General features: G+C 68.7%; 64 protein-coding genes, 1 tRNA gene, 1 other RNA gene and 2 pseudogenes. 34 read left to right on the forward strand and 34 right to left on the reverse strand.

What is annotated here, in order from left to right; all coding sequences use genetic code 11:
* Positions 1-501, forward strand: a 501-nt coding sequence (locus tag R5W23_RS10975) for a hypothetical protein (RefSeq protein WP_320686358.1), incomplete at its 5' end; no start/stop codon positions are given.
* A gap of 220 nt (positions 502-721) precedes the next feature.
* On the opposite strand, the gene R5W23_RS10980 is transcribed toward R5W23_RS10975, so the two are convergent.
* Together R5W23_RS10980 and R5W23_RS10985 are read right to left on the reverse strand one after the other, a co-directional pair.
* Complete coding sequence (locus tag R5W23_RS10980) at positions 722-1264, reverse strand: hypothetical protein (protein ID WP_320686359.1); 543 nt, start codon at positions 1262-1264, stop codon at positions 722-724.
* A gap of 116 nt (positions 1265-1380) precedes the next feature.
* Positions 1381-3234, reverse strand: a complete 1854-nt coding sequence (locus R5W23_RS10985) for a TolC family protein (protein WP_320686360.1) — start codon at positions 3232-3234, stop codon at positions 1381-1383.
* A 175-nt stretch (positions 3235-3409) separates the two neighbouring features.
* On the opposite strand from R5W23_RS10985, the gene R5W23_RS10990 reads away from it, so the two are divergent.
* Complete coding sequence (locus R5W23_RS10990) at positions 3410-6154, forward strand: mechanosensitive ion channel domain-containing protein (RefSeq protein WP_320686361.1); 2745 nt, start codon at positions 3410-3412, stop codon at positions 6152-6154.
* Positions 6155-6397: 243 nt separating this feature from the next.
* Here the strand turns inward: R5W23_RS10990 and R5W23_RS10995 are convergent, their stop codons facing one another.
* The gene (locus R5W23_RS10995; protein WP_320686362.1) at positions 6398-9997 is read right to left on the reverse strand and encodes a tubulin-like doman-containing protein; all 3600 of its coding nucleotides are present in this window, start codon (positions 9995-9997) and stop codon (positions 6398-6400) included.
* A gap of 618 nt (positions 9998-10615) precedes the next feature.
* Positions 10616-11638: a ThuA domain-containing protein gene (locus R5W23_RS11000; RefSeq protein WP_320686363.1), complete on the reverse strand. Its 1023-nt coding sequence runs from the start codon at positions 11636-11638 to the stop codon at positions 10616-10618.
* A gap of 217 nt (positions 11639-11855) precedes the next feature.
* Here R5W23_RS11000 and R5W23_RS11005 point away from each other — a divergent pair, with 217 nt between their 5' ends.
* Both R5W23_RS11005 and R5W23_RS11010 read left to right on the forward strand, forming a co-directional pair.
* Positions 11856-14264, forward strand: a complete 2409-nt coding sequence (locus R5W23_RS11005; RefSeq protein WP_320686364.1) for a S9 family peptidase — start codon at positions 11856-11858, stop codon at positions 14262-14264.
* A 149-nt stretch (positions 14265-14413) separates the two neighbouring features.
* On the forward strand, positions 14414-15349 hold the full coding sequence (locus tag R5W23_RS11010; protein ID WP_320686365.1) for an N-acetylglucosamine kinase: 936 nt from the start codon (positions 14414-14416) through the stop codon (positions 15347-15349).
* A 3-nt stretch (positions 15350-15352) separates the two neighbouring features.
* On the opposite strand, the gene R5W23_RS11015 is transcribed toward R5W23_RS11010, so the two are convergent.
* From R5W23_RS11015 to R5W23_RS11025, 3 genes are all read right to left on the reverse strand, one after another.
* Complete coding sequence (locus R5W23_RS11015) at positions 15353-16273, reverse strand: hypothetical protein (RefSeq protein ID WP_320686366.1); 921 nt, start codon at positions 16271-16273, stop codon at positions 15353-15355.
* A 16-nt stretch (positions 16274-16289) separates the two neighbouring features.
* Complete coding sequence (locus R5W23_RS11020; RefSeq protein WP_320686367.1) at positions 16290-17489, reverse strand: anhydro-N-acetylmuramic acid kinase; 1200 nt, start codon at positions 17487-17489, stop codon at positions 16290-16292.
* Between the two features lie 216 nt (positions 17490-17705).
* Positions 17706-18491, reverse strand: coding sequence for a gamma-glutamyl-gamma-aminobutyrate hydrolase family protein (locus tag R5W23_RS11025; RefSeq protein WP_261186772.1), 786 nt, complete (start codon positions 18489-18491; stop codon positions 17706-17708).
* Between the two features lie 203 nt (positions 18492-18694).
* Between R5W23_RS11025 and R5W23_RS11030 the strand changes: the two genes are divergently transcribed.
* On the forward strand, positions 18695-19249 hold the full coding sequence (locus R5W23_RS11030; protein ID WP_320686368.1) for a PepSY domain-containing protein: 555 nt from the start codon (positions 18695-18697) through the stop codon (positions 19247-19249).
* Between the two features lie 333 nt (positions 19250-19582).
* On the opposite strand, the gene glnA is transcribed toward R5W23_RS11030, so the two are convergent.
* On the reverse strand, positions 19583-21022 hold the full coding sequence (gene glnA / locus R5W23_RS11035; protein ID WP_320686369.1) for a type I glutamate--ammonia ligase: 1440 nt from the start codon (positions 21020-21022) through the stop codon (positions 19583-19585).
* A 278-nt stretch (positions 21023-21300) separates the two neighbouring features.
* Between glnA and ssrS the strand changes: the two genes are divergently transcribed.
* From ssrS to R5W23_RS11050, 3 genes are all read left to right on the forward strand, one after another.
* A non-coding RNA gene (gene ssrS, locus R5W23_RS11040) (6S RNA) lies at positions 21301-21509 on the forward strand.
* A gap of 873 nt (positions 21510-22382) precedes the next feature.
* Positions 22383-25979: a methionine synthase gene (gene metH / locus R5W23_RS11045; protein ID WP_320686370.1), complete on the forward strand. Its 3597-nt coding sequence runs from the start codon at positions 22383-22385 to the stop codon at positions 25977-25979.
* 245 nt (positions 25980-26224) lie between these two features.
* Positions 26225-27079: an ABC transporter ATP-binding protein gene (locus R5W23_RS11050; protein WP_320686371.1), complete on the forward strand. Its 855-nt coding sequence runs from the start codon at positions 26225-26227 to the stop codon at positions 27077-27079.
* Between the two features lie 64 nt (positions 27080-27143).
* Here the strand turns inward: R5W23_RS11050 and R5W23_RS11055 are convergent, their stop codons facing one another.
* Positions 27144-27350, reverse strand: a complete 207-nt coding sequence (locus R5W23_RS11055; protein WP_320686372.1) for a hypothetical protein — start codon at positions 27348-27350, stop codon at positions 27144-27146.
* 91 nt (positions 27351-27441) lie between these two features.
* On the opposite strand from R5W23_RS11055, the gene R5W23_RS11060 reads away from it, so the two are divergent.
* A complete protein-coding gene (locus R5W23_RS11060) occupies positions 27442-28674 on the forward strand; it encodes an ABC transporter permease (RefSeq protein WP_320686373.1) in 1233 nt (410 codons plus the stop codon).
* 223 nt (positions 28675-28897) lie between these two features.
* On the opposite strand, the gene gatB is transcribed toward R5W23_RS11060, so the two are convergent.
* On the reverse strand, positions 28898-30421 hold the full coding sequence (gene gatB, locus R5W23_RS11065) for an Asp-tRNA(Asn)/Glu-tRNA(Gln) amidotransferase subunit GatB (protein WP_320686374.1): 1524 nt from the start codon (positions 30419-30421) through the stop codon (positions 28898-28900).
* Between the two features lie 734 nt (positions 30422-31155).
* Between gatB and R5W23_RS11070 the strand changes: the two genes are divergently transcribed.
* The 4 genes from R5W23_RS11070 (at position 31156) to R5W23_RS11085 (ending at position 35461) form a co-directional block, all read left to right on the forward strand.
* Complete coding sequence (locus R5W23_RS11070) at positions 31156-32781, forward strand: M20/M25/M40 family metallo-hydrolase (protein WP_320686375.1); 1626 nt, start codon at positions 31156-31158, stop codon at positions 32779-32781.
* A 119-nt stretch (positions 32782-32900) separates the two neighbouring features.
* A complete protein-coding gene (locus tag R5W23_RS11075) occupies positions 32901-33962 on the forward strand; it encodes a sialate O-acetylesterase (RefSeq protein WP_320686376.1) in 1062 nt (353 codons plus the stop codon).
* Between the two features lie 272 nt (positions 33963-34234).
* Complete coding sequence (locus tag R5W23_RS11080; RefSeq protein WP_320686377.1) at positions 34235-34687, forward strand: hypothetical protein; 453 nt, start codon at positions 34235-34237, stop codon at positions 34685-34687.
* Positions 34688-34720: 33 nt separating this feature from the next.
* On the forward strand, positions 34721-35461 hold the full coding sequence (locus R5W23_RS11085; protein WP_261186782.1) for a pyridoxine 5'-phosphate synthase: 741 nt from the start codon (positions 34721-34723) through the stop codon (positions 35459-35461).
* A 236-nt stretch (positions 35462-35697) separates the two neighbouring features.
* Here R5W23_RS11085 and R5W23_RS11090 read toward each other — a convergent pair whose 3' ends face one another.
* A complete protein-coding gene (locus tag R5W23_RS11090) occupies positions 35698-36951 on the reverse strand; it encodes a peptidylprolyl isomerase (RefSeq protein ID WP_320686378.1) in 1254 nt (417 codons plus the stop codon).
* 680 nt (positions 36952-37631) lie between these two features.
* Here R5W23_RS11090 and R5W23_RS11095 point away from each other — a divergent pair.
* Complete coding sequence (locus R5W23_RS11095; RefSeq protein WP_320686379.1) at positions 37632-38315, forward strand: hypothetical protein; 684 nt, start codon at positions 37632-37634, stop codon at positions 38313-38315.
* Between the two features lie 35 nt (positions 38316-38350).
* Here R5W23_RS11095 and larB read toward each other — a convergent pair whose 3' ends face one another.
* Complete coding sequence (larB, locus tag R5W23_RS11100; protein WP_320686380.1) at positions 38351-39124, reverse strand: nickel pincer cofactor biosynthesis protein LarB; 774 nt, start codon at positions 39122-39124, stop codon at positions 38351-38353.
* A gap of 237 nt (positions 39125-39361) precedes the next feature.
* Here larB and R5W23_RS11105 point away from each other — a divergent pair, with 237 nt between their 5' ends.
* Entirely contained in the window at positions 39362-40948 is a 1587-nt protein-coding gene (locus R5W23_RS11105) for an N-acyl-D-amino-acid deacylase family protein (RefSeq protein WP_261186786.1), read from the forward strand.
* Positions 40949-41079: 131 nt separating this feature from the next.
* Positions 41080-42294, forward strand: a complete 1215-nt coding sequence (locus tag R5W23_RS11110; protein WP_320686381.1) for an NADP-dependent isocitrate dehydrogenase — start codon at positions 41080-41082, stop codon at positions 42292-42294.
* A 39-nt stretch (positions 42295-42333) separates the two neighbouring features.
* Here the strand turns inward: R5W23_RS11110 and R5W23_RS11115 are convergent, their stop codons facing one another.
* Positions 42334-42600: a hypothetical protein gene (locus R5W23_RS11115; protein WP_261186788.1), complete on the reverse strand. Its 267-nt coding sequence runs from the start codon at positions 42598-42600 to the stop codon at positions 42334-42336.
* A gap of 311 nt (positions 42601-42911) precedes the next feature.
* Complete coding sequence (locus R5W23_RS11120; protein WP_320686382.1) at positions 42912-45506, reverse strand: vWA domain-containing protein; 2595 nt, start codon at positions 45504-45506, stop codon at positions 42912-42914.
* 230 nt (positions 45507-45736) lie between these two features.
* On the opposite strand from R5W23_RS11120, the gene R5W23_RS11125 reads away from it, so the two are divergent.
* The 3 genes from R5W23_RS11125 (at position 45737) to R5W23_RS11135 (ending at position 54615) form a co-directional block, all read left to right on the forward strand.
* On the forward strand, positions 45737-49282 hold the full coding sequence (locus tag R5W23_RS11125) for an isoleucine--tRNA ligase (protein WP_320686383.1): 3546 nt from the start codon (positions 45737-45739) through the stop codon (positions 49280-49282).
* A gap of 435 nt (positions 49283-49717) precedes the next feature.
* Positions 49718-51106, forward strand: a complete 1389-nt coding sequence (locus R5W23_RS11130; RefSeq protein ID WP_320686384.1) for an efflux RND transporter periplasmic adaptor subunit — start codon at positions 49718-49720, stop codon at positions 51104-51106.
* A gap of 152 nt (positions 51107-51258) precedes the next feature.
* Positions 51259-54615, forward strand: coding sequence for an efflux RND transporter permease subunit (locus tag R5W23_RS11135; RefSeq protein ID WP_320686385.1), 3357 nt, complete (start codon positions 51259-51261; stop codon positions 54613-54615).
* A gap of 52 nt (positions 54616-54667) precedes the next feature.
* Here the strand turns inward: R5W23_RS11135 and R5W23_RS11140 are convergent, their stop codons facing one another.
* Complete coding sequence (locus R5W23_RS11140; RefSeq protein ID WP_261188119.1) at positions 54668-56437, reverse strand: MFS transporter; 1770 nt, start codon at positions 56435-56437, stop codon at positions 54668-54670.
* A gap of 223 nt (positions 56438-56660) precedes the next feature.
* Between R5W23_RS11140 and R5W23_RS11145 the strand changes: the two genes are divergently transcribed.
* Positions 56661-57299 (forward strand): 3-keto-disaccharide hydrolase, encoded by a 639-nt coding sequence (locus R5W23_RS11145; protein ID WP_261188118.1) that lies wholly within the window; start codon positions 56661-56663, stop codon positions 57297-57299.
* A gap of 151 nt (positions 57300-57450) precedes the next feature.
* Here R5W23_RS11145 and csrA read toward each other — a convergent pair whose 3' ends face one another.
* Positions 57451-57669, reverse strand: coding sequence for a carbon storage regulator CsrA (gene csrA, locus R5W23_RS11150; RefSeq protein WP_320686386.1), 219 nt, complete (start codon positions 57667-57669; stop codon positions 57451-57453).
* A gap of 546 nt (positions 57670-58215) precedes the next feature.
* On the opposite strand from csrA, the gene R5W23_RS11155 reads away from it, so the two are divergent.
* The 3 genes from R5W23_RS11155 to R5W23_RS11165 all read left to right on the forward strand — a co-directional run bounded on the left by R5W23_RS11155 (position 58216) and on the right by R5W23_RS11165 (position 60963).
* Positions 58216-59235, forward strand: coding sequence for a 3'-5' exoribonuclease YhaM family protein (locus tag R5W23_RS11155; RefSeq protein ID WP_261188116.1), 1020 nt, complete (start codon positions 58216-58218; stop codon positions 59233-59235).
* Positions 59236-59520: 285 nt separating this feature from the next.
* Positions 59521-60186 carry a hypothetical protein gene (locus R5W23_RS11160; protein WP_320686387.1) on the forward strand — a complete coding sequence of 222 codons (666 nt, stop codon included), beginning with the start codon at positions 59521-59523 and terminating at the stop codon, positions 60184-60186.
* 294 nt (positions 60187-60480) lie between these two features.
* Complete coding sequence (locus R5W23_RS11165; protein WP_320686388.1) at positions 60481-60963, forward strand: hypothetical protein; 483 nt, start codon at positions 60481-60483, stop codon at positions 60961-60963.
* Positions 60964-61280: 317 nt separating this feature from the next.
* Here R5W23_RS11165 and R5W23_RS11170 read toward each other — a convergent pair whose 3' ends face one another.
* The 4 genes from R5W23_RS11170 to R5W23_RS11185 all read right to left on the reverse strand — a co-directional run bounded on the left by R5W23_RS11170 (position 61281) and on the right by R5W23_RS11185 (position 66811).
* The gene (locus tag R5W23_RS11170; RefSeq protein WP_407936115.1) at positions 61281-62645 is read right to left on the reverse strand and encodes a DUF1501 domain-containing protein; all 1365 of its coding nucleotides are present in this window, start codon (positions 62643-62645) and stop codon (positions 61281-61283) included.
* A 69-nt stretch (positions 62646-62714) separates the two neighbouring features.
* Positions 62715-65306, reverse strand: a complete 2592-nt coding sequence (locus tag R5W23_RS11175) for a PSD1 and planctomycete cytochrome C domain-containing protein (RefSeq protein WP_320686390.1) — start codon at positions 65304-65306, stop codon at positions 62715-62717.
* A 157-nt stretch (positions 65307-65463) separates the two neighbouring features.
* Entirely contained in the window at positions 65464-65877 is a 414-nt protein-coding gene (locus R5W23_RS11180) for a hypothetical protein (RefSeq protein ID WP_320686391.1), read from the reverse strand.
* A 16-nt stretch (positions 65878-65893) separates the two neighbouring features.
* On the reverse strand, positions 65894-66811 hold the full coding sequence (locus R5W23_RS11185; RefSeq protein WP_320686392.1) for a DUF1559 domain-containing protein: 918 nt from the start codon (positions 66809-66811) through the stop codon (positions 65894-65896).
* Positions 66812-67194: 383 nt separating this feature from the next.
* On the opposite strand from R5W23_RS11185, the pseudogene R5W23_RS11190 reads away from it, so the two are divergent.
* Both R5W23_RS11190 and R5W23_RS32875 read left to right on the forward strand, forming a co-directional pair.
* Positions 67195-67887, forward strand: a pseudogene (locus tag R5W23_RS11190) (IS701 family transposase); the annotation flags it as partial.
* A gap of 72 nt (positions 67888-67959) precedes the next feature.
* Positions 67960-68118 (forward strand): annotated as a pseudogene (locus R5W23_RS32875) (IS701 family transposase); the annotation flags it as partial.
* A gap of 139 nt (positions 68119-68257) precedes the next feature.
* On the opposite strand, the gene R5W23_RS11200 reads toward R5W23_RS32875, so the two are convergent.
* Entirely contained in the window at positions 68258-68479 is a 222-nt protein-coding gene (locus R5W23_RS11200; protein ID WP_320686393.1) for a hypothetical protein, read from the reverse strand.
* Positions 68480-68693: 214 nt separating this feature from the next.
* Here R5W23_RS11200 and R5W23_RS11205 point away from each other — a divergent pair, with 214 nt between their 5' ends.
* A complete protein-coding gene (locus tag R5W23_RS11205) occupies positions 68694-69155 on the forward strand; it encodes a hypothetical protein (RefSeq protein WP_320686394.1) in 462 nt (153 codons plus the stop codon).
* Positions 69156-69231: 76 nt separating this feature from the next.
* On the opposite strand, the gene R5W23_RS11210 is transcribed toward R5W23_RS11205, so the two are convergent.
* Positions 69232-69894 carry a hypothetical protein gene (locus tag R5W23_RS11210; RefSeq protein WP_320686395.1) on the reverse strand — a complete coding sequence of 221 codons (663 nt, stop codon included), beginning with the start codon at positions 69892-69894 and terminating at the stop codon, positions 69232-69234.
* Between the two features lie 537 nt (positions 69895-70431).
* Between R5W23_RS11210 and R5W23_RS11215 the strand changes: the two genes are divergently transcribed.
* From R5W23_RS11215 to R5W23_RS11235, 5 genes are all read left to right on the forward strand, one after another.
* On the forward strand, positions 70432-78603 hold the full coding sequence (locus tag R5W23_RS11215; protein WP_320686396.1) for a S8 family serine peptidase: 8172 nt from the start codon (positions 70432-70434) through the stop codon (positions 78601-78603).
* Positions 78604-78949: 346 nt separating this feature from the next.
* On the forward strand, positions 78950-81187 hold the full coding sequence (locus R5W23_RS11220) for a S9 family peptidase (RefSeq protein ID WP_320686397.1): 2238 nt from the start codon (positions 78950-78952) through the stop codon (positions 81185-81187).
* Positions 81184-81600: a hypothetical protein gene (locus R5W23_RS11225; RefSeq protein WP_320686398.1), complete on the forward strand. Its 417-nt coding sequence runs from the start codon at positions 81184-81186 to the stop codon at positions 81598-81600. The genes R5W23_RS11220 and R5W23_RS11225 overlap by 4 nt, the downstream gene beginning before the upstream one ends.
* A 207-nt stretch (positions 81601-81807) precedes the next feature.
* A tRNA-Ser gene (locus R5W23_RS11230) sits at positions 81808-81894 on the forward strand.
* 113 nt (positions 81895-82007) lie between these two features.
* On the forward strand, positions 82008-83852 hold the full coding sequence (locus R5W23_RS11235) for a hypothetical protein (protein ID WP_320686399.1): 1845 nt from the start codon (positions 82008-82010) through the stop codon (positions 83850-83852).
* Between the two features lie 24 nt (positions 83853-83876).
* Here the strand turns inward: R5W23_RS11235 and R5W23_RS11240 are convergent, their stop codons facing one another.
* On the reverse strand, positions 83877-84299 hold the full coding sequence (locus R5W23_RS11240; RefSeq protein WP_407936116.1) for an ankyrin repeat domain-containing protein: 423 nt from the start codon (positions 84297-84299) through the stop codon (positions 83877-83879).
* Between the two features lie 497 nt (positions 84300-84796).
* On the opposite strand from R5W23_RS11240, the gene R5W23_RS11245 reads away from it, so the two are divergent.
* Complete coding sequence (locus R5W23_RS11245; RefSeq protein ID WP_320686401.1) at positions 84797-86068, forward strand: MFS transporter; 1272 nt, start codon at positions 84797-84799, stop codon at positions 86066-86068.
* 13 nt (positions 86069-86081) lie between these two features.
* Here the strand turns inward: R5W23_RS11245 and R5W23_RS11250 are convergent, their stop codons facing one another.
* The 11 genes from R5W23_RS11250 to R5W23_RS11300 form a co-directional block, all read right to left on the reverse strand.
* Positions 86082-87515: a hypothetical protein gene (locus R5W23_RS11250; protein ID WP_320686402.1), complete on the reverse strand. Its 1434-nt coding sequence runs from the start codon at positions 87513-87515 to the stop codon at positions 86082-86084.
* A 44-nt stretch (positions 87516-87559) separates the two neighbouring features.
* On the reverse strand, positions 87560-88366 hold the full coding sequence (locus R5W23_RS11255; RefSeq protein ID WP_320686403.1) for a hypothetical protein: 807 nt from the start codon (positions 88364-88366) through the stop codon (positions 87560-87562).
* A gap of 55 nt (positions 88367-88421) precedes the next feature.
* Positions 88422-89846, reverse strand: a complete 1425-nt coding sequence (lpdA, locus tag R5W23_RS11260; RefSeq protein ID WP_261188098.1) for a dihydrolipoyl dehydrogenase — start codon at positions 89844-89846, stop codon at positions 88422-88424.
* A gap of 173 nt (positions 89847-90019) precedes the next feature.
* Entirely contained in the window at positions 90020-90280 is a 261-nt protein-coding gene (locus tag R5W23_RS11265; RefSeq protein WP_261188097.1) for a hypothetical protein, read from the reverse strand.
* A 574-nt stretch (positions 90281-90854) separates the two neighbouring features.
* Positions 90855-92210 carry an acetyl-CoA carboxylase biotin carboxylase subunit gene (gene accC / locus R5W23_RS11270; RefSeq protein ID WP_010036070.1) on the reverse strand — a complete coding sequence of 452 codons (1356 nt, stop codon included), beginning with the start codon at positions 92208-92210 and terminating at the stop codon, positions 90855-90857.
* Between the two features lie 112 nt (positions 92211-92322).
* On the reverse strand, positions 92323-92832 hold the full coding sequence (accB, locus tag R5W23_RS11275; RefSeq protein WP_320686404.1) for an acetyl-CoA carboxylase biotin carboxyl carrier protein: 510 nt from the start codon (positions 92830-92832) through the stop codon (positions 92323-92325).
* A gap of 103 nt (positions 92833-92935) precedes the next feature.
* Positions 92936-94087, reverse strand: coding sequence for a M24 family metallopeptidase (locus tag R5W23_RS11280; protein WP_261188095.1), 1152 nt, complete (start codon positions 94085-94087; stop codon positions 92936-92938).
* Between the two features lie 458 nt (positions 94088-94545).
* On the reverse strand, positions 94546-95358 hold the full coding sequence (locus tag R5W23_RS11285) for a TIGR02996 domain-containing protein (RefSeq protein ID WP_320686405.1): 813 nt from the start codon (positions 95356-95358) through the stop codon (positions 94546-94548).
* A 240-nt stretch (positions 95359-95598) separates the two neighbouring features.
* Positions 95599-99267, reverse strand: coding sequence for a chromosome segregation protein SMC (gene smc / locus R5W23_RS11290; protein ID WP_320686406.1), 3669 nt, complete (start codon positions 99265-99267; stop codon positions 95599-95601).
* A gap of 150 nt (positions 99268-99417) precedes the next feature.
* Positions 99418-101427: a flagellar basal body P-ring protein FlgI gene (locus R5W23_RS11295; protein WP_320686407.1), complete on the reverse strand. Its 2010-nt coding sequence runs from the start codon at positions 101425-101427 to the stop codon at positions 99418-99420.
* Positions 101428-101640: 213 nt separating this feature from the next.
* Positions 101641-103572 (reverse strand): hypothetical protein, encoded by a 1932-nt coding sequence (locus tag R5W23_RS11300; protein WP_320686408.1) that lies wholly within the window; start codon positions 103570-103572, stop codon positions 101641-101643.
* Between the two features lie 158 nt (positions 103573-103730).
* Between R5W23_RS11300 and R5W23_RS11305 the strand changes: the two genes are divergently transcribed.
* Together R5W23_RS11305 and R5W23_RS11310 are read left to right on the forward strand one after the other, a co-directional pair.
* Positions 103731-105188, forward strand: a complete 1458-nt coding sequence (locus tag R5W23_RS11305; protein ID WP_320686409.1) for a glycosyltransferase family 87 protein — start codon at positions 103731-103733, stop codon at positions 105186-105188.
* A gap of 247 nt (positions 105189-105435) precedes the next feature.
* Positions 105436-108777, forward strand: a complete 3342-nt coding sequence (locus R5W23_RS11310; RefSeq protein WP_320686410.1) for a hypothetical protein — start codon at positions 105436-105438, stop codon at positions 108775-108777.
* The last annotated feature ends 192 nt before the right edge of the window (positions 108778-108969 follow it).

Consider the following 108969-nt stretch of genomic DNA (forward strand, 5'->3'; position numbering starts at 1 on the left):
CTCGGGCCACCGCTGTCACTGAGCGCCGAGGGGGCCAGGCGGGCTCAGGCCAGGGCCGAGGAAAACTTGTCGAAGATGGCCCGCAACGTGGTGCTCCCGGTCCCGTGCCCGAACTGCGGGTGCTACCAACCCGACATGGTTGACCGGCTCCGGACCGAAGGGACGAGCAACGCCCCGGTGATCGCCGGCTTGATCGTCGCCGTGCTCTCGCTCATTCCCCTGGCGTTCAGCGTCCCCTACATTTGGGTCGCCACGGTGGCTGGGGTGTCCGTCGGGCTCGGGCTGATCGGTTACGCCGACTGGGCGGCCGCCCGGTGGGACCCGAACGCCGGCAACTCCGAGCCGCGGAAGGCCCGCGGCCGCAAGCGGGCGGTGTGGGGCGAGCAACTCGACCGGCTGCTCGCCACGGACCTGGGTGCCGGCCCCGCCCCGACCGCGCGAGCGGTCTGCGGCCAGGCCACAGGCGCCGAACCGGGCGCGGCACCGGACACGGTCACGTAGTCTGTTTCCCAGTGCTCCCCGCGGGCAGCTTGCGGCCCGCGCGGTTAAGGTGCGCCGGCATCGGGTTCGCGTTTAGCTCACTGCGTTGCAACAGGCCGATGTTGCGTCGGCCGAGCGAATCGCGTCGCATACAGCTTTCCGCGGACCGGGTCGAAAAGTAGGCGCAACCCGATACGGCCGCCCGGCCCGCGCGCCGACACATACGGGCCGGGCGCGCCTGTCACCCGATCACCCCGCCGCCCGGCGGCGCGGACCGCATCTCTTCCCACTCCTCGCGCACCTTCCGCAGTCCCAGCGCGCACACCTCGAACTGGTCGCTCAGCCGGCGAAACAGGCCGGCCTCCTCGTCATGGTGCCGCTCCTCTTCGAGCCGGCTGGTGAGCATGTACCCGCGCTTGCCCTGGGCGGTGTAGTTCACGAACGCGTCCTTGCACGCCCGCGACCGCATCCGCTCGACGGCCTCCGGGTACACCCCGGTCCAGAACAGCGCGAAGTCCCCGATGTGGCGGTAGTAGTCGCACTGGGTGCGCCCGCCCGCCGGGAGGCGCGCGGCTTCGACCACCATGTCGGTCAACTCGGTGAGCGGTTGACCGCCGTCGCCGCGCAGTCGGAACACGGCGTCGTTGTGAATGAACCGGGCGAGCAGCGAGGAGAGGTAATCCGTCAGGGGCGGGTCGGCCACGCCGAGATGGGAGAAGAAGGCGTGTTCGGCGAGCCCCGCAAACAGCCGCCGCAGCGGGTGCTCAGGGGGTGGGTTCCACATGACCGTCGAATCCTCCGTTCGGTTCCGACATTTCGACACGGGCTCAGTGCCCGGATTTCAGCATGCCAAAATGGCGCTATGAAATCAACATCGAATCGGCCATCGGAAAATGTCACTTATTTCCCGTCCGGCACTTTCGGTACAACCTCGCGCGTCTCCTCGATCACCACCGGGGAACGATTTTCGGGCGGCAAAGGAGCCCCCGGCACCGAAACCCACTCCTGCACGGGCAGCGGCACCGCCGGTTTTGGCGAGGGCAACGGAGGCGCCACGTCCGGTAAGGGCACCTTGAGTTCCGGCGCCGCCGGCGGGGCGGTGACCGAAACCGGCTCGGCCCTCACACTTGGAACGACCGGGAGCGGCTCCGGTTGCGCGGGGGCGTTCATCCGCGGCTGCCCCTCGCCCGGCGGTTCGGTCGTTGCGGCCGCTGCTGGGGTCACCGCTCCGGCGAGGCACTGGGCCGGGTGCCCGAGCGCCCGGTACAGCCGGAACTGGGCGCGGTTGTAGTCGGCCACGGCGGCGAAGAAGTCGGTGTTGGCCTGCGCGAACGCTTGCACCGCCGCCACCGCCTCCTGCGGGCGGACCACGAGCGTGAGCGCGTCCCCGACCCGTCGCGTCTGGCCCAGCCCCTCCGTGCTCTTTTGCACCAGTTCGATCGCCTCCCGGAGCGCCGGCTCGGCCGCGTTTAGGCGCAGTGCCGCCGCACGCACCTGGGCGAACGCCGTCGCCACCTCCGCCGCGATGCGGTCCTGTGTGCGGAACAGCTCGAGCGTCGCCAGTTCGTGCTCCGCCCGCCGCTCGTGGACCCGGGCCCGGTTCCCGAGCCCCAGCGCCGAGAACTCCCACAAGAGCTGAACGTCGATGTCGAACCGGCCGTCGAAGTTCTTCAGGTCCCCGGAGCGCCCGCCGCCGAACGTCCCGTAGCCCAGCGAGCCGCTGGGGTTGGTGGACACGCTGCGAACGGCGAGGCTCGGCACCAGCGGGCGGATCTTCTCCTGTTTCAGCCGCGCCAGCGTCGCCTGAACGAGCGCCTGGTTGCCCGCCAGTTCGGGACGGGTGGAGAGGGCAAGGGGGATCAGGTCGTCGACGGCCACGGTCGGGTCGATCACCGTGACCGGCAGGAACGCGGGCTCCGCCGGCTCGACCACCGCCGCGGCGTCCAGTCGCAGGACGCGGGCGAGTTCGGCGCTGGCGGTGCGCCAGCGCTCGCGCGCCGCGGCCACCGCGAGCTTGCGGCGCCCGAGTTCCGCACGCGCCCGGTGCTCCTCGGCGGGCGGCGCGAGCCCCTTCGCGAGTTCCGTGGTCTTGCGGGCCAACTCCTCCGCGCGGGCCTCGGCGGCCAGCGCGCCGGCCAGGTCGCCCCGCGCCTGCTGGATCCCGAAGTACGCCTCGGCCGCGGCGAGCGTAGAATCGTTGGCGGCGCTCTGCTGCTGGGCCTGCCGCACGCGCAACTCCTGGCGCGCGGCGAGGGGCGCGTACACGGCGTCCGAGAACGAGAACACCACGTTCGGCCCGAACCCGGCCATGAACGTGTTCCGGTTCGACTTCACCAACTCCCCGGCGAAGTTCTGCTGCGGCCCGGTGTGCGCGAAGTAGTCGGTACCCAGCGAGACGTTCGGCAGCCAGAGCACCCGGGCGCGGTCGTACACCGCCGCCGCCGCGGCCACCTGCTGCCCGGCGATCTGCACGTCCAACGGGCGCGCGTTCGACAGGCGGAGCGCCGTGGCGAGGTTGATCGGGAGCGGCCTGTCCGCGGGCTCCAGCGGCGGCGCCGCATTCACGACGGGAGGTTTACCGGCGCTCAACGATTTGGGCGGTGACGCGATGCCGGTTGCACCGGGCCGCGTCTGGAGTTGCCCGCGGGCGGTCGAGGCGGGGCGGTCGAGGAACGTGTCCGCAGTGCTGCACCCGGCCGCGGCTCCTGAAACCGCAACCGCGCACGCGAACAGGGAGCGGCGGACTCGCCTCATCCTTAAACCGCCTCGGGCCGGAGTTCGTACCGAACTGGAACGTATTTCGCTCGGCGCATAGCGAACCGGTGCGAAACACGCAACCGCAACCGCCCGGCCACTTCCGGCGGCGCCGGCGAGTAACTAAACTCACCGTGCCGCGGATGTTGCACCCAAACCGCACGCGCGAGACACCATGCTCCCCACCCGGATTCGCCTCGCCGCTCCTCTCCTGATCGCCGCCCTGTGCCTGTTAGCCGGCGCGGGCCGATCGGACGATAAGAACGCGCCTCCCAAACCGGACCCGGCGCAGGCGCGTAAGGCGTTCGAGGACCAGCTCACGGGCCACACCGCCGACGAACTGAAGCCGCTCGCCGAGCGGCTCGCGCAGGAGTGGGTGGGGCACAAGGGCGCGGTGGACGTGGCCCACGGGCGCCTCACCCTTCGCGTCGCAGACGCGACCAAGGCCCGCCAGCAGGTCACCGACCTCAAGCCGCCGGCGCCCGGGCCGATCTCGCTCCAGCCCGACGACGCGGCGATCAAGGCCGAACAGGCCCGGGGCGATTACCTCACCGCCCGCGTGCGTGCGCTCGAGGCCGTTCATTCGGCCCTGCTCGCGGTCGGCGGCGCGGGTGCGGAGTTCGATCGTGTCGCACAGGCCGCGGACGACCTCCTCTTCCGGTTGAAGGCTACGGCGACGGCGGCGGTAAAGGCGGGCGCGGGCGACCTGCCCGACGCGATCGCGCCGCAGCAGCTCGCCGCCGCCGCCGCTCAACTCAAGACGCGCACACAAGAAGCAAAAACGGCTACCGAAAAGGCCAAAAGCGATCTCGGCGCGCTGGAGAAGGAACTTGCCGACGCCCGAGCCGCGGTGACCGGCTCCGCGGCGAAAGTCGAGGCTCTGAAAGGCGCCCAAACCGACGCAACCGCGACGGCGCAGTACGAGAGCCAGATTCGCCTGATGAACCCGCAGCGGCTCGCGGACGAGATCGCCGGGCTCCGTCAGGTGCTGGCCGAGAAGACGGCTGCGGCCGTCGGGGACGCCCGCGACTTCCACGCGGACCGCGCCGCGGTCCGTGACGCGCGGGCCGCGGTCGCCTGGGTCAAGGAGCCGCTCCCGCCGGCCGGTGCGGCTCCGTTCGACGCGACCACCCCGCTACCGAAGGCGGTGGAAAAGCTCAGGGCGGCACAGCAATACATGGCGGCCCGGCTTCGCACCGCCGACGAGCGGGCCGACAAGGAGAAGGCGCTCGCGGCGGCGCTGGACGAGTTGGAGAAAAAGACCGTCGCTTACGCCACCACCCTTGATGCCGCCCGTCGTGCGGTGACGCGCCTGGGGCTGATCTCGACGGAAATCGGCCGCCGCGTCGCGGCCGGCGACCTGGACCCTGCGAAAGCGCCGGACGCGAGCACGAGCGTCGGCCGCGCCGCCCTGGAGAGCGACGCCCACGAGGCGGCACAAGCCCTGGCCGAGTTGCGCCAGGAACGCGACGCCCTCCGCAAGCCCGACGCCGACGCCGACAACGTTAAGAACCTCACCGCGCAGCTCCACGCCCGCGTGTCCGAGCGGCTCGCGCTGCTCAACGAGCTCCAGAAGCTCGGGACCGATCTCGCGCTCGCGTACAAGGACCGCACCGAGGCGGAGCAGAAGCGGCTCGACCAGCGGGCCGCCGAGCGGCTCGCCCGCGAGGCCGGCGAGTGGGACTGGGCGCTGGCGTTCGACCGCTCGAAGCCCGCGCTGGGCGCGGCCGAGCTGCTCGCCGCGTACTACCGCGAGCTGGTCGACGGCGACGAGCGGGCCGACAACCTGAAGCGCCAGCGCGAGGTCATCGACCAGCTCGTGGACCTCACGACGCGCGAGGCCGCCGACGCCGCGAAGCTGCGCGCGGTTCTGGCGCGGCGCTCGAACGCGACCGCAGAGACCCGCGGGTGGGACGAATGGCTCAGTGCGCAGCTTACTCCCAACGGGCTGCGCGCCGAAGCGGCCACTTACCAGAACGAGGCCGCCCGGCTGAGCGCCGTTGCCGCCGCGGCGGCGCGGCGGGTGGAAGCCCTGACCGGGAACGCGGCGCCCGAGCCCGCGAAGTTCGCCCAGCAGACCAAGCTCCCGGCGGGCGGCGGCGAGATCGGTCGTGCCCGGGCCGAACTCCAGGACGCCCGGCTCCGCGGGCTGCGGGCCACCGGCATCAAGGTCGGACTGATCCTGCTCGGCGCGCTGATCCTGCCGGCGGTGGTGCTGCTGACCCTGCGCCGGGGCATGCGGGGCGGTACCGACGCGGCGGGGAACCCGTCGCCGGTGCTGGCGGTGCTGCGCCGCGGGGTGCGGGCCGCCACCTGGGGGGCGGCGGTTGCCCTCACCCTCAGCGTGCTGGGGTACGACGTGACGGCGCTGGTGATTGCGCTGGCGATCGGCGCGCTGGCGGTGGCGCTCGCCGCCCGGCCGATGATCGCCGACGTGCTCGGGTCGGTCGTCATCTTCGCCGAGCGCCGGTTCCAGGTCGGCGACGTGGTCCGGCTCGGCGACATCGAGGCCGCCCGGGTGGTCGACATCACCTGGCGCTCGACCGCCCTCAAGACCTCCAGCGGGCTGGTGTTCAGCGTACCGAACCGGAAGGTCACGGAGTCGGCGCTGGAGAACCTGTCGAAGGGCACGGAGACTTACGACACCCTCGCGGTGACCGTGAGCACAGACAAAGACGCCGGCAAGGTGATCGGCGTGATCCGCGCGGCGGTGGGGCAGTGCAAGAACGTGTCGGCCGAGAACGGGGTGACGGTGCTGCGGTACACCCAGAAGGGGAGCGTGAAGGTGGTGGAGTACCGGTTCTGGTGGTTCCTCAAGGACTACGAGACCCGGAACAAGACCCGCGATGAGGTGTTCGCGCGGATCGCACTGGGACTGGCGCACGAGGACATGAGCGGCATCGAAGTGACCCTCGGGTAAGAGCGGATTGGTCACGAAGACAGAAGAGGATTGGCCACAAAAAAGCACAAAGGGCACAAAAGAAAACCAGGACGAAGACAGCAGAAATGTGTTGAACTCACTCCTCTGCTTTGGTCCTTGGTTCCCTTTTGTGCCCTTTGTGCTTTTTTGTGGCCGATCCTCTTCTGTCTTCCTCTTCGGTTTTCTTTTGTGCCCTTTGTGCTTTTTTGCGGCCAATCCTCTTCATCTTCTTCGCGGCTTTGCTCAGGGCGCGTCCACGTCGAGCCAGGCGGTGACGTCGAGCCGGGCGTGAGCGCTGCACTGGGCGACTTCCGGGATCGTCCGGTACGCGTCGGCCGCGGCCGGCCCCAGGTGCGGCAGCGCCGCCAGCGGCACCGACGCCCACTCGCGGTAGATGGTCAGGTCGTCGCGGCTCTCCGCGATCGGGAGCCCGGCCACCGGGATCGCGCGCCGGGCCAGCTCGCGCAGGGCCTCGCCCGACGCCCCGGCCGGGCAGGCGAGGACGGTCACCTCCGAGCCGGCCCACGGGCCGTTGCCGACCCACGCCGGCTCGGCCTCCTGGTACGCCTGCTCGATCGCGCGTTCGGCCTGCTGCGGGGTGCGGAACCGCTCGGCGAACATCGCCGCCAGCCCCACCTCGCCGAGCCGCCGGTCGAGGTGCAGCCGGGTCTCCTCGAACACCACCGCGATGACGCCCTCGACGCCCGCCGACGAGTTCAGGCACACCTGGAACAGCCCGCCGGTCTCCGGCTCCAGCACCGACTGCACCCGGCGGTCGATCTCCGCCAGGTCCGCGTCGGTGAGCACCTTTAGGAACCGGTCCACGGCGTCGCCGAGGCTGACGCACCCGGCGGGCATGAGCCGGCGCAGCGACACCGGCGGCTCCGGCGGCTCCTCCGGCACGCTCGCCGCGGCGGCCGCCATCCGCTGCCGCGCCACCGCCACGTCCGCGACTTGCTCGCTCAGCGTGTCGCGGACGGTCTGGTAGGCGCCGACGAGCTGCCGGAAGGTGACCGCCTGGAACCGCGCCCGCGGGTACAGGCGCAGCGCGTCGGTCAGCTCCGCGGCGCTCGGCTTCCACATGCCCCGCTGGTAGTGGGCGTAGTGCGACAGGCACTCGAACCCGCTCACCGCCTTCGCGTCCAGCTCGGCCGCCAGTTGCGTGTACCGCTCGATCAGCCGGTCGGTGGTCGCGAGAAACTGGCGGAACAGCTCCTCCGTGCCCGCCAGCCGGAACTCGGCGTCGTCGACCAGAACGGGCGCCAGGGTGCGGAGGTCGAGGGCGAACGCGGCGGCGGCGTCCGCGGCGACCTTGGCGACGGCCTCCTCGAGCGCGGTGAGCGGGCGCTTCAGCGCGGCGGCGGGCGGTCCCAGCAGCCGGTTGATGGTGTCGAGGGCGACGCCCACCTGGGTGGGCTCCGGGAGCCGGTTCAGCCACCCGCGCGGGACCAGCGGCTCGGTGGCCGCGGCCGCCCGCTCGTCGATCTTCCCGCCGGCCGCCTGTTCGGCGGCGAACTGAAGGTGCCCGAGTATCGTGTCGGGGTCCAGCCCGAGCTGGGTCCACCGCTGGGCCGCGATGCCGGGCATCTGCTCGCGCACCCGCTTGAGGTCCGGGGCGGCCCACCGCTTGAGCAGCGCGCGGCCCACCGTCGCGGCGGTGCGGGACACCACCTCGGCCCGGGGCCAGTCGAACGTCGCGATGCCGAACGCCCCGACCGTCACCCCGCGGGGCCGCTCGTCCCGGTCGTGTTCTTCGGCGGCGCGGGCCTCGTCCGCGGCCCGCCCCACCTGGGCGAACAGGTCCAGCCGGATGCGCTCGGCCGCGTCGCCGAACGGCCGGAGCGCGGACAGGGCGGCGCTCGGGTCCGGGGTGCGCTGGGCCGCGAGCGAGATCACCCGCGACCCCGGCTTGTTCGCCGCCCCGGAGCCGGGCCGGGGGCGCGCGCCCGGGTTCGGGATGTTCGCCGGGGTGCGCCGCGCCACCGGGCTGACGCCCGAGCCCGGCGGGGAGCTCGGGCCGGCGGCCGGCCCGGGCAGCAGGTAGCACCGCGCGAACGGGGCGTCGGTCTCTTTCACGAACCCGCTGCGCTCGTCGTAGTGGGCGGTGAACACCGTGTCGGGCCGGCTGTAGTGGTTCAGCTCGGTGAGGGCCGCGTAGGTGTTGCCCAGCGCCTGCGGCGGGGTGAGCGTCGCGTCCGCGGGCGGGACCACCATCAGCCCGCGCACGTCCGGGCGGTCGTAGCCCATGCGCTTCAGCCGGCTGCGCACCGCGTACGCCAGGTCGAGGAACATGCCGCCGCCGGTGCCGCCGCCGGTGCCGGCGACGACGTACACCCGGGGCCGGTTGGTGCGCCGCTTCAGCCCGGTCCGCGCCTCCGTGAGCAGCAGCGCGTCGGGGGCCACCGCGGCGTCGATCTCGGCCTGCACCTTCGCCATGATGAAGCGGTAGTGGTCCAGGAACGCGAGCCGGCCGAACAGCCGCACCCCGAGGGTGAGCGGGTTGCGGGGGAGCTTGTACAGGAGCTGCGGGTCGAACCACCCTTCGGTGAGCGAGCGGCCGTTGAACCGCGGCTTGAGGTAGTGGCCGGCGCGGTTCAGCCGGGCGGGGAACACCTCGTCGCTGCTGAGGGCGGCGAGCCGGTCGCTGAACCGCTCGCGCCCGGCCTCCTCCAGGCCGTCCGGGTCGGTGTCGATGTACAGCGTGCGGAGCGCCGGCGTGGTCGCGGGCGGGCCGTACCGCTCGTGCAGCTCGAACCGGAGCCGCTGGATCACCCGCAGCCCGGCGTTCCCCAGCCCGATGACGATCGCGGGCTGGAGCGGGCCGTCGCCGCCGAGTTCCGGCGGGGCCGGGGTGAACACCGGGCCGTAGATCTCGCCGCCGCGCGACGGGGTGTCGTCCGCGACCGACACGAGCGCCGCCGCCGCAGCCGCGCCGGGCGGAGCGATGTTGGGCGGCAGGCCGATCATCGTGGGCGTGTCGTTGTCCGCCGCGGGGTACTTCGGGAAGACGCCCGAGGGGGCCGGCGCGCCGGCGAGCGAGCGGACCAGCGAGGCGACGTTGGGCCACCGGTCTTCGGGCTTCTTGGACAGCGCGCGCGCGAGCGCGGGCCGGTCGTTCGGCGGGCTCGGGGTCAGGTTCGGCGGCAGGTTCAGGTGCTGCATGAGCAACTGGCTCATGCTGCTGCCGTCGAACGGCCGCACCCCGGTCAACAGCTCCTGGTACACGCAGGCCAGGCTGTACTGGTCGCAGTAGCGGGTGATGACCCCGTCGAACGTCTCAGGGGCGGCGTACACCGGGGTGATGCCGCCGGTCACCTCCGCCATCAGCCCCTGGAGGTCCTTCACCTGCCCGAAGTCGGCCACCTTCACGTGGTTGTACAGGAGGAACAGGTTCTGCGGCTTGATGTCCAGGTGCTGGAGCTGGAACTGGTCGTTGAACAGGTCCAGCACCTCGGCGATCTCGGTCATGTACTGGAGCAGCTCGTCCCGGGGGATGCCCGGGAGCCCGCGGTCGCGGCACTCGCGGAACCGGTCCCACAGGTTGCAGTCGGCCAGCTCCATCACGATCATGAGCCGGCCGTCGACGATGTCGTACCGGTCGAGCGCGAGCAGGTACGGGTGCCGCACCTGCTGGACCCGCTTGAGGGACTTGAGTTCCTGCTCGGCGTACCGCACCAAGTCGTTGTCCCGGGACCGCAGGTCGCCGTGGATGATCTTGATGGCCTTGAAGATGCCGCCGGGGGCCTCGCAGCGCCACACCTCGCCGAACCCGCCGGCGCCGAGTCGGTCGAGCAGTTTGTAGCCCGAGATCGGCTCGACCTGGGCTTCGAAACGAACAGACATCGGGCGTGCCCCGTCGTGCGGAGGGGTAGCGGGTGCGAACGAACTAGGGGAACCGTAGCACAGGATTTCGGGCCGGGGCTGAAGAACTGGCCGGAGCGGGAAGGTGCAGCGACTGCAAGAGGTTGCGCGGCCCGGATCCACTGGCAGCGGGGCTCGCGGCTCCCTTTTGTGGCACAACGGTGCGCACGCCACGAACGGGCTGCGAGAACCGCCCGCGCGTTCCCGGTCGCGCCGGCTTATTCTTGCAAGCACCTTCCTGGTAAGCATTTGCGTCGCAATAGCGATGCGACGCCGGGACCTCGCTCCGCTCGTTCCGCCGCTCCACATGCGGTTCGGGCTGAAAATTCGTGGGTAGCGACCACCCAGCGAACGGGTAGCCCGTGAGCAGTCGACCGTCAGCGAATGTCCCGTCTGCGCCCCAGCGGAGCACCCACGTGCGGTACGGGAGCCTCGTTGCGGCGCCGTCCGGGCGGATGGCGGACGCGGTCCGGAGGGGAAGCCGGCGATCGGTGGGGGAATCTTGTCCATCACACGACTGATGGCACCGCGCGCCGCGGAACCCTGTTCCGTGCGGCGGAGAGCCGGCCGCCCCGCCGCACGGAACGGGTCCGGTCCGAACTACTTCACCAGGTCTGCCGGCTTCACCGGCTGCTTGACCCACTCCGCGGTCCCCTTGAACCGGAACGGCGTCGGCTTGTACTCGCCCACGAGGTCCACGTTCGCCTTCTCGGGGATCTTGTCCTCCAGTCCGGCGGCCCAGAGGCACCCGTTCACGATCAGCCGACGGGTCCCCTCGAACTCCAGGTCCTGCGACGCGCCCATTGTGGTCGTGAACGCACGCCCGGTCTTGTCCCCCGCGGCCTTGTAGGCCTTGGTCCACGCGACCGGCATCATCGGATCGTTCTTCTTGTTCTTCACCGCGGGTGAGTCCGGCTTCAGGGTCTCGGTCACCTCGCCCAGCAAGAGCGGCGTGCAGTCGGGCAGCGGGAGCGTGACCGTGTACACGTCCGTGGTCCCGAACACGCTGCCGGGCGCGACGCCCTTCAGGATGGCGTGCCCCTCCTGCCCCTTCACGACGACCCCGCGGGTGCCCTCCTTGCCGTGGGCGCCGTGGTGCGCCACCCACTTCTCGCCGAGCACCCGCTTGCCGAACCCGCCCTCCCAGCCCGGCGCCCCGCTGCCGTTGTTGAACCGGGCGAACGGGCTCGTTTTCGGGATGTCGTTGAACGCGTGCGTCGAGGTCCGCAGCCCGACCACCGGTTTACCCGCGTCGATGTAATCGGCGATGTGCTGCATCTGGTCGTCCGGCAGCTTGAGGAACCGGGTGAAGACGACGAACAGGTCCGCCGTCTTGAGCGCGTCGAGGCCCGGAACGTTGCTGATGTTCGGGTTGACGGTGCCGTCCTTGGGGTCCACCGTGAACAGAACCGTACACTTGAACCCGTGGTGCTTCGAGAGGATCTTGGCGAGCTGCGGGATCGCCTCCTCCGAGCGGTACTCCTGGTCCCCGCTGACGAGGACGACGTGCTTGCCCTTCCCGGGGCCGGCGCCGCCGTCGAGGACGATCGGTTTGTCTTCGGCGCGGGCCGACGGCGGCGCCGCGAGCAGGGCGAGGAGTGCGAGCAGGCGGGTGAGTTTCATGGCGGGGTGTGGGGTGAGAGGTCCGAACGGAACCCGCCCCGGCCTCCCGCGGAGGTGAGGCGTGCCCTTCTTCAGGGAGGGGCACCGCCGGGGTAAAACGTTGGCGCCGGGGTCTCGCGTCGGGCTGTTCGCGGCGCCACCTCTCCTACTCGGGAGAGCCGGGGGTGGGTTTCTAACGCCTCAGTATACTGCCTGAACGACGTTCGGGAGGGCAGCCATGTTGCGTGCGTTCTTGTGCGGGGTGTTCGTGTTGTTCAGTTCCGTAGACGCGTTCGGTCAGGACGGCTACCAGAAGCCGCCGCAAGCGGTGCTCGACATCCTCGACGCGCCCGCCCCCCCGGGCCTCTCGGTCTCGCCCACGGGCGAACACATCCTCCTGGTGCAGACCGCCCGCTATCCCTCGATTGAAGAGGTCGCGGCGCCGATGCTGCGGCTCGCGGGGCTGCGCATCAACCCCAAGACCAACGGCCCCGCCCGCCCGGCGCGGGCCACCGGGCTGGCCCTACTGCCGGTCACCGGCGGGGAGCCGAAGGCGCTCGCCCTGCCCGAACACGGTCGGATCGGGTTCCCCCTCTGGGCGCCCGACGGGAAGCGGTTCGCGGTGGAGAACTTTACCGACGCGGGCATCGAGCTGTGGGTGTGCGCGCTCGACGACCCGAAGCTCGAACCGGTGAAGGGCGTGCGGCTGAGCGCCGCGGTCGGCTCGTCCGTCCAGTGGATGCCCGACGGGCGGTCGCTGCTCGTGCAACTGGTGCCCGACGGGCGCGGCGAGGCCCCCCGGCCCCCGGCCGCGCCCGTCGGCCCCGTGGTGCAAGAGAGCGGCGGCACGGCGGCGCCCGTGCGCACCTACCAGGACCTCCTGAAAGACCCGCACGACGCGGCACTGTTCGAGTACTACTGCACCTCGCAGCTCGCGGTGGTGAGCGGGGAGCCCGGCAACCCGACTGTCCGGAACGTGGGCCGGCCGGCGATCAACATCGGCTCCGACCCCTCGCCCGACGGCCAGTTCGTCCTGGCGTTCCGCGCGCAGAAGCCGTTCTCGTACCTGCACCCGTACACCGCGTTCCCGCGGGCCGTCGAGGTGTTCAAGTCGAGCGGGGAGCGGTCCGCGACCGTCGCCGAGTTGCCGCTCCAGGACAAGGTGCCGATCGAGGGCGTGCCGACCGGCCCCCGCGCGATCCGGTGGGTCCCGACCCTGCCGCACGCGCTCATCTGGGCCGAGGCGCGGGACGACGGCGACCCCAAGAAGAAGGTCCCGCACCGCGACGCGATCGTCACCGCGACCGTCGGCGCCGAGGCGGTCACGGGCACCGAGCTGATGAAGGTCGAGCACCGGTTCGCGGGGCTCGACTTCTTCCCCACCGGTAACCGGATGCTGGTCCGCGACTACGACCGCGACCGCAAGTGGGGCCGCACGTTCCTGGCGGCGAGCAGCCCGGTCCTCGCGGACGAGCCGAAGCTGCTGTTCGAGCGCTCGGTGCAGGACCGGTACGGCGACCCCGGCGCGCCGCTGCTGCGCCAGCTCCCGAGCGGGCACTCGGTGATCCGCACCGCCGGCGACCCGGCGGGCGACACCATTTTCATGAAGGGCGACGGGGCGAGCCCGAAGGGCGACCGCCCGTTCCTCGACCGGTACGACCTCCGGACGCAAAAGGCCGAGCGCCTGTTCCACTGCCCGGAGGGGAGCTACGAGGAGGTGGTCCGGGTGCTGAACGGCACCGGGACCAAGTTGCTCGTCCGGCGCGAGTCCGTGAGCGAGCCGCCGAACTACTTCTTCCGCGACGGCCCGCACGAGAAGCCGCTGACCACGAACGCCGACCCCGCGCCGGAACTCCGGAAGGCGAAGAAGCAGCTCGTGACCACGAAGCGGGCGGACGGCACCGCCATTTCGTTCACGCTGCACCTGCCGCCGGGCCACAAGGACGGCGAGAAGGTGCCGGGGGTGTTCTACGCGTACCCGGTGGAGTTCGCGTCCGCCGACACCGCGGGGCAGGTGACGGGGTCGCCGCACCGGTTCACCGCCGTGAGCGGGTACTCGCACCTGTTCTTCCTCACCCAGGGGTACGCGGTGATGGAAGTGTCCATGCCGATCGTGGGGCCGCCGGAAACCGCGAACAACAACTTCGTGGACCAGCTCAACGCGAACGCGAAGGCGGCGCTCGACAAGGCCGCCGAACTCGGCGTCGATCCCGCGCGGGTCGGGGTGATGGGGCACAGCTACGGCGCGTTCATGACCGCGAACCTGCTCGCGCACGGCGACCTGTTCAAGGCGGGGATCGCGCGGAGCGGGGCGTACAACCGGACGCTCACCCCGTTCGGGTTTCAGAACGAGCGCCGCACGTTCTGGGAGGCGCCCGAGGTGTACGGTCGGATGTCGCCGTTCTACTACGCGGACAAGATCAAGGAGCCGCTGCTCCTGATCCACGGCGCCGCCGACAGCAACCCGGGCACGTTCCCGGTGCAGAGCGAGCGGATGTACCAGGCGGTGCGCGGCGCCGGAGGTACGGTGCGGCTGGTGCTGCTCCCGCACGAGGACCACGGTTACGCCGCGCGCGAGTCCATCGGGCACGTGCTGTACGAGCAGATCGCGTGGTTCGACCGGTACGTGAAGGGCGCGAAGAAATAAAAGAAAAGTGTTGGCCGCACGGAAGCGCGCCGAGCACAAAAGGAAGACACGAACGAGGCCCGGCACGCGCGCCGGGGCGTTCCCGGACCCACCCTTACGGCCGTTACCGCGGCCGCCCTTTTTTGCTGCCTGACATCTGCGGAACCCACATGACCGACGCGCAACCTCTGGTCATCGGCATCGACGGCGGGGCGACGAAGACGATTGCGGTGCTGGCCGACGCCCGCACGGGCGCCGAACTGGGGCGCGGCGAGGGCGGGCCGTCGAACATTCAGGCGGTGGGCGTCACGTCGGCCCTTCACGAGCTGAACGCGGCGGTCGTGGGCGCGTTCAAGGCCGCCGGTGTGTCGCGGCGGCCGGTCGCGGCGGCGACGCTCGGCCTCGCGGGGGTGGACCGCGCCGAAGGGGCGGACGTGATCCTCGGGTGGGCCGACCTCGTTCAGCTCGCCCACAAGGTGAGCGTCGCGAACGACGCGACGCTACTGTTCGCGGCCGGAACGCCCGACGGGTGGGGGCTGGCGGTGATCGCCGGGACGGGCTCGATCGCCTTCGCGCTTGATGCCCAGGGCCGGGACGCCCGCGCCGGCGGTTGGGGCTACCTGCTCGGCGACGAGGGGAGCGCGTTCCGGACGGGGTTGCTCGGGTTGCGCGCCGCGTGCCGCGCCGCCGACGGCATCGGGGAGCCGACGGCGCTGCTGCCGGTGCTGCTGAAGGAACTCGGCTCGAGCGACCCGCGGGAGTTCATCCCCGCGGTGTACCGGGGGAAGTGGGACAAGGCGGCGATCGCGGCGCTGGCGCCGCTGGTTCTGGCCGCCGCCGCGTCCGGTGACGCAACGGCGCGGGGCATTTTCGAGCAGGAGACGCGCGAACTCGCGCAAACGGCGGCGGGGGCGGTGCGGGCCGGCGGATTGCCGACCGAGGGTGTGCCGGTAGCGCTGACGGGCGGGCTGGTGGTCCAAAACGCGGCGTACCGCGAGCGGTTCCTGAGCGAGCTGCGGGCTTGCGGGGTGACCCCGGGACCGGTGGGCGTGGTGGACGCCCCGGTAACGGGCGCGGTGGTGCTCGCGCGGAAGCTCGTGGGCTGAAGGTCACTCCGTGGTGAGCAGATCGTCCCAGCTCGCCGCGTCGAAGATGCGGTCGATAATGCGTTCTAATCGTCCGCGATCCGACATCGATTGAATCGCCATGCTCACGGTCGGCGTCGCCCCGCCGAACCGCTTCGCCCCAAGTCTCAATACGGTCCGCCGCGCCGCTTCGACGCTGCCGATCTCCTTGCCGATCTCCTTGCCGCGAGCGATCCAACTGTTTACCAGAGCGGATTCTTCCACGTTCCAGCCCTCCAGTTTTCGTTGCCACGTGTCCCGGCCGCTCGCCTTCTCAGCGAACACCAGCGCCAGCCCGCCAATTTCGCTCTTGCGCCGGGTGTTTGGCTCAGCTTCCGCGAGCGCTTTCCAGTAGTCGATGAGGTCGGGCTGATCGCCGCCGGTCATAAGCGGCGCCCACGGTAGCAGCACCCGCGACCAGCGCCCGGATTCGATTCCGGCGAGCAGGTCGGCGGCGGATTCGCTCGCAAGGTTGCGCTCGGCGACGGCCAGTTGCGTGAGCAGCCCCGCCGCGGGCCAGTTCATTGCACGTGATGCGAGCCCGTTACCGGTCAGGTTAACAACCGCCGCGCCGAGGTGAAAGCGGCTCCCGCGCTCGGCATCCGGTTTCCGCTCCATCCACAGCTCGGATAAGTAGCCCAGTAACCGGCCGAACATTTCTGGATCGGGTTTCGTCTGGAATTCGATCGCGACGAGCCACGGCACACCGGCCTCATCGGCACGTGTGAGATGCGCAACTGTATCGGATGTGCGGTCCGGGGCGCCCGGAAACGGCACGCCTCGCGTATCAAGCCAGCCGCGGAACCCGAACTCGGCGGCCGGCAGGTTGAGCAGCCACGCAACGAACGCTGCGGCGTCGAGACGGGCCGCGAACCGACTCGCTTGATCGTAGTGGTTATCCGGCATGCGATCGCCTCGTGGGTCACGCGGCCCGGTTCGCACGCGGGTAATCGCCCGTCTGGTCTGCGAGCCATGCCGAGCACCGCGCCCAGTTCCGGCCGTCGCCGGGCGAGATCTGACCCAGCAACCGGCCCCCCGCCGCGCCCGTGAGGAGGGGCAGGTTGCCGGGCACGCCGTCACACGTTAGCGCCGCGAGTACGGCGGCGGCGGCAGCGTTCCGAGCCAGCGCGGGCACGCCGGCCGCGTCGGCCCGCTCGACGCTCCCGGCGAACTGCTTCGCCACGAGTTGCCACAAGAACCCGTTCCGCACCCCGCCGCCGGTGAGGAGCACCCGGCGCGGGCCGTCGGGGCGCATGTGCGGCGCCCGGCACGCCGCGCCGATCGCGCGGGCCGCCAGGTGCGTCGCGGTGCAGAGGAGGTCGGGGAGCCCGCCGCCGAGCAGCCGGGCCGACTCGAACGCCGCCAGAAGGAAGCTGCGCCCGAACGCTTCGGGGTGAACCGTTTTGGGAAGCGCCCGGGTGAGGTGCGGGTGGTCCGCCCACCGCGCGAGGAGCGGTTCCAGGCACCGCCCCTGAACGGCGTGCTTGCCGCCCAGGTCGCTGAACTCGCGCCCCTTCGTGCCGTGGAACAGGATCTGGTCGAGGAGTTGGTTGCCGGGGCCGGGTTCCCCCCCGAACGCCGTCGGGATCGTTCCGCCCGCCGGGAGCAGGAACACCTGTGACACCGCACCGAGGTGGACCAGCAGGCGCGACTCGGTGGGGTCGCGAAAGAGGATGTAGTCCGCGACCGCGGTGACCGGCCGCCCTGCGCCGCCCGCCGCGCGGTCGCGGTCGGCGAACCCGTGCAGGACGGTCACGCCGGTCTGCTCGGCGACCCGCTCGGCGACCTCGGCCCACCGCACCGCCACCGGGGCCGCGGGGCGGGTGGGTTCGAGGAACCCGATCGCGAACGCGTCGCGGGGGGACACTGCGGCCCGGGTCAGCGCCTGCCGGGCGGCGAACACGAGCGTCTCGGCCGCCGTGCGGACGACCTCGGGCGCGAGCGGCGCCGGAGCCCCGTGGGCGGCACGGAACGCGTCCCGCACGCCGGGCGGGAACGCGACCCTGGGGGCCGCGACCACGCGCAGCGCGAGCCCCAGCCCGAGCCCGTCGGCCCGGACCGCCGCGGCGTCCACGCCTTCCAGCCCCGAGCCGACCGACAGGCCGATGAGGGTGCGCACCATCGAGAGGGTTCCGGGTTCCAGGTTTGATCGAACGAACGGGGCGCTGGTGCTCGGACCTGGAACCTGGGGCTGACACCGAATCCGATTGATGAGTAACTGCTTTCTGTAGCCGGCCTCTGTGAGGCCGGTGGTACACGGGTAGTGTCGCACCGGCCTCACAGAGGCCGGCTACAGGGTGCGGCGCGGATACTCATCAACCGGGTTCACGTATGAGAGCTACGCCGCGGCCAGCACGCCGTCCGAGTTCCGCACGGCGGCCTGCACGAAGCAGTCGAAGATCTGCACGTCGAGGGCGCTGGCGGTGTCCGCCTCGGGGTGCCACTGCACGCCCACGCAGAACCAGTTCGGGTCGGTCGATTCGATGGCCTCGATCACCCCGTCCGGGGCCTTCGCCGCCACCCGCATCCGCTTGCCCATCTGGTTGATCGCCTGGTGGTGCGCGCTGTTCACGCGCAGCTCCTGGGTGCCGTAGATGTCGTCGAGCCGGGTGTTCTCCTCGATCAGCACCATGTGCCGGTGCGGGGCGCCGGTCTGGTCGAAGTGCGGCAGCGCCTTCGGGTTGTCGGCCGGCAGGTGCATGTACAGCGTGCCGCCGGCGAACACGTTGAGCTGCTGCATCCCGACGCCGATCCCGAGCACCGGGATCTTGCGCTCGAAGATCTTGGCCAGCAGGTACCGGTCGGCGTCCTCGCGGCGGGCCGGCATCGGGTTCACGACCGCGGTGAGCGGCTGGCCGTTGCGGCGCGGGTCCATGTCCGCGCCGCCGGTGAGCACGATCCCGGCGCACTGGTTCAGCAGCGCGTCGATGTCGGCCAGGTTGTCCTTGCGGAGCGGGGGCAGGACCAGCGGCAGCCCGCCGGCGGCGACGATGGCGTCGAGGTACCCGACGTTGACCTTGGCGAACGCGGCGCCGTTCTTGGGGGCCACGATGTCCGCGTTGACCGCGATCAGCGGGCGGGCCGGCGGCGGGGTGGGTTCTTTGTCTTTGGTGCGGGTGGCCATTGCAGCGCGTCCTCCGTGACTCAACGTGGCCGGACATCGTGCCCGGCGGAGCGAGTTAAGAAGTGTAACGGCCGCAAAATCGGTATTTCAAGCCCAAGTTCGCGCGCCGCAAAAAATTCGGCCAAGCGGTCGGGCTGGCCCGTCCGGCGCCCGCCGGTTACGATTGGAACCGTTCTGAACACGTTTGGAACGAGGGCGAGCCCGTGAGTCAGGCGGCGTGGCGGAAGTGGCACCGGTGGGTCGGGTTTGCGGCGGCCCCGTTCTTGCTGTTCGCGGCCCTCACGGGCATCGCGGCCGGCGTCGCCGAGATGACGAGCGAGGACGAAGAGGCGCGCGAGAAGGCCCGCGAGCGGGTCAGCGAGGTGAAGCTCCCGGCCGCCGGCGGCACCGCGACGGACCCGGTCGCAAAGGCCCTCGCGGCCGCCGCGACGCGAGCACCGGCGGCCCCCGTGGACAAGGTCACGGTCGATTTTAAGGCCGTGCCGCCGACAACGACGGTGTTCCTGGGGAAGCCGGCTGGCGGCGAAGACAAGAAGCTCGTGTTTCACGCCGAAACGGGTGAGCTGCTGCGCGAGGAGCGGTACGAAGACAAGCCGTTCTTGACCCGGCTCCACAGCGGCGAGGCGTTCGGCGACTGGGGACTGGTGTTCGGCACCGCGTGGGGCGCCGGCCTCGTCGTGGTGACGCTGACCGGACTGGCGATCTACTTTGCGATGCGCAAACCCGATCGAAAGGGGCTGGCGCGCGTGTTCTGGTGACCCGTCTCTCGTTCCGCCCAATGTTTCGTGTCGCCTTCCGCTTCGCCCGGCCTCAGTTTGGTTGTGAACGCGCCGAGCCGGTGCGCGCGGCCCCGAGTGATACCGAATCCGGTTGATCCGTATCCACGCCTGCATTCTGTATCCGGTCTCTGTGAGGCCGGTGCGACATCGGTCGTATCGCACCGGCCTCACAGAGGCCGGCTACAGAGTACCGTTACTCTTCAATCGGATTCGGTATGAAAACCTCGTCCTTGACGCCGGCGGTCACGCCGCACCCACGATCCGACAAGCGCACCGCTCCGGGGTGCTGTGCCGTGTCGGGCGCCCTCGCCCTCAACTGTCGAAGTACAGCGCGAACTCGTAGGGGTGCGGGCGCACGCGGATCGCGGACACCTCCGTCCGCCGCTTGTAGTCGATCCAGGTCTCGATCACGTCCTCGGTGAACACGCTGCCGTGCAGCAGGAAGTCGTGGTCCCGCTCCAGCGCGGTGAGCGCCTCGTCGAGCGTGCAGGGGGTCTTGGGGACGTTCTGCAACTGCTCCGCGGGCATGTCGTAGATGTCTTTGTCCAGCGGCTCGCCGGGGTGCGTCTTGTTGCGGACGCCGTCGAGCATCGCCATCAGCATCGCGGCGAACGCGAGGTACGGGTTCGCGGCCCCGTCCGGGATGCGGAACTCGAGCCGCTTTGACTTCGCCCGCGACGAGTACACCGGGATGCGGACCGCCGCGGACCGGTTCCGCTGGCTGTACGCGAGGTTCACCGGCGCCTCGTACCCGGGCACCAGCCGCTTGTAGCTGTTGGTGGTGGGGTTGGTGATAGCGCACAGCGCCGGGGCGTGCTTCAGCAGCCCGCCCAGCGCGTACATGGCCGTGTCCGAGAGGCCCGAGTAGTCGCTCCCGGAGAACAGGTTCACGCGGTCGCCGCCCTTGTCCTTCCACAGCGACACGTGGACGTGCATCCCGCTGCCGTAGTCCTCGAACAGCGGCTTGGGCATGAACGACGCGGCCTTGCCGTGCCGCCGGGCCACGTTCTTCACAACGTACTTGTACTTCAGCACGTTGTCGGCCATCGCGACGAGGTCGTCGTACCGCACGTTGATCGCGCACTGGCCGCCGCTGGCCTTCTCGTGGTGGTGGCTCTCCACCGTCATCCCGCACTGCATCATCGCCAGCATCATCTCGCTGCGCAGGTCGTGCAGCGCGTCCTGCGGGGGGCACGGGAAGTACCCCTGCTTGTACGGGATCTTGTACCCCAGGTTCGGGCGCTCGTCGCGGCCCGTGTTCCACTGCCCCTCGCCCGAGTCCACGTAGTAGAACGCGGAGTGCGGGGTCTGGTCGAACTTCACGTCGTCGAACACGAAGAACTCGAGCGACGGCCCGAACATCGCGGCGTCCGCCACGCCGGTGGACTTCATGTAGTTCACGGCCTTGCGGGCCACGTTCCGCGGGTCCCGCGAGTAGTCCTCCTTCGTGAGCGGGTCCTGGATGTTGCACAGCATCGCCAGGGTGATGTCCTTGCAGAACGGGTCGATGAACAGCGTGTCCGGCTGCGGCATCAGCAGCATGTCGGACTCGTTGATCGCGACCCACCCGCGGATGCTGGACCCGTCGAACCCGATGCCGTCCTCGAACGCGTTCTCGTCGAGCACCTCGGCGGGCACGGTGAAGTGCTTCCACAGCCCCGGGAAGTCCATGAACCGGAAGTCGACGGCCTTCACCTCGCGCTCGCGGAGCAGCGCCAGGACTTCGCGTGGGGTGCGCACGTGGTTGGACATGGGGGGACGTTCCGTAAGCGGCCCGGTCACTTCAGCGGGGATGCGCGAACGCGGAGAGAGGAGCGTGCGCCCGAGTTGTTATAGGGACGAGGCGCCGCCCCAACCCCTAACTCGTCCGCCACGCGGTTAGTGGTACGAGGGGCCGACGGCCGCTCCGACGGACGCAACGTGTCAGGCAGATCGATACGATCCGTCCGTTGTCGATTTTTCGCTCCTTTGGCGCCGGCGCCGCGCAGACACTCGGTTTGATTTGCTCGCGCCCTGAGGGTATTATGAGTTCGCCTCTGCGGTGTTCGTGATGCGTCGCATTCAATTGGCGAACCTACACTAACCTGCTTGGGAGCCTTTATTTTAAGGCTCGAGCCGCGCGCAAGCCCATCCCCGGTTTCGGCCGGGATTGTAGTGGGATCCGCTCACGCTCGGGCGAGGTTCCCTTCTCAATAGCGGGTTCCCAACCGGCGGCGCACACGGCACAGGCGGAGGCGTTTTCTTTTTCGGGACATTCGTTTTTTTCTGCTCTCCCCCCTCCCTGCTCCGTTCTCGGCTTTCCAAATCACTTTCCCGCAACGAATTACGCCTCACAGGGAGAGACCGGTCCGGTCGCGGGGCCTCACGCCCGCGACCCCTTGACTCACGCAGGTCGCGAGCCGCGTGTCGGCGTGAAGTGCTGGAAACTTCAGTACTTTTCAATTTTTGCCACTGACATCGCGTTGGCAGTGGCTTCCCCGTTGACACAATCGGCGCAGCGGGTATCGTTCCCCCCATGACCGAGACGCAACCGACGCGAGGAATCGGGATGATCGTTACCCGACGAACGCCTCTGTCCAAGTCACCGCTTCCGCGTCGGAGAATCAGCCCCGGCCTAAACTCCGCGACCGCCCGTTAGCGGCGGTCGCGGCGAACGGCCGCGATATCCTTCCCGCCCCTCGCTCCGGCGGGCCAAGTCCACGAGACACACGGCGACCCTTGTTTGGTTCACGGCTCTGCGCGCCGTGAGCGGGGGCTTCGTCGTTACGACGCACGGCAACCGGGCCGGTTCGAGGCCCTTCGCACCCGCCGCAAGGATCGCGCCGGGAGTGGTGTTAGGGACGACGCCCGGGGCGGACACGCTTCCCCGCCCCGCTGCGAAGGGCCGTTGGAACCCGAACCGGACCGGCGTGCGGCCTGTGGCACGGACGCCACGGCAGGTCGCGGCCGACTCGCCCACGGAAGGTGCGAGTCGGCCGCTCACTTTTTGATCGGGTCGCAAGCCGCATATAAGTTCCGGCCGGTCCGCGGTTCCGCCTTGCGGACGTTAAGACTTGCGACTTCAATTCGGTATAACAGCCACACACGCACCCTGAGCACCAACAGGCGCCCCATGCCGAGTTCCTTCCGCCACCCGTTCCTCGACCTCGCTCGCGAGCGCGTCGTCATCCTCGACGGCGGGATGGGCACCAGCCTCCACAAGTACAAGCCGACGGAGAAGGACTGGGGCTACTCGTCCGCCGGCAAGTCGCTGATGAACCTGTCGGACGCGCTGGTGTACACGCACCCCGACTGGATCCGCGAGATCCACCGCGGGTTCTTCGCCGCCGGGTGCGACGGGGTCGAGACCAACACCTTCAACGCGAACGCGATCGGCCTCGGCGAGTTCGGCATGGCCGACCGGCTCGACGAGATCAACCGGCTGAACATCCGGCTCGCGAAGGAAGTGGCCGCCGAGTTCGCCACCGCCGACCGGCCGCGGTTCGTGATCGGCAGCGTCGGCCCCGGCACCAAGATGCCGTCGCTGACCGACCCGGCCATTTACATCGACTTCGACCGGCTCGCCGACGCCTACCGCCCGCAGCTCCGCGCGATGATCGAGGAGCGCGTGGACGCGATCCTCGTCGAAACGTGCTTCGACCTGCTCCAGGCGAAGTGCGTCGCGATCGCCGCCGTTGAGGAGATGAAACGCGCCGGCGTGCGGCTCCCGCTGATGGTTCAGCTCACCATCATCGACGCGAACAAGAAGATGCTCCCCGGCACCGACATCCCCGGCGCGCTGGTCGCGCTCGACCCGATCGACGAGATCGACGTGGTCGGGATGAACTGCGGGGTCGGCCCGGACCTGATGAGCGACGACATCCGCCACCTGAGCCGCCACAGCCGCAAGCTCCTCAGCGTGCTCCCTAACGCGGGCATGCCCGAGACGCGGGGCGACGAGACGTACTTCCCGCTCGACCCCGCGGGGCTCGCCGCGTGGCACGAGCGGTTCGTCGCCGAGTACGGCGCCAACATCATCGGCGGCTGCTGCGGGACCACGCACGCGCACCTGAAGGCCGTGTGCGACAAGCTCTCCGGGCGGAAGCCCGCGGCACGCACGCCCGTGTACCTGCCCGCCGTGTCGAGCCTGCAAAGCGCGCAGGAGCTGCTCGTGGACCAGAGGCCGCTGCTGGTCGGCGAGCGGACCAACACGAACGGCTCGAAGAAGTTCAAGCAGCTGCTCGAAAAGGACGACTGGCACGGGCTCGTTGAGATGGCGAAGGAGCAGGAGCGCGAGGGCGTTCACGTGCTCGACGTGTGCGTGGACTACGTCGGCCGCGACGGCGTCCGCGACATGAAGGAGGTCATCAAGCGGTACAACGAGGTGCTGACGAAGCCGATCATGCTCGACAGCACCGAGCTGAACGTCATCGAGGCCGGGCTGAAGCTGTGCTCCGGTAAAGCGCTCATCAACAGCATCAACCTCGAGGACGGCCGCAAGACGCTCGACCCGAAGACGGTCCTCGCGAAGAAGTACGGCGCGTCGCTCGTCGCGCTCACCATCGACGAGAAGGGGCAGGCCGACACCGCGGAGTGGAAGTTCGAGGTCGCCAAGCGGATCTACGACATCGTCGTCAACGAGTACGGCATCCCGCCGACGGACCTGCTGTTCGACCCGCTCGTGTTCCCGGTCTCCACGGGGCAGGAGCAGACGCGCAAGAGCGCGCTCGCCACCTTCGAGGCGATTCGGCTCATCAAACAGAACCTGCCCGGCGCCCTCACGCACGTCGGGCTCTCGAACTGCTCGTTCGGGCTGTCGCCGTACACCCGGCAGGTGCTCAACAGCATGTACCTGCACTACGCGCTGGAGTACGGGCTCGATTCGGCGATCCTGCACGCGGCCAAGATCATGCCGCTGGCCTCGATCGACGAGCGGGGCCGGGAGCTGTGCCGGCGGCTGCTGTTCGACGAGCGCGTCTTCGACGCGGCGGGCAACTGCGTGGAAGACCCGCTCCAGATGCTCATCGAGCACTACGCGGACAAGAAGAGCGAGAGCAAGAAGGCGCAGTCGCTCGGCGACACGGCCGAGGAGCGGCTGCGCCAGGCGATCATCCAGGGGCGCCGGGAGTCGCTCGTCGCGGACCTCGACGCGGCCCGCGCGAAGCACTCGCCCATCGACATCATCAACAACGTCCTGCTCGACGGGATGAAGGTGGTGGGCGACCTGTTCGGCAGCGGCCAGATGCAGCTCCCGTTCGTGCTCCAGTCCGCCGAGGTGATGAAGGCCGCGGTCGCGTACCTCGAACAGTTCATGGAGAAGGTGGAGGGCGCGGAGAAGGGCAAGATCGTTCTCGCCACCGTGAAGGGGGACGTCCACGACATCGGCAAGAACCTCGTGGACATCATCCTCACGAACAACGGCTACAAGGTGTACAACCTCGGCATCAAGCAGCCGGTGGACGCGATGATCTCCGCGTTCAAGGAGCACAAGGCGGACGCCATCGGCATGAGCGGGCTGCTGGTGAAGTCCACCGTCATCATGAAGGAGGACCTGATCACACTGAACGAGCGCGGCCTGGCCCCGCCCGTGATCCTCGGCGGCGCGGCGCTGAACCGGCGGTACGTGGAGCAGGACCTGCGGTCGATCTACAAGGGCGAGGTCTTCTACGGCGCGGACGCCTTTGAGGGGCTGCACGTCATGGACGAGCTCGCGCGCCGCAAGAAGCACGACATCGGCCGCGCGAGTCCCACACTTACGAAAATCGCCGAGAGGCGAGCGGGTCGCGAGATCGGTGGAAGCGGCGGAACCGCGACCCTCGACCCCGCGCCCCGCGCACGCACCGCACCGCGCACGCCCCGCGCCGACCTGCCGCCACGGTCGCCATCGCTGCCCAAGGCGCCGGACGTGCCCGTGCCGCCGTTCCTCGGGTCGAAGGTCCGCACCGACTTCGATATGAACGAGGTGTTCAAGTTCGTCAACGAGCTGACGCTGTTCAGCACCCAGTGGGGCTTCCGCAAGGGCGGCGTCGACCCGGCCGTGTACGCGAAGCAGATCGAGGAAGTGGCGAAGCCCGCGCTCGCCCGGCTGAAGGCGCAGTGCCTCGCGGAGAACATTCTGCGCCCCGCCGTGACCTACGGGTTCTTCCCCGCGGCCAGTGACGGCACCAAGCTCACGATATACGAGGACGACCACAAGACGCCGCGCCACACCTTCGACTTCCCGCGCCAGGAGTTCGGCGAGTTCCTGTGCCTGTCGGACTACGTCGAACCGACCCGCGACGGCAAAGCCGTGGACTACGTCGGATTCATGGCGGTGACGATGGGCCGCGAGGTCACCCGCGTGGCGCAGGAGTGGTACAACGCAAACCGCTACCAGGACTACATGTTCCTGCACGGGTTGGGCGTCGAAAGTGCGGAGGCGCTGGCGGAATACTTCCACCAGCAGCTCCGGCGCGAGTGGGGCATCGGAGCGGACGACTCGCCGGTGATTCAGAAGCTGTTCAAGGGGCACTACCGCGGGTGCCGGTACTCGTTCGGTTACCCCGCGTGCCCGAGCCTCGAGGATCAGGGGCCGCTGTTCCGGCTCATCGACCCGACCCGCATCGGGATCACACTGAGCGACCAGTTCCAGCTCGAGCCGGAGCAGAGCACCACGGCCATCGTGGTCCACCACCCGGACGCCAAGTACTTCGTCACGACGCGCGGCGCGGACTGTGCAGCGCCCGAGTAAAGGCAAAGAGTGTTCACCGCAGAGGGCACGAGAGGGCACAGAGAGAAGGCAGGAGAAAGAGTCAACCGCAGAGGCACAGAGAGAAGGCAGGAGAGAAAGAGTGCTCAAAAGCTCTTCTCTCCTGCCTTCTTCTCTGCGCCCTCTCGTGCCCTCTGCGGTGCACACTCTTCGTTTTACTCGGGGATCGATTTTGTGTTCTATCCTCCCATCGATCCCCCTTTGTGCCTGTGCGGTGAAGTATCGTGGTGCCACCTGACGTCATGATCCGCATCGCCGGGCTGCGCGTGCAGTACGGCTCGTTCACCGCGGTCGACGGGCTGGACCTCGACATCCGCCGCGGGGAGCTGTTCGGCCTGCTCGGGCCGAACGGGGCGGGCAAATCGACGACTATCCGCGTCCTCATCGGGCAGCGCCGGCCGACCGGCGGGAGCGTCACCATCGGCGGGCGCGATGTGGTCCGCGAGTGGGCCGACATTAAACCCCTGTTCGGGTACGTCCCGGACCGCGAGAACCACTTCGAGGAGTTCACCGGGCGCCGCAACCTTGAGTTCTTCGGCCAGCTCTACGGCGTGCCCAAACTCCGCGCGCAAGAGGTGCTGAAGATGGTCGAACTGGACGAGGCGGCCGATCTGCCGGTGCGCGGGTACTCGCTCGGGATGCGCAAAAAGTTGCTCCTGGCCCGCGCGCTGTTACACGAGCCGCAGGTGCTGTACCTCGACGAGCCGACGGCGAACCTCGACATCCACTCGGCCGAGGTGGTCCACCGCATCCTGCGCGAGCGGGTGAAAGCGGGTGCGACCATTATTCTGACCACGCACGACATGGACGAGGTGGAAAAGATTTGCGACCGCGTCGGGATCATGGCCCGCGGGAAGCTGGTGGCGCTCGACTCGCCGCTGGCGCTGAAGCAGCAGCACACCGAGCGGAAGGTGGACGCGATCCGGGACGACGGCGAGCGGTTCGTGTACGACCTGGACACGCCACAGGGACGTACCGACCTCGCGGCAATGGTCACCTCGGGGCGGGTGTTGAGCGTCCGCACCCGCGAGTTCGACTTCCACGCGACGTTCCTGAAGCTCACCGGGCTGGCGTTCGATTGACCCACGCACCCCTCGAACGCCTACCGGAGGCGTTGGGAGGCGCGGGGCGGTCGCTCCGGGCACGTCAGGCGCGCCCGGAGGTGGCGCGGTAGTGACCTTCGACCTTGGTGCCATTGGCGCGTGTGTAGCCGCCGACCCACACCTGCTCACGGGTGCCGGGCGCGGGCCTCTGATCCGCGTCGCCGTCCGAGTACTTGTTGGATCTGGGGCGCGACTTACCGGGCACCGACACGCTCGCACGCTCCATTTTCCAGGCACGACCCTTTGCCATGACCGTCTCCGGTTCGGGTGCGGGGCGACACGAACGGTTGAGAGCAGCCCGCGTGCCGGGCGCCGGCTGAACGACCCGCGGGAGCCCTGAAATGCGCTGGTACATCCTGAAGGCGTTGGTCCGCAAGGAGGTCGCCCGGCACCTCGCGAACCGGGGCGGCATCGCGCTGGCGGTGCTGCTGGTCGCGGCGGCGGTGCTGCTGAGCGTGTTCGCCCCCAGCGGCCAGACCGCCGAGGGGACCGGCATGGTCGACGGGGTCCACCACTGCTTCATCGAGTTCGACGAGCCCACCCCGTTCATGAAGCACCTCCGGGCGAACGTGCCGGAGGAGCTGAAGGGGGCGGTGCGGTTCCGCGAGCTGCGCAAGCCGGACCAGATCGACGAGGCCGTGCGGTACGACACCGGCACCGGGGCGATCCAGATCCGACAGCCCGACGGGCCGGGCCGGCGGACCGCGATCAAGCTCTCCATCTGGCACCCGGACGGCGAACCGCTGGCGCTGGCCCCTTACGAGCAGTGGGTCTGGAAGGAGTCGCGGCGGTTCTTCGCGCGCGAGGCCGCTCTCAAACTGCCCGGGGCGAAGCTGCCCGACGAGCCGACCTTCGATTCCAACAACCAGTGGCTGGTGCTCGAGGCGCATAAGCACCTCCAGGAGCAGGTGGAGGCCGCGCGGAAGGCGGGAAACGTCGAGGTCAAGCAGCCGCTGGTGCCGGACCTGAGCATCGAGCGCCGCGGGCTGGGCGGGAAGGTGCTCGACTTCCGGGCCGCGATCGCCACCGGCATGGTGGTGTTCGCGCTGTACTTCGCGTGCGTGTACCTGCTCCCCACCCTCAACTGCGAGGAGCGCGAGCGCGGGGTGCTGCTGGCGCAGGCGCTCTCGCCGGCGTCGCCGCTGGAACTGCTGACGGCGAAGTTCGTGTTCTACCCGGCGTTCGGGCTGGGGCTGGCGGCCACGCTGGCGGCCATCTACAAGCCCGACGTGCTCTCCAGCCTGTTCTTCTGGCTGGCCCTGGTCGCGGTGGGGGGCGGGTTCCTGGGCATCGGCATGACGATCGCGGCGTGGGCCAAGACGCAGCGGGCCGCGTTCCTGGGCGGGATGTGCTACCTGCTGTCGGTGTCGATGCTGCTGATGATCTGCTCGATCAACGGCATCCCGTTCCTGTCCTATGCCGCGGTCGAGTTCCACGGCCCGCGCATCCTGCACGCCGCACTGAGCGGCACCGTCGAAACGACCCACTGGCGGCACCTGCTCGCCGCGCTGCTGCTCGCGGTGCTGTGGCTGTGCGCCGCCGGGTGGGTGTTCAAACGCCGCGGGTGGCAGTAGCCCTGCCTCCGAGCGTTCCGATATCGAGCGTGTTGACGTGGTTGTGGTCCGGAGAGCGGGCCGCTCCGCGAGCGGCCCACACGCAACAAACACGACAGTCGGACCGTGAATCAAATCCCGCGTCGGGTCAACGGAAATCCAGCCGTCCCGAATCGACGTGCCTCACGTTTTCGAGCTTGGGCACCGCGTGCGTCGCCACGCCGGGCGACGCACGCGGGTGGGATCACACCTTCACCAGTTCTTCGTCCACGAGGCCGCGAACCAGTTCGTTCGACACGCCCTTGTTCGCCTTCATCACCTCGCCGACGATCTTCATCTTGGCCGCGTCCTTGCCGCTCTTGAAGTCCGCCACCGCCTTCGGGTTGTTCGCGATCGCCTGCTTCACCGCGTCGCGCAGCGCGTCCGCGTTGACCTCTTTGATGCCCGCTTTCACCTTCGCGGCGGCGAGGTCCAGGCCCTCATCGACCATCAGTTTGAACACGTCACGGCGGTCCTGCGAGTTGGTCGGGCCGTTCTTCACGAAGTCCGCGAACTTCGCCGCGTCGAACGGGAACTCCGTGATCTCCTCCTTGCGCTCGGTCAGCGCGGGGTAAACGAGGTCGCTCATCCGGTTCGCGGCGGCCTTGCCGTCGCCGAGCGCCTTTGCCACCGTCTCGAAGTACGCCACGGTGGGGCGCCCCTTCGCGGTCAGCACCTGCGCGTCGTAGGACGACAGGCCGTACTGCGACACCAGCCGCTTGCGCTGCTCCTGCGGGAGCTCGCCCATCGCGGCGCGGGCCTCGGCGAGCTGCGCCTCGGTCACCACCACCGGCACCAGGTCCGGCTCCGGGAAGTACCGGTAGTCGGCCGCATCTTCCTTGTGCCGCTGGACCACCGTGACGCCCCGCGCGTCGTCCCAGCCCGCGGTCGTCTTCAGCATCTTGCCGAAGCGGAACTTGCCCTCGGTGTCCTTCTTGTACTCCTCGTAGTGCCGCTTCGCCTCGTAGGTGATGGCCCGGCCGACGGCGCGGAAGCTGTTCAGGTTCTTGATCTCCACCAGCGGCGTGGCGTGGTAGTCCTTGCCGGTCTCGGCGTGCTCCTTGCCGATCACCGGGACGTGGATGTTCACGTTCGCGTCGCACCGCAGCGAGCCCTCCTGCATCTCGCAGTCGGACACGCCGATCTCGCGCAGCATGAGCCGGATCTCGTCCAGGTACGCGATCGCCTCCTCGGGCGAGGTCATGTCGGGGTGCGACACGATCTCCAGCAGCGGGGTGCCGGTGCGGTTGAGGTCCACGAGCGTGTCGCCGCCCTTGCCGCTCTCGTCGTGCAGGTTCTTGCCGGCGTCCTCTTCGAGGTGCGCGCGGATGATCCCGATCTTCCGGCCCACGAACTCTTTCTTGGGGTCCTTGGCGATGTTGATTTCCAGCCACCCGTCGTGGCTGAACGGCAGGTCGTACTGCGAGATCTGGTAGTTCTTCGGCAGGTCCGGGTAGTAGTAGTTCTTGCGGTCCCACTTGGTGAAGCCCGGCACCTGGCCCGGGTGCCGGGCGATCTGGCAGTTGAGCGCCAGCGCCGCCCGGAGCGCGAGCTTGAACGCCTGCTCGTTCATCACCGGCAGCGACCCGGGCATCCCGAGGCACACCGGGCACGTGGCGGTGTTCGGGGGCAGCCCGAACTTGTTGAGGCACCCGCAGAACAGTTTGGTCTTCGTGAGCAACTGGACGTGGACTTCCAGCCCGATGACGATCTTGTACGGCTCGGCCATGTGCGACGGCTCCCCAAACTCTTCCGGGTGCGGATGAAAGGGAATTGTAGCGGCCCGCACCGGAAGGAGAACGGACCGCCCCCGCCGGTTCGCCCCGCCGCCGAAAACGCCATTTTTGACAGGATCAACGGGATGGTGTTCGATCCTGTCGATCCCGTTAAAAACGATTCGGGACCCGCCGGCGCTGCTTCCTGGTCTCAAGTCATACCGAATCCGATTGAAGAGTAACGGTACTCTGTAGCCGGCCTCTGTGAGGCCGGTGCGATACGACCGATGTCGCACCGGCCTCACACAGCGAATTTCAATCCTGGGACGCCGAAGTTGCGAATGGTCATGAAATCTGTGGGGATTGAGGCACTCTAACGCGGGCGAGATCAAGCCGGCCATCGAGCGCCCAAATAGCCCGCCGGCCCTCAGTTCCTAAGTGGTTGCCCGGATTCGGCTTCCCAGGATTGAAATTCGTTGACAGAGGCCGGCTACAGAATGCAGGCGTGGATACGGATCAACCGGATTCGGTATCACAGGTCGGCAGGTCTCAAGTCACCAAGGTCGCTCGCGATGCTTGGGACTTGGGACTTGGGACGTGCGACGTGCGACCAGGGAGCCGCGACCTGTGACTTGAGACTTGCCGACCTGTGACTTGTGACTTGTGACTTGTGACTTGCGACAACCGGAGTTCGCATAATAGCCGCGTACCTCTCCGCCTGCCGCACCTCACCGGAAGGACGCACGCCGTGACGTTCCGACTCGCACTCACCTGCTGCGCCGCGCTGGCGGTAACGGCCCGCGCGCCGGCCGCGGACCCGCCGGCGCTGTCCGCCGACCGCATCAAGGCCGACATCGCGTACCTCGCCAGCGACCGGCTCGAGGGGCGCGGCCCCGGCACGCGCGGCGAGGAGCTGACCACCGACCACATCGCGGCCGAGTTCAAGAAGGCCGGGCTCAAGCCGATCGGCGCCGCCGGGACGTACTTCCAGCCGGTCCCGCTCGTGCGCGTGGCCACCAGCCCGAAGGCGACGCTCCAGGCCACCGCGCCGGGCAAGGACCCGATCGCGTTCCAGTGCGAGGAGGAGTTCTCGGGCACCAGCCACACGCAAACCGAACTCGAGGAGTTCGACGCGGAGGCGGTGTTCGTGGGGCACGGGATCACCGCGCCCGAGTTCGGGTGGGACGACTACAAGGGCACCGACGTAAGGGGCAAGGTGGTGGTGCTGTTCACCAACGAGCCGCCGTCGGACGACCCGCAGTTCTTCGGCGGCAAAGCGCTGACCTACTACGGCCGGTGGACGTTCAAGTTCGAGGAGGCCGCGCGCCGCGGGGCGAAGGCGTGCTTCATCATCCACACGAACGAGACGGCCGGGTACCCGTACTCGGTGGTGCGCCCGCTCGACGGCGCGCAGCTCAAGCGCGCCCCCAACACCCCCGCCCTGGCGTTCGCGGGCTGGCTCTCGCAGAAGGCCGGAGAAAAGCTCCTGGCCCCCGCGGGCCTGACCGTCGGTGACGCGCTCAAGGCGGCCGACACGAAGGGCTTCAAACCCCGCGCGCTGGGCGTGAACCTGAAGGGCCGCGTCCCGACCACGATCGAGAAGATCCACAGCAAGAACGTCGCCGGGGTGGTCGAGGGCTCCGACCCGGCGCTGAAGTCCGAGGCGGTGCTGTTCACCGCGCACTGGGACCACCTCGGCGTCGGCCGGGCGGTGGTCGGGGACACCATCTACAACGGCGCCGCGGACAACGCGACCGGAACCGCCCTCCTGATGGAGCTGGCGCGGGCCTGGGCGGCGCAGAATCCGAAGCCCAAGCGGTCGGCGGTGTTCCTGGCGGTCACCGCCGAGGAGAAGGGGCTGCTCGGGTCGAAGTACTACGCCCAGAACCCGCTGGTGCCGCTGGGCAAGACCGCGCTGAACCTGAACTTCGACATGATCCTGCCGCTGGGCGTGCCCGAGTCGGTGGTGGTGACCGGCGCGGACCGCACGACCGCGTTCCCGGTGGTAAAGACCGCCGCGGCGAAACACAAGTTGGAGGTCGAGCCCGACCCGCGGGCGCACCTGGGGGTGTTCTACCGGTCGGACCACTTCTCGCTGGCCCGCGCCGGCGTGCCGGCGTTCTCGATCGGCGCCGGGTCAAAGCTCAAGGGAAAGCCGGCGGACTTCGCGAAGAAGGCGGCGCAGGAGTTCAACGACCAGCGCTACCACGCCCCGCAGGACGAGGTGCGCCCCGAGTGGGACTACTCGGGGTTCCCGGTGCTGGGCGGGTTCGCGCTCGACATCGCCCGCGCCGCGGCCGACGCCGACACGCTCCCGACCTGGAACCCCGGCGACGAGTTCCTCCCGGCCCGCGAGAAGAGCGGGGTCAAGTGACCGCCCGGCGTGGGCTCGCGCGAAACGGCGCGTGCCCCCTTGCAAACCGGCGGGCGCCCGGAGAAAGTGTCGGCTCGAACGCCGTTCGAGCCGGTTCCCTCCATTTCGGGTCACCCACCATGACCGTCCTGTCCCTCCTCCTGCTCGCCGCCGGGGCAGGCGCGAGCCACGCGCCCGCCCGCGCCGACGCCCCCAAACCGGTCAAGGTGTTCCTGCTCGCCGGGCAGTCGAACATGGAGGGCAAGGCGCCCAACGCGCTGCTCGATTCCCAGGCCGCCGACGCGAAGACGAAAGACCTGTTCGCCCACCTCCGCGCCGGCGACAAGTGGGCCGTTCGCGACGACGTGTTCGTCAAGTTCCTCGACCGCAAGGGGCCGCTCACGGTGGGGTTCGGTTCGCCGGGCCGCACCGGGGCGGAGCTGGAGTTCGGGACCGCGCTGGGCAACCACTTCGACGAGCCGGTGCTGCTGGTGAAGGCGGCGTGGGGCGGGCACTCGCTGTACAAGCAGTTCCGCCCGCCGGCCGCCGGGCTGCCGGCCGACGCCGTTCTCGAAAAGGAACTCAAGCAAGCCCGGGACCGGGTCCGGCAGAACAACGAGAAGAACAAGAAAACCGATCCGCTGCCGACCCTTGATGAAATCAAGAAGGGCTACGGGGAGTCGTACCGCGCGATGCTCGCGGAGGTGAAAGGGGCGACCGAGAACATGGGCACGCTGTTCCCGGCGCTGAAGGGGCGGCCGTTCGAGGTCGCCGGGTTCGTGTGGTTCCAGGGGTGGAACGATCAGTACAACGGGGCCGAGACCGAGTACGAGGCGAACCTCAAGCACCTCATCAACGACGTGCGCAAAGATCTCAAGGCGCCGAAGCTGCCGGTGGTGATCGCCGCGATGGGTCAGAACGGGTCGAAGCCCGCGACCGGGGCGATGCTCGTCATCCAGAAGGCGCAACTGGCGATGAACGAGGTGCCCGAGTACCGGGGGAACGTCAAGGCGATCCGCACCGACGTGCTGGTGGACAAGGCCGCGGAGGAGCTGTTCCCGACGTGGCGCGAGAACAAGGAGAAGTGGGACAAGGTCGGCGGCGATTTCCCGTACCACTACCTGGGCAGCGCGATCTGGTTCAATCGTATCGGCAAGTCGATGGCCGACGCGATGCTCGACCTGCACACGACCAAGCCGTGACCCGACGGCCGCACGGTATCGCCCGCTCGTGCGCCGGTCTTCAGCCCCGGTTCGGTCGTTCCGGCTCCCCGACCGTGCGCGTCCCCGCGTGCGTTAGCCGATGGGACCGTGGCGCGTCCGGACGCGCCCGCGGCCCCGTCAACACCTCGGGAACTTGAAACCACCGGACGGGCGCCGGCGTTCGGAACATGAGGCCGACTCTGACCTTTCCGTCGATGCGGGAACGCATTACCCTAACACCGTTAGCGCACCGACGCGCCTGAGGAGTGGGCATGACCGAACCGAGCAGCACCCCGCCGCCCCCGCCGCCGGCCGCCGCCCCCGAACCGGCCGCGCCGCTGGTGACCAACGCGATCCTCCCGCTCATGCGCCTGCTGCCGGCCCCGCCGCTCGGGGCCATCCTTACCCCCCCCGAGCCGCAAGACATCCGGAAGCCGTGGTTCTTCATGCAGGTGTGGGCCGAGCTGCGGCTCGCCGCGCAGATGTACTTCGACTCGCGGTACCGGATCAGCCGCACCGCCCAGCTCACCTTCCCGCTGCTCGCGGTGCTGGCCGTGCTCAACTACTTCTTGCTCGCGCACTGGTTCTTCCTCCCGATCATCTCGCCGGTCGCCGAGCGGCTGATCGACGGGGCGCTGGCCGTGGTCGCGTACCGCGTGCTGCTGCGCGAGCTCGACCGCTACCGCACCGTGCTCGACTACCTCTCCCGCTTCTCCCACCGGTAGCGGTGGGCGCCCCGTCACCTGGAACCTCAGAAGATGATCCGCCTTGGCGTTAACATCGATCACGTCGCCACGCTGCGCCAGGCGCGCCGGGCGCACGAGCCGGACCCGGTCGCGGCGGCCGTGCTGGCCACGCTCGGCGGCGCCGACGGGATCACGATCCACCTCCGCGAGGACCGCCGGCACATTCAGGACCGCGACGTGTTCCGCCTGCGCGAGACGGTCACCACGCGGCTGAACCTCGAAATGGCCGCCTACGACGAGATCATCGAGATCGCACTGAAGGCGCGGCCCGACGAGGCCACGCTGGTGCCCGAGAAGCGCCAGGAGCTGACCACCGAGGGCGGGCTGGATGTCGTCGCCAACGCCGCGAGCGTCCGGGGCGCGGTCGAGCGCCTGAAGGCCGCGGGCGTTCACGTCTCGTTGTTCATCGACCCGGACCCGGCCCAAATCGACGCCAGCGCTCAGTTCGGCGCGGACGCGATCGAGTTCCAGACCGCGAGCTATTCGGAAGCGAAGGGCGCGGCGGTGGCGCAAGAGCTGGAGAAGCTCCGGACCGCGACCGCCCGGGCGGTCGGGGCGGGGCTGCACGTCCACATGGGTCACGGGCTGAACTACTGGAACGTGCAGCCCGTCGTGCGGATCGCCGGCGTGGAGGAGCTGAACATCGGGCACAGCATCGTGTCCCGCGCGGTGCTGGTCGGCATGGAGCGCGCGGTGCGCGAGATGAAACAGGTGATGCAGGAGCACTACCCTAACCCGCGCAAGAGCGGCTGAGGTACAACGGCCGCAAAGGCAGAAGAGAGTTAGCCACAAAAAAGCACAAAGGGCACAAAAGAAAACCAATACAGAAGAGCAGTGTTCTGAAACTCACTCTTCCTCTTCGGTTTTCTTTTGTGCCCTTTGTGCTTTTTTGTGGCTAACTCTCTTCTGTGTTCCTCTTCGGTTTTCTTTTGTGCCCTTTGTGCTTTTTTGTGGCCAATCTGCCTTCTGCTTTCTGACGTTCTACCCGCTCACTCGTCGAAGACGCGGACGACGCCCTTGCGCCACAGCTCGTCCACGAGCTTCTGGTACTCGCTCTCCATTTGAGCCCGGGTGAGCTTGTCGCGGATCTTGTTCTGAAGGGCCGCGTCGAACGGCTGCACGCCCGCCACGTCGCGCTCCACGACCTTCACGAGGTGGTAGCCGGTGGGCGTTTGGAGGACGTCGCTCACCTGCCCGGGCCGCAACGACCACACCGTGGCTTCCAGGTCCGCGGGCTGGATCTCGTTGCGCTTCTCGCCGGCCCCGAGCCCCTTCTGCTGCTTCGCGAACCCCTCGTCGTACTTCACCGACAGCTCGGCCAGGTCCGCACCGGCGTTCGCCTGCTGGGCGAGCGCCGCCGCCTGGTTGTACGCCGCCTGGGCGTTCGGGTAGTTCCGCACCGCGATGAACAGGTGCTGCCACACCACCCGGTCCGGCCGCCGGAACTCGTCCTGGTGCTGGTCGTAGTAGGCGCGCACGTCGGCGAGCCCGGCGCGGCGCCCCTTCTCCTTCAGCACGCTGCTCACGTACTGCTCGGCCATGAACTGGCGCTCCATCTGGCGCCGGATCACCTGCACCGTCAGCCCCTGGGTGCGGAGGATGGCCGCGAACTCCTCGTCCGACTTCGCCCCGGTGTCCTTGCGGAACATGCGCAACTGCCGGTCGATGGACTGCGTGGCCAGCTCCTTGACTTCGTCGATGATGGCCATCTTGTTGGCCTTCTTGAGCTTCGTGTACATCTCGTCGAGGATCAGCTCCCGCTCGATCGTCTTGCGCAGCACCTGGTTGTACATCTCTTTCTGCTTGGTCGAGCGGGCGTGCCCGTCGAGCGCGGCCAGCTCGCGGAACTGCTGGTACACGCCCTCGATCACCTCCTGGTCGGTGATGACGTTGCTCTCGCCCACCCGGGCGACGATCTTGACCCGCGGGACGCTGCTGCGGAGCAGGTCGGCCGCGGTGACCGCCGTTTTGGCCGCCCCGTTCAGGCCCACCGGGACGACGGGACCTTTCGTGTCGATCGCGAACGCCCCGACCGGGCTCCCCACCACGGGGGCCAGTGCCGGCCCCGGCGGTGGCACGTTCGCGGGCGGGGCGATCGGAGCGATCGGGGCAATCGGGTCGAGCGGGGGCTGCTGCCCGCGCGCGGTCGCGAGCTGGCTCGTCCGGTCCGACTGGCACCCGATGAGGGCGACCAGCCCGACGGCCAACAGGGAACAGCGGCACAGCGGGTTCGCGGCGTCCATGCCCGGCCTCGGTGCGTGAGTGCGTGGTGATGCGCGGGTGGCGTATATCGTCTCCCGCGGGGAGTGCAAGTGGGAAGAGCGGCGCAGGTGCGGCCGGCCGTTACAGGGCCATTGAACGTTTCATCTTGGTGGAATGGGGGCCTGTGCTGTTCCGTCGCTCCGCCGTCACTGTGGAGCGACGGGCATTTGGAGCGGCTTCGACGCCTCCTACCGGTCTGTTGGATGCGTTAGCCACCGCCCCCCGGCCCACGAGATAACAAGGGCCGATCCTTCCCTTCGGCTCCCATCCTCGCCACGGGTCGTCGGCATTCTCTTGGGGCGGTGCTCGCCCGGAGCGATCGCCCCACGGGCCGACGATTACGGCGGCGACGATGACCCACGCGCCCCATGTGGCTCCCGCGAACCGACGTGGGCGCTCATCGGCTCGCGCACGCCGAAGCCGACAACCGCGCGCGAGCCATACGCAGGTTGACTGCTCGAGTACACGAGGCGATCAACCTCCGCACTTTACCACGGGAAACTGTCGATAGCCCTGCTCCTCACTCGTCCGTCCGCTGTCCGGCTTGATTCCCCCCCGCCCGGCCGCTATTGGCCGGGCCGAAGCGAACGAGCCCGCAACCGCGCGACACGGATGTCGCGAGTGCGGGCCGCGCCGGTCGGCTTCGTGGGGGAAGGGAATCATGGCGCAGGGAACGCGCAGGTGGGTGCGGCTCGCCGCGACCGGCCTCGGGATGCTCGTCTGCACGGGCCTCGTCGGGTGCATGGGTACGAGTAAGGATAAAGAGAAGAACAAGATCGGTGCCAAGCAACCGGCACCGACCCCGGGGCTCCCCGGCGCCCCGACCATACCGCCCGGTGCCATGAGCCGGGCGCCGGGCGCCAACCCCTACAGCACCACCGGGATTCAGCAAACCGGCGGGGTCGCTCAGCAGCGGGTCGGCACCACCGGCCAGAACACGCTCACGACGCCCGGCGTGCCGCAGCCGAACTTCGGCGGCCCTTCGAACTACGGGACCCCGGCCACGACCATCAGCCCACCGGGCCAGCCGGGCATCATGATGCCGAGCGTGCAACCGGCGCCGAGCGGCTTCTCGCCCACTTCGTCCAGCTCGCCCCTTGGGGCCGCCCCGCCGGGCAACTGGCCCGGGGCCAGCACCGGTACGGCTCCCGGCGCCGCGCCGCCCGCCAGTCGGGTCTCGTCAACGCCGCCCGCCCCGCAGCTCAACAGTCTCGACCCGCTCCCGCCGCCGCCGCCGGGCAGCAGCACCGAGCGGGCGAGCGGCGGCGCGTACACGCCGGTCACGCCGGTCGCCCCGCCGGCCCTGCCCGTACCGCCGGCCGTAACGCCCGGCCCGCTCGGCTGAGCCGCCGCGCGGCGGCGAACGCGAGTGCCCGGGCGTCAGTCCCGGGGCGCTCGCGTTTGCAGCCGCTTCACGAACCGGGCCGCGACGTACCCCGCTTTAAACCCGGCGTCGATGTTGACCGCGCAGACCCCCGCCGAGCAACTGTTGAGCATCGTAAGGAGCGCCGCGACCCCGCCGAACGCGGCCCCGTAGCCCACGCTCGTCGGGCACGCGATCACCGGGCAGTCCACCAGCCCGCCGACGACGCTCGGCAGCGCCCCGTCCATCCCGGCCACCACGATAACCACGTCCGCCGCCGCGAGCCGCTCGCGCTGCCGCAGGACGCGGTGCAGCCCGGCGACGCCCACGTCGACGACCAGTTCCACCGCGGCGCCCATCACCCGGGCGGTCACCAGCGCCTCCTGGGCGACGGGCAGGTCACTGGTGCCCGCGGTCACCACGCACACCCTTCCCGCCGGCTCGGGCCGCGCGCCCGGCGCCGGCAGCCAGAAGGTCCGCGCGAGCCGGTCCTGCTCGGCCTGCGGGAAGTGCCCGGCCAAGTGCGCCGCCTGGGCGTCGTTGACGCGGGTGACGAAGCAGTCCTGACCGGCCTCGGCGAGGCGCCGCACGGCCCCCGCGGCCCACTCCGGGGTCTTGCCCTCGCCGAACACCACCTCGGGGAACCCGCACCGCCGCTGGCGGTCCAGGTCCAGGGTCGCGAAACTCAGTTCGGCTACCGACGCCCGGCCCAACCGGTCCGCCGCCGCGCCGACGTCGAGCGTGCCGGCCCGCACACCCTCGAGGAGTTGCCGCAGTTCGTCTGAAGTCATCGCCACTTCACTCCACAAGCCGCCCCCGATCGGGCGGCGAAACAACCGCGCCCGAGGCCGGGCGTGCTGTGCGTACTCGCTCCCCTTTCTTTTCTAAGCAGTCGGCCGGGTGTGAGCACCCCGCACGGCTTCACCGCGGGCGGCACCCGTGTTCACGCCGAACACGAAATTCGCCCCCACTCGTTGGCGTCGGGTTCGCCGCTCCCCGTACACTGGTGCAACACCCCGGAGGTCATGATGCGTCGCTCCGCCAACACTCGCGCACTGTTCGCTTTGCTCGCCACCTGCGGCTCGCAGCTATTTGCTTACGGGGCCGAGCCGAAAGCCCCGGACACCAACGTCGTGTTCCGCAACGTCACCATTTACGACGGCACCGGCGCGAAGCCTGCGAAGGGAGACGTTCACATCAAGGGCGACAAGATCGCGACCGTTGGCACGGTGGGGAAGGTCGCGGGCGCCCAGGAGGTGGACGCCGACGGGCTGGCGATTTGCCCCGGCTTTATCGACCTGCACACGCACTGCGACCCGGGCCTAACGGGCAAGACGGGCAGGTTCAACAAGAATTACGTGGCCCAGGGATGCACCCTCGCGGTCACCGGCAACTGTGGTTCCGGTCCCGTCGATGTCGGGGCGTTCTTCAAGAAGCTCGAAGAGGGGGGCGTGGGCACGAACGTGATCCACCTCGCCCCGCACAACGGTATCCGTTCCGAAGTGATGAAGAACGCCAACCGCCCGCCCACCGCAGATGAATTGAGGAAAATGGAACAACTCACCGACCAAGCCATGAGGGACGGTGCGTGGGGGCTCTCGACGGGGCTGATCTACAACCCCGGCACCTACTCCAAAACCGACGAGATCGTTGCGCTGGCGAAGGTCGCGGCGAAGCACGGCGGGTTGTACGCCAGCCACATCCGCAACGAGGGCGGTGGGCTGCTCGGGGCGATCGAAGAGGCGCTGACCATCGGGAAGGAGTCCGGGTGCCGCGTTCACGTCTCGCACATCAAGGCGAGCGGCAAGTCGGCGTGGGGCAAATCGGGCGACGCCGTTGCGCTGATCGAAGCCGCACGCAAGAAGGGCGCGGAAGTGACCGCCGACCAATACCCCTACGTCGCGAGTTCCACCTCTCTGCGTGCGACGCTGGTGCCGGCGAAGTACCGTGAAGGCACCGAGAAGGAGTACGTCGCCCGGCTCGACGACCCGCAGACCGGTCCCAAGATCAAGGCCGACATCGAAAAGGACCTGGGCGGCCGGGACGGCGGGACGCGCATCCAGATCGCGCGTTACGCCGGGAACCCCAAGTGGCAGGGCAAGAACCTCACGGCCATCGCCCATGACGAAAAGAAGGAGCCGATCGACATCGTTCTGGAGATCGAGCGGAACGGCGGGGCGCAGGTCGTGAACTTCGGGATGACGGAGGAGGACGTGCGGCTGTACATGAAGCAGCCGTGGGTGGCGACAGCCAGCGACGGCGGCGTACAGACGCCGGGGGCGACGGTCCCGCACCCGCGGAGCTACGGCACGTTCCCGCGGAAGATCGGCCTCTACGCCATCGAAGAGAAGATCGTTCCGGTCGAGTTCGCGGTGCGCAGCGCAACCGGGCTGCCCGCCGACATCCTGAAACTGACCGATCGGGGCTACTTGAAGCCGGGATATTTCGCGGACATCGTCGTGTTCGACCCGAACACGTTTCGCGACACCGCGACCTTCGAGAAGCCCCACCAGTACGCGGCCGGTTTGAAGTGGGTGCTCGTAAACGGGCACGCTGCGATCAAGAACGGCGAGTACCAGGAGGCACTCGGCGGGCGGGTGCTGCGGCACCGCTGAACGCTTTGCCGCCGGGCCGCGGGACCGGACGCCCGCGGCGCTTCGGCCGCGGGCTTCTGTTCACCTCACAGCCCCACGGATAAACTAGCCGCTTCACACCGTCCGCGCGTTACCCTTTGGAGCTTTTCCCCGTGGCCAAGATCAAGGTGAAGAACCCCGTCGTCGAGATGGACGGCGACGAGATGACCCGCATCATCTGGCAGAAGATCCGCGAGAAGCTCATCGTCCCGTACCTCGACATCGACCTCAAATACTTCGACCTCGGGATCGAGTACCGCGACAAGACCGACGACAAGGTCACGTTCGAGAGCGCCGAGGCCACCAAGCAGTACGGCGTCGCGGTGAAGTGCGCCACCATCACCCCCGACGAGGCCCGCGTCAAAGAGTTCAACCTCAAGCGGATGTACCCGTCGCCCAACGGCACCATCCGGAACATCCTCAACGGCACCATCTTCCGCGAGCCCATCGTGTGCTCGAACGTGCCACGGCTGGTGAAGCACTGGGACAAGCCGGTCGTGGTCGCCCGCCACGGGTTCGGCGACCAGTACAAGGCGAGCGAGATCCTGTTCCCGGGCGCCGGCACGGTGAAGCTCACCTACACCCCCGCCGACGGCGGCCCGCCGGTCGAGAAGGAGGTGTTCAAGGCGCCCAGCGGCGGCGTCACGCTCGCCATGTACAACCTCGACGACAGCATCCGCGGGTTCGCGCGCGCGTGCTTCAACTACGGGCTGAACCGCAACTACGCCGTGTACCTCAGCACCAAGAACACGATCCTCAAAGTGTACGACGGCCGGTTCAAGAACCTGTTCCAGGAGGTGTTCGACGCCGAGTTCAAGGCGGCGTTCGAGGCGAAGAAGCTCACCTACGAGCACCGGCTGATCGACGACATGGTGGCCGCCAACCTGAAGTGGAACGGCGGCTACCTATGGGCGTGCAAGAACTACGACGGGGACGTGCAGAGCGACACCGTCGCGCAGGGGTACGGCTCTCTCGGTCTGATGACCTCGGTGCTGACGACGCCGGACGGCAAGACGGTCGAGGCCGAAGCGGCGCACGGCACCGTGACGCGGCACTACCGCGAGCACCAGAAGGGCCGGCCCACCAGCACGAACCCGATCGCGAGCATCTACGCCTGGACCCGCGGGCTGGTCTACCGCGGGAAGATGGACGGCACTCCGGACGTTGTGACGTTCGCTGAGACGGTCGAGAAGGTGTGCGTGGACCTGGTCGAGGGCGGGAAGATGACCAAGGACCTCGCCGTCCTGATCGGCGACAAGACGCCGTACCTCACGACCGAGGAGTACCTCGACGCCGTGGACGCCGAGTTGAAGAAGCGGATGGCGTAAGGCCGCGCGGGAGCGAACGGGGCGCGCCCCGTTCGCCGCTCACCACACGTCATCATCCGCTTCGAGCGTCGGAACCGGTTGCCAGTTGCACCGCCGGGCGGACCAAACGAGTCCGACCAGTCCGCCCGCTGTGGCCCCAAGCAGCAGGGTCCGGAGCAGCGCCTGCACGGACTCCCATGCCGACAGGTACCGCACCAGTCCGAGTTCCTCGCACGTGACCGCCGTGGCGACGCTGATAACGCCGCCGATGATCGCAAGGCCGATGGCGCACGCTGGAACTTGCAGGATTTCCTTGGCGAGTCGCACGCTGATACTCCGATCAACGGAACGGGTTCAGAACTCGCCCAACCGTAGCACACGTGGGGCGACTATGCGCCACATTGCGTCTTGTAAAGGGGGCAGCGCACGTTTTTTACAAGACGGTCGGCGGTTAACTCGGTAGCGGCCGTCTGGCACCGTTCCGCCCCCGCATGTCGCAGGGCGGAAGCAGGCGGCGTGTGAGAAGGGAGCCGCTCGCAAACGCTTGCGAAAAGAAGCGATCTGTGGCCGGCCGACCGAGACACCAAGGGTGAGTCAGTCGGCTCAAACGGCCGGCACGCGGCCCGGTAAAGAGGGGGCTACTCCTTGTCGCGGGAGAAGTACTCGGTCTTGGCGTACACGCTCAGGATCGTGTCGCCCACCTCGAAGAACGTCCCTTCCTTTTCGTCCTTTGAAAACGCCAGTTCGGGGTACTTCGCGGCGAGCGCGTCGGCGGGTTGCGCCTTGGCCTCCACCTCGTCGGGCAGGAGCCCGGTGGCGCCCACATAGAACACCAGCGCGCTGAGCTTGTCCGCGAACAGGGCGTCGGAGCGGGCGTCGAGCTTCTTACGTGCGTCCGCAAGCGCCTCGACGAACTCTTTGCGGTCGGGTTGCTTGCCGGACGCACGCCCCTTCACGATCGCGGCCAGTTTCTCCGCCCCCACGCCCGCGAGCAATTTCACCGTTTCACCGTTCGGGCGCAGCCCGAGGAAGTCGTCGAACAGCGCCTTCATGAGGTCGTCGACCTTCGTCACCTTCGTGCGGGCGGAGAGGGTCTTGTGCTTGTAAGTCACGGTCCCGTCCAGCACGTCCTCGAACGCGGGCTTGTCCACCGGCTTCCCGTCGGCGCCGATCACCTCGTACATGCGGTCCAGGAACTTGTTCGCGCTGTGCAGCTTCGACAGGTTCAGGATGGACTTGTTGCCGATGTCGATCTTGTAGCTGGTGCGGGTGTCCACGCTCCCGTCGGCCAGCGCGTCTTCCAGCTTCACGTAGGGGTTGGTGGTCGGGAAGCTGAGGAACAGGCTCTTCGACAGGTAGTGCTTCTTCAGCTCTTCGACCTGCTCCGCGCTCAACTCGTCGGAGGCCTCTTTAAGGTGCGCGGCGCACAGGCTGGACAGCACCTTGAGACGTGCCAGCTCGTCGAACACCCCGTCCAGTTCCACGGCGCCCTCGAACGGCGGGACGACCGGCAACTGATCGAGCCGGAGCGTGTACTCCTGGTCCGCGCTGTACTTGCCGGCGGGTTGCCCATCAACTTCCAGAACGCCCTCGTTCGCGAGCTTGTCGAACAGCGACTTGTCCGAAATCTTGATGCGCAGGTACGGCACCGTCAGCTCGCCGTCGCCCACGAGCGTGTAGTTGTTGAACGTGCTGAGGTTGTCGAGCTTGATCCCCGCGACCTCCGTGATCGGGGCGCCGCCCGCGGTGGGCACCAGGCGCACCTTCCGCGTGAGCAGCATGTTCATGGTCGCGGTGTTGCGGTTCACGTCGAACGAGGAGATCGGAATGTACTTGTCCTCGCTCACGAACTCGGTCTTCAGCCACGGCTCGGTGACGGTGCCGTCGTCGTTGCGCACCCCCTGGAGGCGTTTCAGCCCGCGGCGCACGTAAACCGCCGTGAGCGCCTCGCGGTTGATGACGAAGTTGCCGCGGTTGGCGTCGAGCAGGTTGACGAGCGTGAGGAACGGGATCTTCTTGTTCACCGGCACCTGATCGAGCACCGCGTGCGTACCGAGCTGAGTCGGGTCGGCGAGCAGCGTGTCCAGGTCCTGCGACAGCGCCGCGACCTGGTTGTTCGTGAGCGCGCGGGCGTGAACGCCGACCAGCGTGGCGTCGAAGGTGCTGCCGAGCGCGTACTTCGCGGTGTTCAGCCCGCCCTCGGCGAGGTGCCCCTTCGCGAACGCGAACACCGCCTCGCTCGTCTGCTCGACCGGCGCGGCGGACTTGTCGTACTCGGCCTTCGTGAGCTTCTTGTACTTGTAGACGATCGCGTCGTCTTCCGCCTTGAGGCCGCGGATCGAGAGCGGGCCGGTTGTGCCGTTCACCCGGCCCGCGCCGCGCGAGACAAACACCTGATAGTCGTAACCGCCGAGCGGCACCTCGATCGGCGGCGTTACGGAGCTGCCGAGCGTCTTGGTCGAGTTGTAGAGCGACGCGTACACCGCGCCGATGTTGCCGGCTTTGACGCACGAGCCGCTGCCGGCGTTGGCGATCCGGGACAGCAGCCGGAAGTCGGTGTAGTCGCCGTAGGCGAGCGTGTTCACGAACACGTCCTTGCCCTTCATGTCGTCACAGAGCTTCAGCAGCGTCGCCGCTTCGGACGTGGACGACGGGTCGTTGGCGTACCCGTCGGTGTGGATCGTGATCGCGGTGAGTTCGCCGGCCTTCACCTTCTCCGAGGCCAGCTTGAGGCCCTGCGAAATGCACGTCGCGCACGAGGTCTGAATCGACTTGATGTCCTTCTGGTACCGCGAGTCCTTCTTCATGATCTCGCGGATCGGCACGCGCTCGAAGTGACAGGCCACGTCGCCCTGGCTCGAGTATGAGATCAGCGTGACGAGCAGGTTGTATTGGGCGTACTCGTCGAGCGTGAGGATCTTGAGCAGCGTTTCCTTGGTTTCGGGCAGGGCGGAGTACATCGACCCCGAGCGGTCCACAACGATGACGCTGTGGGCGACCGATTTGGCGTCCCCGGGGGCTTCGCCGCGGTCGAGTTCGTGCGGCTCGACGAGGTAGTACCCGCGGGGCTGGCCGAGCAGGTTAAACAGCGTGAACTTGCTCGGCCCATTGAGCCGCGCCAACTCGCCCGCCGGGGCGAGCGCGGGTACGCCCGGGGTCGCCTTCTTGGTGCTTTTCTTGGCTGCTGCGGGCTTCTTCGCCGCAGCGGCCTTACCCGCGGTGGATTTCGCCATGACGTTCGGCCTCATTGCAGAAGAGTGCGAAAAGGACGCCGACATTGTGCCCCGGTGCATACGGGAGGCAACTGGAAAGCAGCCCGTTCGCTCAAACTTAATCGAAGTGTACGCATGTATCAAATCGGGCTGTAGGTGCGTTGATTTCGGCGCCGGCGCGAGCCGCGTGGCTGGTTCGTGTGTCCGTCGTAAAATGGAGGAGTTGCACACCGTTGCGAGGTCATTGAGCCATGCCGTTCGAGAAGGTCGAGTCGTCCGTCGATTTCCCCGCGCTGGAACGCTCCATTCTGAAGTTCTGGGACGAGAACGGCATTTTCGCGAAGCGCAAAGCGATCAACGCCGGCAAGCCGAAGTGGAGCTTCCTGGACGGCCCGATCACCGCGAACAACCCGATGGGCGTTCACCACGCCTGGGGCCGCACCTACAAGGACGTGTACAACCGCTACTTCGCCATGACGGGGCACGACCTCCGCTACCAACAGGGGTTCGACTGCCAGGGGCTGTGGGTGGAGGTCGAGGTCGAGAAGGAGCTGAAACTCAAGAGCAAGCGTGACATCGAGAGCCTTGTTCCCGGTGACAAGGAAGCGAGCATCGATCGGTTCGTGCAGGCCTGCAAGGACCGCGTGAACAAGTTCGCGCGCGTGCAGACGGACCAGAGCATCCGGCTCGGGTACTGGATGAACTGGGACCGCACGGACGCCGACTGGGCCAAGAAGCCGGACGACCGCCACTCGTACTTCACGATGAGTGAGGTGAACAACTACACGATCTGGTCGTTCCTGAAGAAGTGCCACCACAAGGGGCTCATTAACCGCGGCTACGACGTGATGCCGTGGTGCGGGCGGTGCGGTGTGGGCATCTCCGAGCAGGAGATGAAAGAGGGGTACAAGCTCGTTGAGCACCGCGCGTGCTTCGTGAAGTTCCCGCTGAAGGACCGCGAGAAGGAAAACCTGCTCGTGTGGACCACGACGCCGTGGACGCTCACGAGCAACGTGGGCGCCGCGATCAACCCCGATCTCCCTTACCTCAAAGTAAAGGTCAAGGACGAGGTTTATTACGTCGCGAAGGGCGCGTTCAAGCTGAACCGGATGGAAGGCAGTGGGGGCGGCGAGGCCGACGCCGACGAGGGCGAAGCGGGGAGCAAGGGTAAGCGCCCGTGGCTCAAGGAGGTGCCGAACCTCGTCACCATCGAGCAGCACTTCAAGGTGAAGGCCGGTAAGGGCGAGACCTATGAAGTCGTTGGCGAGGTGAAGGGCGCGGACCTGATGGGGCTGGAGTACGTTGGGCCGTTCGACGACCTCCCGGCGCAGAACTACGAGTACGGCTTCCCGGAGGACGTGGCGAAGGTCACGAAGCAGAGCGGCCACTGGCCCGCGAAAACCGCCGCGCAGTCGCACAAAGTGGTGAGCGGCGGGAAGGACGTGACCGAAACCGAGGGTACGGGCATCGTTCACACCGCCCCGGGGTGCGGGGCGATCGACTACCAGTGGGGCAAGCAGAACGGGCTGCCCCCCGTGGCGCCGATCGGCGACGACGGCATCTTCGTCGAAGGCTTCGGGCCGCTCGTGGGCAAGAACGCGGTCGATCCCGCCACCGCCGACGCGGTGTTCGAGCAGCTCAAATCGAAGGACCGTTTGTTTGCGGTCGAGCGGTACGTTCACCGCTACCCGCACTGCTGGCGGTGCAAGACGGAACTACTGTACCGGCTCGTGGACGAGTGGTTCATCAACATGGGACCGAAGGGTGAATCGTATACCGTAACAGAGCGAGGTGATGACGGAAAAGAGCGGCAAGTGTCAAAGAAGCGGTTCCACGGCGGGTTTCGGGCGGACATCGCAGCGGTGGTTGAGCAGGTGAAGTTCCTACCGGAGATGATCAACGGCCAAGTTCGCGAGTTGGATTGGCTCGCGAACATGGGCGACTGGATGATCTCCAAGAAGCGCTACTGGGGGCTCGCGCTGCCGGTCTGGGTGAACGACAACGACCCGACCGACTTCGAGGTGATCGGCAGCTACGAGGAACTGAAGGCGCGGGCGGTTGAGGGGTGGGCTGAGTTCGAGGGCCACACCCCGCACCGGCCGTGGATCGACAAGGTGAAGATCGAGAGCACGAAGCACCCGGGGCAGCGCATGAGCCGCGTGCCGGACGTGGGGAACCCGTGGCTCGACGCGGGCATCGTCGCGTTCTCCACGATGCCGAAGGAGTGGTACCCGGCCGACTTCATCACCGAGAGCTTCCCGGGCCAGTTCCGCAACTGGTTCTACGCGCTCTTGGCGATGTCCACGATGATGAGCGACGGCAAGCCGCCGTTCAAAACGCTCCTCGGTCACGGGCTCGTGCGCGACCAGTTCGGGCACGAGATGCACAAGACCGCGGGCAACTCGATCGAGTTCCGGTCGGCCGCGGACGAGGGCGGCCAGATCGTGAACCCGAAGGGCGGCACGCTCCCGTTCAGCGCAATCGGCGCGGACGTGATGCGGTGGTTGTACTGCCGCCAGAACCCGGCGCTCAACCTGAACTTCGGGCCGGAGCCGGCGAACGACGTGCGCTCCCGGGTGTTCTTCAAGTTGTGGAACACCTACGCGATGTTCTGCAATTACGCGATCGGCGACGGGTTCGACCCCGCCGCGCCCGCGGTGCCGGTGAGCCAGCGCCCCGACATCGATCGGTGGCTGCTCTCGAACCTCCAATCGCTCATCACGACCGCGCATAAAGCGTACTCCGAGTACGACGTGATGACGTTCGCGCTCAAGGCCGAGGAATTCATCGAAGGCGATTTGTCGAACTGGTACGTTCGTCGCAACAAGGATCGGCTGCACAGCAAGAATGCCGACCTGGACGCCGCGGGACTCAAGGACAAGCAGGCGGCGTACCAGACGCTGTACACGACGCTCACGACGCTCTGCAAGCTGCTGGCGCCGAGCGTGCCGTTCATCACCGAGGTGATGTGGCAGAACCTGCGGTTGCCCACGGACCCCGAGAGCGTTCACCTGTGCGACCTCCCGAAGGCGGACGCGGCGCTTGTCGATGCCCCGTTGTCGGAAGATATGGCGGCCGTTCAGCGGGTGATCTCGCTGGGCCTCGCGGCGCGGCAGCAGGCGAAGCTCAACGTGCGCCAACCGCTCGCGGAACTGGTCGTGTCGACCGACTCTGATGTCGAGAAGCGGGCCACCGAGCGGTTCCGCGATTTGATCCTCGACGAGCTGAACGTGAAGGCGGTGCGCTTGCACGACGCCGGCGCCGGACCGCTGCTCGTCGGTTCCGCGAAGCTGAACCAGAAGGTCGCCGGGAGCAAACTCGGGGCAAACCTCAAGGCCGCTCAGGCCGAATTGGCCGCGATGGATTCGGCTAAACTCGCGAGCGATCTGGGCAAGGGGCCGGTTACGGTTGCGGGGGTGGCGCTGGTCGCGGCCGACTTCAACATCGAGCACGCCGGGCAACCGGGCTGGGCCGGGGTCGCGGACCGCGGCGTCCAGGTCGCCGTCAGCACGACCGTGACCGAGGCGCTGAAGTTGGAAGGGCTGGCGCGCGACGTGATCCGTCAGGTGCAGAACGCCCGCAAGGACGCGAAGCTCGACTTGCTCGACAAGATCGAACTGCACCTGTCCACGAGCACGCCGGAACTGACGAAGGCGATCGCTGAGCACGGCCCGAACATCGCCACCGCCGTCCAGGCGACGCAGTGGAGTGCGGAACCGCTCAGCGGGGTCGGCGTCCACACCGCGACGGCCAAGATCGACGGCCAACCACTCACAATCGCACTGCGAAAGGTGTGACACCCGGTTCGGTGCTCGTCGGTGTTGCGGTCGGGGGCGTCATCATGGGATCGACGCCGGAAGATGGCGCACTAGTCGGCACCAATCACGGTCCCAAAGCAGCCTCCGGCGCTCACGCAGGCTACCGCGATTGTGTTGCGCGTTTTGACAAGCCGCGACGGCCGGAGCGGGATACGTATCCTGCTCCGGCCGTCGCGGCTCGTTCCCAAATGTTACGAACATCCCCGGCCTAACAACGTCTGCATCCTCGGTGCGCGGGGCCACGCTCCAAACGGCGAAATATTCCCCGCCACGGTGAAACGCTTGCCGCCGGTCCGTTCTCGCTCGTGCGGATCGCGCACGAATCTTCAGTGATTTCGGCCTTTCGACCTCACGGCACGCCCGTTGCTGTGCGCCCCACCCTTTGATACTCGCGCACTTTCCCGGAATGCCGCCATGAGCGTACAACCCTCGTCGCTGTTTCGTCGCTCGCGTCTCGTGCTGCTCGCGCTCGCCGCGGCAGGAGGTGGGGCCGGCGTCTGGTTCGCCACCCGCGCCAAGCCGCTGTCGGCCGGTGAGGGACCGACCGCGGGCGTCGCGAAGCCCGCGGTGACCGTCGAAGTGATCCACCCGCGCGCCGGCGGAATCGATCGGGTGTGCGTGCAACCCGGCACCGTCGAGCCGTTCCAGTCGGCCGATTTGTACTCCAAGGTGTCGGGGTTCCTCGCGGAACAAACGGTCAACATCGGCAGCCGGGTCCAGAAGGGCGACGTGCTCGCCCGGATCGCGGTGCCCGAGCAGGAGAAGCAGGTGGAGCGCGACCGCGCCCGGCTCAACGCCGCCGAGGCGAAGGTGCGGCAGGTAGAAGCACACGTCCTGGCGGCCGAGTCGGAAGCCAAGTCGGCCGACGCATCGGTCGCGCTGGCGAAGTCGATGGTCCGCGCGAAGGGCTCGTACCGGCAGTACCGCGAGAAGCAGCTCACGCGGTACAAGGACCTCGCCAAGCAACAGGCCATCGAGCCGCGCGTGGTGGACGAGCAAGAGGACTTCTTCCTCTCCGCCCAGGAAGCCGAGAACGAGGCGAAGGAGTCGGTCAACGCCGCCACCGAGCGCGCCGCGACCGCCCGCGCCAAGATCACACAGGCCAAAGCCGACCTGGAACAGGCGAAGGCCGAGGTCGGTGTAGCCCAGGCGGAGTTGGGGCGCGCCGAGGTGCTCCTCAACTACACCACGATCCGGTCGCCGTACACCGGCGTCGTCACCCGGCGCTCGTTCCAGGTCGGCGACTTCATCCGGTCCGCGGACCAGGGGGGGGCGATCCCGCTCCTGTCGGTCGAGCGCACCGACCTCATGACGGTCGTCGTCCAGGTGCCCGACCGCGACGTGCCGCTGGTCAACACCGGGGACCCCGCGGTGCTGGTGATCGACGCCCTCGGCGGACAGGTGTTCGACACCCGCGGGGTGTCGCGGTGCGCCGAGTCCGAGGACACGGCGACCCGCACCATGCGCACGGAGATCGACGTCCCGAACCCGGACGGGCGGTTGCGCCGCGGGATGTACGGCCGGGTCACGCTGAAGCTCCAAACCGGGGCCGCGTCCGCAGTCCGCGTCCCGACCGCGGCGGTGGTGAGCCGCTCCGGCACGAACCACGGCGCCGTCCGCGTCGTCCGCGGCGACCACGTGGCCACGCTGCCGGTAACCCTGGGCGCGGACAACGGCGTGGAGATCGAGGTCGCGGCCGGGCTGTCCGCCGCGGACCAGGTCGTGCTCCGCGCGAGTGGCGCGGTCGAGGACGGCACCGCGGTCGCAGTCGCTGGGGCCGCCGGCCCGGTCGCCGGGCACTGACGCGCCCGCCGGGCTCACACCCGTTGGCGCGCACTCGGCGGGCTCACGCCCGTTGACGCCCGCCGGGCTCGGCGCCCGTTGACGCGCACTCGGCGGGCTCACGCCCGCCGCTCGCCTTGCCTCGCACGCACCACTCGCCCCACACGGACCCGATGAACCCACTGATCCGGTTCTCGCTCGGCAACCCGCGCGCGATCACCGTGCTGATGCTCACCATCGCCATCGGCGGCGGGGCGGCGCTCGGCAGCATCCCGGCAGACATCCTCCCGGTGTACAAGGCCCCCGCGGTGCAGGTGCTCACGTTCTACGGCGGCATGTCGGCCACCAACGTCGAGTCCGGCATCACCGCCCGCACCGAGCGGTGGGTGGGGCAGGCGGCCGGCACCCGGCGCCAGGAGTCGCGGTCCATCGTCGGCGCCAGCATCATCCGCAACTACTACTCCGACGACACCGACCCGAGCGCGGCGCTCACGCAGGTGAACTCGCTCTCGACGGCCGCCATCCCGAACCTGCCGCCCGGCACCCTGCCGCCCGTCGTGCTGCCCTACGACCCGACCTCGTCCACCCCGGTCGCGATCGTCGCGCTCAACAGCAAGACGCAGGGCGAGTCGGTGCTGTTCGACACGGCCCGGTACCAGGTGCGGAGCATGATCATGTCCGCGCCGGGCGCGAACGCGCCGGTGGTGTACGGCGGGAAGGTGCGCACCGTGCTGGCGTACCTGGACCGGCAGGCGATCCAGGCCCGCGGGCTCTCGCCGCTGGACGTGATGGACGCCCTTGACCGCTCGAACGTGTTCCTCTCGACCGGCGGCGCGAAGTTCGGCGGCGTGGACTACGCCCTCGACTCGAACTCCATGTACGACCTCATCGACCGCATGGGCGACGTGCCCATCCGGGCCGGGCGGGACGGCCAGATGGTGTTCCTGCGCGACGTGGCCCAGCCACGCGACAGCAACATCATCCAGACCAACATCGTCCGCGTGGACGGGCGCCGGCAGGTGTACATCCCGGTGTACCGGCAGCAGGGCGCGAGCACCCTTGGCGTGGTCAACAACCTGCGCGGCGACCTGCCGGAGATGAAGGACCGGCTCACGACGCCCGACGTGGACCTGAAGTTGGTGATGGACCAGTCGGTGTACGTTCAGAGCGCCATTCACAGCCTCGCCGAAGAGGGCGTGCTCGGGGCCGTCCTGTGCTCGCTCGTCATCCTCCTGTTCCTGGGCGAGTGGCGCATGACCGTCATCGCCGTGCTCACGGTGCCGGTGGCGGTGCTGGGGGCGGTAGCGTGCCTGTTCGGGGCGACGCAGACCATCAACGTGATGACGCTCGCCGGCCTCGCGCTCGCCATCGGACCGCTGGTAGACAACGCCATTGTGGTGCTGGAGAACACGCACCGGCACCTCGGCCTCGGGGCCAAGCCGAAGGAGGCGGCGTTCCTCGGCGCCAGCGAGGTGGCGCTGCCGGCGCTCGCGGCCACGCTCTGCACCCTGCTCGTGCTGCTCCCGCTGGCCCTGATCCCGGGCCTCGGGCCGTTCCTCTTCAAACCGATGTTCCTGGCCGTCGCGTTCGCGATGGTGGTCGCGTACCTGGTGTCCATGACCTTCGTCCCGACCCGCTGCGCGGCGTGGATGCGGCACCACCCGCACCCCGGCCCGGTCGAAACGCACGAGACCGACTACCAGCACAAGAACGAGCACGAGACGCCGCCCGCCCGCGGTCCCTGGGGGCTCCTGTTCGAGAAATGGGAATCGTTCCTTGATGGTGTTTTCAAAGGGTACGCCACGCTCCTGACGGCGGTGCTCCAGGCGCGCGTGCTCGTCATCGGTGGCGCGTTCGCACTTTTGGCCGCGGTCGTGGTCCTGATCGGCCCGCACCTGCGCCAGGAGTTCTTCCCCGAGGTGGACGCGGGGTCGTTCGAGGTGTACGTCCGCGCCGGCTCCGGCACCCGCATTGAGGTGACCGAGGGCTACGTCGAGGCCGTCGAGAAGTACGTGAAGCAGGTCACCGGCGACGACCTCGAGCTGGTCATCAGCGAGTTGGGCCTCACGGCCGACTGGTCCGCGGCGTTCACCCCCAACAGCGGGCCGATGGACGCGGTCGTGAAGGTGCAGCTCAAGCCCGACCGGGTGAAGTCGGCGCAGCAGTGCGTGGCGGCGCTGCGGGGCGGGCTCGCGACCGACCCGGAGTTCGAGCGGTTGCTGCAAGAAACCTATACGCGCAAGACGGCGGCGCAGGAACTGCCGGACGGGGTGGTGCCGTTCTCGCGGGTGAACCTGGAGTTCGCGTTCGACTCGGGCGGGCTGATCCGGTCCGCGATGAACGAAGGGAAGTCCACCCCGCTGAACGTGAAGGTGACCGGCAAGAACCTGGAAAAGAACCGCCGGGTGGCGGAGAAGATCCTGGCCGAGGTGCGCGCCGTGGACGGCGTCGTGGACGCGCGGATCGTACAGCGGCTCAACTACCCCGGGTACGTGATCGAGGTGGACCGCACCAAGGCCGCGTCGCTCGGGCTGAACCAGTCGGAGGTGATGAAGAACGTGGTCGCCGCGTTCAACTCCAGCGTGCAGTTCAACAAGAAGAACTTCTGGTTCGACCCGGTGAGCCACAACCAGTACTACGTCGGCGTGCAGTACCCCGAGGGCGACGTGACCTCGCTGGAAACGCTGCTCGACATCCCCATCACCAGCCCGACGCAGAAGAAGTCGGTGAGCCTGCGCACGATCGCGACGATCCGCCCCACCCGGTCGCCGTCGGAGATCGTTCACACGAACCTACAGCCGACGATCGACCTGACGATGGGCGTCGCGGGCCGCGACCTCGGGCACGTCGCGGAGGACGTAAACAAGGTGGTGGCGAAGTTCGGTAAAGAGCGAAAAGCGGGTGGGTGGACCCCGTTCGACCCGGACGAGCAAGAGCCGAAGCCGATGGAGGGGGCGAAGGTAACGCTCTCCGGCGAGTACGAGAAGATGCAGACCACGTTCAAGTACCAAGCGATGGGGATGGGCGCCGCGGTGGTGCTGATCTACTTCCTGCTGGTCGCGCTGTTCCGGTCCTACGTCATCCCGGTGGTGGTGCTGTCCGCCGTGCCGGTCGGGGTGATCGGGGTGGTGCTGGTGCTGTTCGTGACCGGCACCGCCCTGAACATCCAGTCGCTGCTGGGGGTGATCTTCATGGTGGGCATCGTGGTGTCGAACACGGTGCTGCTGACCGACTTCGCGATCAACCTGCAAAAGGCCGAAGGGCTGACCGCGAACGAGGCGATCAAGCGGGCCGGGGCGATCCGGGTGCGCCCGGTGGTGATGACCGCGATGGCAACGTTCTTCGCGCTGATTCCGATGGCCCTCGGGCTGGCGAAAGGAAGCGAGGCGAACGTGCCGCTGGGCCGGGCGGTGCTCGGCGGGCTGGTGGCGGGGCTGTTCACGACGCTGTTCGTGGTGCCGTGCGTGTACTCGCTGCTCGTGCCCGATCTGCCCGGTGGCAGTGGTGATGAGGAGCCGGCCGCGGCGTAAGAACGGCCCCGTTCGCGCCTGCTGGTTGCGGGCACGAACGGGGCCGTTCAGCTCACACGCTCTTCTCAGGTGCGGCGGCTCCCGGCTGAGATGGCGACACGTGCCCCTCTTCCTTCGGGGTCGGCAGCGCGAAGGAGAGCAGAACTCCGAGCAGATATACCACGGTGCCCACAATCGCCGCCCCGGTCGCCACCTGCACGAACGTGCCGCCGGTCACCAGCGGGGCCACCAGGCTCGTTGTCACGAACGACGCCGACGTGCCCACCATACGCCCGCCCACGTTCGTCGCGAAGCTGCCGCCGGTGCCGCGCAGGTGAACCGGGAACGCCTTCGGCAGGTACTCCCCCAGGTAGCTGAACTGCGACACCGTACACAGCCCGCACACGAACACCCCGAACGCGAACAGGTCCGGCTGGTCGCGGAACAGGAAATAGTACGTCAGCGGGAACGCAACCAACCCGGGTACCTGGAACACCCGCAGCAGCACCCGTCGGTTGAGTATGACGACCAGCAGCGCCGCCAGCAGGATGCGGCCCACGAGCCCGCCCATCTCCTGCCAGAACTGCATCAGGTCGCCCTTGTCGCGGATCTGCTGGTCCGGCTCCGCTTGCTTGCCGCGGTTCGCCCCGAGCTTTTGGAGCGTGGCCTCACGGTCGAGCACCAGTTGCCGGGCCTCGGTGTGCTCCTTTGTGACCTCGTTCAGCCGGCCGGTCAGCTCCTTCAGTTTCGCCTGCGCGGCCTGGACCTGCGGTTCGGCGTCGGCCGGCGGCTGTTGCTCGGCCTTCTTCGCGGCTTCGATCCGCTCGCGGGCCTTGCGCAGGTCGCGCTGCGCCACCGACCGCGCGTTAACCACGTCCTCCAGGCCCGCAACCGACGCGAACTGCGCCCGCAGCTTCGCTTGGGTTTCGTTGAGCTGGCTGTTCAGTTCGGTGGCCTCTTCGCGGAGCGGTTTCAACTGCTTCTGCTGCTCCACGAGCGACGGCAGCCCCGGAACGACCTGAGTTGGGGTCAGTTGCAGCGCGCCGAACGCGGCGGCGTACGCGCACGCGGACAGCGCGGTGCTGACCAGCGTCACGCGGCGCAGCTCGGGGCTGAACAGCTCGGCGAACCGCGGCCGCCGCAGGGTGCCGGCCCGCTTGCGCGCGAGCCACACCCGGCTCTCGGGCACGAACGGCATCAGAAGCAGGATGAGCACCCCCGGCACCAGCCCGGTGAGCAGCGTGTACCGCCAGAACGCGTGCGAGTCGAACGGCTCCGGCACCGGGATCGCCGGGAGCCGGTCCGCGTAGGTCCGGGCCAGCGTGTTCGCGCCCGTCACCACCAGCCCGCCCACCGACGCGAACGCCTGCGTCCACCCGATCGCGAGTTCGCGGGTGCGCTTGTCCTCGAACAGCTCCGCGAGCCAGGTGATCGCGGCCACGAACTCGACGCACACGCCGATGAACGTGGTGCAGCGGAACAGTGCGAACATCCACACGCTGGTGCTGAACGCAGCCGCGACCGGCGAGAACGAGTACAGCAGGATGCTGAGGATCATGATCCGCTTGCGGCCGAACCGGTCGATCAGGAGCCCGCCGGCGAGACCGAACACGCCCCCGCACACGGCCGCCGCCCACAGGATGTACCCGAGCCACTCGCGCACCTGCGGGTTGTTCGGCGGCACCCCCAACAGCTCGGCAATGGCCGGCGCCCCGATCAACGGGAGCATGAGCAGTTCGTAGGTATCGAACAGGAACCCGATGGCGGCGACCGCCAATACGAGCCAGCGGGTGACGGGCGACAGCGACGGCAACCCGTCGGCGCCGGGAGCGGGTAACGACACGGACAACTCCTTGGGGAGCGGGGGCGGTGGCCCCCGTGGCAGCGCGCATGCGGTTCGGTGGCGCGGGGCGGGCGGGACAGGGTTGAGCGTAGGCTGACGGCCGCGGGGCGGCAACGCGGCGCGGTTGCCTCTTGCGTTCGCCCGCGCGCGGCGTAACCATGTCACCGTCCCGCCATCGATTACCCGCCGGGACGTTCCCCCTTACAGTTTGGAGCACGTGACGATGCGCCTCCCGAACCTCTCCCGCGCCAGCGCCCTGGTCGCGGCGGCCCTCTTCGTCGCGCCCGCCGTCCGGGCCGACGACACCTCCGAGTTCCTCAACCCGGACAACTGGGAGGGCCGCGCCGACATCTGGAAGGTCGACGCCAAGGCCAAGAGCGTGACCGGCGAGACCAAGGAGGACCCCAAGTACAACACGTTCCTCTGCTCCAAGGCGAAGTACGGCGACTTCGAGCTGACGTGCAAGGTGCGGCTGGTGAACGCGGTCGGCAACAGCGGGTTCCAGGTCCGCAGCGAGCGGTTCGACAAGGAGGGGGACAAGCAGTCGTTCCGCGTCCGCGGGCCGCAGGTGGACATCGGCAAGGGGTACTTCGGCGGGCTGTACGGCGAGGGCGTCGGCGGGTACCTGCTGAAGCCGAAGAAGGACGCGGCCAAGCCGGCCGAGGTGAACGACTACAAGATCGTGGTGAAGGGGAACCACGTGACCGTGACGCTCAACGGCGAGGTCACCGTCGATGAGGAGTTTCCGGACAACAAGGGCAAGAACCCGGCGCCAAAGGACGGGATCATCGCGTTCCAGGCGCACGCCGGGCCGCCGATGAAGGTCGAGTTCACGGACATCAAGTTCACGAAGCTGAAGTGACCCGGCCCGGCCGCGTGGGCGCAAGGGCACGACCGGGCGAACGGGCCGTGCCCGGTCCGCGGCGGCTTGATTCGGTGTGACTCGGAATCAATGTTGAGGTGGGCCGCTTCACAGAACGTGAGCGGGCGCGCGTGAGGTGGGCGAAAGGTGTTCAGCCGGTGCCGTCGGTCTCGTCCGGCTGGCCGCCGTTCGTCACCGCCGGGGTCTTGGCCCCGTGGATCGCGTCGTACACTTCCTGCCGGTGAACCGGCACGTCTTTCGGGGCCGCGATGCCGAGCCGCACCTTGTCCCCGCGGATCTCCACCACCGTGATGACGATGTCGTTGTTGATGACAATCGACTCGTTTTTTTTCCTAGACAGCACGAGCATTGGTGTTTATCTTTCCGTGGGTGAAAACCGGTCGGTGCGAAGCACCAAACCTTACTCCCCGGCACATAACGGCGAACCACCACGCACTTCCAGCGTGTGCGGCCCTAGACTAAACACCTCGTGGGCGAACGATAAATCGCGGGAGCGATGAAAAATTGTGTCAGAGTTGCGAGGGCCGTCTGCGCACGTTCTGTCACACTTTCACTGTAAAACCGGGCAAGATGCGCCGTCAAGGAGCAATGTGTCCGTTCACGACACTTTTTTCACTTTTTAAGCCGAAGAGAAGTGCGTCAGACGAGTGCGCTCGAGCGGCAAGTGCTCGCAAGCGTGCCATTCCGTGTGACACGCTTGCGAGCACTCGCCGCTCAAGCCCCAGGGTCCGTTTCGTCTTTTCCCCTTGCAAACCCAGAGCATCGCCTGGGTCACAATGACAGTTAACAAATGGTGCCGCACCGCTTTTGATTTGAGGGCGTCCGCCTATGCGTCGCGTTCGCCCCTGTTTCGCGGTAGGATGCCGGTTCCGCCACCGAGACCCCGAGGCGCGCCGTGTCTAAAGCCAAGAAGCCGATGCTGGCGAAACTGTCGGACCTGCAACCGGGCCACTTCGTCGACTGCTTCGTGCAACTCGCCGAGAAGAGCCGCGGCACCACCCAGCAGGGGAAGCCGTACATCGCGTGCAAGTACCGCGACGCCCGACGCACCGTCGGGTCGGTGCCGATCTGGGAGGACTCGCCCCTGTTCGCCGACGCCCTGGACTGGCAGGCGGGGCAGTTCTTCAAGGTGCGGGCCACTTACACCGAGCACGAGAAGTACGGCCCGCAGCTCGATATCGAGCGGATGCGCCCAGTCAACGAGGCCGACCGGGCCGACGGGTTCAGTGAACTGGACTTCGTGGAGCGGTCGCGGTTCGACTCCGAGGAGATGTTCGCCGACCTGACGGCGCTGGTGCGGGCCGAGGTCGCGGACGCCCCGCTGCGGGCGCTGGTGCTCGCGCTGCTGGACGCCAACGCCGCGGGGCTGAAGGCGGTCCCGGCCTCCACCCGGCACTTCTACCCCTTCGCCGGGGGGTGGCTCGAGCACACGCTCGCGGTGGCCCGCTCGTGCGCGTGGCTCGCGGACCAGTTCGCGACCCGGTTCCCCGAGCTGAACCCGCCGCTGAACCGCGGGCTGGTGGTGGCGGCGGCGGCGCTGCACGACATCGGCCGGGTGCGCGGGGTGGACATGCCCCCCGGGCAGCCGGGGCGCCCCAGCGTGCCGGGCGAGCTGTTGGGCCACGTGTTCCTCGGCTACGAGATGATCCGCACGGCCGCCGCGGGCGTGCCGGACCTGGACCCGGAGTTGCTCGACCTGCTGCTGCACTGCGTGGTCGCGCACCCGCGGGCACCGGAGTGGGGCACGTCGCGCCCGCCGTGCATTCCAGAGGTGCTCATCCTGCACCACGCCGACGAGTTAGACGGGCGATTCGAGATGTACGCCCGGTGCCTGGCGCGGGACACCGCCGAGGGGCCGTTCACGAACCGCGACCCGGTGCTCGGCCGCCTACTGCTGAAGGCCCGTAAGGCGTGACCCGAAACCGTGTCCGGGGGCGGAGCGATGACGGAGGCGGAGTGGCGAACGGCGGCCGACCCGGCGGCGGCACGCGGACCCTCACACATGAATCCGCGCCGGCGCCTTTCCGACGGGCCGGTAATGGGAGGACGTGGCACCGCTCCGAGGGGTCGCGGCCCGTTAGAAACGGCGCCACGACGACCGGGCACGCGTATCACTAACTCCTATACAGAAGGCCGCCCAGTCGCCAGGCTGTGGTGCGGGCCTGTTGCGGATGCGCCCTGCGGCGAGCCTAAAGCCACCATGACAGAAGCCCAATGGCTCGCCACGAGTGACGCATTGCCCATGCTCACCGCACTGGACGTGACTCGTCAAAGAAAGCTCCGGTTGCTCGGCTGCGGTGTATTCCGGCGGCTGAAAGAATCGCTATTCGCCCCGGACTGGCGCCAAGCCATCACCGCCTCCGAACAGTTCTCTGACGGACAACTCTCGCGCCAGGAATTCGATCGGGCGCTGGCCGGAATCCGAGCACAGGTAGAGGGCTTCGGTTCTGGCCCCGAGGGGTCTGCTGAGGAAAGCGCGTCCATGCAGATCACGCGCGGGATCGCAGCGGTCGCCAACCACCCGCTGGATGTCGATGACATCACCGGAGCGATTTTCTTCGCACGGCAGGCGGAAGAAGCGTGGGCACCAAGAACGCCCCCGCATGGCACCCAAGCCGACCTGTTCCGCTGCATCTTCGGCAACCCGTTCCGGCCCACCGCTTTCGACATCACATGGTGTACCGGTACCGTCATCGCTCTGGCCGAAGGCATTTACGCCGAGAGGGCCTTCGACCGCCTTCCGATTCTGGCGGACGCCCTTCAGGACGCCGGCTGCGACAGCGACGAACTTTTGAACCACCTGCGCGGCAAGGGGCCGCACGTCCGGGGGTGCTGGGCGCTGGATTTGGTGCTGGGCAAATCGTAGCCGACATCAGTAGTTTGAACGCGCCGGTCGGTTGCCCGGCCGCTGGCACCACCCGCCTCATGCGCCGCGCATATGCAGTGTGTGCCGTGGGCCACCTTTCGATCCCCGCCACTGCTCTTCAAGACGCTGGGGGCGTTAGCGACGCACTTCGGAGGAGGAGCGTTGAACCGTTCGCGTGTTTCGAGTTGAATCCGCGAACCTGTGTCGCGGTTTTGTTTGTTTGTAGGTCGGTCTTGCACCGAAGTTGCCCGGCGGTTTACGCTCTGGCGGATTCCCCTCGGTACGGAGGCCGACATGAAGACCCGTTACGTGCTTGTTGTGGGAGCAGCCCTTCTGGCCGTGGTCGGGGCGACCATCGCCCAGCAGAATACGCATCCCGTGAGCGGGCCGTCAGTGCTGAAGCAACAGGTGATACCGCCCACCGACGTGCCGACGGCACCGCAAAGGAGCGTGCCCCCAATCCCGAACCAAGACCCGCTCCTGACGGCGGCAACGTTCCCCCGACAGCAGACCGTCCCGGCAAAGCCCGAAGACCTCACCATCGACCAGCTCATCGAGGCGGTAGACGGGTTCCGTGAGCAGAAGGCGGAGATCGAGAAGAAGGAGCGGGCGTACCTGAAGGTATTGCACCGGAAGGCCCAGAGTCAGAAGGAGCGGATCGACGGGCTGGGTGGCGACGGGCAACAGGCGCCGCCGACGCTCGTACCGGGGCCGGTGCCTTCGACATCATACGTCATCCCGCCCGCCATCGGGAGCATTCCGGTCGGCCCGAACTGATCATCAGAAGCGCGGCGAGCGGAGGCGTTTTGATGTCGAGAGGTGATCGGCCCGACGGCACACACTTCGATTCGCCCTGGTCGCGTTTGCGGTGATCTCGCTTCTACCGGTCTGGCCGGCGTGGTACTTCGGTTCATGGTAAGCAACCGAAGCGGCTGGCGCGGGGCTTGTTCGTGGCAACGGTATCCTCGGTGATCAGATTCGGCACATGGCGGCAGGTGCTGGCCGCAAGAAACGAACCAGTTGATAGCTCCTGGCATTCGTTCGATACCTTGAGGCGCGCCCGCGAGTAAGCGAGCGCGTCCCGGGTGCGTGAATCAGGCGAAGATCTCTTTGACCACGTTGCCCTTGACGTCGGTTAAGCGGAAGTCGCGGCCGGCGTACTTGTAGGTCAGCTTCTCGTGGTCCAGGCCCATCAGCGCGAGCAGCGTGGCGTGCAGGTCGGTGGTGTGCATCCGGCCCTCCACCGCCTTGATCCCGTACTCGTCGGTGGCGCCGTAGGTGACGCCCGGCTTCACCCCTGCGCCGGCGAGGAACATCGGGTACCCGGTGATGTTGTGGTCCCGCCCGTCCGGCCCCTGGGACGTGGGGAGCCGGCCGAACTCGCTACCGAACAGCACCAGCGTGTCGTCCAGCAGCCCCCGCGCGCCGAGGTCCGCGAGCAGCGCCGCGGTCGGCCGGTCGATCGACCCGCACCGGTCGATGAGCCCCTTGTGCAGGTTGTTGTGGTGGTCCCACCCGGGCTGGCAGATCTCCACGAACCGCACCCCCGCCTCGCTCAAGCGGCGGGCCATCACGCACTGCCGCGCGAACGCCCCCGCCGGCCCGTCCGTCACCCCGTAGGCCTCAAGAACCTTCTTGGGCTCCTTCGAGATGTCCAGCAGTTCCGGCACCTTCCCCTGCATCTGGAACGCCAGCTCGAACGACTCGATCACCCCGTCCACCGCGTCCGGCGCCCCGGGGCCGGCGGCGAGGTCGCGGTTCATCCCCTGGATCAGGTCCAGTTGCTTGCGCTGCAAGTCGCTCGCGGCGGTGGCGCGGAGGTTCGGCAGGTGCCCCCGGTCGGTGAGCCGGGTGCCCTGGAAGTGGGCCGGCAGGAACGCGCTGCCGTAGTTCACCGCGCCGCCGAAGTTGGGCGGCGGGTTGACGGTCACGTACCCGGGCAGGTCCTGGTTCTCGGTGCCCAGCCCGTACAGCAGCCACGCGCCCAAGCTGGGCCGGGTGAGGGCCGCGTTCGCGCTGCCGGTGTGCAACTGCACCACCGCCTGCGGGTGCGCCGGGGTGTCGGTGTGGAGCCCGCGGAGCCACGTCATTTTGTCCGCGTGCTTGGCGAGGTTGGGCAGCAGTTCCGAGAACCACGACCCGGTGCCCCCGTATTGCTGCCACTTGAACTTGGACGCGGTGAGCACCCCGCCCCCCGGCCCCGGTTTGCCGTTGTCCTTCACCAGTTGCGGCTTGTAGTCGAACGTGTCGTGGTGCGACATCGCCCCGTTCATGTGAACGAAGATGAGCCGCTTCGCCTTGGCCGGGAAGTGCGGTGCCTTCGGCCCGAGAGGTTTGGGGGCTTTTTTCTCTGCGGCACGAGCTTGTTCGCCCAAGATCCCGGCGAGCGCGAGATAGCCGAACCCGGCGCTGGCAGATTTCAACAGGCTGCGGCGTGACACGGACGGGAACTGGTGCATGGGTATATGTGGTGTTTGGTGTTGAGTGTTTGGCGCCGGCCCCGGACATCCGGGACCGGTGGGGCCGGATCACTTCACGTAGCGGAACTCGGCGCTGGCGAGGAGCGCTTGTGTGAACGCCATCCAGGCGGCGGTGCGCGGGTCCTTCGCCTGAACCACGTCCTCGGTGACGGTCTCGCTGGTCTGATCGATCTGGTCCGGGTCCTGGGCCGGGTCATCGACCTTCTTCGCTTCCGGCCCCTTTTTCGGAGCCGGCGCCTTGACCACCTTCGGCGGGTTCTTGCGGTACTCGGACTCGTAAGCCCCCACGAACGCCCGCGCCCGGTCGACCTCCGCGTCGGTCGGCTCGCGGCCGACGCTCAACCGGTACGCCGCGCGAACGCGGTCGGCGTCGGCCGCGTCGCGGTCCTTGAGGAGCCGCTCGGCGAACACCAGGGCCTGCTTGCGCACGAAGGGGGAGTTGAGCAGGAACAGCGCCTGGGCGGGCACGGTGGTGGTGTCGCGGGTGCCGCTGACCAGTGTCTGGTCCACCGGGTCGAACGCCTCCAGCGCGTGCGGCGTCACACCGCGCAAGAGCGGCAGGTACACACTCCGGTAGGTCGCGGCGTCGGCCTTCTCGTGGATCGCGTTGGACTCGGGGCCGTTGTCCCGCATCTCGACCATCCGCAGTGCGGTCGCGGGCGACCCATCCGGGCGCTTCGGGTCCAGGGCGCCGGCCGCAGTCAGCGCCGCGTCACGCAACTCCTCGGCGCTCAGCCGCCGAGGAGCGTGGCGCCACAGCAGCCGGTTATCGGGGTCCGCGGCCCGGTGCGCCGCGGTCGCATCCGAGCTGAGCCGATACGTCCGGCTCAGGACCAAGTGCCGCACCAGCTTCTTCGTGCTCCACCCGTCCGCGATGAACTGCCGGGCGAGGTGGTCGAGCAGTTCGGGGTGCGAAGGGGCCGCCCCGGTCACCCCGAAGTTGTCAACGGTGTTCACAAGCCCGGTCCCGAACAGGTGCTGCCACACGCGGTTCACCGCCACCCGCGGGGCCAGCGGGTTACTCGAACTGGTGAGCCACTGGGCCAGTTCCAGGCGCCCGCTCTGCTTCGGGTTCACCTTCGCCGCCCCGGGCACCTCGAGCGCCGTCAGGAACCCGCGCGGCACGACCGGCCCGAGCTTTTCCGCCTCGCCGCGGACGCGCAGCTCGGTGTCGGCAACTGTTGTCGCGTCCCGTGCGCCGTGCGCCGCAAGTCCGCGTGCCGCCGGGTCGGTGAGCGCGTTCAACTCGCCCTGGAGTGCCTCATACTTCAGCCGGTACGGGCGCTGGGTGGGCTGGCCGTTCGGGGCCGGTTTGAGACCCTCGGGGGTGCCGCGGATCGCGTCCCACGCCTTCTTCGCCTCCGCCACTTCGGCGGTCAGTTTGGCGACCTTCTCCGGGTCCGCCGGCGGCAGGTCACCGGTCAGCCGCACGAGGTTCGCCGGCACGTAGTACGCCAGTCCGGCGCCGCCCATCTGGTTGCGCAGCCCGGCCGCGTTCTCGGTGCTGGTGAAGATGCCGGCCAGCGCGTAGTAATCGACCATCGGCACCGGGTCGAACTTGTGGTCGTGGCACCGCGCGCAGCTCACCGTGAGCCCGAGCACCGAGCGCGTCACGGCGTCGATCTGCTCGTCCACGTTGTCCATCACGAACCGGACCTTGAACCGCTGGTTCACGTCCTTCACGCCCAGCGCCAGGAACCCGGTCGCGGTGAGCAGCCGGTTCCGCTCGGCGTCGTCCTTTGCCGGGAGCAGGTCGCCGGCGACCTGCTCCCGGACGAACCGGTCGAACGGCACGTCGGCGTTCACCGCGTCGATCACGTAGTCGCGGTACCGCCACGCGTGCGGGTACGGGATGTTGCGGCTCGGGCCGGTGCTCTCGCCGTACCGGGCCACATCCAGCCAGTGCCGCCCCCACCGCTCGCCGAACTGGGGCGACGCCAGAAGGCGGTCCACCACCTTCTCGAACGCCGTGGGCGATTCGTCTTTCAGGAACGTGTCGATCTCGGCCGGCGCGGGCGGCAGCCCGGTGAGGTCGAACGTCACGCGCCGGAGCAGCGCCACCTTGTCCGCGTCGCCGACCGGCTTCAGCCCCTTCGCCTCGAGGGCGGCGAGGATGAACCGGTCCACGGCGCCCCGTGCCCACGCCGCGTCTTTGACTGCGGGTGCTGTGGGCTCGGCGAGCGGTCGGAACGCCCAGTGCTCCTTCTTGAGCTTCTCGTACTCGGGTTTCGCCTGCCCCAGCGAGGCCGGCACCCGGACCGCCGGCCACGCGGCGCCGTCCTTGATCCACTGGCGCAGCACCCCCACCTGCTCCTCGGACAGCGCTTCGCCCTCGCTGGGCATGCGCCGCTTCTCGTTCTTGGTGGTGACGCGGGTGATGAGCAGGCTCTTCTCGGGCGCGCCGGGCACGACGGACGGGCCGGTGTTGCCGCCGGACAGCAGCCCGTTGCGGTCGTCCACCCGCAGCCCGCCGGCCGGCTTTGTGTCGGCCGAGTGGCACCCGTAACAGTGCCCCGCCAGGATCGGGCGCACCTTCTTCTCGAAGAACTCCACCTTCGCGGCGTCCGGGTCCGCGGCGCGGGCGGTGGCCGAAAACGCCAGCGCCAGCAGCGCGAGTGGGATCAGTCGGAACCGGTTCACGGTATTGTTTCCTCGGTGTTCGATAGTCACTGACGCGGTTCGCACCCGCCCGCGTGGGGCCGCTCTCACACGACCCCTCGCCCGTCCGAAACCGGCGGGCCGGGCAGCGCCTCTCCCCTCGCCACCCGATCCGGGGCGGGGCGAACCGCGTGGCTCGTCATTTCGGGGCCACGGTCAGCGTCACGTCCCCGGGTGCGGGCACCGTGACCCGCCAGCCGGCGGTCTTCTGGTCCAGGTAGCGGGCGGGCACGTTCGGCTTCTTCGCTTGCCCGTCGCCCTCGTCGGTCAGGATCAGCCGCGCCTGGTACTCGCCCGGCGGCAGCCCCGGCACCGTTTTGCCGCCCACGAGCCGCTCCAGCGAGAAGCGCCCGTCCGGGCCGATCGTTCCGAACCCGCGCACGCTCAGGTCGTCGACCTGCGTCACCTCGACGAAGTGGCCGCCGAGTTGACCGCCGGACCAGACCACCTGCCCCGCCGTCGGGTGCCCGCCCTCGCCCCGCGTGCAGCCCGCGGCGAGGGACGGAACCAGTGCCAGGGCGAGCGCGCGAGCGAGTCGTGTGTGTGTGCTCATCGTCGTCCCCTCGCGGCTAGTAATCGTTCGACACCACTTCACCGCCGGCCCGCGTGACCAGCGCGGTCAGCACATTCACCGGGGTGCTGATCCGCAGCGAGCGGACGCTGCCGTCCACGAACACGAAGTTGGTGACGCCCGGGTGCGGGCCGCCGAAGCTGCTGTTCGCAAACGGGAGGTTCTGGTTGTCGGGCGGCAGCAGCGGGCGCACGTCGCCGTTCACGCTGCTCGTGCCCATCATGCGGCGGATGTTGTTGCGGTTCCCGCCGAACACGCTGCGGTCCTCGTTCTTGCCGCGCAGCGAGTTCGGGCGGATCGACTTTTCGCCGAACATCGTGGTGTTGCTGGCGCCGTCCGTGACGCTGCCGAAGCTGGTCTGGCTCGACCACTTGGTGACGTACACACGGCCGCCGGAGTCGGTCGCGACGTAGGGCAGGTTCGGGATGATCGCGCCCGTGGAGGACGTGTACGCGGCGTGGGTGCCGAAACTCGCCGCGTAGTCGGTGAGCGCGGCGCCTTCGGGCCGGAAGTCGCTCACGCTCAGCACGGGCGCGGGGCGCGACGGGCACAGGTAAATCTTGACCTGCGTCTGCACCGCGGCGAGCGGTTGCTGGGACGCAAGGTAGCGGATGTCCCAAAGGTTGTACTGAGCGGTTTGCTCGATGTACGGCAGCAGCAGCGCGCCCCACGTGGCCCAGCCATCAAGGGCCTCGGAGTTGTCCCCGATGAACGCCGGCGGCAGGAACTGGTAGCTGTCGTGGAAGTTGTGCGCTGCCAGCCCGATCTGCTTGAGGTTGTTCTGGCACTGAAGCCGCGCCGCCGCTTCGCGCACCTTCTGAACGGCGGGCAGGAGAAGCCCGATCAGAATCGCGATGATCGCGATCACCACCAGCAACTCGATCAGCGTGAAACCACGCCGGGCACGGACTGTCATGGAATCCCTCCGAGAAGAAGTCGCTTGAGCCAGACGGGCGGCTCACCTTCTATCGCACTAAGATGATGACCGCGATGATGTATTTCAATCGGGAACTGCCGCTTCGTCTTCTTCCAGTGGGCTACTTCGTCACGTCGAGAAACCGCTCTCACCAGATAAATTGTCGCAAATCATTTCTGATAAACACCTTGCGACAGACGCGACATTACTGTGATGTTGACCCGTTGCTGGGCTGCAACTTGACGAAGTGGGCTCGCGAGACGGCCCAACCGGGGGACCGAGTCGCCTTTTTGATTCCAATTCACGACTAAATCGATTAATTAAGAAATCATTCGGGGCGATTGCTTCCTCTCCGATCGCCCGCCGCCCGTGGAGACACGATTTTGGCCCAACAGGACGAGGAACTCGAGCATCCGAACGGTCCAGCGTTCGGTGTCACGCTTTGCGATGGGTGGCAGACCCGGTTCGAGGAATACGCGGCCCGCTTTCGCGTGACGTTCCAGCGAGCCGACCAGTTCCTGCGCTTCCGCGCGTACCTCCGCGGGTTGCTCGAACCGTCCGAGCGCAAAAACGTCGAGTCGATCGCCGCCGCGGCCGGGCGGGTCATCACAACCGAAGCGAACCTAGCGCAAGCGCTCCAGCATTTCGTCAGTCACAGCCCGTGGGACGCGACGCGGCTATTCGCGGCGGTCCGGCGCACACTCGCGGTGCGAGCCGATTCGGGCGCGGTGTGGGTGATTCACGACGGTGCGTTCGCCAAGAAGGGTCGGCACTCGGTCGGGGTGCAGCCGCAGTTCGCCCGCACGCTCGGCAAAAAGATCAATTGCCAAGTGGGGGTGTTCGTAACTCAGGTCGGTCCGGCGGGGTACTTCCCGCTCACGGCGCGGCTCTACCTACCGGCGGCGTGGCTCCGCGAACACGGTGCGGGCACGGCGGTCCCGGTGGACGCCCGGCAACCCGCGTCCAAAGCCGAGATCGCGCTGCGGTTGCTCGACGAGTTGCGCGGCGAGGGGGAAGTGCCGGCGGTGACCGGAGAGCCCGGATACCTCGAAGACCCTGGTTTCCAGGAAGGGCTTCAGGCGCTCGGCGGGTCAGTCCGGAGCGAGTCCGCTGGGGTCGTCGCTGGCGCGGTCTTACGGTTCGATTGGCTGCGGAACGCGTTGGGGTTGGATCACTTCGAAGGCCGGACCTGGCACGGCTGGCACCACCACGTCGGGCTCGTGTTTGCCGCTTACGGGTTCCTGTGTTCCGAAGCCGTTGGGCAAGAGTCACCGCCGTTTCGTTCACCGCACCCATTACCGTTGTGATGCTGACAGAGTGGGGCGCAACCCCGGTTTGCTGGTAGGCGCCGGGGCACCGGCGTGGGTAATTTGCGATCAACGAAAACACCTGACCGACCCGGCAAATGATTCGCCGGGTCGGTCAGGTGGGATGTGTCGCCGGCCATCAGTTTGCAGAGAACAGAGGCGGCCAGGGGCGACGACGGCGGAGGTGCTCGCGGGTGCGTTCCGCGGCGAGTTGGTAGATCGCTTGAACGTGAGCCTGCTGGCCCGCCGGCATCGCCGCGAACACCGGACACGGCACGAACGCACACGAAGGGGCCGCCATCATGACGGGCGACACGGGTGCGGCGTGCGGGAAGTGTTCGAGGAAGCGGTGCGCGGACATGAGTGGTCCTCAGTCGGAATTCGTCAGCGATTGATCACTAGCATAGTTAACTTAGTAGTGTATCTACTCGAATTCTAACCTCGCGCCGGAGAAAAGCAACTGCGGTAATGCGCTTTTGCGTGTTTCGAAGCTGAAGTGGTGTAATTTGCTTGAAATCGAGCGGTCGGGACGGAGGGAAGCCGACCGTAACTTTGTCCCTCAGACGGAGCTAAACATGACCACCGCAATGATGATGGACCGCGCTGCGATGACCGGGATGGGCTCGGCGGCGATGCCGATGGGCACGAGCGCGATGCCCACGACCGCGAACATGGTGATGGTGCCGCGGTGCATGATGAAGGTGGAGAAGTGCGCCGGCGGGATGAAGATGACGTGCGAGTGCGACGACCCGGCGGCGTGCACGATGATGCAGAACCTGTGCGCGATGATGGCCGGGGGCATGTGCTCGGTGTGCTGCACGATGAACGGCATGACCGTGTGCTGCTGCAACATGACGATGGCGATGTGCAAGTGCGAGATGACCGCCAACGGGTGCTGCGTCACCTGCACCAGCGGCGAAGCGGCGTGCTGCGCCATGATCCAGGCGTGCTGCGACTGCGTCATGGGCTGCATGAAGGCCGGTTGCACCTGCTGCCTGATGATGGGCGGCACCCCGATCGCCTGCTGCGTGTGCTGAACCGCCGACGAGCTTAAAGCCGAAGCGCGTCACGGAGAGAACCCTCTCCGTGACGCGCTTCGGCTTTGGTTGATGCTCACTCCGCGCCTGTTGCACTCGCCGCCCGCTGTTTGCTCCGGGAGCAACTGTAACCGGGCGCCCACTCCAACGCTTCACTACCGGCCGGGTCGAACAGCGCGCGGACGGTGCCCTCGTACTTCGCCGCGTGCGCCTCGTGGAAGAGGACGAGTTGGATGCGCCCGCCGGGGTCGAGGTGGAACCGGAGGTTATAGGGGCGCAACAGGGCGACGCGCCGCTCGCGCATGTGCCGCTCCTCCCACCACCGGGTGCCGGTCCGCGCCGACTCCTCGACCCGGCCCATCAGCCCGTCCACCAGTAGTCGGAACTCGCGGATGCTGTCGCCGTCCACGACTACCGTGGGTGTACCCGGGATCTGCCCGCGCGCCCGGGCAGTGCCCCCGCGCCCTAGGTTCCAGGCTGCGATCCACGCGTTGAGCCGCGCCCCCCACTCGGGCTTGCTGTAATCGGTCTGCACCACGACCACCGGCGGCCCGTTGCGCAGACTGGTTTCGAACAGCAGGTCAAAGGCGTCCGAGTCGACGTAGTCGAGTTGCACGGGTTGAAGGTCCGCCCGTGGCTGCGAGCCGCGCGGTTCCGGCGGCTTCGCGGACTGACACCCGGGCGCGACCACGAACCCGAGACTGACCAGCGGGGCCAGCCGGGACAGAGCCGATCTCATCGCACGCCCCCGTGTGCCCGCGACCGCGGGTGATCCCGGGCCGCCCCCGCGGAGGGATCACAGGACGCGGGCCGTCTGTCGTGTGAAACGCGCGCCCTCATGCCATGAACGCGACCGGCGATCCAGAGGAGTTTGTTGAACTGCTGAGATTCGGTGAGTGTGCCAGGATGAGCGGAGCGCGGCGCCGCCCGCGGGCTAATGGCGGGATGGAGTTCGGTCGCGCGCCTGCTCAGCGCGGAGGCGATGAAATCGCACGCGCGAGCAATTATTCGTCACAATCTCGCTTATCTCTAATCGCCGATTCGGCATATTTTGCGCTTGAACCGCGCCCGCCACACCTTTACATTTCGCCCATTCGATCACCGTCAGGGCCAACGCCGCAACCGACATCGAACGCCGCGGCATTTTAGTATACATAAATTCACTATCAACTTTTGAGGCCATATTCCCAGCGGCGCGCTCGTGCGCTGGGCGTGTGTGGGCGCGTCCGCGCGCCGCCAGCAGGTTTCTTTTCCTCCTGCTCCATGAGGTTCGTCCATGCCCTCTCCTCGCCGGATTCTCCCGACCACCCTCCGGATGGAAGCCCTCGAAGACCGCGTGGTGCCCGACGGCACTCCCGGCACCACCTTCGTCCCCACCGCCCCCGACACGATCACGGTCGAGTGGCAGGGGCAAACGAAACTGGCCGCCCCGGGCCGGTGGATCGTTCAAGTGAACGGGATGGGTGGGACGATCGCCGAACAGACCGCCGCGGTCGAATCGACCGTCGCCGCCCTCGGCCTCAACGTCCACGTCGAGCAGTACCTCGGGCTCGCCGGGCAGTTCCGTCTCGCCGGGCCGGCCGAACTGGACGCTCAAACCCTCGCGGCGGCGCTGAGCCAGGTGCCGGGAGTGCAGTCCGTCGAGCCGGACTTCATGGGGGCGGCGGGACAGGTGATCCCGAACGACGCCGAGTTCGCCCGCCTGTGGGGGATGAACAACACCGGGACCAACCCGGGCGTCGCACCGGGCACGCCCGACGCCGACGCCGACGCGCCCGAAGCGTGGGACCTCACCGGGCCGAACCGCGGCAGCACGCAGGTCATCACCGCGGTCGTCGATTCCGGGGTCGATTACACCCACCCGGACTTGTACCTAAACATCTGGCTGAACCAGACCGAGATTCCCACCTCGATCCGCCCCACCCTCCTCGACACCGACGCGGACGGGCTGATCACCTTCTGGGACCTGAACGCCCCGGCGAACGCCGGGAAGGTCGCGGACAACAACCTGAACGGCCGGATCGACGCCGGTGACATCCTCCGGCCGGTCGCGGCCGGCGGGTGGATGGACGCAATCGACGGGAACGCGCCCGGTACGGCCAACGGCTACGCCGACGACCTGATCGGGTGGGACTTTTACAACAACGAGAACGACCCGGACGACGAGGTTTCCGGGGTGTGGCACGGCACACACGTGGCCGGCACCATCGCGGCGATCGGGAACAACGGGATCGGGGTGACCGGGGTGACGTGGCGGAACCAGATCATGGTGGTCCGCGGGCTGGGGCCGACCAACTCCGGGCCGTTCTCCGCGCTGATCGGCGGGCTGAACTACGCGGTCGCCAACGGCGCGAAGGTGTCGAACCACAGTTGGGGCGGTTCGACGAACGCGGCCGCGCTCGAAGCGGCGGTCGCCAACGCCCGGGACAACGGTCACCTGATGATTGTGGCGGCCGGCAACGGCGGGGCCGACGGCTTCGGCGACGACCTCGACAACCCGGCCGCGGAGAAGTCGTACCCGGCCGCGTACTCCTACGACAACATCATCTCGGTCGCCAACCTGACGAACACCGACGCCCGCAGCACCAGTTCGAACTACGGGCTGGTTAACGTGGACCTCGGCGCGCCCGGTACGAACGTCTTCAGCACCATGCACAGCCGCTTCGGGCCGTCCTACGGCTACCTGAGCGGCACGTCGATGGCGACCCCGCACGTCACCGGCGCCGCGGCCCTGATGCTGAGCGTCAACCCGACGGCCAGTTACACCCAGATCCGCAACGCCATCCTCCAAACGGTCGATCCGGTCAGCGCGTTGCGAACCAACGGCCCCACCCCGGTCGCGACCGGCGGGCGGTTGAACGTGGCGCGGGCCGTTCAGGCCGTCGGGTTCACGGTCGCGAGTACGACCCCGGCCGCGGGCGCGGTCGTGTCCGCGCCGCCGACCGAGTTCGTGGTCGACTTCACCCAGCCCTACGCGCCGGCCTCGGTGCAGCCGTCCGACCTCACCGTCAACGGGATCGCCGCAACCGGTGTCGCGCTCACCGACACGGACACGCTGACGTTCACCTTCGCGGCCAGCCCGGTCACGGCGGAGGGGCTCCAGACGATCGCCATCGCGGCCGGTGCATTCGACGGGGCGACCAGCGGCCCGGTCGCGGCGTTCTCTGCGGCCTTCCGGTACGACGCGGTGCCGCTCGCCGTCGTGAGCGTCAGCCCGGTCACGGGAACTATCGTCGCGGCGCCGTTCACGTTCGTGGATGTCACCTTCAACGAACCGGTCAATCCAACTTCGCTCCAGGCGTCCGATTTGACGCTCAGCCGCGGAACCGTGGTCGGGGCCGAAGTGCTCGCGGGAACGGGTGGGCGAACGATGCGCTTCTCCCTCACCGGGCTGACCACCTCCGGTCCGGTGACGGCCACGCTCAACGCCGGGGCGGTGGAGGACGCGTCCGGGAACCCCGGTCCGGCGGCGCCGGTCACAGTTCAGTACGACGTGAACACCCTCGCCAGCGTGTTCCCGGTGCCGCTCACCGCGCTGTCCCCGCTCGGCAGCCTCGCTTACACCGGCTCGACCACCGGCGCGATCGCGACACCGGCCGAGGTGGACCCGTTCACCCTGTCCGTCGACGCCGGGCAAACGATCACGATCGTCGTGACCCCGGGCAGTGCCGCCTCGTCGCTCCGGCCGACGATCCAGCTCCGTAACCCGGCCGGTCAAGTCGTGGCGACCGTGGAGGCGCCGGCAGCGGGCGTTCCGGCGGTACTCCAGCTCGGCCAGGCCGCGACCACGGGCACCTACACCATCGCCGTCGGCGCGCTCGCCGGCGCGGACACGTATTCGCTCTCGGTCCTCCTGAACGCGGCGGTCGAAGCCGAGTCGGTCGGCGGACCGTCGAACGGCACCCGCGCGACGGCACAGGCCCTTGCCCCGGCGTTCCTCGCGCTGCTGCCGGGATCGGCCGCCCAGCGGGCCGCCGTCCGGGGGCAACTGGTCAACGCGGCCAGCGGAACCAACCTCATCACCAACGGCAACTTCGAGACTGGCAACTTCAACGGCTGGACCGTGACGCCGTTCGTTGGGGCGAACGGCTGGCGGATCAACAACGGGACCATCGACCCGGCCAGCCCGGCGGGACCGCTGGCGCCGATCGGCGGGGCGTTCGATGCGCTCACGGACTCGAGCAGCGGCGGCACGCGCGTCATTGCGCAGTCGTTCGTCGTCCCGGCCGGCGTCCAGCAAGCGACGCTGAGTTGGTCGGACCGGCTCCAGAACTTTGCATCGCAGTTCCAGGATCCGAACCAGGAATTCCGCGTCGTCATCACCGACGCCGTGGGTAACGTGCTACAAACGGTGTTCTCGACGAACCTTGGCGACCCGCTCTTGCAGACCGGGCCGAACAACCGTTCCTTCGATGTCACCGCACTGCTCCAGTCGCGCGCCGGGCAGGTTCTGCAACTCCGCTTCGAGCAGCAGGACAGTCTGTTCTACTTCAACGTGACCGTGGACAACGTCGCGCTGACGGTCGGCAACCCGTCCGCCGCCCCGTCCGACGACTTCTACGCCCTTGATCTGACCGCGGGCCAGCGGACGGACCTGGTGCTCGGACTGTCGGGCGTTTCGGCCGCGCCCAGCTTCGCCGCGACCCGCACCGATTTTGCCATGCCCGCGGGCCGGTACCCGATCTTCGTCGGCTACCGCGACCTGAACGGCGACGGCAAGCTCGACATGGTGGCGGCAATCAACGATGCCGGCACGGACGCGAACGGGGCGATCGGGGTACGGTTGGGCAACGGGGACGGCACGTTCGGCACGCTCACTCAGTACGCCACCGGCACGGTGTTCACCCGGTATCTCGACTTCGGGGACGTGAACGGCGACGGCAAACTCGATGTGGTCGCGTCCAGCGACCGGTCCTCCCTCGTGTCGCTGTTCCTCGGCAACGGCAACGGCACCTTCCAGGCGGTCCAAAACACTCAGGCGCCGCCCAGCGGGTTGGGGCTAACCGTTGCGGACGTGAACGGCGACGGGCGGGCCGACGCCGTTGTGCCGCACTATGCCGGTGTCGCCGGCGGCCCGGGCATCGTCAGCGTGCTGCTCGGGCAGGCGAACGGTACGCTCGGAGCGCCCGTGACTTACTCGGCCGGCACGGGCGGCTTTGGTTCGTTCGGGACCGACGTGGGCGATTTGAACGGTGACGGGCGCCCGGACATCGTGACGGCCAACTTCGCGAGCGGAACCATGTCGGTGCTGCTCCAGCAGCCGAACGGCACCTTCGGACCGGCGACCAACCTGAGCATGGCCGCGGGCGCCTGGGACATCGAACTGGCCGACCTCAACGGCGACGGCCGGCTGGACGCGGTCACCGGCAACCAGAACGCCAACAACGTCGCCGTGCGGCTCGGCAACGGCGACGGCACCTTCGGCAACCCCACCTTTTTCTCCACCGGCGGGAGTGGTCCGCGCACGGTCGCGGTGGGCGACGTGAACAACGACGGCAAGCTCGACGTGCTGGTGCCCAACATCAGCAGCGCGACGGTCAGCATCCTGGCCGGCAACGGGGACGGCACGTTCGGCGCTCCGCTGACCTTCGGCACGGGAAGCAACCCGAACGCCGCCACGCTCGCGGACGTGAACGGCGACGGGTTGCTCGACATTAGCTCCGCCGACCCGGCTTCGGGGAGCGTGTCGGTCCGGCTGAACACGACCCCGACGGTCCGCCTAGAGTTGCAGGACGCGGCCGGTAACGTGGTGGCGACGGCGACCCGCGGCGCGACGAACTTCGACCAGGGGTTGCAGTTCACCCCGACCGCAAGCGGAACGTACTACGCCCGCGTGTACGGGACCGCGCCGAGCGCGACGTACACCCTCGTCGCGACCCGCGCCGCGGCGTTCGACGCCGAACCGAACGACACGCCGGCGACCGCCCAGAACATCAGCGGTACCGGCGGGGCGCTCGGGGCCATCGCCGCTACCGGCACCGTTTCGACCGTGGCGCCCGGCGCCAACGCCAACGCGGACGGGAACTTCAACAACAGCTTCCCGTTCAACATCGGCGGGTTCGGCATCCCGACCATGCGGTACCAGCAGATCTACTCGGCCTCTCAGTTCGGCACGACCGGGATCATCGACGCGCTCCGGTTCCGACAGGACGCGGCGTACAGCGGCAACTTCACCGCGACCCTTAACGTGAAGATCGTACTGAGCTACGCGGCCCGCACCACGACAACCGCGTCGGCGGTGTTCGCGGACAACATCGGGGCCGGGGCCGTTACCGTACTGGACGGGCTGGTGACCATCTCCAGCACGCCCTCGGCGTCCAACCCGCGCCCGTTCGACATCGTCATTGATGTGGCCAACCTGTTCTCCTACGACCCCAGCCGCGGGGACCTGCTGGTTGATATCTCGATGCGCAACTCGCCCGCGTTCTTCATCCCGTTCGACGCGGTGGGCGACCCGACCGGCACCGTCACGCGCATCTACCAGACCGACGTGAACGCACCCGTGGGGATCACCCCCGAATTGAACGGCCTGATCACGCGGTTCGACATGCTCGTCTCGGGCGACGACTGGTACGCCCTGGACCTCGCGGCCGGCGAGCGCGTCCGGCTGACGACGACCACCCCGGCCGGCGGTCCGGGCGAGTTCGTCAACCCCCTGAACCCGCGGATCGAACTGTACGACCCGGCCGGCAACTTGGTGACCGCCGGCACCCCGCTCCTCGACAACCGGAACGAGGGGATCACGTTCACCGCGCCAGCGGCCGGGAGGTACCGCGTCCGGGTGACCGGTGAGAACAACACCGGCGGCGAATACTTCCTCGGTGTGAACCGTACCCCGGTGGCCGCGGGCGACCTCGCGACCACGGCGGAAGACACGCCGGTCGCGATCCCGGTACTCGCCAACGACAGTGACGATGTGGGCCTCGATCCGGCAACCGTTGCGGTGGTAACCGGCCCCGCCAACGGAACCGTAAGCGTGTCCGCCGTGGGCGTGGTGACGTACACGCCGAACGCCAACTTCTCCGGCACCGACTCGTTCACCTACACGGTGAAGGACGGCGGCGGAGAGGTGTCGAACGTCGCCACCGTCAGCATCAACGTGACCGCGGTGGCGGACGCGCCCACACTGGTCGTCGGCACGGCCGCCGCGGGGAACGAGAACACCCCGATCCCACTCGACATCTCCGCGGCCCTGACCGACCTCGACGGGTCGGAAGCGCTGTCGATCACGATCGCCGGCGTACCCACGGGTGGAACGCTGTCGGCCGGCACGGACAACGGCAACGGCACCTGGACCCTGACCCCGACCCAACTCGTCGGGCTGACGATCCTTTTGCCGGATAACCTGCCGGGAGACGCCACGCTCACCCTGACCGTTACGGCGACCGCCACCGAGCAGTCGAACGGTTCCACCGCCGCGACGACCGCGACAGCCGAGATCACGGTGCGGAACGTCGCCCCAACCGCGACACTCGAAGTGCCCGCGGGCGGTGTGGAAGGCAGCCCGGTCTCCGTTACGCTGACCGGCGCCACGGACGTGTCCCCCGCGGACGCTGCCGCGGGCTTCGAGTACGCCTTCGATTTCGGTTCGGGTTACGGCGCGTTTGGTGCCTCGAACACCGCGAGCTTCACCCCGACCGACAACGGCACCTACACCGTCCGGGCGAAGGTCCGGGACAAGGACGGCGGGGTGACCGAGTACACCTCGACGGTGGTGATCGACAACGCGGCACCGACCGCTAACGCCGGCGTGGACCAGACGGTAAACGAAGGCACGCCCGTTACTCTGACCGGCTCGTTCACCGACGCCGGCGCGGCGGACACGCACACGTTGTCGTGGAGCGTGTCCGCATCGAACGGGCAGGTGATCGCGGGCGGGACCGGCGCGGCCTTCGCCTTCACCCCGACCGACAACGGGACGTACACGGTCACGGTCACGGTCACGGACGACGACGGCGGGGTCGGCACCGATACGGTCGTCGTGACGGTCAACAACGTCGCGCCGACCGTTGATGCCGGTCCTGATCAGGTGGTAAACGAGGGGGCGCCTGTTACGCTCACGGGCGGCTTCATCGATCCCGGCACAGCGGGCACACACACGCGGTCGTGGAGCGTGTCAGCGTCCAACGGGCAGGTGATCGCGGGTGGCACCGGGGCAACCTTCAGTTTCGTTCCGACCGACAACGGGACATACACGGTCACGTTCACAGTCACAGATGATGACGGTGGGATCGGAACCGACACGGCGGTCGTGACAGTCAACAACGTCGCTCCGGTGGCCAACGCCGGTGCGGATCGGACGGTGAACGAAGGTACGCCCGTCACCCTGACAGGTTTGTTCACCGATGCCGGCGCGGCCGACACGCACACGTTGTCGTGGAGCGTGTCCGCATCGAACGGGCAGGTGATCGCGGGCGGGACCGGCGCGGCCTTCGCCTTCACCCCGACCGACAACGGGACGTACACGGTTACGTTCACGGTCACGGACGACGACGGCGGGGTCGGCACCGATACGGTCGTCGTGACGGTCAACAACGTTGCGCCGGCGATCGCCGTCGTGGGCAACTCGGCCCCCACGATTGGTGCCGCTGCCGAAGGGCAAACCGTGATCGTGACCGCGGTCTTCACCGACGCGGGCGCCGCGGACACCCACACGGCGACGATCAACTGGGGCGACGGTACGGTCACCACCGGACCGGTTTTGGAGATCGCCGGTTTCGGGGCCGTCGCCGGCGGTCACTCGTATTCGGCGGGCGGCGTGTACACGATCACCGTCACGCTGACCGACGACGACGGGGGCACGACGACCGCGACCACACGGGCTTACGTCAGCGGCGTCAGCCTGCGCGACGGTGTACTGACGATCGTCGGGACGGGCGACGACGACGACGTTCGACTGAGCCAGCAGGGGAACAGCGGGCTGAGGGTGCAGGCCGATTTCCTCCCCGGCGGGCCGCGCAACTTCTCGCTGGCCGGGGTACAGCGGGTGGTCGCGCTACTGGGTGCGGGGAATGACCGCTTCGACACGTCCGGCAACATGACAGTGCCGATGGTGGTGGACGGCGGGGCCGGGAACGACCGCCTGTCCGGCGGGCGCGGCCGGAACATCCTGATCGGCGGGACGGGGGCGGACGAACTGACCGGCGGGAAGGACGAAGACATCCTGATCGGCGGGACCACCGCGTTCGACGGCGACTCTTTCGCTTTGGCGCAGCTCCTGGTTGAGTGGGCCGACCCGACCAAGAGCCTCGCAAAGCGCGTCGCGAACCTGACCGACGGGAGCGGCGGATCGGCAGCGAACGGGGGCCACTTCCTGACCGCCGCAACGGTCACCAACGACACCAGTAACGACCGCCTGACCGGCAAGCAGGACACCGACTGGTTCTTCGCCGACCTGACCCGTGATCGGGTTGACCTGGAGCCCGGCGACCTGTTCGGTGAGCAGTAGTGGTGTCGGCGCCGTCTCTCACGGCGGCGCTCACTTTGGGGCTTCGCATCACATCAAGTTCAGCCGTCTGTGTCGGTTGCGCCCGCCTGCATCAGCGGGCGGGCGCAACCGACACTTTTCCGGGTTAACGTCAAGAGGTCCAGACGGTCAAAGCGGTGCGTCGGGCGGGTGGTTCCCGCGCCCCACACCCGGCAGTTTCAAGTTCCAAGTTGGGAACCGGCTCGGCTCTTGCTCCGGGCCACCTGTCACATTTTCAACCGTCCGTGGGCAGAGCCGACAAGGGAGCTCGACGCGCCTCGCTCTCGCCCGGTTCACTCGCACTTGGCGGTGTGGTACCCTGGGCCGCATGAAACTCACCCTTTCCGCGCTCGCCGCAGCCCTCGCGCTGGGCGCGTGCGCGCGCGCCGCCGATCCGACCCCGGGAAAACCTGTGGACACCTCGTTTCTCAAGCGATTCGCGGAGACTCGCCGGTTCATGCTTGGTCGCCCGCAGAACCCGAAGGTGGCCCCCGACGGCAAGACCGTTCTGTTCCTCCGCGCCGACGCGGACAAGCCGGCACTCAAGCTGTTCGAGTTCGATGTGCCGACGGGCCAGACGAAGGAGTTGCTGTCGCCGCAGGCGGTGCTCGGGAGCGGGGACGAGAACCTCACGCCCGAGGAGAAGGCGCGGCGCGAGCGGATGCGGCTCTCGGCCGGTGGGTTCGCCGACTTCCACTTCGACGCGGCCGGCAACAACATCCTCCTGCCGCTCTCCGGGCGGCTGTTCGTGTACGACCGCGCCGCCCGGAAAGTGACGGAGTTGAAGACAGGGGCCGGCGGGGCCGTTGTGGACCCGAAGTGGTCCCCGGACGGGAAAAAGGTGGCCTACGTCCGCGGGTTCGACGTGTACGTGATCGACCTCGCGACCAACACCGAAACCGCAGTCACCGCAGGCGGCACGGTGCAAAAGACGCACGGGCTGGCGGAGTTCGTCGCGCAGGAGGAGATGGGCCGGTTCACCGGGTACTGGTGGTCCCCGGACTCCAAGCACATAGCCTACGAAGAAGCCGACCACGCCGGGGTCGAAACGTGGTTCGTCGCGGACCCGTTCAAGCCGAATGCGAAGCCGCTCGAACAGTTCTACCCGCGTCCCGGCAAGAAGAACGTGGCCGTGCGGCTCGGCGTGGTGCCGGTCGCGGGGGGTGAAACGGTGTGGGTGCGGTGGGACACGAAGGCACACGAGTACCTCGCCGCGGTGCAGTGGACCGGGTCCGCCCCGCTCACGCTTCAGGTGCAGGACCGGAAGCAACAAACCCTTCATCTGCTGACCGCAGATCCGAAAACCGGTCAAACGCGACGGCTATTGGAGGAAAAGGACGCGGCCTGGATCAACCTCAGTCCCGAGGGGCCGAAGTTCAACGACGCGCTGGGCGGGTTCGTGTGGCTGGGTGCCGACAAAGAGGGGGATGGTGAGGTCCAGCTGCGCAACACGCAGGGCGTCTTGCAGGACGTGCTCGTGCCCGCGAAGAACCGGCCCGAAGCGGTGCAGGGCGTGTACTCGTCGCGTGCCGACACGTTCGTTCTCTACGCCGGCGGCGCGGACCCGACGCAGCGCCACATTTACCGCCACAAGACGCGCAGCCTGAACGTGAACCCGGGCTCCGAAGCGGACGAGGCGCTCACCACGGAGGGGGGCGTTCACACCGCCGTGTTCGGCAAATCGGGCGGCCCGTTCGTCATCACGTCCACCACCCCACAGTCCATGCCCCGGAGCGTCGTGTTCGGCCGTGACGGGGCGAAGATCGCCGAGTTGCCCTCTGTAGCCGCGGAGCCGGAACTCAAGCCGAACGTGACGGTGGAGAAGGTCGGAGACTACTGGACCGCCGTCGTGCGCCCCCGCGCCTTCGACCCGAAAAAGAAGTATCCGGTGGTTCTTGACGTGTACGGCGGGCCGCGGCACCTGCACGTGGTCCGCGCGATGCGCAACTGGCTGGTCCCGCAGTGGCTCGCGGACCAGGGGTTCGTAGTGGTCGCGGTGGACAACCGTGGCACGCCGGGCCGGGGCCGCGAGTGGGAGCGCGCCGTGTACCAGAAGTTCGGAACCGTCCCGCTCGACGACCAGGTGAAGGGGCTCCGGTTGCTGTGCGAGAAGCACCCCGAACTCGACGGCGACCGCGTGGGCATCGTGGGCTGGTCGTTCGGCGGGTACATGGCGGCCAACGGAGTGTTGCGGCGCCCCGATGTGTTCAAGGCCGCGGTCGCGGGCGCCCCGGTGACCGACTGGGAGGACTACGACACGCACTACACCGAGCGGTACATGGGGCTCCTGCCAGCGGCTCAAAAGGCCTACGACGAGGCGAGCCTGCTGCCGCTCGCGAAGGACCTGGCGCGCCCGCTCCTCCTGGTCCACGGAACGGCCGACGACAACGTGTATTACCGTCACTCGTTGAAGCTGTCGGACGCGCTGTTCCGCGCCGGTAAGAACTTCGACTCGCTCCCGCTGCCCGGGGTGACGCACATGTACACCTCGGACCCGGTGGTGACGGAACGGCTGTGGGGGCGCGCCGCGGTGTTCTTTGCAACACACCTTGGCGCGCCGAAATGAAGAAGAAGGCCGCGGGCGGTCCGAAATCCTGGCGCGCCGGTTCCGCGACCGAGGTGCGCCGGGCGGTCGTGCGGTTCGGCGCGTCCGAGCGGAAGCTGCGCCTGCACGCCGTGGCCTGCTGCCGACTCGTCGGCGACCAGATCACACACCCCGATTGCGTTGCGCTGGTCGAGTTGATCGAGCGCCGGGCGGACGCCGACTCGCTGGCCGCGGCGCAAACGAAACTGCGCACCGCCGTGGGCGCTGGGCACGACAGGCGCCGGTCGGCGGGGCGAACATGTGGTTCGCTCGATACGCGGCGTGGGCATCGGCCGACCCGCACCTCCGCGCCCCGGTGCCGGGGTTCAGCTACGCCCGCCGGTTCCGCGACGTGCTCGCTGAGGTGCTTGGCCCACGCCGCACGCCGGGTGTAACTCCGCCGACGCGCTCAGCCACTGCCGCGATCCGAACGCCGCCCACGTGCGCGGGTGCTGGGTGGTGGATCTGGTGCTCGGAAAGGAGTAAACAGGGCCGAAAACTACGAACGGCGGCTCGCGAGTTGTCACCGTCCGGCGCGTCTCCTATGCTGAAAGCGGGTGAACCTTCTCGCGGCTTCGGGCGTCCGTAGGTTCATCCCACCTGGAGAGGTGGCAGAGTGGTCGATTGTGCAGCACTGGAAATGCTGTGTACGGGAAACCGTACCGAGGGTTCGAATCCCTCCCTCTCCGCTCGAAAAGAGCCCGCAACTGCGGGCTCTTGTTTTTTAGGTCGTGAGCCCGCCTTCAGTAACTAACAGATCGACCGAACGTCCTCTCCGCAACAAACAGAACGCGAGGGCGGTATGGCACGGGCCGGACAGGAGCGCGAAGCGCTGACCGCGGAGCAGGCGTTCGACCGCCTGACCACCGAGCACCTCCGACCGCTGGTGAGGCTTCTCGGCTCCGAGCCGCCTAAAAGGAAGGGAGAGCTGGTCGCGGCGGTGGCCGGGGCGATGACCACCGCCGCCCGCCTACGTGCCCTCTACGACCGGCTCGAACCGCTCGCACAGCTCGCCGTCCGCGAAGCCGCCCACGCCCCCGACGGGCGCTACTCCCGCACCCGGTTCGTTGCCACACACGGTCGCGAGCCGGATTGGTTTCAGCCGTCGAACAACCCGCACTCGTACTGGGACCGCCGCGAGACCCCGACGCTCCTCGTCCTGTTCTTCCCCGACTACGAGCACCTGCCGACCGACGTCCGGCCGCTTCTCCGGTTTCTCCCGCCGCCGGACCCGTTCCGGATCCCGACACGCACGGAACCGCCGGCCGAGCACACCCTCCCTCAAGCGAGCTGGGACCAAAAGGGGCCGGACGAAACGGTTCCGGTCCGGGTGCGGGAGACGGCCCGCGAGGCGGAGGCGGATCTGTTCGCCGTTCTCCGGCTGATCGACGCCGGCAAGGTACGGGTAACCGACAAGAAGCAACACCCGACCGAATCGAGCCTCAACGTGGTCGCGGGGGTGCTGACCGGCGGGGACTTTTACACCGCCGAGGATGAGGACGAGTTCGACCACGACCCGGCCGCGGACCTCGCGATCAAAGCGTTCGCCTGGCCCATGCTGGTGCAGGCCGCCGGGCTCGCCGAGAAGCGCAGCGGCGTCCTGAAGCTCACACCCGCCGGCCGGACGGCTCTGAACCGCGAACCGTCCGAGGTGCTGGGTAAGGTGTGGGCCGCGTGGGAGAAAAACCGGCTGTTCGACGAGTTCGCGCGGGTCGAGGCCGTCAAGGGACAGGGGCGCGCGAGCCTGACCGCGGCGGCGACCCGTCGGAAGGCCGTGTTCGCGGTGCTCAAGGACTGCCAGCCCGACGCGTGGTTCGCGATCGACGACCTCTGGCGCTTCATGCGCGCGACCGAGCGCGGGTTCTCGCTCGTCGGGGAGCGGGACGCCTGGAAGCTGTACATCACCGACGCGGAGTACGGCAGCCTGGGGTACGACGACGAGCACTCCTGGGAGCAACTCCAGGGGCGGTTCGTGCTGGCCCTGCTGTTCGAGTACGCGGCCACCGTGGGGCTGCTCGACGTGGCTTACGTGCCGCCGCAAGGGGCGCGTGGTGATTTCTGGGGGCGATGGGGCGCGGACGATTTGTCCTGTTTCAGCCGGTACGACGGCCTGCTGTACGTGCGAATCAACCCGCTCGGGGCGTGGGTGCTCGGCCAGGTGAAGACGTACCAGCCCGCGGCCCCGCAGAAGACGGACGACGTCCGCGTGCTGGCGAACCTGGACGTGGTCGCCACCCGGACGCCATCGGCCGCCGATCGGCTGACGCTGGAGCGGTTCGCGGACCTGACCTCGCCGGCGGTGTGGAAGCTGTCGGCGGCGAAGATCGTGAGCGTGGTCGAACAGGGCGGCCGGATCGAGGAGCTGCGCGAGTTCCTGGCGACGCGGTCGGCGGAACCGGTGCCCGCGACCGTGGAAACGTTCCTGACCGATTTGCAGCACAAGGCCGAGCAGATCCGGGACGACGGCCCGGCCCGGATCATCGCGTGCGCAAGCGCGCACGTGGCGGCCGAACTGGCGAACGACCGGCAACTGAAAGGCAAATGCTTCGTCGCCGGGGACCGGTTGATCGTCCGCGAGGGCGACCTTGCGGCGGTGCGGAAGGTGGTTCACCGGCTCGGATACGTCTGGCCGATCCCGAGCGAGTGACCGCCGCCCGCGTTCGCACCGGCGTTACTTTTTGTCGCCACCCTTTTTCATGTTCAGGAACGGGTTGGGCTTCAGTTCAACCTTCTTCACCGATTGCAGGTAATCCACCATCCTGTCCGCATCGGGGCCGGCGAGCTGCGCGTGGAAGTGCAGGCTAAACCCGTGCGGCCCCTTCGCGTCGATCAGCTTCGGCTGGAGCCTGAGGAACGCCTTCACCGCCTCAAGTTGCCCCATCATCGTAGCGCAGAAGATGTCCATCCGCGCGCCGCGCTCGAGGAGCAGCGAAGCCATTTCACGGTTGCCCATATGGGCCGCGGCGCCGAGCCCGCTCTCCCAGTCGCCCCCGCCCCAGTCCATGAACGCGTTCGCCAGCGCGGGCTCGCGGTCGAGGAGCTTCTTCACCATCGCGATGTCGGTGTGCGCGAAGATGACGAAGTCCTGCACCATGAGCTTGTTGATCTGCGGCCGGCGCCACGCCGGGTTGAACCCCGGCTTGGGGTAGTCGCGGGTGAAGGGCGCCTCGGTGGCCTTGGCGTGCGGCAGCGGCGCCGCCTCCGCCGGCGTGTCGGCGCTCAGGGCCTCGCGGCCGAGCACGGCGGTCGCGGTCAGCGCCGCGAACGTGCGGCGGTCCATCGGTTCGGACATTGGGAGGCACTCCTGCGGCGGTTGGGTGCGTTCAGGATACCGCGACGGCCCGGGCGCGCCCCGCTAAAAGCCGTCAGATGAGCCGCGGATTGTCTCGCGAAGTGAGCCCACACCGGTGCGAGACCGTCGGCGGCCCGCGGGGGAACCCGGTTTGGGTCACGAACTCCGCGACCGCGCGAGACACCGCGGGGCGGGGGCGTCTTCGACCGCGTCGAGCCGCGCGACCAGTTCCGGGCGCAACGCGCGGCCCGCACTTCCGTAAACCAACCCCGATGGCCCTTTCGCGCACCGGACGACGAATGCTGGCGACGCTCCGGGACACCACGTTCCGCTCGCTGCGGCACCGCAACTACCGCCGCTACTTCGCGGGGCAGATCGTGTCGTTCGTCGGCACGTGGATGCAGTCCGCGGCGCTCATGTGGCTCATGTACGACCGCACCGGCGACCCGCGCTGGCCGTCGTGGCTGCTGGTGGCCCAGGTCGGTCCGACCCTCGCGTTCGGTGCGTGGGGCGGCGCGCTCGCCGACCGCTATCCGAAGCGCACGCTCGTGCTCTTCACGCAGACCGCGTTCCTGGTGAACGCGGTCGTTCTTACCGTGCTGGTCGGGGCCGGGGTGGCCACGCCGTACCTCGTACTGGCGCTGATCGGGTTCAACGGGGTGATCCAGGCGGTCGATTTCCCCGCCCGTTTGGCGTTCGTGCCGGACCTCGTGCCCAAAGAGGACCTGATTAACGCGGTAGGGCTGAACTCGCTGGTGTTCAACTCCGCCCGCGCGGTCGGGCCGGCGGTCGCGGGGCTGCTGTTCGTTGCGGCCGGCAAGGTCGCGCCGTATTTACCCGAAGGGACGAGCGGTGTCACGATCGGCGCGACCACGTGCTTCGCGCTGAACGCACTGAGCTTCCTGGCGGTGTTGCGGGCGCTGCGGCGCATTCCGGAGCCGCGGCGGCACGAGAAGCCGGCCGCTTCGCCTCTCGCCGGCGTGCTCTACCTGCGCGAGCACCCGGCGCTCGGCGCGGTGGTGCTGTTCACGTTCGCACTCAGCGCGTTCGGATGGCCGGTGATTACCGTGCTGCCCGCTTACACCCGGCTCCAACTCGGACTAAAGGAAGAGGCTTACAGTTTACTGCTGAGTTCGCTCGGGGCGGGGGCGCTGGGGGCAGCGCTCGCCACCGCGACGTTCGGCAGCGTATCTCGGCGCGGCGCGTTCCTGATCACGGGCGCAGCGGCGTGCGCCGCGGGCATGGCGGGCTTGGGCTTCGCCCAGGTAATCTGGCTCGCATGCGGGTGCTGCGCCGCGGTCGGGTTCGGGATGATCCTGTTCCTTTCCACCGCGCAGTCAACGCTCCAACTCGCGGTGCCGGACGAGGTGCGGGGCCGAGTCATGGCGGTCTGGGCCATGACGCTGAGCGGCAGCGCCCCGATCGGGCACCTGCTCGCGGGGCACGCAATCACAGTGGCGGGTGTCGGCCCGGTACTGTTCGGCATGGCCGCGGGAATCGGCGCGGTGTTCTTGCTGCTCGCTGGGATGGCGCTGGCGCGCAGGAATTCTCCTCCCGGCCCTGCCCCCTGAGCTGCGGACGCAACTACTCCGCGGCGATCCGCTGGAGGTCGGCGCGCTTCGCCTCGTAAGTTTCGGCGAACGCGAGCACCTGCGGGTCCGGCTCCGTGCCGTCCGCGGCGCACGCCATCTGGTACACTGCGGGCCACCAGTTTTCGTGCTGCGTTAGCCCCTGCTCCTTCACGGTGGCCCAGTTGCTCAACACCTTCGACCACGCTGCGTCGCCGTAGTCGAGCGCCTCACGCAGGCTGCCGAACTGCGGCACGTACCACGACCGGCCGATCTGCGAGTGCAGCACCTCGTCGGCCCAGTCGAAGTCCTGAATGGTGGCGATGAGCGGCAACCCGGACGCCTGCCCTACCTCGAACTCGTATCGCTTACCGGTGCGCGGCATTAACCCCTGCTCGATGAAGTACAGCACCCCGTGTCGCTCCATCGGGGTGCATTCGGTGTTGAGCCGGTGCGACCAGTTGAACGTGATCTTGGCTTTCGTCCAGTCGACGCCGAGCGCGACGAACCCGACTTCGCCCATCATCGCGTGCCGGGCCTCGTCCCACAACTGGCGCGACATGTCGCGGTAGTACCCCCACGGCTTGCCCGGCGTCTGGGCGATGATGCTCGCCATCATCTCGGGCACATCGATCTCGCGCAGGCGCTTGTAGAGCATCATCAGCGCCTTGGCGCGGGCCGGGTACGTCTCGCTGTAGAGGAACGCTTCCGCATTCACGCCCTGGTTCCACGGATCGGTGAACCGCTCATCGCGCTTCGGGACCGGGTCGTACTGATAGGGCGTTACGGAATAACGGCGCGGTATCGTGAGTCGCTCGCTCGCCTGCGCGTGTCCGTCCAGACAACCGGCTTCGTCGAGCATCGGATGAAGGATCGTCTCACTCCACACGCGATAGTGCGGAAGCCAGGCGGTGCCCAACGACGCACCGGCCGCGGAGCCATACCGGTTCATTTCATCAAGTTCGATCAGCGCGAAACGTAGGAGGCGGCGGCTGGGAGCGTCCGTGAGCGGATGCGTATCCGTCATGTATTTTTCGATGCCGATCATCAACGATCCGATCGCATCAAGATAGGCTCCGCAAAGTAGCTCCTCCGTCGTCGGCGCACACTGGATCTCATCGAAGAACGCTTCCAGCGCCGGGTGCGGCACGTCTTCGAGCCCCAGCGGCGGCTCGCGCATCTCGCCGATGCGCGTACGCAGCGCGGTGACGTGCTCGGCGCAGAGGTAGGCGTGGTGAGCGAACCCGGTTTTGAGTTCGTAGATCGGCTCCGCAGTGATGCGGGCCGTCAGGATCTGATGCAGTCGCTTGAAACAGTAGTGGAACCGCTTCAGCCGCCGAACGCACTCCTCCACCGACAACCCGGGCCGCGCCGCTTCTTCAACGGTACAGAGCCCGGCGAGTGGGGGTAGGTTCTTGTAGGGCGTGTACCCCGCGAGCGGCGTCGGCATGGAGATGCTCCTGTTCCCAGAGGGTTCGGGAGCATTCTACCAGCTCACCTTCGCGGGTGCGGGCGAGCGGATCGCCACGGGCGGCGCAATAGAAGGTCGATGACCCAGCACCCGCGCACGTGGCCGGACGCGGCCGAGCGGTGTTTGGGGGCGTCACCGCCGACGAAGAACGGCTCATGGCGGCAGTGGTCCAGGATGTCGTCGTTGTCGCAACCCGCTTCCTGGAGCGCGTCGGCCAGAATCGGCATCCGCTCGAAGGCGTGCTCGTCGTATATGCCGCGGGCCAGCGCCAGCACGTCGGACGTGAGCCATGCTCGGGGTACGGTTATGTCCCGGAACGGGAGCGGTCCGAACAGGTCGCGGATCACTCGCAACTGGTGCGCCAGCGCTTCGGCCTGTTCGCTCCGCGGGTGGGCACAGAATACGGCTTCCGAGACGACGTGCGGGAACGGGCCGAGCAGCCAGCCGCCTTCCGAATTCTGGTACACGTACTCCCAGTACGCCGGCCGCGACTGCCACCCGCGGCCCTCCCACAGCGCACCGGTTCCGCACAGCGCGGCGTTCCGCGCGTGCCACTTCGGGGTCCGGTGGGCGGAACTGACCGAGTACAGGTTGTCCCGGCCGGCACGCCGGAGCCGCTCGATCTTCGCCGCGTCAACCGGGTCGTCGGCCAGAACCTCCATCAGGACCAGGAGTTGCGGGAACGCGCTGTCGGCGAGCAGATCGCCCACCTGGCGGCAGCACGCGAGCGAAAACAGCCGGAACTTGCGCTCGGACGCCTGCGCGGTGTAAAAGAGCCAGTTCAGCAGTTTGTCGGGGTACGATGTCGCCCACCAGTCGGCCTCGGTCATTCGTCCCTCTCGCTCCGGCGGGCGGGAGCAATCGTCCCGCCCGCCATTCAGTACGTTACTTCGCCGCCTTGCGCGGCTTCGCGACGTGGGTCGCGGCCCCGTAGGCCAGTTCGGCACTCTCCATCACCGTCTCGCTGAGCGTCGGGTGCGGGTGAATACTCTCTAACACGTCCCGCGCCACCGCGCCCATCTCGATGGCAAGCACCCCTTCGGCGATCATCTCGCCGGCCCCCGCCCCGACGATCCCGACCCCCAGCACCCGCTTGGTTTCCGGATCGACGATCATCTTCGTGCGGCCCTCCGTGCGCGCGATGCTCACGGCCCGGCCGCTCGCCGCCCACGGGAACGTGAGCACCTCGTGCGGAACCTTCTTCTCTTCCGCTTCCTTCTGGGTGATCCCGGCCCAGGCGATTTCGGGGTCCGTGAAGATGACAGCGGGAATGGCCCGCGGGTTCCATTCGGCCGGCTCGCCGTGGAGCACTTCCACCGCAACCCGTGCCTCCGCCGTCGCTTTGTGCGCGAGGCCGGGCTCCTCGCCCACGTCGCCGATCGCGAAAATGTGCGGCACGTTGGTGCGGCGCTGCTTGTCGATCGGGATAAACCCCCGGTCGGTCACGTTCACCCCGGCCTTGTCGAGCCCCAACCCCGCGGAGTTTGGCCGCCGGCCCACGGAAATCAGGACGCGGTCGAAGGTGAGCGACGCGGGCGCGCCGGCCCCTTCGAGCTTCACCACGATCCCCTCGGGCGTGGCTTCCAACCCCATCACCTTCGTGGACGTGTAAATTGCCTCGAACTCGGTCTTGAGCTTCCGCTCCAGCGGATCGACCAGATCCTTGTCGGCCATGAACAGGATGCGCTCGAGCGCCTCCACCACCGTGACCTTGCTCCCCAGCGCCGCGTACACGCTGCCGATCTCGAGCCCGATGTACCCGCCGCCGATGACGAGCAGCTTCTTGGGCACGTCCGGCAGCAGCAGGGCGCCGGTGCTGTCCATCACGCGGTCGTCGTTGATCTGCCACGGCTTCGGGATCGCCGGCAGCGACCCGGTCGCGATGATGCAGTTCTGGAACTTGATGGTCTGGGGCTGGTCGCCGGTCACCTCCACCGTGTTGGGTGAGGTGAAGACCGCGCGGCCCTTCACCACATCGACCCCGCGGCCTTTTGTGAGCTGCCCGATGCCGCCGGTAAGCTTGCCGACCACCTTCGCCTGCACGAAGTCGCGGAGCTTGGCGAGGTCGAGCTTCGGTTCGCCGAACGTGACGCCGTAGGCGGCCATTTCGTGCGCTTCGCGAATGATCTTGGCCGTGTGCAGCAACGCTTTGCTAGGGATGCACCCGCGGTTCAGGCACACGCCGCCGAGCTTCGCGCCTTCGTCCACCAGCGTGACCTTGATGCCGCTGTCGGCCGCGTGGAGCGCGGCGGGGTACCCGCCGGGGCCGCCGCCGATAACGAGGAGCGCCGTTTCACGAACGTCGGACATGTTCGGTTCTCCGTGAAAACGCAAACAGGGGGCATACGCCCCCCGCTCGCCTTACCGGAATTGTATGGGCGGCGCCCGGCGCCGGTGCGGTCAGTCCTCGGAGTGACCGGGCCGCCCGCGGACCACCGCTACCGGCTCAAAGGCGAATAAATGAAGCCGCGCGAGCCCCTACGTCAGCCGTAGTTCTTGCGACCTTTGTTGAAATTCGGAAGCCCCTTCGTGCCCTTCTGGCGCGCGTTGCCGTCGCGGTCGAGGGCGGAACTGGTCGGTTCCGATTCGGCCAGACCGTAGGGGGTCTTGTCCTCTTCGTCGTCTTCGAGTTGCGGCTTGCGATACCCGGACGGTCTGGGAGCCGCCGGCGGCTGTTTCGGCTCGGGCGGCAGCGGGGGCGGCACCACTTCCGCGACATCCAGAACCTCAACGATTTCCAGCACCGGCTCAGGCTCGGGTACGGTGAAAACGGTGTTGCAAACGGGGCACTTGGCACGTTTCCCCGCGGACGCATCGGGCACGCGCAAGATTTTTCCGCACTTACAGTTAACCGTAATGGGCATGGGCAACTCCGGACGAACTGCGGCGCCAGCGGCGCGGTACTGACAAACGCAGCTATCTTTGCGTCTGTTCTTGATCGATCGACCGACCGGCTTCTCACTGTTTGGAATGATCCGGTGGCCTGATTACTCCCGTGCCTCGAACTGCCACCTATCTGGTCCCGGGGATGCAATTCAGCCCGGCTGTCGGGCGGTTGACCGATACCGTCAAGGAGCGGGCACCGCGGGACGGCAGAACGGCAGAGCCAGCGCGGGGGAAAACGCCAAGAGCAGGACAGGGCGAACCGCCACGGCGATCCCCCATCTCGTCACACGATCGGGTGCCGTCCGTGTAACTGATTGTGCGGCAGTACCGCGCGTTACGCAATGAGAAACGGCGCTTCGGCTGAGGGGCCTTGGCGACGGTACGTGCGCAGCGGCCGATTGGGGCCGACCACCGCGCACGTACCGCTATCGTTTAACTGACCTTGGGAGGCATCATCACGCGCTCGATGTACGTCGTGTCCACGTTGCCCGCGATGAAGTCTTCGTTGTCGAAGATGGTTTTCAGGATCGGGATCGTCGTGTGGATGCCCTCTACCACGAACTCCCGCAGGCACCGCCGCATGACCGCGAACGCTTCCGCCCGCGTCGGCTGATGGACGAGCAGCTTCGCCACCATGCTGTCGTAGTTCGGCGGCACCCGGTACCCTGCGCACACGTGCGAATCGATCCGCACCCCCGGGCCGCCCGGCGGTCGCCACGTCTTCACGGTCCCCGCACTGGGGCGGAAGTCGTGGGCCGGGTCCTCGGCGTTGATCCGCACCTCGATCGCGTGCCCGCGCTGCTGGACGTCCTTCTGCTCGTACCGCAGCTTTTCGCCCGCCGCGACCCGGATCTGCTCGCGGATCACGTCCACGCCCGTCACCAGTTCCGTGACCGGGTGCTCCACCTGCACGCGGGCGTTCACCTCGATGAAGTAGTAGTTGTTCTGCTGGTCCACGAGGAACTCGCACGTCCCCGCGTTGTAGTACCCCGCCTCCTTCGCCAGCCGCACCGCCGCGGCGCACATCTCCTGCCGGACGCTGTCCGGCAGGTTCGGCGACGGCGACTCCTCCACCAGCTTCTGGTGCCGCCGCTGGAGCGAGCAGTCCCGCTCGAACAGGTGGATCACGTTCCCGTGCTGGTCGCCGATGAGCTGCACCTCGACGTGCCGCGGGCGGTCCAGGTACTTCTCCAGGAACACGCTCCCGTCTTTGAACGCGGCCTCGGCCTCGGCCCGCGCGGCCGAGAGCCCGGTCGCCAGCGAGGCGTCATCGCGGGCCACGCGCATCCCGCGCCCGCCGCCCCCCGCCGACGCCTTCACCAGCACCGGGTAACCGACCATGTTGGCGAACTTCTTCGCCTGCTCTTCGGTCTCGACCAACCCGTCGCTGCCGGGCACCGTGGGCACCTTCGCGGCCCGGGCGACCGTCTTCGACTTGTCCTTGTTGCCCAGCCGGTCCATCGCCCCGACCGGCGGCCCGATGAACTCGATGCCGGAGTCCCGACACTGCTCGGCGAACTTGCTGTTCTCGGACAGGAACCCGTACCCGGGGTGGATCGCCTGCGCGCCGGTCTTCTCGGCGGTGGCGATGATGCGCGGGATGTTGAGGTAGCTCTGCGCCGACACCGCCGGGCCGATGCACACCGCCTGATCGGCGAAGTCGAGCCACGGCGCGCCGCGGTCCGCTTCCGAGTACACCGCCACCGCTTCGATGCCCAGGTCGTGGCACGCCCGGATCACCCGCAGCGCGATTTCGCCCCGGTTCGCGACAAGAATCCGATTAAACATGAGTCACCAATGCGGAATGCGGAGCGCAGAATGCGGAGGCGGAATGAGGGGAAGAACGGGTCTTCTCGCCTTCAATTCCGCATTCCGAATTCCGCACTCCGCATGTGGATTTTTAGGAGGGGTCCACCCGGAACAGGACGGTGCCGAACTCGACGAAGTCGCCGCTCTGCTTGCACACCTCGGCGATGGTGCCGGCGCAGTCCGCGGTGACCTCGTTGTACAGCTTCATCGCCTCGATCGTGCAGACGACCGTTTTCGGCGTGACCTTCGCGCCCAGCGTAACGAAATCGGGCTTCTTGGGGTCGGGCTTGGAGTAGAACGTGCCGACCATCTGCGACTTGATTTCGATCAGGTTCTTGGCTGGCGCCGGGGCCGGGGCCGCGGCGGGCGCGGGCGGCGCCGCTCCAGGAGCCGCAGCAGCGGGTACCGCCGGGGCCGGCAGCCGCACAGGGGCCGGGGCGGGCGCGTACCCGATCAGGGCGCCGCCCTTGCGGAGCCGGATGCGGTGCTCGCCCTCTTTCAGATCGACCTCGGCCAGGTCGTGCTCGGTCATCAGCTTCAGGAGGTGCTCGACCGTGCGCACATCGAACGGCCGGGGGGCGTCCCGTTGATCGTCGGCCACTACGTAACCCTCAAATATAGCGAAACCCCGGTCGTGGCCGGGGAGTGAATGATGGAACAGTGTATGGGCGGGGCGGCCGCGCGGCAGCCGGCGCCGCGCCCGGTCAGCCCGCCGCGAGGGTCGCGGGCTCGCGCGACAGGGTGGTGAGGAGCTTGCACCCGTCGTGGGTGATGAGCACGTCGTCCTCGATGCGGATGCCGCCCCAGCCCGGAATGTAAATGCCCGGCTCGATGGTGACCACCATGCCGGACTCGAGCACGTCCTCGGAGTTCGCCCGGATCTTCGGGGCCTCGTGGATCTCGAGCCCGATCCCGTGCCCGAGGCCGTGCGTGAAGTGGTCGGCGAGCTTCAGGTCCGGGTACTTGTCGAACCGGGCGTTCGCGAACACCTTGCGGGCCGCGGCGTCCACGTCCTTCGCCTTCACCCCCGGGCGGATCGCCGCCAGCGCGGCGTTCTGCGCCGCCAGGACCACCGCGTACAGCTTCTCGAAGTCGTACCCGATCCGCTCCAGCTTGTTGCGGCGGCTCGGCGAGGTACCGAACGGGCTGCGGAGCGTGCGGGTGATGTCCGACTTGTATCCCACCAGGTCCGCGCCGAAATCGACCAGCAGCTTCGCCCCGTCGCCCAGCGGCTTGTTCGTGGGGGTGGCGTGCGGCAGCGCGCCGCGCTCGCCGACCGCCACGATCGGCGGGAACGCGGTGCATTTGGCGCCGGCGCGGCGCACGTACCCCTCCAGGGCGTCCACCATGTCCTTTTCGGTGTCGGCCTCGCGCACGGTCGCGAGGAACATTTTGAACCCGCGCTCGGCCACCTTGATGGCGTCGCGGATCTTCTCCACCTCGCCCGGGTCCTTTACCGCCCGCTGCGCCTCAATGGCCCCGTCCACGGACACGAACGTGATCTTCGGGGCCAGTTGCCGCAGCGCCTCGAGCTCGCCCAGGGTGATCCGGCTGCCCTCGACGCCGACCGCCTTGGCCCCGGACTTGTTGAGGGCCTCGGCCGCGGCTTCGAGGGTGGTCTTGTTGTGCCCCCGGATGACCGCGTCCTGGTCCGGGCACTCCTCCCGCACCTGCTCCTCGAACCGGGTGTCGCTGACGAGCAGGCTGTTCTTGGGCAACACCGCGTAGTAGCTGGAGTCGCCGGTGAACCCGGTCAGATACGTGACGTTGACCGCGGCGGTGACCAGGAACCCGTCGAGGTCGCGCGACTTCAGCGTCTGACCCAGAGCGTTCCGACGTTGCTGCAGGTAGTTCATACGCAAATGCGGGGGACAGGGGGATGGGGCAACGTGCCGCCGGGCAGACAGTGTAGCCCAAACCCAGTACGGAGACACAAAGTTGCAGGTAGTAGTTACCACCCCGCCACCGAAATTCAACAATGAACTAAATTAATTGACAAAGATCATGTCGCAGCGGAACCGCCGGCTGATGCAACCAGAACATCTGTCGCTCGGAATCAGGTGTGACGTTTTGGGGATGCGGGCCGCCGGGCTCAACCGTGAGGGGCGCCGATCGCTCCCACCGGTCACGTTCGCCATCCGGCGGCTTGCGCCTCACCGCCGTCGTCCGCCCAGTCCTCGAAATGGGCATTCACTGCAAATAGCTTAGTTTTCAGGGCGTAACTGTGGGGTGTGCGGTGGAAATGCAGCAGCGATAATGTCGATCACACCCCTTTTGCAGACCGAACGTCGTCAATTCCGGGGACGGTTGGCCGTCATGCCCCGGACTGGAACCCGGCGAGGGTGGCAACGAACCAGTTCAGAAACCCGAGCGGTTCATCCAGCGGGTCCGTTTCCGGGATGCCGTAGCACACTGTGCACCAGATCGAACCCCGGAGTTCGCCGGTAGTCACCAAGAGCAGGCCGTCCCCGCCTGGGTATCCGCCGATCGACACACTTCCCGGCAACCCGTCATTTTGTTCCCAGACTGGCTGGAGTTCGGGAAACAGCACCCAGTCCGTCGGCCGCCCCTCTGCCCGGACCTGTCGGAGACGCTTACGGAACCGGTCAGAAGTGACCGGGAAAGGGGCTGCCGCGATCGGCCCGCTTCTGACCCTGGCGAGGGGGAAGATGTCGAAATCGCAGTGTGAGCCGGGCATCACTCCGCCGTTCCCGATCGCTTGAAGGAACAGCTTATACTCCTCAGGAAGCGCGACGCCGCGTGCAACCTCCCACGCCACCACGTCCGGCCCGGTCAGACAAGGTCCGGGTGTATACGGACCGGTGACCGCGCCGTCTGTACTGGGACCGCTGTGGGTGATGAGCGCGCGAATCCGGGCGATGCTCAGCCGCCGCTCCCACGGTAGGATCACCGCCGGGTGGTCCCGCCGCAACCGGGCCTCGTGTTCGAGCAGGGCAGTGTACTCGGGGTCAGCAGGCGTCAGTTGATTCCGGGCGGCTTGGCACCGCAGGAGTTCCCCGCGCGGATCTCCCCGCTCGTCTAACCAGTCAGCATAGACCAGTTGGAGTGTGGTGTCATCCGGCGCGGCCTCGACAGCTTGTAGGAGAGCATCGCACTCATCCACCATTTGCCGCTCCGCAACAACAAGTGCCGTGCCGGCCCTCACGCGGCCTATCGGGACTCTGGTCACGCCGCACTTTGCCCCTGCTATTGCCTGCTGATTCGTGCGAAAAAAATATCAAACAACCATATTTTCAATCCACAGTTCGCGTCTATAGGAATGTGCGCAGTAAATGCATGGCAGCTCAGGCGAAAAACGGGCCAAACTCGCCTGTTTTTATATCCGATGTCGAATCATATGCGTTTGCTAAGCAGCAGCGCGCTCCTCACCGCCCTCGTCCGCCCAATCCTCGAACCGCATGGGCAGCAGCCGGCTGATGCCGCTCTCCTGCATGGTGACCCCCCACAGCCGGTCGGCGGCGGCCATCGTCCGCTTCTTGTGCGTGATGACGATGAACTGGCTGCGGTCCAGGAACTCGCGCAGCACGCCGGCGAGCCGCGCCGTGTTCGCCTCGTCCAGCGCCGCGTCCACCTCGTCGAGGATGCAGAACGGCGACGGCTTGTTGCGGAAGATCGCGAGCAGCAGGGCGACCGCGGTCAGCGTCTTTTCGCCGCCCGAGAGCAGCGACAGCGATCGCAGCTCCTTGCCGGGCGGGCGGGCGGTGATCTCGATCCCGGACTCCAGCACGTCGGCCTCGTCCTCGAGCACAATGTCCGCCTGACCGCCGCCGAACAGCTTACGGAACAGCTCCTGAAAGTACCCGCGGACGGCGTTGAGCGTGTCCAGGAACAGCTTGCGGCTGTCGCCGTTGATGGCGTCGATGATCTGCTGGAGCGACTGGCGGGCCGCGTTCAGATCGCTGTGCTGCGCCTGGAGCGCGTTGAACTCGCCCTCGACCCGGGTGAGTTCCTCGAGCGCCTCCATGTTGACGCTGCCGAGCCGGGCCAGTTTGCGCTTCAGCTCTTCGATTTCGGCCTGGGCTTCGAGCACGTTAACGCCCGCGAACGGCGGCTCGGCCGTTTCCGCGCCCGAAATGTCAGCGCCGGAGCCCTCGGTGGGGTGGCCCCCTGCGCTCGCCAGTTCGTCCAGTTCGATCCCGTAATCCTCGCGGATGCGCTGGACGAGCGCGGCGCGGCGCGCGTCCAGGTCGTGGGCGGCGAGTTCGCGGGCGTGCGCGGCGGCCTGCTTCTCCTGCCACCCGTGGCGGAGCTGCTGGAGCCGGGCGCGTGCCCGGTCGCGGTCCGCCCGGTCCGCGGCGCCTCTCGCCGACAGCTCCGCCGCGAGCCGCTCGCGCGACTCCTTCTCGCCGTATGCGTCGGCCTGGCCCGCGGTCGCGCGGAGGGCCGCGAGCGTGCAGTCCGCCAGCCGCCCGCGGGCGTTGCGGTCCGCGGCCGTCAGGTCCAGGGCCTCGATCTTGCGCTTGCGGATGTCGGCCTCGAGCTGCGCGGCGCGCTCCCGGGCGCGGTCCCGGTCCGCGGCGGCGCGGGACAGGGCCACCTGCGCGGCGGTGTGCGCCTGCTCGCGCGCGGTCCGGTCGGCGGCGCCGGCCGCCAGCGCGCGTTTAACCTCCGCGAGCCGGGACTCCAGTTCCGCCGCGGCGCGCTCGGCGTCCTCCGCCGCGAGCCGGGCAGCGGTCCACGCCGCCTCGCCCTCTTGCACCTGCTGTTCGAGGGTCCGGCAGTCGGCTTCGATCAGCTCGATGTCCGCGTCCAGGTGCTCGACCTGTTGGCGCTGCCGGGCGATCCGCTGGAGCAGGTCGCCGGCCTCGTCCGAGAGGAGCGCGATCTCGGCCTCGACGGCCTCAATGGTCCCCTCGGCGGATTCGGCCCGGCGCCGGAGGTCCGCGAGCTCGACTTCCGCCCCCGCGACGAGTTCCGACGTGGCGCGGAACTGCTCGCGCAGCTCGCGCAGCTCGCTCTTGCGCGACACCAGCCCGGCCTCGCCCCGCAGCGGGCCGACCGTGAGGGTCCCGTCCGGTTCGAGCAACTCGCCGCGGCGGGTGACCACCCGATACCCGGGGTGCAGCGCGACCAGCCACCGCGCGTCCGCGAGCGTGTCGGCCATCAGGACGCGGCCGAGGAGCTGCGCGGGCAGCCCGGCGCAGTGCGGCCGGTCGCAGGTGACGAGCGCCGCAAGGGACGGCCCACTGCCCGCGCCCCCGTGTTCGCCGCTCGCGTCGGCAGAGCCGACGGGCGTGGCGGAAAAGCTCAGCGGCACGAACCCGACCCGCCCGGTCAGTTCGCCCACCGCGGCCGCCACCGCGTCCACCGCCTCCGGGGACCGAACGACGAACCGCTGTGCGGCCTCGCCCAGGGCCAACTCGACCAGCGGGGCCACCTCGCGCGGCACCGTCAGCAGGTCCGCCACCAGCCCGACCACCGCGGCGCTCAGCTCGGTGGAGGTGTAATCGTCCGCGGCCTCCGCTTCGAGCCGGCGCCACACCGCCGCGACCCCGGTCCCGAGCCCCTCGAGCGACCGCTCCAGGTCCTCAAGGACTTCCATGCGGGCGCGGAGCGCGCCCTGGTCCACGCGCAGCCCCTCGAGCCGCGCCTGCCCCTCCCCGAGCTGCTCGGTGAGTGTGTCGCGTGCCGCGGTCAGGTCGTCGAGCTGCTCGCGGGCCGCGGCGAGCCGGGCCTGAACGTCGGCGTCCTCCTGCGACAGCCCGTCGAGCGCGTGGGTGAGCGTGGCCCGGTGCGCGGCGCGGTGCTCGCGGGCCGCCAGCCGCCGCGTGTACTCGCTCTGGAGCCGGTTCACCTGCGCGAGCGTGGCGTCGGCGGTGGACCGGCCCGCCGCCGCCTGGCGCACCAGCTCCATGTGCTGGCGAAGGTCCTCGGCCTGCGCCCGCTCCAGGTCCGCGAGGCGCGCCACCACCGCCGCCAGCGCGCCGCTCACCTCGTCCGCCCGGCGCTGCTCGTCGGCGAGCCGCCCTTCCGCCGCGGCGCTCTCCGCCGCGGCGCGGGCCGAGTCCGCCTCCAGCCCCTTCAGCCGGTAGCCCAGTTCGGCCCGCTGGCGCCCGACCTTCAGCAGCTCGGCCCCCAGGCTCTGCGCCGCGGCGCGGTCGTGTTTGAGCGACGCCTCGAACCCGGCGAGCTGCTGCCGCGCCTCCGCCAGCCGGGCCTCGTGGTGCCGCAGCGCCTCCTCGCCCCGGGTCACCGCCCAGTCGAGCTGGGCGGCCTGTTGTTCGAGCCGCTCGGCCTCCGACGTGGCGCCGCTCACCTCCGCCTTCAGCGCGGCGAGGGCGCCCTGCTCGGTCGCCAGCGCTGTGGTGAGCTCGCGGTACTCGCGCGCCCCCAGCCCGACGCGCAGCTCCCGCAACCGGTCCGAGTGCTCCTTGTACTTCTGGGCCTTCGTGGCCTGGAGGCGCAGCGTGCGGAGCTGGCCGTCGAGCGCGTCGAGCTTGTCCTTCGAGCGCGTCAGGTTCAGCTCGACGGACGTGAGCTTGCGGAGCGTTTCGTTCTTGTCGGCCTTGAACCGGCTGATCCCGGCGGCCTCGTCGAAGATCGCCCGCCGGTCCTTCGTCGAGGCCTGGAGCATCTCGTCGACGCGCCCCTGCGCGATGATCGTGTACCCGCCGGCCCCGGCGCCGCTGCCCAGGAAGATGTTCTTGAGGTCCTTCAGCCGGGACATCTGGCCGTTGATGAGGTACTCGCCGGTGCCGTCGCGGTACACCCGGCGGGTGAGCTGCACCTCGTCGGCGTCGACCGCCAGTAGCCGCCGGGCGTTGTCGAACGCGACCGTCACCTCCGCCATGCCCAGGCTCTTGCGCGAGCTGGAGCCGTTGAAGATGACGTCGGCCATTTCGCCGCCGCGTAGGCTCTTCGGGGACTGCTCGCCCAGGATCCACCGCACCGCATCAACGACGTTGCTCTTGCCGGACCCGTTCGGACCGACCACCCCGGTCACCCCGGGCGCGAAGTCGAACCGCGTCTTATCGGCAAAGGATTTGAACCCGACGAGTTCGAGGCGCTTCAACATGGGAAACCAACGGTCGCGCGTGCGAAGTCGAAGCCCGCTAACCTGCGGAAGGCTCAAGGGCGGAGTGCAGGTTAAAAGCCGGCCGCGGCGGACGGAATGTCCGCCGCGGCCGTTTTCAACGTCTGCCTTCTGCCGTTGCGCGCCTCACCCCTACCGCCCCCCGGCCGGGACCACGGCCGGGTCGAGGAGGGGGGCGTCGGACGCCCGGCTCGGCCCGAACAGGCGCCCCGGGTTGCGGTTCAGCGCCTGCTTCGGCAGCGCCGCCCCGGCGGGGGCGATCAGCGGCCCCTGGTCCACCGGCACCTCGAACCCGTTGGCGTCCACGGCGGGCTGCACCGTCCCCACCTTCGCGACCTCCACGTTCGCTTTCGCCAGGGTCGTGTCCACCTTGGCGAACCCGGCGAGCTGCTGGATGCTCATCTCGCGCGGCACCGCGTCCGTCACCACGGGGGCCGAGAGCGCCTCCGCGCGGGCGGACCGGCGCACCAGCTCGACGGCCTCCGAGTACCCGCCGCCCAGGTTCGCCAGGGCGCCCAGCACCGCGCTCAGGTCGGCGCCGCAGCGCGCCTCCTTCACCTCGGGGTCGCGGTCCTTCAGCCGCACCACCCGGGTGACCTTCACGCCCTCGTCGCCGGCCGGCACCGACACCGTGAACTCGCTCCCCAGCGGCACGGGGGGCATCGGCCCGCGGAGCTTCACGTTGTCGCCGAACACCAGGATCTCGCTGCGCCCCGCGGCGGTGAGGTGGACCGCCGACGCCCCGCGACCGCCGACCCGGTGCAGGTAGTACGACCGGTTCATCAGCGCCCCGCCCAGCGCCGGGTGCCGCTCGTCGGCGAGCCGCAGGGCGATGAACGCCCCGTGGCGGAGCTCGGCGTCGGCGCTGGTCAGCATCTCCACCAGCTTGTCGGTGCCGGAGGCGTCGTCCAGCGACGCGAGCGCCTTGAGGCTCTGGGCGCGGAGCGCCGGGTGGTCCTCGGCGAGCCGGGCGAGTTCGGCGGCGCCGTCCGTCTGCCCCAGGTACGCGAGCGCCTCGGCGGCCGCGAACCGGACCCACGGCGACGCGCTCTCCAGGCCGATCTTGAGGCTCCGCCGGCAGTCGCCGCCGAGCGCCTCGAGCTTCACCGCCGCGGTGAGCGCGGTGGCCGGGTCCATCAGCTGCTCTTCGAGCTTCTGCCGGTACACGCTGTTCGCGCCGACCGGGTTGTACGGCACCTGGCGGGCGACCAGCAGGAACCGGTAGTGGTTGTGCCGGTACGCGGACGGCACGCTCAGCAGGACCAGCTCGCGGTCCTTCGCGTCGGCCACCTTGAACCGCGGGTCCGAGGTGGTGTGGAAGGTGGTGTTGAGCCGCTCGGCTATGTGCGCCCCGACCCGCGGGTTCTGGTCCCCCGCGTTCAGCAGCAGGTAGTACGGGCGGGTGTGCGCGACCTTGGCCCCGCCGGCGATGAACCCGGCCCGGTACAGCGCGCGGCCCTCGGCGTCGGTGTCGGGCTTGGCGTCTTTGCCGTCCGCGCCGTCCAGGACGATGTTGCCGGCCACGAGCGGCCCCTGCGCCCGCGCCCACACGCTCCCGGCGACGAGCTGGTTGCCGCCGCCCCGCGCCGCGGGGCCGCGCACCTGCGCCCGGATGTTGCCGGTGGTGTCAAACGTGATCAGCTCGGTGGCGAACAGCTCCCCGCCCCGCAGGCTGGTGGTCCTGCTGTCGTCGGGCAGGGTGACCTGCACGTCGACCGGGTCGCCCTCGCGCGCCCCCGGCGGGATCTGCGCCGACACGATGACCAACGAGGTCGTGCGGCCCGGCCCGTCGAGCAGCTCGCGCAGGTTGAGCGTCTGGTCTCGCTTGAGCTTCTTCAGGCTGTCCTCGAGCATGGTGCGCCAACTGCCCCCGGCCGGGCTGCTGCCGGTGCCGGGCAGGTTGTACACCAGCCCGACCCCGCTCACCGTCAGCGCCTCGGTGTTGCCCACCGAGGTCTTGGAGCCGACGGTCGGGACCGTCTCGGGGTCCGCCGGGTCCTCCCCGATCTGCGACCGCGGGGTCTGGAGCTTGGCGGCTTCGGTGCTCTTGCACCCGGCCAGCCCGGCCGCCCCAACCGCGGCGGACCACGCGAGGAAGTGGCGCCGGCTGAGCCCCGCTGCGAGTTCCCACGCCCGGTTCATGCGTCCGTCCTAGACAGTGGCGCGCCGAACCGCCCGACTCCCCCCCGGAACCGGACCGGCCCTCGCGAACAGTGTTTCTGCTTGGGGTGCGGGCATACCCGCGCGCCGGAACCGGTCAATAGCGATTAAGACAAAGTGGCCGAAAAGTGCGCGCGGGGCGGGTTGCCGAGATCCCCCCGGCCCGCCAAAGGACGTGAACGCGGGCGCCGGCGCTTACGGGTGCTCCCACACGAGCACGATGCGGGGCACCGGGCCGGGCATCCAGATCCGGATGTGGTCCACCGGGTCGCGGGTCACCGGGTTGGAGCACTTGAGGAGAGGCGGCAGGTAGCTCGGGTGCGGGTGCAGGCCCTCAAAGTGGTGGAAGCTCAGGTCGACGTACCCGAGCGCGTTGGGCTCGACGTTGGTCAGCACGATTCGCTTCGCGTCCGCCGATTCCAGCACGGCACGCCCGTCGAGCACAAACGTGAGCGGGCGGTCGAGCGCCAACAGCACCACGGGCTGGCCGTTCTCGGTGAACCGCGCGACCGCCCTCGCGAGCGGCCTTTTCTCGCCCCGCTCGTTCACCTCGGCGCACCGCGCCCACCGCTCCGCGGTGCCCGGGGTGCGACACACCACCCAGCCCACGTTGTACCAGCGGCAGAACTCGGACAGCTCCTTATCGGTCCACTCGGCGAGCGGGCGCCCGCTCAGGCACTGGTTCCGGAGCCCGCAGTACCCGTGGTCGATTTCCGAGTCGGTGTCCAGGCCCCCCAGGAACGCCCGGCCGGTGTACAGCGGCAGCAGCACGGACCAGTTCCCGCCCGACCGCTCGCCCGCCTCCTCCCACAGGATGCGGGCCGCGGGCGTGGTGTGCTCGCGGAGCGCGTCCACGAGCCGCTGCTGCTCGGGGGTGAGGCCCAGCAGGAACGGCTGCGTGCGCACGCCCGCCAAGTTCGCCAGCGGCGCGCCCGGCCCGTCGGCCCAGCCCACCAGGAACAGCGCCGCCGCGCAGAGCGCCACGCCCGCGCCGCCCGCCCGCGCCCGGCGCATCACCTCCCACACCCCGAACGCCGCGGCCGGGGTGAGCAGCGCCAGCGCGAACGGTGCCACCCGCGTCGGCACCTCGGGTGGCACCCGCGGCCACGTCGCCGCCAGACGCGCGGCGCAGACGGCCAGCACCGCGGTCAGCAGGGACAGCCACGCCGCGGCCCGGTGCCCGCCGGCCCACAGCAGCACCAGCCCGCCGAGCGCCACCAGCGGCACCACCGCGCCGCCGGGCAGGCCCGCGCACAGGGCCGCGTAATCGGCCGGGGCGCCCAGCACCGCCTCCCACGGCGGCAGCGGGATGTGGTCGCTCGACGACGGCTGCTGGAGCCACCAGTAGTTCTTCCAGTCAATGAGCCACCAGGCGTTAGGAACGACCCCGAACGAGACGACCCCGGCGAGCCCGAGGTGCCAACCCGGGCCGTGGTGCGGCGCGAACACGAGGTAGAACACGAGCATCACCGGCAGCAGTCCGACCCACACCAGCGGGTGCGCGTACCAGCCCGCCAGCGCCAGCCCCGCGAGCACCAGGCACGGCTCCGGCCCCGGGTACCGCGCGTACCGCCCGAGCCACGGCACGAACACCGCCGCCGCCAGCCCGGCGCCGAGCAGGTCGAGCTGCCCGTCCTCGAGCATTGCCCGGACCGCCGGGCACCACGCGAGCAGCACCCCGAAGCACCCGGTCAGCACCGCGGGGCCGGCGGGCAGCCCCGCCCCGCGGGCCGCCGCGATGAAGGCGCCGGGGATCAGCATCAGGAAGACGAGCACCCCCGTCTTGTATGCCGCCGGGCGGTACCCGGGGCCGCCGGCCAGCGCGAACAATTCCGCCGGCCGGCTGCCGCCGTCGAAGACCGGCGTCTTGGGATACCCGGCCTGGAACGCCGGGTCGTAGCAGGTGGCGTTGCGGTGGTCCCGGAACGCCGCGGCGCCGAGCGTGCCGTGGTACAGGTGCAGCGGGTGCCGCCCGGACACGATCGGGCGGTCGTCCGTCACCGCGGCCCACTGGCGGCCCGTGCCGAACAGCCCCAGCGCGAGCCCGGCTTGCGCCACCACGACCACCGCCGCGGCCACCAGCCACACGGGCTGCTCGCGAAATCCGCCGGTCGGTGCATCGTCCATGAGCTCGCGTCCTCGCCGCAGTTCCGGGCCGCAGCCTAGCAGCAACCCGGCGAGCCGAACAAGGGCAAGACGGCGCACCGGACGGCATGGCTTCGGGTTGACCGCGGGGGCCGGTTCGCGTGATGATTCCGCTTCCTTTTACCCGGGAGGGGTGGAGCGTGCGCCTGTTGTCGTTGTCGCGGTTCGCCGGATGGCTCCGGGCCGCTCACGCCACGAACCCCGCCCGGGTGCGGGCCGGGTTCGTCGGGGTGCTGGCGGTCGTGGTCGTGCTGATGAGCGTGAAGTACGCGGCCAAGATCGCCAAACCGGGCGACACCGGGCAGCAGACCCGGTCGGCCTTTCTGCGGTGGCGCGAGATGGTGAACGGGGTGTTCGCCGGGGAGAACATCTACACCGGCCGCAACGAGTACCCGAACCCGCCGATCATGGCGGTGCTGTTACGGCCGTTCGCGGCGCTCCCACCGGCGGCCGGAGCGCTGGGCTGGTTCTACGCGAAGGTGCTGCTCGCGGCGCTGGCCGTGGTGTGGGCGTTCCGGCTGTGCCAAGCGGACGGGGCAGAGCCCGGCGAACGAACGCCGGACCGGGCGAGTCACGAACGTGATGCGGGGGGGCTCACGCGCTCCGCCCGCCTCGATCTGGCGAAAGCCGCGGCGGTCGTTGTGTGCCTGCCGGCACTGCTCGGCGACCTGTCGCACAACAACGTCAACATCTTCATCCTGTTCCTGGTCGCCGCCACACTGGAAGCGTTCCGCCGCCGCCTCGACACGCTCGCCGGGCTCACCCTCGCGCTCGCCATCGCCTGCAAGGTGACGCCCGCCTTGTTCGTCGCGTACTTCGCGTGGAAGCGGTGCTGGCGGGCGCTCGCCGCCGCGCTCGCCGGTCTGGTGCTGTGGCTCGTGGGGGTGCCGGGCGCGGTGTTCGGCTTCGACCGCAACCGCGAGCTGATGGGGGACTGGTACGCGCTCATGGTCGAGCGCCCGCTGCTCAAGGGGGAGATCACGACGGAGCACCCGAACCAAGCGGTCACAGGGTTCGTGTACCGGCTGTTCACCAACAGCCCGTCCTACATCACGTACCTGAAAACCCCGGACGGCGACATCCCCACGCCCGCGGAGTACCACAACCTCACGGACATCGGGCGGCCCGCCGCGTGGGTCGTAGTGAAGGCGCTCACGGGCCTGTTCGCGCTCGCGGTGGTGGTGCTGTGCCGGGCGCCGGTGCGCGGCCCGGCCGACCCGCGCCAGGGCTGGCGCGTCGCCGCCGAGTGCGGGCTCATCTGCGTCGGGATGCTCCTCTTTAGCGAGCGGACCTGGAAGCACCACGCGGTCGTGCTGCTGCTCCCGCTGGCGGCCCTCGCGTGGGCGGCCGCGGTGGGGAGCGTCCCCCGCCGCGTGCGCGCCTTCGTAATCGGATCGCTCGTCACATCGTTCGTGCTAATGGCCGGCCCCGGGCTGCTGGGCGGTCGGGGCGCGGACCTCGCGCTGGTGTACGGCACCCACACCGCGGCGTTCGTGCTGCTCACCGCCGCCCTGTGTGCCATCCTGGGGTGCCGAGAAGGCCGCGCGCACGACCTGCGCGGGTCGCCTGGGGGATTCGGGAAGCCGATTCCCGTTTGACGGGGCGGATCGGCTGCGGGGTTTGGGTATACTGAGTTGGAAATGGCGGAGCCGTTGCCAACGGAAACGACCCATGCCCGCGCACGCGGAGACCCCTGCCCACCCTGTCACCCCGTTTCGTCCGAAACGGGGACCGGGACGCGCTTCGGAACCCGGTGGCGGGGCGAATGCGCGGGGCCGGCGGCACTCCCCTCTTTCCCCGCTCGCGTTCAGCCGCAGGGCGGGCCTTTTCGCCCTCGCCGCGCTGTTGATCGCTTCGGCCGCCTTATCGGCTCAGCCACAGGTCGGCGAAGCGTCCAAAAAACTGCCTGAAACCAAGGGCGACAAAACCGACGCCAAGTCGCTCGCAGTGAAGCTCCCGGACGGGACGTTCCTCCTGCTTGGGGCGGCGGACGGCGTGACGCTCAGCCCGCAGGACTTTCAACGGCTGTCCGATCGCGCCGAGGCGCTGAAAAAGGAGCTCGCCGCTCGCAAGCCGGTCGCGCCGCACGAGTGCGTGATCGGCGGGCGCCTCGAGAAGCGCGGCGACCAGCTCGTCGCCGCGCTGAAGCTCACGTACACGTTCCGCACCGCCCAACCCAACGCGGCGGTCGCGCTGGGCGGGCGCCGCGCGTTCGCCACCGGCGCGGCGCTCGACGGGGCCAAGCAGCCGGTGCTCGAGACCGCCGACGACGGGCTCGCGGTGCTGGTCGAGGCCGCCGGCGCCCACGCCCTCGTTCTCGACCTCGAGGCCCCGGTTACAGCGCGCGGCACGAAGGCGGAGATCGGGTTCGAGTTCGGCCTCCCGCGTGCGCCGGTCACGAAGTTCGCACTCGAGGTGCCGGGGGATGTTAAGCGCCTCGCCCTCGTCACCAAGACGCCGGACCCGCCCAAACTGACCGAGCCACGGCGCTTCCCCGTGGACGCGAAGCAGCTCGCCCCGGGCGGCGCGGGCGGCTTCCCGCTCGGCCCCGTGGAGTCGCTGGAGGTGGTCTGGGACCCGCCTGCGGTCGCCGCGCGGCCCGCGGACCAAGTGTCGAGCGCCGACCTCGACGTGGGCGTGGTGTTGACCGACGGGTTCGCCGAATCGACGGCGAAGTTCAAGGTGCGCGGCCCCGGGCGCGAGCTGAAGCTCGTCGCGCCGCCGGCCGCCGACGTGAGCGTCGAGCGGGTCGCGGCGGCCGGGGACACCGGTCCCGCCCAGTTGCCCGTCGTGATCCGACCGGGCGAGCCCGACAAGCCTGTATGGAGGATCGCGCTGCCCGCCGACTCGACCGGCGCCGACTGGCTGGTCACCGCCGTTGTGCGCCAAGCGCGGCCCAAGGCCGGGACGGCGTCGGCGCCGGTCCCGGTCGGGCCGTTCGGGGCGCTCGACGTGTTGCGCCAGACCGGGACAGTGACCGTGAAAGCCGGGCCGCACCACCGGTTCGTGTTCCGGCACGGGCCGGACCTCCGGCGCGCGGACCCGGCCGGCGGGGCGGCGGACGACGAGCTGAGCGTCGCACAGTTCAAACTCACCACCGGCCCGACGGGCTCCGCTCCGGTGGACGTCCCCCTACTGACCGTCGAGGCGGTTCCGGTCGAGGGCGCGGTGCGGGTGCGGCCGGTGTACCGCCTCGATCTCGCCGAGGGCGGGGCCAGTTGGCGCGTGCGGGCGGAGATCAACGTCCGGCCGATCCGCACGGAACTCGACGCGCTCACCGTCGAGGTGCCGGCCGAGTGGCGGGGGCTGGAGTCCGAGTTCGATCCCGAGGCCGTGCAAGGTGTCGGGCAGGGTAAGGGCGACGGCACGTGGCTGCCGGTCACGGTGCGCCTCGCCCGGCCCACCAAGCAGCCGTTCAGCGTGGTGCTGGTCGGCGCGGTGGCGGTGCCGGCGGGTACGAGCGCGACGACCGTGCCGCTGCCCCGGTTCCCTCAAGCACTGGAGCGGGACGCGGCCGTCACCGCGACCGTGCCCGAGGGGCTCGAGTTGCACGGCACCTGGCGCGACCGGGACGGCGAGCACGGCGCGGCGACCGGGGCGGCGCTGGGGGCCGCGCCCGGGCCGGACGGGGTCCCGCCGAAGGTGCCCGTTTCGGTAACCGGCCGGGCGGAGCTCGGGGCCGCCGGGGTCGCGCTGAGCTGGCGCCCGCCCCGCCCGGATATGACCGCAGAGGTGCGCACCGACGTGACCGTGGGCGAGCGCCAATTGGTGGTGTCTCAAGCGCTCCGGCTGCGCGCGGCGGACGGGTTCGCGCGCCCGGTGCGGCTCCGCGGCCCCGCCGACGCGCTGGGACTGAAGGCCGTTCCCGCGCTCGACGCCGTTTCGCCCGGTGTGTGGTCGTTCGTTCCGGCCGCCGACACGAACGATCACACCGTGCGGATCAGTTTCGCGCTCCCGCTGCCCGGACGCACCGACGGGCCGGTGGCGGTGCCGGTGGGGCTGTTCTGGCCGGCCGAGGCGGCGCGCACCGAAGCGACGGTTCGCGTGTGGGTCAGCTCGATGACGGGGCGAACGGTGAGCGCCGCCGCCCCGGGGTGGCGGGAGCTGCCCCCGGAAGTGATTCCCGAGCGCGACACGCTCCCCGCCCTCACGCTGGGCGCGTCCGCGGAGCACCCGTTCGCGGTGGAGCTGCACCCCGCGCCGCCGGAATCGGCCGCCGCGGTGTGGGTCGATCGCGCGCTGATCGAAGCCGGCGCCACCGAAGACGGGAGCGTCAGCTACCGCGCGCGGTTCCGGCTCGTCCGGTGGCTCGCCCCGGCGGTCGAGGTGTGGCTGCCGAACGGAACCGGTCCCAGCCCGGCGGCCCGCCTGGACGGGTTGGTGGCCCCGCTGCAACCGGCCGGCGAGGCGAACGGCGGGCGCCTGTTCCGCGTGCTCCGGCCCGAACTGCCGGCCGGTCGCGCCGCGGTGCTGGAGGTGCAGTACGCGCTACCCGGAACGCGCCAGGCGGTGGGGGAAACGCTCTACGTCCCGCCGCGGGTGACGGCCGCCGCGTACTCCGGCCCGGTCCGGTGGCTGATCACCGAGCCGTCGGGTTCGGCCCCGCTGCTGCTCGGGGGGCGTGCCCGCGCGGAACTGCGGTGGCGGTGGCGCGGGGCAGTGTTCGCGCCGTCGGCCGCCCCGCGGGCCGAACTGGAGCGCTGGTTCGCGTCCGGGGACGAGCCCCTGTCGGGCGCCCCCGCACCGCTCCAAGAGGGCGAGCCGCTGGCGGCGCGACAGCTCGGCCCCGAGCCGGTGCGGGTGGCCCGCGCGCCGTGGACCGCGGTCGTGGTCGTGTGCTCGCTGGTCGTGTTCCTGCTCGTGGTGCTGCTGGCGTGGCTCAACCCGGTGGCCGCGGCTCTGGCGGTCGCGGCGCTGGGCGGCGGGTTCGCGGTCGCGGCGGTGCTGTACCCGCAACCGGCCGCCCAGGCGGTCGCGGCGGCGCAACCGGGGCTCGTGTTCGGGCTGGTCGCGGTCGCGGCGCAAGCGGCGGTTCGGTGGGAGGTGCGGCGCCGGGTCCGGTACCTGCCCGGGTTCACGCGCACGCTCCCGGCGCCGACCGCCAGCGCGACGACCTCCCCGTCGCCGTCGGTGCCGAGCCGCCCCGGGGCCGCCGGCACACCCGCGCCCACCGGCAGCGGCGCATAACGGCTCCATTAACGGACGCCATGAGCCCGCCGGCGCGGCGCCGGCGGGGTGGTAAGCGGATCGGTGACTCGCATGATGTCCCGTTCGGGCTGGCTGATTTTGGCGCTCGCGTGCGCGGCCGGGGCCGCGCTCGGGGCGGCGGCGCGCCCGCCCCGCGGCGCGGCCGGGGGCGGCGCCCGCGACGCGGCCCCG

It is taken from the genome of Gemmata algarum, assembly GCF_034097035.1.
Taxonomy (GTDB): domain Bacteria; phylum Planctomycetota; class Planctomycetia; order Gemmatales; family Gemmataceae; genus Gemmata; species Gemmata algarum.

Coding starts and splice junctions, on each gene's coding strand:
- R5W23_RS10980 (WP_320686359.1), bottom strand. CDS start 1,264: ATGTGGAACCCACCCCCTGAGCACCCGCTGCGGCGGCTGTTTGCGGGG.
- R5W23_RS10985 (WP_320686360.1), bottom strand. CDS start 3,234: ATGAGGCGAGTCCGCCGCTCCCTGTTCGCGTGCGCGGTTGCGGTTTCA.
- R5W23_RS10990 (WP_320686361.1), top strand. CDS start 3,410: ATGCTCCCCACCCGGATTCGCCTCGCCGCTCCTCTCCTGATCGCCGCC.
- R5W23_RS10995 (WP_320686362.1), bottom strand. CDS start 9,997: ATGTCTGTTCGTTTCGAAGCCCAGGTCGAGCCGATCTCGGGCTACAAA.
- R5W23_RS11000 (WP_320686363.1), bottom strand. CDS start 11,638: ATGAAACTCACCCGCCTGCTCGCACTCCTCGCCCTGCTCGCGGCGCCG.
- R5W23_RS11005 (WP_320686364.1), top strand. CDS start 11,856: ATGTTGCGTGCGTTCTTGTGCGGGGTGTTCGTGTTGTTCAGTTCCGTA.
- R5W23_RS11010 (WP_320686365.1), top strand. CDS start 14,414: ATGACCGACGCGCAACCTCTGGTCATCGGCATCGACGGCGGGGCGACG.
- R5W23_RS11015 (WP_320686366.1), bottom strand. CDS start 16,273: ATGCCGGATAACCACTACGATCAAGCGAGTCGGTTCGCGGCCCGTCTC.
- R5W23_RS11020 (WP_320686367.1), bottom strand. CDS start 17,489: ATGGTGCGCACCCTCATCGGCCTGTCGGTCGGCTCGGGGCTGGAAGGC.
- R5W23_RS11025 (WP_261186772.1), bottom strand. CDS start 18,491: ATGGCCACCCGCACCAAAGACAAAGAACCCACCCCGCCGCCGGCCCGC.
- glnA (WP_320686369.1), bottom strand. CDS start 21,022: ATGTCCAACCACGTGCGCACCCCACGCGAAGTCCTGGCGCTGCTCCGC.
- metH (WP_320686370.1), top strand. CDS start 22,383: ATGCCGAGTTCCTTCCGCCACCCGTTCCTCGACCTCGCTCGCGAGCGC.
- R5W23_RS11055 (WP_320686372.1), bottom strand. CDS start 27,350: ATGGCAAAGGGTCGTGCCTGGAAAATGGAGCGTGCGAGCGTGTCGGTG.
- R5W23_RS11060 (WP_320686373.1), top strand. CDS start 27,442: ATGCGCTGGTACATCCTGAAGGCGTTGGTCCGCAAGGAGGTCGCCCGG.
- gatB (WP_320686374.1), bottom strand. CDS start 30,421: ATGGCCGAGCCGTACAAGATCGTCATCGGGCTGGAAGTCCACGTCCAG.
- R5W23_RS11075 (WP_320686376.1), top strand. CDS start 32,901: ATGACCGTCCTGTCCCTCCTCCTGCTCGCCGCCGGGGCAGGCGCGAGC.
- R5W23_RS11080 (WP_320686377.1), top strand. CDS start 34,235: ATGACCGAACCGAGCAGCACCCCGCCGCCCCCGCCGCCGGCCGCCGCC.
- R5W23_RS11085 (WP_261186782.1), top strand. CDS start 34,721: ATGATCCGCCTTGGCGTTAACATCGATCACGTCGCCACGCTGCGCCAG.
- R5W23_RS11090 (WP_320686378.1), bottom strand. CDS start 36,951: ATGGACGCCGCGAACCCGCTGTGCCGCTGTTCCCTGTTGGCCGTCGGG.
- R5W23_RS11095 (WP_320686379.1), top strand. CDS start 37,632: ATGGCGCAGGGAACGCGCAGGTGGGTGCGGCTCGCCGCGACCGGCCTC.
- larB (WP_320686380.1), bottom strand. CDS start 39,124: ATGACTTCAGACGAACTGCGGCAACTCCTCGAGGGTGTGCGGGCCGGC.
- R5W23_RS11105 (WP_261186786.1), top strand. CDS start 39,362: ATGCGTCGCTCCGCCAACACTCGCGCACTGTTCGCTTTGCTCGCCACC.
- R5W23_RS11120 (WP_320686382.1), bottom strand. CDS start 45,506: ATGGCGAAATCCACCGCGGGTAAGGCCGCTGCGGCGAAGAAGCCCGCA.
- R5W23_RS11125 (WP_320686383.1), top strand. CDS start 45,737: ATGCCGTTCGAGAAGGTCGAGTCGTCCGTCGATTTCCCCGCGCTGGAA.
- R5W23_RS11130 (WP_320686384.1), top strand. CDS start 49,718: ATGAGCGTACAACCCTCGTCGCTGTTTCGTCGCTCGCGTCTCGTGCTG.
- R5W23_RS11135 (WP_320686385.1), top strand. CDS start 51,259: ATGAACCCACTGATCCGGTTCTCGCTCGGCAACCCGCGCGCGATCACC.
- R5W23_RS11145 (WP_261188118.1), top strand. CDS start 56,661: ATGCGCCTCCCGAACCTCTCCCGCGCCAGCGCCCTGGTCGCGGCGGCC.
- csrA (WP_320686386.1), bottom strand. CDS start 57,669: ATGCTCGTGCTGTCTAGGAAAAAAAACGAGTCGATTGTCATCAACAAC.
- R5W23_RS11160 (WP_320686387.1), top strand. CDS start 59,521: ATGACAGAAGCCCAATGGCTCGCCACGAGTGACGCATTGCCCATGCTC.
- R5W23_RS11165 (WP_320686388.1), top strand. CDS start 60,481: ATGAAGACCCGTTACGTGCTTGTTGTGGGAGCAGCCCTTCTGGCCGTG.
- R5W23_RS11170 (WP_407936115.1), bottom strand. CDS start 62,645: ATGCACCAGTTCCCGTCCGTGTCACGCCGCAGCCTGTTGAAATCTGCC.
- R5W23_RS11180 (WP_320686391.1), bottom strand. CDS start 65,877: ATGAGCACACACACACGACTCGCTCGCGCGCTCGCCCTGGCACTGGTT.
- R5W23_RS11185 (WP_320686392.1), bottom strand. CDS start 66,811: ATGACAGTCCGTGCCCGGCGTGGTTTCACGCTGATCGAGTTGCTGGTG.
- R5W23_RS11200 (WP_320686393.1), bottom strand. CDS start 68,479: ATGTCCGCGCACCGCTTCCTCGAACACTTCCCGCACGCCGCACCCGTG.
- R5W23_RS11205 (WP_320686394.1), top strand. CDS start 68,694: ATGACCACCGCAATGATGATGGACCGCGCTGCGATGACCGGGATGGGC.
- R5W23_RS11210 (WP_320686395.1), bottom strand. CDS start 69,894: ATGAGATCGGCTCTGTCCCGGCTGGCCCCGCTGGTCAGTCTCGGGTTC.
- R5W23_RS11215 (WP_320686396.1), top strand. CDS start 70,432: ATGCCCTCTCCTCGCCGGATTCTCCCGACCACCCTCCGGATGGAAGCC.
- R5W23_RS11220 (WP_320686397.1), top strand. CDS start 78,950: ATGAAACTCACCCTTTCCGCGCTCGCCGCAGCCCTCGCGCTGGGCGCG.
- R5W23_RS11225 (WP_320686398.1), top strand. CDS start 81,184: ATGAAGAAGAAGGCCGCGGGCGGTCCGAAATCCTGGCGCGCCGGTTCC.
- R5W23_RS11235 (WP_320686399.1), top strand. CDS start 82,008: ATGGCACGGGCCGGACAGGAGCGCGAAGCGCTGACCGCGGAGCAGGCG.
- R5W23_RS11240 (WP_407936116.1), bottom strand. CDS start 84,299: ATGGTGCAGGACTTCGTCATCTTCGCGCACACCGACATCGCGATGGTG.
- R5W23_RS11245 (WP_320686401.1), top strand. CDS start 84,797: ATGCTGGCGACGCTCCGGGACACCACGTTCCGCTCGCTGCGGCACCGC.
- R5W23_RS11250 (WP_320686402.1), bottom strand. CDS start 87,515: ATGCCGACGCCGCTCGCGGGGTACACGCCCTACAAGAACCTACCCCCA.
- R5W23_RS11255 (WP_320686403.1), bottom strand. CDS start 88,366: ATGACCGAGGCCGACTGGTGGGCGACATCGTACCCCGACAAACTGCTG.
- lpdA (WP_261188098.1), bottom strand. CDS start 89,846: ATGTCCGACGTTCGTGAAACGGCGCTCCTCGTTATCGGCGGCGGCCCC.
- accC (WP_010036070.1), bottom strand. CDS start 92,210: ATGTTTAATCGGATTCTTGTCGCGAACCGGGGCGAAATCGCGCTGCGG.
- R5W23_RS11280 (WP_261188095.1), bottom strand. CDS start 94,087: ATGAACTACCTGCAGCAACGTCGGAACGCTCTGGGTCAGACGCTGAAG.
- R5W23_RS11285 (WP_320686405.1), bottom strand. CDS start 95,358: ATGGTGGATGAGTGCGATGCTCTCCTACAAGCTGTCGAGGCCGCGCCG.
- smc (WP_320686406.1), bottom strand. CDS start 99,267: ATGTTGAAGCGCCTCGAACTCGTCGGGTTCAAATCCTTTGCCGATAAG.
- R5W23_RS11295 (WP_320686407.1), bottom strand. CDS start 101,427: ATGAACCGGGCGTGGGAACTCGCAGCGGGGCTCAGCCGGCGCCACTTC.
- R5W23_RS11300 (WP_320686408.1), bottom strand. CDS start 103,572: ATGGACGATGCACCGACCGGCGGATTTCGCGAGCAGCCCGTGTGGCTG.